The organism is Arthrobacter sp. 01L42 (assembly GCF_056400005.1).
Window position 1 is genome coordinate 1 of sequence record NZ_JBFTSL010000003.1, and the last position, 108,152, is coordinate 108,152.

Consider the following 108,152-nt stretch of genomic DNA (forward strand, 5'->3'; position numbering starts at 1 on the left):
TCGGCGCAACGGCGTCAGTGATGAAATCACCGGCCTGCATCCCGGCCCAAAACAGCTGCAGAAGATCCGGTCTTACATAAATTGAATACGTCGCCACGACAACACCCATCCGCTAAGTGTTGCAATCACCGCAAGAACTCAAGGATCGTTGATCGGGCGGTTGGTCGGTGTTACCGTGAGGGCGATTGCGGGAGGCACAGTGTCATTGCTTTGGTGGGTCTTGTTAGAGCGCTTTGTCCACGCCGACGTTGCGATCCGCATGACGGTCAGTGCGGGTGCGCCCCCGGTAACGGCTCTCGTTCTCGTTGCTCTGGTCATTGCCCTGGCGATCCTCATGGCCTACACCTTCCAAGCGCTGCTCTGCACCCTTTTGGCGCTTGGGGTCCACTCCGACGCCCCGGGTCCGGATGACCAGCCCGGTCGAGGCTCCCTGTCCTTGGTCTGGTCCGCACCCGTCGGTGGGACAGGTCCTCGCGCGCCGGGCCGACGTCGCCGTCGCCCCGGGAGCCTCCACACAGCCCTCTAGAATCCGACCATTGCCGGCAACCTAGCCGCACACGGCTGGAACGTGCCTACACGCTCGCGCGCTACTCCTCCCGGGCGACCTCAGAACACCTCTCTGACTGCCGCCACAAGGAGCTCATCGCCATGTCCCGCACTACCCTCCTCTCCTCACTCCGCAACAAGCCCCCGCGATACCGCTCACCGACTCCCCGTCGCCTTGGACTGCTGTGGCGGCTCGCCCGTCGGCTCTCCCGCCGTGTGGCTATGCGAGCCACTCTGTTCGGTGGGTGGGTCTGGTTCGCGGCCGGCTCGCTGATTGGATTCGAAGCGTTCGACATCATCTTCGGCACGTTCGCCCTGGCCCCCGAGCTGCTCCCGGTCGTAATCCTCGGGCTCGCACTGACTTGGTATTTCCGCGGTCAAGTTCGACGAGTTTCGACACGTGCCCGCGCGTATCGGCGCCTCAGACGCATACGTGCCGATCGCAGATGACGCGCGCACTCCATGGTCTCAGCCGATAACCGCTAAGACAGGCACTCCCAGGCGGCTGCCTTGCATAAGTTATCGTTTATCGTTATGTTAACGACAAGCGATAATCCTTGTCTCGGATTGGGGATGGACTGTGGCAACTACATTGGCCTATTTGGACCGCAAGGGTGCGTTGCTGTTTGCGATCGTCTTTGGACTGGCTGCGCTCGGCATCGCTGTCGCGGCAATCGTGGCCGTGTTCGCAGGACTGGCGAGCACGCCGCTTCTGAATGTGCCCCTCACGAACCTGGCGACGCCGGCGCTCGGTGAGGGCAACAGCGAAGTCCTCCGGGCCGCGTACGCCGCAGCCGACATGCAGCCGGCCAGACTCACCTCGACCGAACGCTCTTTGCTGCTCGGATCAGGACTCCTGGGCGGTCTTGCGGGTCTGCTGTCTGCGGCGACACTGGGCCTGATCAGTTGGTCTGTGTACCGAGGCACAGGCTTCGGTAAGCAGCTGGCCCGCGCCGTCGGCATCTCGGGTATCGCCGTGATGACCTGGGGACTTCTGGGCCCCTTCATGAACGCAATCGCCCACCACTCGATCCTCAGTCGGATCACATTGCTTCCGGAACAGGAAACAAGTGATTTCTTCGTCATGGAACTGGATCTGTGGCCGGTCGCGGTCGGACTCGGTGCTGCCGCTCTCGCGGCCATGTTCGAGACGGGCCGGCGTCAGCAGCTGGAACTGGACGGGCTGATCTGATGGCTCCCACGTCGGATGAAGAGCAACAGATACATTGCAGACTCGACGAGCTCCTCGCGGCCCGGGGCATGACCCTGACCGAGCTCAGCCAGCGGGTAGGAATCAGCATCGTCAACCTGTCTGTGCTGAAAAATGACCGGGCGCGTGCGATCCGCTTTTCCACGCTGTCCGCGATCTGCGATGTTCTCGACTGTGCGGTCGGTGACCTGCTGGTCGTGAGCCCCTAGCGACGGCTAGCACAGTCGCGCGCGACGGCCCGGACCTGATTCAGCTGCCCGGCTAAGCCCACCACATTCTGGAGAAAGTTTGTGGAAACGGTGGACCACGCGTGCGGGAGCCGGCGGTTGACGCGCCCGCCGAAAAGTCCGCGTTCAGTAGGACCGAGAACGTGACTACTCGGGCGCCCTGGCTGCAAATCTAGATGTTGGGATCTGAGGCACGAAGCGAGAGAGTGGCCCTGGCGGCGAAGGTAACGCCGGCGAGCAAAAGTATGACCGCCGAGACGATGCTGTACCAAACCCCGTTGGAGTTCAATGCGATGTATACGCCGACGAGAGAGAGAAAACAACTGCCCCCAGCGACCAAATGAGCGTTGCTCTCATGGTGTTATTTATGACATCGGCCTAAGGGCTGCATTGATTGGTGAAGTTCCTAGCCGCGTAAGGGGATCCCTTGCCCGGCGCTTATGGCGTCGTCTAGCGACCCGGGTTCTACTCGTCGTAGTCCACGTCAGCAAAGGCTTTGACCTCTTCACGCAGTTGCTCGGCGATCCTGGCACCCTCTGTTTTCCAAGTCATGTAGTTTTCAGCCGAACTCCAACCGCTCTCATACAAGTTTTCGGCATCCCACACGTCGTACCAAGCGCGAAGCCGGTGAGTGAGGTTCTCTGACAGTCCAAAGAATGCCGGTTCCATCGTGTATTGGCTGGGACGCTCAGCAGTGCTGTTCTCCCAAAGTGGCCACCGATGGCCGTAATCAGGAAACAGGCGGATGACGCGACGGGCGAGTTTCTTTGGCATGACCGCATACTAACTCTCAGCGACAGCAGGGAATGACCGCGGTCATATTAACTCCGTCGCTGAATGCGCTGCTAAACCGGGCCTGGCAATGAATCGGCTTACGGGGCGCACCGTCTGCCCGGGCCACGACATCGCAAACCCTGCCCGCCCGCAAGCCGGTCGCTATCCGTTCCACGGTGTCCCCAAATACACCCGTAAGCGGCTCCCTTAGTCACGCGCCTGGTCGACTGTGGCTAGGTCCGCACTGCCAAATTGCGTCTTTAGGTCCGGGCTCTGCCGGTTTGCATCCCACAGCGCACGCGCGTCCTCGAGCGTCCAGGGGCGAAGTTCGACGGTCATGGCTCCTATCGTGCCCGACGAAGTACGACGGCCACGAATTGCCCGCAAGCCGGCGGCCTAACGGGCGCTGCTGCGTTCGAAAGGGGATCCCCCAGCGGGCATTCTTCGATGCGTTAAAAGACGCAACCGAGCATGCAGATGACAGCTGCTCCCGCCCCGGGGAGAGTGGTGAAGCTGGCAGCGCCAGTCGGCACTGCCTGCGGGCGGGTACCTTCATTCGATGCGGACGGGAATCAGAGTGTGGTTACGGCGCCGCACCCAGAGTACCTAGTCCGAACAACGTGATGGATTCGAAGCCGTGGGGGATCCGGAACGTGATCCCGTGGGCATTGGTCCGTGCCATCCTGTAACCGAATGTTGCCGACAGGTCGTCGGTGGGTTCTACCTTGAGTGGTCACTGAGACAACGGTTCCTGGTTTTGGTGCGTGGTCGTCTGCCGGGCATTCTCCACAACATAGACCTCCCCGTCGGGCGCTTTTTTGTGGGACTCCGTGGTGTAGAAGCGGATCTCGTGTCCGTCCGGGTCCGAGAGACCGGGCAGAATCCACCCGAGAGAGGCGACCTGGACGCCAGCATGGGCGTCCCCCAACTGCGTCAGCCGCGCGGAGAGCTGGTCAATTGCCGCCTTGGTCGGAACGCCTATGGAAAAGTAATCGAATCCGGACGAGGCCGCCGCTTTGCCGGGGTCCAGCCGCAGGGCCAGTCTCGGTCCGCCATCCGGGTGATTAAGAGCAAGGCCCATGACTTTGCCATCTTCGCGGAACTCCATCGCAGCGGCATAACCCAGCCGGCTCTGGTACCACTCGCGGCTGCGGTCGAGATCACTGACCGGGAGTTTGAGGTGGTGCACGCCATCGAACTGGGGAACTTGAGTGTCCACGGCAAATCCTTTGATCGCAGGGTCGTGTTCCAACGATAGGTCCGAATCATCTGCGGGAAGCCGCAATCGTGGCGCCCCTCGTAGTAGTTTGGTCCAGCGCTGTCAGCGAGAGCTTCCGCGGGCGAGCACGCAACGCAAATTTTCCGTCCCACAAGCCGGTGGCCCATAGGACGCTCTGGCGTCTGACGAAGGATTCCCTGAACAGACTTCCGTACCGCCGGCTTTGCGCTTTTTAGGATTTTTGCGCTGAGCCCACTACCCAGCGGTTCCATCGGTTGAACATTCCGCTCGGTGGTGTGCCAAGAGCGCGAATTGCCCTCTTGTACCAACGATGGCCGAGGTAGTAGACGACGCTGAAGAGGACAAGCAGGACGGCCAGGATGATTAGATACCAGTCCTTCGCGGCCTGGTATTCCTGGTAGCCGGGCTGCCCATAAATCAGTTCACCTGAAACCAAGGGGACGGTCACGTCCAGGAAGTAGTGGAAGACCTGGATGAAGGGCGCTAGCAGAAGAGCAAAGGTTAGAACGACGAAAGCAAGGTACTTGAACCAGACTTTCGCGCACCGTTTGTTCCAAGAAGCAATCCGTTCTTTCTTGTCCGCGTCTATCGGCTGATTCATGCTGTTCCCCCCATTTTTTGTTTTCCTAATGCATAGCCTACGTGGGCTAATTTTTCGGCAGTTGATGATCACCGGCGGTCGAATACATTCTTACGTCGGGTGGACCATGCAATCCCAAGAACAAGAGGGGCGCGGAACCATCGACGCACTACGGGCGCCTCTTCCGGCCCGTCCCGTAAGSCGGTCCCCCRCCGCGACACYMTCRACCCKCTCCCCCRCCGCGAAAAATCCCATACAGATGCTGGAATCTGTGACTTTCGGCGGTAAATGGCGGGGTTTTCACAGCGCTACGTGGCGCATGGTGCAGCCCGGAGAAGGGGTGTGGCTGAGAGCATTTGGCAGCCTCGTCCGGCAAGGATGTGGACGTCCCCTAAGGGGCCTGGTTGAGCGTCTTCGTTGGTAGGACGAAGGCGGAGATCGCGACAGTTAGCGCGATATACAGCAGCGCTGTGCGTGAGGAAGCGTTTGTCATGATCAATCCTGCAAGAGGAATAAACAGGGGGCCGGAGACCATCGTCGCGACCATCCACGCAGAGCTGGTTCGAGACAGCAGAGAACGGGGGGTCATATCCATCCGAAGGGTCGAAATCGCGGTATTTACGATCGACGAGGCGAACAAGATGCCCGAGAATGCCAGGATGGCTCCGCCAAGCCCTACTAGCCCGGCTGGCAAAACCGGATAGACCCAGTAGAGCGGGACACGTGCCAAGCTGCCGATGACAATCGCGCGCCCGACTCCGACCTTCCTCAGGATCGGCCCTCCAACCCATGCCCCGGCCAAGGCTGCGATGGAGGGAATCCCCATGGCCAGGCCGAACTCCGCAGGCGAAAATTCCAGATCGTGCAGGAAAAAAACCTGAGTCACGGGAGTGAGTGCTGCGACAGCCCCAGCGAAAAGAACCCAGGAGATCAGGAGTCTTCTGAGGGTGCGGTCACCGGCAAAGAACGCGACGCCTGCGAATGCTTCCCTAAGAGGACGTTTGCGTTCATCCCGTTGTGCGGCGGGGCCCTCGGGCTTGCGGATGAATGAGATGCATACCGCGCTTCCGAGGAAGCACAGCGAAACGCTGGCCATTAGGACGGCGTTGGGCGCTACCGCGACGAGTGCGCCCCCGACAATGGGTCCTGCGATCATCGCCACCCACGAGGCGCTCTGAAGCTTACCGACGGCATCGGCCCGTAGCTCCTCTGGCACGAGGTCCTTGGTGTGGGCAAGGGATGCGCTGCCGAATAGCATTTGCGTCACTGCATTGATGCAAAGAACTAACACAAGCCATGGGAGTGACAGAAGCCCAAACAGAGCCGCAACTGCGAGAAGGGCAAAACTAAGGAATCGAACTGCATCGGAGCCAACCAGGATCGGCCGCTTTCGACGGAATTCTGCAAACATGCCGGCCGGAATAGCGGTGACGACGGCCAGGCAGGCGGCAGCGGTCGACATGACGGTCACCCCTCCGGGGCCGACGCCGAGAACTTGAATAGCCAAAATTGGAACAACGACTGCTGCAGTCGCTGAAGCCCCTTGAGCGGACATCGTTGCAAGCCAGAGCCAACGAAAAGCGGCATCGCTAAATGCGGAGACTTTGACCCTCGGACTGCTGGTGCTGTCGGCCTGGAACTTGGGTCGGGTGTCGTCGAGTTGTCTATCCGTGCTCACGCTCATCCTCCAGATCGCGATACTTCCAGCTACTTCGATGTAACCCCCGTAGGTCACCAGCGACCTGCGAGCCCTACCGGGCACGTTAACCCTCAGGAAGGGGTCACGGCGTGAGGACTTCAAGGACGCTGGGAGCGCCAGGGCTATTCCAATCGAAGAGCGTCAGATGCCACAGGTGCGGCTGCTTGCGGGAGGGGTCGATCAGGCCGTGCGCCCCTAGACTCTGCAAGGCTTCCCGGACGCGCCATGATGAAGGCGAGCCTCCGGCGGTCACGGTCTTTTGCCAGTCAGCTGCGGCGTCAGCGGGATCGATCCCGACTGCTGCCAGGGCCTCATGGTCACGGAGATCAACGATCCTCTCAGCGTCTACTTCGAACTGCAGCACCCGAAGGTTGGGGGTGCGATCGTCAGTATGGGCGATCATCGCAGCTGCGACACCTTCCGGCGAAGCGCTGAGATACAGCGTCGGCACGCCCGGAAGGGAATACCGGCCGGCGGACCGGGACCCGGCAAGCGCGACGTCACGATAAGCAGGATCAATTGCCCGAAAGAAGGAACCCGTAACAGTCCGCATCAGCGGGTCATCCCCGCCAATAGCTGGCTGGCTTCGCCGCGACATACGGTCCTTTCTCATCTAATCCGTGGACTTAGGCCGAGATCCGGACTTTCGCCACGTATGGCTCCAGTGCTTCCGTCATGACCTCGGACAGCTTGGCGTGGCCGAGATCGTTCGGGTGTATCTGATCAGGTTCCGGGTAGAAGAACGGGGTAGGATCGGCGGCGAAGACGCCGTATTGGCCCAACAGGAATGGCAGGCCTGTTTCCTCGGCACACTCGGCATGGAGATCAAAGACCCGGCGGACCCGCGGCGGCTCTCCCAGGAAGGGCCAGTAAGGCTCGACGACGATCACCTGGGAGTCCGGAAGTGAATCGCGCAGCCGGGACATGTCCTCGATCATGGTCCGGCGCAGCTTATCGTCGTTCTCGGGCAGCTGGATCAAGTCGTTGGCCCCGAGTGCAATCAGCGCGATCTGCGGGTCCACGTCGATGACCATCTCCAGCGGATGCTTTTCGAACAGGTCGGTGTCCCGCTTGGTCAGAAATCCCAGACCGTTGACGGCGAAGTTGTGCTCCTCCAGTCCAAAGTTCCGGCACACGATGGAAGTCCACCGTTTGTCGACGTGGGAAATTCCCCGCCAACCTGTCGAAATACTGTCTCCGTACACCCCAAGTCGCAAAGTCATTCCAGGACCCTACCACCGCCCGCGCCCGGGTCTTTGTCAACTCCGCGAACCGTAGCTCAAGCTGCAATCCAGCCAGCCGACTGGGCTGACCCCTGAAAGGATCCCCCAACGGGAACCTTGAGGTCTGTGGGCCGGCGTGCCCGGAAAACCAGGTGGGCGGGCTGGGGGGAGGCACGAATCCGAGGCTCGCATACAGCGAATGGGCTTGGGGGAAGTCCCTCCACCGACGCGGAGACTCAATGCCTCCTCTTGGTTTGCCACGCATGCCTTGATGGCCTCGATCACGAGTGCTCGTCCGGCGCCGGCCCCTCTGTGGGTTGGGCCGACGAACAGGTCGATGATGAACGGCCCGTTGATTTTTGGGTCCCAGATCGAGTGGGATGTCGTGAAGATGGCCCCGGCTGGCCTGCTGCCGATGTGGGCGATGAGGCTCGCCTCGGTGCGGAGCTCGCCATACTCCCCGGCAAAGGTTGCAGATATTTCATCCAGCGCGGAAGCGAGATCATCAGCACCGATCTCGGGTGGGTAGCTGTCCAGGTACAGCTGCGCAACCGAGTCACGATCGGCCGGATTCATAGGGCGAACCGTTATGCGATCAGCGGTGGCAGGGAGGACCAGAGGAGCGCGAAGAGAGAGTGTGCGAATATCGCAAGGCCTAAGGGTTCCATTCGACGTAGCTGATGCTTTCCGTGGGGCGGCGTGAGCCCGCGCTGATCAGGAGTGGAACATGCGGAGAATCTACAGGGTATTGGATTGCACATCACGGTATTGACGCCGGCCGGTTGATGCCTCACCACGCGCTTCAACCTGCCTGCTAACTACCCAGCGCCCGCACAGCTTGCCCCTCGGGCATGTCATCTGGCGAGCGGTTTCACCAGGACCAGCGTGGGGCCATCCCAGTCGATCCGATTGAACTCTTGTAGCGGCAAGAATCCCGACCGAATATAGAAAGCCCTGGTCTGGGCGTAAGCGTCGTCCTCGAAGGATGGACCAACGGTATGGACCTGAAGCAGTCCGCAATCATCGGAGACGAGTACCTCCTCGACCGCCGTGACGAGAGAGGCTCCGATACCAGCGCCGCGGCGGCCGGCGTGCACTGCGATCAGTGCCAGCTCAGCGGACTCCGGGAAGTGGCGATCCACAAGTGCAACCCCCACGACTTCGCCGCGCATCACGGCGAGAAATGAGTCCCGCCGCGATGCACTGTCAACATAGTTGAGAATGGCTTCTTCGATGCCGAACCAGCCTGGTAAGGAGCGCAAGATTCGATCTACGGAAGCGGGGTCCTGGCGGCGTTCAATCTCAAGTGCGGACATCAAGCGAGTACATCACACGCCTCATTAGTGTGGCTGATCCGGTCTCGTTAGAGAGCTCTGACCAGGCATATGTGAAATGGGTACAGTCTTCTTCTCGCTGTCGTCCGGACTACATGGCGATTAGCGGAGGCGGGTATTCCGAGGGGCCGTGCCGGTAAGCGCTGTCTAGTCCCGACGGGTCATAGGATGTCTGGAACAGCAGCTGGGCTCGGCGAAGCTACGCGAGCCTCATGGCGGGGAAGGTGGCGCGGTGTGTTCTCACTCGGCATCGAGATAGGACCTCAACTGGCGGTCAGGCAGGCGGCCTGGTTTGCCCCGACGCACCAGCCGTTCCTGATCCCGAAGGGCGGCGCGGAGACCTTCGGGATAGCGCCTTTGAGCGAAGAACTCCCCGCCGAACTCAGGGATACCTTCGAAATCTACAATGTGCCGGACGAGCTCGACTGCATCCTGATCGGCGAGGAGGAGTTCAATGACCTGGGGCGCTCAGCCAGGTCGGACCTCGTTCGGAGTCAGATCTGCCTCGCACGGGGAGCCATCCCCTCCGTTCGAAGCGCCCCGGCGGACGTACGCACCCGAGTGTCGACGCAGGCTGACGGGCATCGCTTTGTGTGGTGGCCCTCGTTGCTGGAGGGACATCAGGAAGCTGTCCTCGGCGCCTACCTTCGCTTCGGCCGACGGCCCAGCAGGCACCTAGAGGTCCCCGAAAACGTCTGGGATAACGCCCGTGCGATTCTGCCGGGGGCGAGGACGCTGGCGGGCACTTTCCCTCGCGCCAGCGGCCCGAACTGTTTCGGGACGGTGATGGCGGCAGCTGGTCGAGCGGAAGCTGCTGACGTTTGGATGCTTCAGAAGCCTTTCGAGGACTGGCTTTCCGCGGCCGCTGAAGTGGGCGGAAAGGACAAGGACCCGGGTACCGTGCTCGTCTGGCGCTCTCCCAGGGGGTTGGCGCAGCATGCCGCTGTAACTATCGGAGGCGGATACGCGCTGCACAAACCCTCCCAAGGCTGGATGAGCCCGCGGAAAGTCCTCACCGTCAAGGAAGTCGTCGCCAGCGCCAGGCAGCCAGGCCGTCGACTAAACCGATATGTGCTGACCGGCTCCCCGGGACACCGTTTCCAAGAGTGATTTCCGATTTCCGGGACAGTCGAGCCCCCTCACATGTGGTCCTAAATCAGGCCGTCGCAGTGGTCCTGGTTGAACGTACTGGCCGGAACAGACATGCAGAACCTCCTAAAAAGCTGTCTTGGAAAACAACAGCTTTCCAAGACACTGCCCTCGACCTCTGCGGAGCCATCGGGTAGATGAGAAAGTCGGGCTCGCCGATGTCTTGAAAAGTCGCCTCATCATGCCCGCGCGCTTTGAGCACACGGGTATCCGAACTCGCGTGCACCAACGACCAAGAGACCTTCGCGTTGCGATAGGACGAAACACGCCACACTTTTCTCGATCGGCGCATGGTGTCCCACTTCCTTGGAAACTGGACACTCCCGCGGGAGGAGTTCACACCGCTGTAGTCAGGAGTGCTGTGGCACCAATTCGAACGTCACAACGGATACCTCCGCTTCATCGGACAGATCCGGGTAGTGACCCCGTAAGCCCTGGCGGAATCCATCAATAGGAGTTCCGGGGGCAAGGTGAGCCTGTTCCGCCGTCATCTGATCGAGCCGGTAGTCCGCTACGTCCGTGACTATCCCATCCAGCGTGCGATGCTCTGCATCGTCTTCGAATACAAACAACGCCGGCCCGACGGATACCGGGTCATCATGGCGAACAGTGGTCGTCTTGATGCCGCCGGCCACCTCATCGTAATAGCGCTTGTTAAACCGCAATAGTCGTCGAGCATCAGCATCGGGAAAGAAGTAGGTCTCCGGAAGCAGCTTCCGGACGGGCCGGAGCTGTGGGCCCCCGGCTCCGGGCACTGCGACCATCACGTCGGGATGAAGGTCCAGCATTGCCTGGCGGCATCTTCCGCACGGCGGGATGAGGCCCCGTCCTCGATCGCCGGCAGCGGCCATGGTGACGAGGGGTCCCGCGCCGGCCGTAGCGGCTGTGCCCATCACAACGAACTCAGCACAAGGCCCACCCGTGAAGTGATAGACGTTTACTGCCCTATGAATGACCCCGTTGGTATCCATGGCCGCCGCTGCGACCGTATGGTTCTTGTCGCCACCAAGAGTCGCAGCCAATTCTTCCGCCGCCGTAATGACGCGTAGCTCCGACTCAAATAGATCCATGGGGTCATTCTGCCCCATCCCATTTGCTTGTAGCTGAACGCCGGGAACGCCCGGCTGGGCGGTCAGGCTGTTCCCCGTAATCTGAATGTGCCAAAAGTTATGCCAAAAGAGAGGGCCGCTAAGAACGTGCGGACCTGACTTCCGGGACAGCACGTTGGCTCAGTGCCCGGGTCAGTGACGAGACGCTGACGCTGAGCCGGTGCGCGGTCTCCTTGAGGGTATGTCCCTCACTGCGCAGCTGCGGGGCCGTTTCAAGCTTTCCCTCCGTCATGGTGCGCGGCCGGCCACCCAGCCTGCCGCGGGCCTTCGCCGCAGCCAGACCAGCCTTTGTCCGTTCGGACAACGTCAAGCGTGCGTAGGCACCAAACGGCCTCTCGCGGAGGCTAGGCTCTATGCCATGATGACCAATCAGCGACTTGAGCCCCTGCTCGAGCAGTACGACTGGGCGACGGAACGACTCCTCACTCGCCTCGCCGGGCCCACCAGCAACTCGGGTGATGGCAGCGACGTCGACGTACCGGTACTGACGGACGCCGAGTACCTCTGGGAACCGGTCGACGCGTGCTGGTCGGTGCGGAGGCGCGCCGATGGGCCCGGACCGGGCGCCATCAAGCTCATCGGCGCGGGTGAGTGGGGGCGAGACGGCGCCCCCGAAAGTCCGTGGCCTCCGCCCCTCACGACGATCGCCTGGCGGCTTGACCACATCTCCGAGACGCTGTTGGGCCGAGCCAACCACCTCGGGGGCGACCGAACGTTCGATAGAGCGACGTACGAATCACGACCAGATGCAGCCGGCGCCATCGAGAGGTTCCGTCACGCCGCAGCCGACTGGCGCCAGGTACTACTCAGTGTCGATGAGTCCGACTATGACCGGACCGGGCTCAGCAGCTACCCGTACGGCAGCGATGCCGAGGAGACCTTTCCGACGATCGTGTGGTGGGAGAACCAGGAGATCCTGCACCACGGAGCCGAGATCGCGCTGCTCCGCGACCTCTACGTTCACCATGCTCAGTAGCGATGAGCGCGCACCGCAGACAGCTCAGCCGACGGAGTCTCTACGACGTCGAGTGGATACAGAGGATTAAGTCCGCGTCGGTGCATAGGTGCCCGAAAGACGGTGGTTCAGCGGACGCCGTGGTGACCGCAGGGATTCTTCACCGGGCAGGGGTCCGGCTCAGTAGAGTGGAACGCATGAGTCTTGAATGGGAACAAGTAATTGTCGATTCGGCACGACCGGCTGAGCTTGGACTTTGGTGGGCCAAAGCTTTGGGTTGGGTCGTGACTTTGGAAGCTGACGATGAGTTCGAAATTCGTTCTGCACCGGACCGGTTGCCAGGGTTGGTCTTCGTGCCGGTGGCAGATTCGAAGGTAACAAAGAATCGTCTTCACCTCGATTTTCGGCCGGACGATCCAGCGGCCGAGGTCGAGCGGATGGTCGCTCTGGGTGCCCGCAGGGTCGATGTTGGTCAAGGCGAGCAGCCGTGGACTGTACTTGAGGATCCAGAAGGCAACGAGTTCTGCGTTCTGGGAGCCCGAAAGAAGGACAGTACCGACAGTTGAAAGTTCGGACAGGCCACGGGAGCGCCCGTCAACGGATCGTGCAGCGGGCGGTCAGGCCGGGTTAGCTGCAGAATTCGTGGCAAGGACGTCTTTGCGGATTGCCCAACGGCCGATGGCTGCCGCTGCGCCAACGGTGGCCCATGGGATCAGCAGCCAGGGCTGCCATCCGAGACCCAGGACGCTTCCCAGCAGCCAGAACACGAGAGCGGGCACCGCGAAAAAGGCTCCGATGTGGATCCATTGATTCCTGACCGGGCGCAAAAGATAGGCCAACACCCAGGCCAATGGCGCCGCAAACACCAGGGAAACTCCGAAGCCATACAGAATCACCATGCCCAAAAAGCCCCATACGTAGCCGGCGTCGGTGCCGTCCCGCAAGGCGGGCACGCCATAGCCTGCCGCCACCAGGAGTAGTAGCACGCCCACCCAGAGCGAGGTGGCGATGAGCCAGCCCTTGATGAACGCGTACGCATCCAGGACCACTCTGTGTGACCGAACTGCCTGCGGCTGCGCCGCATCCCCCAATGCCATGGGCTTAGCCTACCGATGCGCAAAAGCTTCCCCCTCGTGCCGAGGGTGCGGCCGTCCGTTAGGGGATCCTCTTATGGACATGTCCCGCGAGCTGCATCGTCCCGATCAAGCCGCGCAACCTTCACTGCTTCGGCAAGGAGGTCAATGTCTGCCGCGTCTTTCGATCGTCGCGGAAGTCCCGGAACCCAGGTTGGCATCATCTGCTTGATCTCAATTTGAGCGGCGGGACTGATTACTGCGCATTGAATCCCTCCAAGCTGACACTCCAGGGCGTTGGCTAGTATGTCCTTCGGCAATGCCGCATTCCGCCACGGGCCTCCACCAACCACAACTCGACCGTCCGCCGCGCTGGACAGCGGGGCGATCCCAAACTCCACTGCTCCCTTCACAAGATCGCGCTGCTGTTCAGCCGGGTACTGCTCCATATCGGTCCAGCCCTGGGCGACAAGTGCGTTCGCAATGACGGGCATATCGCCATCCCAGACATACCAGTCGACATCGAGGTGTTCACGGTGAGCCGACCAAGGTAGAAATCCATCGCCCATCCGCCGCGTAGCCAAATCTCGCTATCCAGGCTTCGGGCAACATCTACCATTTCTGAGATGGCAGCCAACTGCAAACCGCTGATCGAGATTTCTGACATGCCAAAATGCTATCTCCAGCGTCTGCTTCGGGGTCATTGCCAGAGTTGTGTCGGCAGCACGTGCAATTCCACTCTCGACTCCCCATCCAGACCAGCCTTCCGGCCGCATCCATCCACTGACGAACCCACCGTTGAAGGCGGAGCCACTAAACCGTCACAAAGTGCCCGGCGAGTCACGAAGAGTAGCCAGAAATAACCATCCTCCCGGTGCCATCCACACCTGTCATAGGCAAGCGCGGACGTCCGGTGAGGGATCCACATTCGGGATGGCTGAAGTGGGCGGCCTGCGGATTTAGGTGCCACGGTGCCGGCACCATTGGCGTGGCCTTGAAGCGAAAGGCTTGGCTACTGCCCGGGACGGTTGGGAACGTCGGCGTCCCACGTCAGGTCTGCTCCCTCATTCAGGGGCAGCGCTTCGATGGCGGGGTCCCTCACTAGTGCCGATACGAGTTCATGGCTGCCGGCGACCACCGTGGAGTCGAAGTCTATTTCGGTCACCATGACCCAGCTTCTGTCCGCCGGCCACAGGATGCTCGGTGTCTGCGGGAATTGCGGGGAATGGTGCCAGGGCACATGATTCACCCACCCGGGGTCGCGGTAAAACTGTGGCGCGGCATTGAAGAGGTAATAGGCGCGGCCCGGAAGGGTCAGTGTTTCGCCGTTGACCACCTCTGCCGTTAGCAGGCCCGAACCAGGTCCGCTGTCCAGCGCGGCGGAATCGGGAGCGTTTTCCACGAAAGTCCAGTCGTCTGAAAAAGTGAGCTGGGCATAACCGATGGAACTTGTAAGACCTCCCCATCCTTCCCATATGGCGGACACGCCCTTGTTTGGCGTGGAGGTGTGTTCACAGAGGCGGGAAGCCACTGCTGCCAGTGTGTCCGGTGCGAGGTTGCCGGTTAGGGGTTCCGAATATCGCCAGCCCTCGCTGTCCAATATCTCCTGACGGCTCGGTACTTGCCCAAGGAGTCGGTGGAATTGGGCCAATGGGTGCATCTTGGTCCCGAACGCACCCGCCACGTCAGACCAGCGGACCTGTTGCTCGTCGAGGGGGAAGACGTCCGTTCGGGGATGTCCGTACCAGGAGCCGGTGTCCTGCGGGCGGTCCCGCGCCACCGGATGAAAGATCCTGGCGTAGGCGGGGAAGCCCCGTGGCACCACAGCGTGCATGTCAAGCCACACGGTATCCATCAGAGGCTTGAGCCATTCACCGGGCGCAGCATTGGGCAACGATTCCATGGCGCCAGCCTAATAGCCGGCACGGGGCAACCCCGGGCAAGGGTTGCGAAACACAGCCGGATTGAAGCTGGCGCGACAACGTGATGGCGACCCAGTGTATGCAGTGTCCGTTGAGGGATCCCCTATCGAACGCAGGAGCGTACGTTGGGCCACCGGCTTACGGGCGGTTCTCCGAAGCATCTCCCGTGGGCTTGCTGAATGGATAATTGTCTTGCGTTTGTACGAGGGCCGTGAGGAACCAAGGTCGGCGAAGTAGCGCTTGTCCGCTACGGAAAACACAGGCACCGCTGTCCTTAGCGTGTACCGCCTTGGGCTGCAGGGCGGCTGACATGGTGGAGCAAGTATCCGTAGGCCAGCTCACGCCGATCCGGATCAGCGTTCAGCCAGGTCTGTGCGGTGCCACTCGGAAACTCCATAGAAACGACAGCACGAAGGTCTCGTGGTGTGTCGAAATCCCAAGTGCTCATCAGGGCGGTGGTGTGTGCTCCCTGGGCTGACCACCACTCCCGTACATAGTCTTCATGTCCCTGGGTCTCGGCAGCGGAACTGACTGCGAGGAGGTCGGCGAAATCACCGTTAGCTTGATCGTTGTCAATAACTACCAGCGTGCCGCCCGGACGCAGGACCCTCATAACCTCTGCAAGCCCAGCCGAGCAGTCATTTCCCGGTGTTGGAAAGAAATACGCAAATCGAGCGTGGACCACGTCAACTGACGCATCGCCGAGTGGGATATGTTCTGCAGAACCGTGAAGGACCCGAGCTTCCGGCGTTCGTGAACGTGCCCAGTGCAAGAGATCGACGTCGGGTTCGACCCCAAATACTTCCCGGGCGTGAGTCGCATATCCCGGAAGCCAGAATCCCGTTCCACAACCAAGGTCCAGAAGGGTCTTCCCGGCCCAGGGTGCGATGGCGCTGAGCGCATCCCAAACGATACCTTCGCGGTCCATGGCCGCATTTTCCAGCTCGTACAAGTCAGGGTTCTTGCCCTGATTCCAGGCCTTCACGAAATCCGTCAGCATGGCCCCCATCCTTGCACGTCGAGCATCGAACCTGTCCGGTGAAGGATCCTCTACGGGACGGTCTATGGTGCGGGTCCAGAGTGTGCACTTCTAATAGTCAATAATGAACGATAATCCCTTGCCCCGCGGCGAGACCCCCGGCGATATCGATTCAAGAAGGTAGTTTCTGATGGTTGATCGGTTCCAGGTAGTCCCCGCCAGCAAAGTCATCTTTCGACGCGGGGAGCTCGTTTTGCTTCAATTGCGCCAGGGCACCGGGTATATGGATGGATACTGGGCTACTGCTGCGGCAGGCCATGTTGAACCTGACGAGTCTGCTGCCCAAGCGGCAGTACGCGAGGCGCATGAGGAGCTCGGCGTGTCCATTGAGCCCGACCAGTTAGTCCCGTTAACCACGATGCACCGGTCGCAAGGAAACGGCCAGGCCATTGATGAACGGGTCGATTTCTTCTTCACATGCACAACTTGGGAAGGGGAACCTCAGATGATGGAACGTGGCAAGGTAGCCGATCTTGCATGGTTCCACCTTGATGACCTGCCTTCTGCCCTAGTTCCTCACGAGCGATACGTCATCGAACGTCTACGGATTGGTCTGGCGCCCATTATCGCCTTTGGCTTTGCCACGGCGTGAGCCAAGCAGGCCCACCAACTGATGCCCGATGTCATCGTGGGTGCCGGTTCGAGCGATTCGTAAAGCTACGCGTCCCAAGGCATGGGGCTTCGGGCCGCACACCCGGGTTGTCCTTTGCCTGGCCAATCCCGTCCGAACGAGCGGTTGCAAGGACACCGCTTGGGAGTGCTTGGATTTCTCAGTACTCGGAAACGCGCCGGCTTTATCGTTGCGCTGTAGTCCAGCGTTGCCCCCGTTAGCACTGCCCGCGCAGCATCGCTGACAAATAATTCCGCTCCAATGCATCCGTATCTAGCATCCGATTTACTGCCCACTTCTTGAGTGAATACGTACGTACTACCGCAACAGCCCCCAGCCTGGATATCGACCCGAGCGTGACCTCCCATCAACTCAAGCTGACGGATAGCCGCCGCGGTTACGACAAAGGGAGGGAGGACGGTCTCAGTCATGGCGGTCACTCTAATGGACCCCGGTATAGATCGTGACGGTACCCGCCGGACAAATCGTTGAAAACAGTCCTCTTGGAGGACGTGGACTCGGGTCTTCTGTAAACGACCATTCACGGGACTACACGGAGGCTGATCGCAACGTGGACTGCAGCCACGAGTGCTCCCTCCGACCGCCCGTAAGACGGTCCCCAGCCGCAACAGCCTCGAACCGCTCCCTCTCAGCGAAAATCCCATACATATACGGGAATCCGAGATTCGCGTATACCCCGCCCGCAAAACTGTCCCGCTTAGGTGGCTCAACAGCTACAGCTGCCAGGTCTTCGGGTACGCCGAGGGCGGTGAGGTCCTGTTCGTTGGTGGCCCGGGCGCAGCCGATGATGTGTGCAGCCATGGGGTCAGTTAGGGATATGCCCCCACCGGACGGTCAAAACGCTCCCCCACGCTTTATGACCCGCTCCTACGTCGCGGACATGAAGTCCATTGGGACTTCTCTTCGCCAGGCATGCGAGCAGTTCGAGCAGTTCCAAACCAAGATGGGCGCTGCGCTGGCGCAAGCGCCATCTAGTAGGCGTTTGAGGCGGGCAGTTCGGGCCGCGGCGTCGCCCGCCGTCTTCTCCAAAGAGTGCCGCGCCCTGGTTCTGGGCGCACGGCGCGGGATCGGCGTGGTCCGCCACAACCCACAGCACACGCCCCGCTCTGAGAGGGCGGGAACTACTGGATCCGGCGCGGAGCGGGTACAGGACATCCTCCATGCGGGGGTCGGTTTCGGCCGGGGGTTCTGGCTGTGCCGGTTCTTCCGGTTTTGCTGCGCCGGCCATGAGCTGATTGATCCGTGCCGAGTCCGTCTGGGCGGCTTTGAGCGTGCCGGTGTGTTTGAAGGGTTCCGCCAGGGCTTTATCTGCCTGTTCGAGGCGCGACCCGGTACGGTTCACACCGCCATCGACCGGGTGGTTAGGCTGGGTGAATGGCGACAGTTATTCTCGTGCGGCACGGCCGCACCACGGCCAATGCCACTGGACTGCTGGCCGGTCGGGCCGTCGGCGTCAGTCTGGACCAGATCGGGCGCGACCAGGCGGCTCTGACCGGAGACCGGCTCGCGGCCGTGCCCGTAGTCGGGGTGGTGTCGAGCCCTCTTGAGCGTTGTCAGCAGACCGCCCAGCTCATCCTCGATCGCCAGGCTGGCACGCCGTACGCGCCGGTCGATCTCGATCTCACCGAGTGCGACTACGGCCAGTGGCAGGGCCGCACGCTCAGTGATCTCGCGACCGAGGATTTGTGGCCGGTTGTGCAGTCGCAACCGTCCGCCGTCGTCTTTCCCGGCGGTGAATCCATGGCCGCGATGCAGGCTCGGTCGGTGGCAGCGATTCGACGCCACGATGCAGCCTTCGAAGCCGAGTACGGGCCAGGGGCCGTGTGGGTGGCAGTAAGTCACGGCGACATCATCAAGTCAATCCTCGCCGACGCGCTCGGCATGCACCTTGACCTGTTCCAGCGTATTAACGTGGGCCCCGCCTCCGTATCGATCGTGCGCTACGGCGCTAGTCGGCCGAGCGTCTACGCGACCAACACCGACGCGGGTGATCTGTCGTGGCTGTCGAACGGCCTCCACTCTGGCGATGCGCCGGTGGGCGGCGGTGCAGGGCAGAAAGCGCCATGAACCTCATGTGCCTAAAATACTGACATGCCTACACGTGTTCACGAGTTTGCCTGGCCTGATCGAATCGTCGTCGGCACCATTGGCCTTCCAGGGGCGCGCACGTTTTACCTGCAGGTGCGCGCAGGGACGCAGATCGTGAGTATTGCCCTGGAGAAGCAGCAGTCGGCTCTGCTCGCGGAGAAGATCGACGAAATTCTCGACCAGCTCATCACCGTCGAGGGCAACCCCTTCAGCATTCCCGCGAGCACTCCCATTGAACTTGTCGACAATGACCAGCTCGAGGCCGTTCAGGAGCAGTTTCGCACCGGCGCCATGAGCTTAGGTTGGGACCCAACCACGGCCCAGGTCGTAATTGAGGCCTACCCCATCACCGACGTCGATGCTGATGCTGATGACAACGACGAATCGCTTGATGAGGACGGCGCTAACGAGCCTGAAATGCTGCTGGTGCGCATGCCGGTCGGCACCGCCCGCGCATTCGCCAAGCGCACCCGTGAGATCGTGGGCGCGGGGCGTCCGACGTGTCCGCTCTGCGGTTACCCCATCGACGCCGACGGGCACATCTGCACCCTTCCCGAGGTCTGATGCCAGGGCCGGACCTAGTGACCGCCGAGCTGACGCTCACCGGCCGCATCACGACGGCTTCAAACGCTACATTTCTGGGCAGCATCGGCGACGTGGTGGTCGTCTATAAGCCGATAGCAGGCGAAAGTCCGCTGTGGGATTTTCCCCACGGCACCCTGGCTCACCGGGAGGTTGCCGCCTACCTGGTCTCGCAAGTCTTAGGCTGGGACGTCGTGCCGCACACCTGGCTGCGCGATGGTCCTATGGGCGAAGGAATGGTGCAGCTCTGGCAGGAGCAAGACCCGGCCCAAAGCGCCGTGATCCTGGTCGCGACGGACCAGGTGCCGGAGACGGGCTGGAAACATGTTCTCGAGGGACGGGATGAGAACGGACGGATGGTCGCCCTCGTTCACGAAGACTCGCCAGCGCTCAGACGCATGGCGGTGTTCGACATGGTCGTCAACAACGCCGACCGCAAAGGCGACCACATTCTTGCCATGACGGACGGACACCGGCACGGCGTGGACCATGGGCTCACCTTTCACCGTGACCACAAGCTGCGCACGGTGCTGTGGGGATGGCTGGGAGACGCTCTGACCGCCGAGGAACGCGACGGCATCGATCGTGTCAGCGAAGGACTGCACGGTGGGCTGGGCCGAAACCTGGCGGACTTGCTCAGCGCCGAAGAAATCGCATCGCTCGCCGCGCGCTGCGCACGGTTGCGCTTGGCAGGGCGGTTTCCGGCTCCGAGCGGTGAGATGTCGGCGGTGCCCTGGCCGCTGTTCTAAGGGAATTGCGGCTCAACTGTCAAAAGTTGGCTGCCCAAACGCCGATAACAGCGCCTACGCTCAACCAAGCCCGCAGGCCCCACCTTCCGCAGACGACGCGCCGAGCGTCCCATATACAGCACCCCTTCAGTCAGGTGTTGCGATGTTGAGGAGAAACCGCGCTGCCCACGCAGCCGAGGGATATGGGCAGAGTCCAACTTTTGTCGGCCCATCCGGCTACACTGAATGTATCGAACATATATTCGAATAAGGGTGTGTTGTGGGCGTTGTTGTCGGTCCCCGCGTGATAGACGCGGGCATGTCGTTGCTGTCGGTGCTGATCTCTCCGGTCCCCGTCGCGGCCGGGTATCCATCGCCGGCGCAGGACTACTTCGATGGGCGGATTGACCTGAACGAGCATCTGATCAAGGACATCACCAGCACGTACGTCGTGCGGGTCTCCGGAGACTCGATGGAACGCGCCGGCATCAGCGACGGCGACGAGCTGATCGTCAACCGTGCCCTGGAACCGGTGGACGGGTCCGTGGTCGTTGCGGTCCTGGACGGGGAGCTGACCATCAAACGGCTGCGGATCACGGGAACCGGGGTGGTGCTGCAGGCGGAGAATCCGGCCTACCCGGACATCCGCGTTCCGTCCGTGTCGGATCTGGTCATCTGGGGCGTCGCGACCCGCTGCCTGCACCATGTTTGAGGCACACCATGTCTAAGCCCTCCCCGATGCGGCGGATGCCGCAGATCGCGCACGTGGATGTGAACTGCTTCTACGCCTCGGCCGAGCGGGCATTCGACCCGTCCCTCGAAGGCCGGCCCGTCGTCGTACTGTCCAACAACGACGGGTGCGCCGTCACCCGGTCCCCGGAAGCCAAGGCTCTCGGCATCGGCCTCGGTGAACCATGGTTCAAACTCGCCCCGCGGGCCAAGGAGTGGGGACTTGTTGCCCTCTCGAGCAACTACGAGCTTTACGGGGACATCAGCGCCCGGGTGATGGAACTGCTGGGCCGCTACAGCGCTTGGTTGGAGGTTTACAGCATCGACGAGGCCTTCCTGGGCGTCAAAGGCGCGCCGGAGGACCTGCTGGTCCTGGGCCAGACCATGAAGGCAGCCGTGCGGCGCAACGTGGGGGTTCCGGTCTGCGTCGGGATCGCCGGGACCAAGACCCTCGCGAAACTGGCCAACAAATGGGCAAAGCACAACCCGGCCTTCGACGGGGTCTGCCACTGGGACTCCGTGCCCGCCGCCACCAGGGAAGCGCTGATGGGCCGGCTGTCTGTGATCGAAATCTGGGGCGTCGCGACGCGCCTGACCAAACGCCTCAATGCCTTAGGGCTTCAGTCCATCCTTGACCTGTCCCGGGCCGACCCGGTGATGATCCGGGACCGCTTCTCCGTGGTCATGATGCGCACCGTCCTGGAGCTGCAGGGCACGCCGTGCATCCCGATGGAGGAAGAACGGATCGGCCGGGACCAGCTCATCTTCTCGCGCTCCTTCGCCACCCCCATCACCACCGCCGCCGGCATGCGGCAGGTCCTGTCCGTCTACGGCCAGCAGGCATCGGCGCGGCTGGCCAAATACAGCCTCCAGGCCAAGGTCCTCACCGCCTTCGCCGGCACCTCGCACTTCAACCCGAACGACACCTCCTACCCCTCGGTGTGCGTGCCGCTGCCGATGCCCACCGCCGATCCCGTCCTGCTCACCCGGGCCGCCCACGCCCTCCTGCCCCACATCCAGGAAGGCATCAAATACGCCCGGGCCGGCATCATGGTCACCGACCTGCGGCCCACCGGCAACCAGGCACCGCTGGCCCTGTTCCAGAACCCGCACGAGGAACGCCACATCGGAACCCTCCTGGAGGATGTGACCCGCCGATACGGGCGCGGCTCCATCGGCCTCGGCCACGCCGGCATACGGGGCGGACCGGACTGGACCATGAAACGGGACATGCTCTCCCCCCGCTACACCACCCATTGGGACGAACTCCCCCTCGTCAAAGCCGCCTAACGCCAACACGCCCCCGCAGCACCGCACCACGAAAGACCACCCCCATGACCCTCAGCACCGAAAACCCCACACGAACCCTTGACCTTCAAGTCCGGCTCGACCCGGCAGGCAAGCCCCTTGCCATCCGGCACGACGGACGGATCTGGCTTGTCGATCCGGCCACCGAATCCCGGCACTGGATCGGCGGTGACGCCGGGCGGGGCACCCGATGCACGGCCGCCGCTGGCGCCAACCCGGCCGGTACCGAATACTGGCGCGTCGAGGCCCGGCTGGGGGCTAATTCAGCGCTGCGCACCTTCACGCTGCGCCGGAATCCACGCTCCGTCCAGTGGCTCCTGGACGACATCAGCGACGGCGGCTAGGCAACGGTGACACTGCACCGTCAGCCGATCAACGACCAGATCTGGGCGGGGATCAGGGAAGAATTCACGCTGCCCGCCCTGGAACAGGTCCGCCGCCGCCTCGCCGAACTGATGGACGACCCCGACCCTGTAATGCAGCAGCTCGTCCGCGTCTTCATCGACGACGGCACGTTCTGCCCGGGATTCCAATTCGTCGCCGGCGGCCACCTCCACCCGACCGTCGTCGACCTCTTCCAGCGCGCCATAGAACTGAAGGTTCCGCACAACTACTTCACGGCCTGGATGGTTACACCCTGCCGGGAACTCGGCGGGTCCCGCCCCGTTGACCATCTGAAAAGCGGCCGCGCTCCCCTGTTTCGCGCGCTGGAATCCCACCGCTGGCAGTAGAGGCCGACCCGCGAACCGACGTCCAACGGTTCCGCTGATCAGTCCGGCCCGGGATGCATTGAGTCACACGCGGGAATCGCAGCTGCCCTGCCGTTGGTAGTCTTTAGCCCACCATCCCTTTCCGCCCGACACTTGAGGTGCGAACCATGATCCCGACGACTCCCACTCCGGGCACTGTCCTTCTGGCCGGCGCCACCGGCGATCTCGGCGGGCGTATCCTGCAGAATTTGGTCGCCCTGGGGGCCACCGTTCGGGTCCTGACACGGCCTGGGACCAGCACGGAGCGCATTGCGCAGCTCCGCGCCCAAGGCGTCGAAGTGATCCAGGCGGGCTACGACGATCCGGTGGCCCTCCGAAGGGCCTGCGCGGATGTTGACTGCGTAGTCTCCGCGATCAACGGCGTGGACAGCGCAATTTTCGACGCCCAATCGCGCTTGCTGGAGGCGGCGGCCGCGGTGGGCGTACCGCGTTTCATCCCTTCCGATTACTCCATCGATTACCGCGGAATCCGCCCCCGAAGCAACCGGAACTTGCAGTTCCGCCGAGACTTTGCACAGCGGCTGGATGCCACCGAAATCCGGGCCACGTCCATCCTCAATGGCGCCTTCACCGACATGCTCTCCGGGCAGGCCCCCATGATCCTGTTCTCGCGGCGTCGGGTGCTCTTCTGGTCCGACGCCGACCAGGTGCTCGACTTCACCACGAAGGATGACACTGCCTCCTACACCGCCGCCGCCGCCCTCGACGAGCGGACGCCCCGCGTCCTTCAGATCGCCGGAGACCAGGTCACGGCAAGGACCCTGGCAGCCACCATGTCCGACCTGACCGGAACGCAATTCGGGCTCCTCTACGCGGGCAGCGTCGGCTCCTTGACTGCTATGAGCCGGGCCGTCAAAGCCCTCATGCCGGCCTCTGACAAGCCGTTCCCGCCGTGGCAGGGCATGCAGTACTTCGCCAGCATGTTCAGCGGCGACGCGACCCTGAACTACGTCAGCAACGACCGGTACGGGAGCCGGACGTGGACCACCGCCCGGGACGTCCTGGACCAGCACGTGCAGCAGAGCTCACCGGCCCCGGTCCCCTAGCCTGGGGGTTGTTGCACGGACAAGCCCCGAACCCCTAGGGTTCGGATCATGGCCGCGCCCGGGGGACCCGCTCGTTATGGAATGCACACGACGCCGACACTGCTGTCCGTAGTATTCCTCGCCGTCGTCGCGCTAACCGCGGCCTGCGCGTCAACTCCCCCACTCAGCACGTCGGCAGGCGAGCAAACCGTCACCAAACCGCCCGCCGCCACGGCCGCACCATCGACGGGCGCCGGACTGTCACCAGGCATGACCCTCGCCCCGGCTCCGCCGATTCCGCCTGCCCCCGGGCACGGTTTAGATGAATGCCGGCCACAGCGTGCAGAGAAAGTCGTAGGCAATGGAGCGCTGGAGTGCCAGTACTTCACATCCGGTTCCATGACGCCGGCTTCTGTGCCCCGTGATCCGGGAATGAGCTCCGGCGATTACGCGATACGGTTCGGCAGCGTTGGCGGCCGCACGTTGATGACCGTGCGTATCCCCTGCGCTTCGTATGCGGTCACGGTCAGCATTGCCGGCGAAACGATCACGCCGGATGTGGGGACACTGGAAAGTTCCCTGGGCACGTGCAACTTCCCGTGGGACCAGGAACAGGCGCGGATGAAACGATACCTTCAGGCTCCGTTTCAGTTTGCACAGCGGGAGACTGGAATCGTGCTGCACAACCCGGAATGGGGAATCACCCTCTTCCGGACCCCCTACTCGGCCGGCGGATCCCCCGGTCCCGCCTAAGGGGCGCCAGGCGTGCCGCGGGAAGGGTGCGAGGCTGGGGCCAGAAATACCTGACACGATCCAGTGGGAATAAGAACCGCCGCCACCATGTTCGTTTCCGGTGTGAAGAACATCGGATTCCTGTCCTTCGGCCACTGGACCGACCACCCGGATTCCGGCACGCGCACCGCGTCGGACGCGCTGTTGCAGGCGATCGACCTCGCGGTCGCGGCCGAGGAGCTGGGTGCGGACGGCGCCTACTTCCGAGTCCACCACTTCGCGCAGCAATACGCCTCCCCGTTCCCGCTGCTCGCCGCGATCGGGGCCCGGACAAGCCGCATCGAGATCGGCACCGGCGTGATCGACATGCGCTACGAGAACCCGCTCTACATGGCAGAAGACGCTGGCGCGGCCGACCTGATCGCGGGCGGCCGGCTGCAGCTGGGCATCAGCAGGGGTTCACCCGAGCAGGTCGTCGACGGATGGCGTTACTTCGGCTTCGCCCCCGCCGAGGGCGAGTCGGACGCCGACATGGGCCGCAGGCACGCCGAGCGTCTGCTCGAGGTGCTCACTGGCAAGGGCTTTGCGGCGCCGAACCCCCGCCCGATGTTCCCGAACCCTCCGGGCCTGCTGCGCGTGGAGCCGCAATCGAGGGGCCTGCGCGAGCGCATCTGGTGGGGCTCCGGCTCGAACGCCACGGCCATCTGGGCGGCGAAGCTCGGCATGAACCTGCAGAGCTCCACGCTCAAGGATGATGAGAGCGGCAAGCCCTTCCACGTCCAGCAGGCCGAGCAGATCGAGTTCTACCGGCAGGCCTGGAAGGAGGCGGGGCACGAGCGGGAGCCGCGCGTCTCGGTCAGCCGCAGCATCTTCGCGCTGACGGACGAGCGCGACTGGCAATACTTCGCCCGCGACCGCCACAGCTCCGACCAGGTGGGCAACATCGACGAGAAAACGCGCGCGGTCTTTGGCCGCTCCTACGCCGGTGCCCCGGACGAGCTGGCCGCGAAGCTGGCCGAGGACGAGGCGATCGCCGCGGCAGACACCCTGCTCCTCACGGTCCCGAACCAGCTCGGTGTCGACTACAACGCCCACGTCATCGAGTCGATCCTGAAGTATGTGGCGCCGCAGCTCGGCTGGCGCTGACCCCTCGTGACAGATTCCCCGGGCACCGCGCCGTCGACACTTGCGGGATCCAGCCTTGCAACGCCAGTGCGACGGCGACGACGCCGGTCCGGCCGGCACTCACCCGCGGGGCAGCCTTGACGCCGAACGCCACCTCGGCTGAAGCACAGGACGGGCGGCCGCGATGCGCTCGCGACCGCCCGCAGAAACCGGGTGCACCCTGGGCTCAGCGCACCGACTTGCGCTCGTAGATCGCCATCGACCAGGCGTACCCGGCGACCACAATCACGACGCACCACCCGATTGCCAGCACCGGGCTCCAGCCGAGCGGGGTACCGAGCAGCAGCCCGCGGATGGCCTCGATGAACGGCGTGAACGGCTGGTACTGCGCGAACCACTGCAGCCATTCCGGCATCGACTCGGTCGGCACAAAGCCGCTGCTGAGGAAGGGCAGGAAGGTCAACACGAGGGGCAGGTTGCTGGCGGTCTCGGCCGACTTCGCCTGCATGCCCATGGCCACCCCGAGCCAGCTGATCGCGTACGCGATGAGCACGATCAGACCTGCGGCGGAGATCCATTCGACAAACCCGGCGGTCGGGCGGAAGCCAATCAGGAGGCCGACGCCGAGCACAAGCACGACGGCGATAATCGCCTGGATGGTATTGCCAAGCACGTGCCCGGCGAGCACCGCGGCCCGCGAGATCGCCATCGTCCGGAACCGCGCGGTGATGCCCTCGGTCATGTCCATCGACACGGTCGTCGCGATGCCGCCTGCGCTGCCGGCGATGGTCAACAGCAAGATGCCCGGCATGACGTAGGCGACATACGCCTCGCGCCCGCCGGCCGGATCCGCGCCGGGCAGGCCGGCCCCGAGCGTGCCGCCGAACACGAACACGAAAAACAGCAGCAGGACTACCGGCCCCACGATGGTGAACACCGACAGGCCCGGATAGCGCAGCATGTGCAGCAGGTTGCGGCGCAACATCGTCACCGAGTCGGCAATGACGTGCGCTTGCTGGCGGGTGCCCTGGGCCGTCCGGCGCTTGGCGGCGATGGTGGTCATGATTCGGCTCCCTTCGTCTCGACCCGGCCGGTGAGCGCGAAAAACACGTCATCGAGGTCCGGGGTGTGGATGCTGAGGTCGTCGACCTCCAGGTTGGCCGTGTCGAGGCGGTCCAGCACGGTGCGCAGCGCGCCGACACCGCCGTCGCTCGGCACCGTGAGCGAGAGCCCGGCGTCGTCGCGGGCGCACTCGCCGAGCAGGCGGGAGGCGGCGTCGAGCCGCCCGGCGTCAGCGAACCGGAGCCGGATATGTCCGCCGGGCACCAGGCGCTTGAGCTCGTCCGGCGTCCCCTCGGCGACGAGCCGGCCGCCGTCGAGCACCGCAATGCGGTCCGCGAGTTCGTCCGCCTCGTCGAGGTACTGGGTGGTGAGCAGCACGGTGGTGCCGTCCGCGACCAGGCTGCGGACAATGTCCCACATGGTGTGGCGGCTGCGCGGGTCCAGGCCCGTGGTGGGCTCGTCCAGGAAGATGACGCTGGGCGCCGAGACGAGGGTCATGGCCAGGTCGAGGCGGCGCTGCATCCCACCCGAGTAGGTGGCGAGCGGCTTACGGGCGGCCTCCACGAGGTCGAACTGCTCAAGCAGCTCGACCACCCGGGCCTTCGAGCGCTTCGCTCCAAGATGGCGCAGCCGGGCCATCAGCAGCAGGTTCTCCTCGCCGGTGAGCAGCTTGTCCACCGCGGAGAACTGGCCGGTGAGGCCGATCGCGGCGCGGACGCCGTCAGGGTCGCGCACGACGTCGCATCCGTTCACCAGTGCCGTGCCGCCGTCGGGCCGCACCAGGGTGGACAGGATGTGCACGGTCGTCGTCTTGCCGGCGCCGTTCGGGCCGAGCAGCGCGGTGACTGTGCCCGCGTCCACGGTGAGGTCGACGTCGTCGAGCACTGCCTTTGCGCCGTAGGACTTCCGCAGCCCGCGGACTTCGATTGCTGGCGTGTTCATGTGCTTGGTTCCCTTCTGTTGGTGGCCCGGAGTCATTGAGCGCGCTGGATGCTGATGTCGCCATGCTGGGTGCGTGCACGCACTGCGACGGTCTGTTCGGACGCGTCCGGAGCGCGGTCGCTGTCCAGCTGGTTGCGGACGTGCCCCTCTTTCGAGGACAGATCGAGCCAGGCGGGAACGCCGGGCCGCACGCCGATGGTGACCTGGCCGAAGCCGCTCTCGACCTGGATGGAACCACTCGAGACCTCTGCGAGCTGGATGCTGCCGTAGGCGGTCTTCGCCGCGACAGAGCCGAGTGCCTTCGAGATCTCGAGGTCGCCGTAGGAGAGCTTCGCTTCAAGGTCGCCGCCGGACTCCCCGATCAGGATGGTGCCGTGCGACGCCTTGAGGATCGCGTCGCCGGTGACTTTGCCGATCCGGATCTGACCGTGGTCGGCCGTGATCTCGATCCCGCCCTCGGCGGTGCCGAGGGTCGCGTTGCCGTGCGAGGCGCGCAGCCACAGGTCTCCGGTGGAGTCGAGATCAACGCGGCCCATCGAACTCTTGATCCGGGTTGCGCCGAGGCGTCCGACGGCGCGCACGCCGCCGACCCCGATCTCGGCGGTGAGCCTCGACCCGGCAGGCAGCTCGACCTTCACATCGACCGACTCAGTTGGGCCGATCCAGCTGATGCGGGGCCGGGGGCCGGTGATGATGAGCCGCTGGCCGTCGACGTCGACCCTGGTCTCTTCCGCGCCCCGGCGGTCGACTGCCTTCGCGGGGTTCGTCGGCGCGACGGTCACGACCGTGTCGTCGCGGTCAGTGGCGATGATTTCGATCGCGCCGACCTGCAGTTTGATGGCGAGGTCGATGGGGGTGGGGGTGTCGTAGGTGGGCATGCTGGCGCCTTCCTTTTGGGTGTGTTTGATCGACCCCGCGGGTCCGCGTGGTTGGTGGGTGCGGTGCGGTGGGCGGTTTAGCGCGCCCAGCCGGCGAAGTTGTCGCCGGTGCGCAGCGTGCGCTGCGCGGATCGTCGCTGCTTGGGCTGGAGAGCGGCCGCGACCGCGCGGACCAGCCAGGTGTTGACGGACAGGCCGTCAGCGGCCGCGGCCTCGTCCACCCGCGTCTTGAGGGCATCCGGCAGGCGGAGCGTCGTGCGCGAGGTGCTCGCGTCGTCGAGGTCGAGGGGTGCGGCCGGCCGCTCGTCGGTGTCAGATTCCGGGTTCGGCTGGGTCACCACGAACTCGACGTCGCGTCCGCGCAGCCGCATGTCGACTGATCCGGGTGCGAGGTCGCGGGTGATCTCGCCGACCGCAGCCGAGAGAACGTCGAGGAGCACGAGCCGGGTCGCGGCGTCCAGTCCGGCGGCGAGCCGCTCGGCCACGGCGCGGGTGTCCTCCGAGCCGTTCTCCGCGGCATCCACTAGCTGCCGCTGTAGGTCGTTGACGTATTGTCCGAGTTCCATGCCACCATAGTGACACCACGGTGGTGTCACGTCAAGCCTTCGTGGTGTCACGGGTGATCCGCAGGTTGGTGCGGCGGCTCGATGAGGGTGAGTACGGGTGAAAGGCCCCCCCGCCCTGAGTCCTAGTTGGCGTCCTGTCGGTTCACCATTTCGGCGATCCAGATCGGCGCGAACGGAGAGGTGCAGTTCGGCGGCGTCGGGTAATCCTTGAGCACCTCGAGGCGCTCGCCGATGCCGATTGCGCGGGCGCGGTGTGCGGGGTGCTCAATCCCGATCTGGGCCAGGCAGTGGTTCATCGCCCACTGCAAGCGGTCCGGGGCGTCCTTCATCTGCGCCTCGATGATGTCGAGCAGTCCTGGCAGGTCGAGGCCCTCCGGCTTCTTCGCAACGCGGTCGGTGGTCAGCGCCCAGCCGGCACTTGCCACCAGCGGGTCCGGATCGGCAAACCAGGCCACGCGCAGTTCCTCGGCATGCGGGTTCTTCTTCACCACATAGTTGACGAGCCAGTCCTGCACCTTGGGAGTGTGCGCCTGGCGCAACATGGCGTCCAACTCATCACGGTCGAAAGCCTTCGGACGGCAGATCAGGAGCGCCAGGAGCCGCGCCGCGGTATCACCGGTCCCCCACAGCTCACGGGACAGCTCCTGCTGCGTCTTGAGCCGCTTGGCCAACGCCCGCAGCTTGCCGAGGTTCACCCCGTGGTCGTCACCGTGCTTGGCGTTCACGTCCCGGATCCTCGGGTCCTCGAGGTCAGCCAGCTCGGCCATCACCTCGGCCGCCGTCGTTCCGGTTTCCGTCGTCTGGGCCACCTCGGCCTCCTGTCCGTTGCTTGTGCGATTCAGCATACGTCGGCGGTTCGGCCGCCCGCGGCAATAAGCGGCTTGGCGACGAAAACAGACGACTGCACCGTTGCCGCGCACGCCGGTGAGCGTCCGGTGCTCACCTGTGAATCGCCCGCTGCCCCTTGCCCCAGACTGGTTGCCTGCGGCAAGCTGTTGATCAGCTGATGAATTGATCAACCGGGAGAGACCCGACGGCGGCAGCCCCCGGAAGGTTGCCGCGGCGGTGCCGTTGCGGGGCTGGAACCCCGCAGGACGGGAGGGCTCGGAACATGGAACGTGCAGGATCCAGGCCGGCAAAAATTCGCGCCGCCGTCATTTTCTCAGTGGTGGCGGTGATGGTAATTCTTGGAATTGCGTGGATCGTCACTACCCGGTCACCGGTCACGACGCCTCCGGGAGCGTCCGGGGCCCCGGTGAGTAATCCTTCGGTATCGGGACGTGCGGCTTTCCAGAAGGTCCCGAATCAGGTTCTGTTTGCGCTTGATGATTCCGGAAACCCGGATCTCTCCGGAGACTTGACGAATATCAAGCAGGGTGACGCCGGCGATTGCTATTTCCTCGCAGCGTTGATGACCGTGGCGTCCCGGGCCCCTGCGACCGTCTTGAACATGGTCCATGACAACGGCAACGGCACGTACACCATTTCCTTCCACAGCAAGTACGACGGGGTGTCCAATCCGGTGACGGTCACGGTCAACGGTGATCTTCCGTACCGCCGCGGCAAGCCCTTCGAAAACGGCATCGAAAATATCGATGGCAAAAACGTGTCATGGGCCGCGATTATCGAGAAAGGGTGGGCGGCCGCGAACGGCAACAGCTACAACGGCATCGATGGCACCGACCTCAGCAACGCCCAGGATCATGATGTACACAATGCTCTCTATGCCATCACCGGCGAAGTGGGCGTCGACCGCAACCCCGGCGGCCCCATGACGGGAGTGAGCTTTGAGCAGATGCAGCAGGATTTCACGAAAGGCCTCGTGACCTTTGGGACGTCCAACTCCGACGGCGAGCTGGTCTCCGACCATTCCTACGCATTGCTGGGTCTGAATCCCTTCGACCAAACGGTTGTGGTAGGTGACCCGGAGGGCGGCCACACCACGCTGGCTTTTGCGACCTTCCAGTCAACGAACATCAACCAGTACATCGCGATACCAACATATCCTTGAGCGGCAGCCCTAAACGGCAGCCATGGCCCGCTCGCCGTTGAAGTATTCGAGCTGCCAGCCGTCGACGGCATGGTGGTGGGCCAGGTTGAGCACGGCGTTGTCGATGCTGTCCAGGGTGCGGCCGACGGCGCGGCTGAGACTCACGCGCAGGAGCGTGCCATGGGCGACGGCCAGGACGCGGCGGCCACGGAACTCCTCGGCCAGCGCCTCAAGCGCGGCCAACCCTCGGCCGGCGGCCTCGTCCTCGCTTTCTGCGCCGCGGAACCCGTCGGGGATGCGCAGTGCGTCCAGTTCAGGACCGTCCTGAAGGCCCTCCGCGGGTCCGAAGCTGCGCTCGGCGAGCTCCGGCACGCGCCGGGCCACGCTGAGGCCGAGCCCGGCGGCGATGAGATCGGCGGTTTCCGCGGCACGGCTCAGCGGTGACGACACGATCGCGTCCCATTCATAGCCGGACAGGACGGCGACGGCGTCGCGAGCCTGACCGCGGCCGACGTCGTTCAGAGGAATGTCGGTGGATCCCTGCAGCCGGCGCTGTGCATTCCAGTCCGTCTGGCCATGGCGGATGAGGGCGAACGTCGTAGATGTCATGCCTTCCATTCTGCCCTGACGGCAGGCTGGCGATGCCAGAGGCGCCGGTCTGGGAGCCGCCGCGAGCATCCTTTTCATCGGCAAATCGCGATCACAATACACCGCCACTTCGCATAGTCCCTTGACGCATGGCAAGCACCGGACGCAAAGTTCACACGAGAGTCATTCCTCAGATGGCCGATAACCGTCCGGACGGAGCCCTCATGCCGCAACAACCGCTGCACGGCGGAGCATATTGCATCCCTTGAGCCCCTCCCCGGCGGAGCCGCTTGCGGTCACCAACGGGAGCGCTCCGGTCACCTCTTGGACAGGAGAAGTAAGGATGGATCTCGAGCAACCGGCCCAAGGCCCCAAGACGGTAACTGCGGCCAGGGCCGCCAAAGACGCGGCGGGGGCGTCCATTTCCGGGTCGCGGAAGAAGGTTTCGTACGGTGCCCAGGACCGCAGAGGACCACTACTGTGGAATTCAGGCTTAGAAAGGCTCACCAACCGAACCCGTCTGCCGGGACAGCCAGACGATGTGGGCGTGAACCTGTTCTACGAGGACCTTGAGTGGAATCCCCTCTTTGGCCCGGGCGATCCCTCGGGGATCATTCCAAGGGACACGGATCAGGTTCCGCCCGGAAATATGGCTAATGCGGGAGGGCTGATTCTGCCCTGGTGCTCGAATTCCCAAGAGGTCCGCAAGAAGGCCATTGTTGTGTACCGCCTTGGGGAGGACCTGGACACGATCGAAGATCCCCTCCTGTATGTCTTCCAGTATTACTGGGACAACGTGGGGTACTTCTTGCCGGCAACCTTTGGGTCTTTCGACGAGAAGATCTCTATGGGTGAGGGGCCCAGCGCATCCCTCAATGTGGACTTCATTCTCGGTCCTGCAGGAGACCTGGTTGCCAGGGCATGGGCTTAGGGCCCGGCCGGAGCGCGGCCAGCCGCTGCCAATCACTATGGGAGTCGGCAAGGTGTCCGGAGACTAAGTCGAGCTGCACGGTTGCGCTATCCGGGAGTGCCCGACTGTGCGGCGTAGGCAGTGGCCCGGTCGCGTACATGGTCCACGTACGGATCAGACTGGTTGTAGGAGTAGATCGCGTCGGCCCAGCCCGCGGCGGTGGTCAGGTCACCACCGTGTGCGCACAGGTATGAGGCGGCACTTAGCGCGGCGTCATCGATGTTAAACGGGTCGGCTGTTCCGTCCCCGTTCCCGTCCCGGCCTGCGAGCTGCCACGTGGAGGGAATGAACTGCATGGGTCCGACGGCGTGGTCCCACCGGGCGTCACCGTCCAGGGCGCCGGCGTCCGAATCAGGGATCGCGGCGAAACCGTCACCGTTCAGGCTCGGACCGACAATTGGCCCGCTCACCTGACCGGTGGCGGTCAGGCTGCCGCCGCCGTACGTTCCGTGGCCGGATTCGACGAAGCCCACCGCTGCCACCGTATTCCAGCCGATCCCGCAGGTGGGGGCCGATGTGTTGGCCGCAGTGGCCGCCGCCACGTAGGCCTGGAGCGCCCGGGCGGGGATGCCGGTCTGCGCGGCGGCATGGGTGAGCCACTCGGCGTCCGCGCTCCGGGTGATGTTCACGGCGGAGGTGATGCCGGCGGACAGCGATTCGAGTTTCGCCTCTGCCCGCGGCGGCGCGGGCAGGGCCACGCGGGTCTCCGCCCCGGAGAACCGGAAGACCCAAAACAAGAACCCGGTGATGACGCAAAATACGAACAGGCCGAGCACGGCAAGGCGTTTCAGACGGAGCATAGACTAAGCGGGCCGGCCGGGGACGGTGCTGACCCGCCTGTCCGGCGCGGCACGGAAAACCGCGCCGGCGCCGGACACGCGGGAGGCCATGGCCCTAGCCAACACACTCGACGCAGTAAGCGTGGCCGTTCTTTTCGCGTGCAACCTGGGACCGGTGCCGGACCAGGAAGCAGGAGTAGCAGGTGAATTCGTCCTGCGCCTGCGGGATGACCTGCACGATGAGTTCCTCGGCGACAATTTCCCCGCCCGGGCTGATCGCATCGTCAAAAGCGTCGGCTTCATCCAGTTCACGGACAACGCTGCGGGCATCCGGGGCGTTGGCTGATTGCAGCGCCTGCAGGGAATTATCCTGCGACTCCTTGACGTCGGATCGGACTTCGTCGTAATCGGTTGCCACGGGGGTGACTCTCATTCCTGTGTTTAGTTCTGACGGGAAGCCAACGTACACCATTGCGCGCGTCGCTGCCTCATGTGAACCAAGTCCTTCAGGCCGAACGGAGTCCCGGGACCTCGTCGACCGGCACCGGCGTGGGGTCCTGGGAACCCGCCGGGCCCGGGCCAGCCGGACTGCTGCGGGCAGCCGAGACGAAGGTGTTGGCCGGCCGGGGCAGCCCGTAGTGTTCGCGGAGCGTCCGTCCACTGTATGCGCTCCGGAAGAGTCCGCGGTCCCGCAGGATCGGGATGACGTGGTCCACGAAGGCGTCCAGGCCGGACGGAAGCACGGGCGGCATGATGTTGAAGCCGTCCGCCGCCCCGGCCTCAAACCATTCCTGGATCGCGTCGGCCACCTGCCCAGGGGTGCCAGAGAAGGTGCGGTGGCCGCGGCCGCCGCCGAGCCTGCCGATGAGCTGGCGCACGGTCAGCCGTTCCCGCCGCGCGAGGTCCACGATCAGCGTGTACCTGCTCTTGGCCCCTTCGATCTCGTCCTCGGAGGGCAGGTCGTCCGGCAGCTCGGCGTCCAGGGCCAGGGATGCTGCGGGGACCCGCAGCACCCCGGCAAGCTGCCTTCTGGCGTGCTCCGGGTGGATAAGCTCGTCGAGTTCTTGCTCCAGCCGCCGCGCCTCGGCCTCGGTGGAGCCGATGACGGGAACGATGCCCGGGAGCACCTTGATCGTTCCCGGGTCACGGCCGGCGGCGGCGGTTCGCCGCTTCAGGTCGGCATAGAAGCGTTGAGCGTCCGGCAGCGTCTGCTGCGCCGTGAACACCGCTTCGGCGTAGCGTGCGGCGAAGTCCTTGCCGTCCTCTGAGGAGCCGGCCTGGACAATCACCGGGTGGCCCTGGGCGGAGCGTGGCACGTCCAGCGGCCCCTGGACGCTGAAGTACGTGCCGGAGTGGTTGACCGGGTGGACCCGGGTGTTGTCTCCCCAGGTCCCGGCTTCCTTGTCGCCGAGAGCGGCGTCGTCCTCCCAGCTGTCCCAGAGTTTGCGGGCCACGTCGAGGAATTCCGCGGCCCGCTCGTACCGCAACGCGTGGGCCGGCTGGTCCCGCAGGGAGAAGTTCCTCGCGGCGGCGTCTCCGGCGGTGGTGACCACGTTCCACCCGGTCCTGCCGCCGCTGATGTGGTCCACGGAAGCGAACCGGCGGGCCAGGTTGTAGGGGTCGTTGTAGGTTGTGGACGCCGTGGCGATCAGCCCGATGCGGTCGGTGACGGCGGCGATGGCGGCGAGCAGGACGGTCGGCTCGAGTGTGCCGTAGGGCCGCTGGCCGACGTCGCCGTGCAGCACCGGTGAGTCCGCGAAGAAGATCGAATCGAACGTGCCGCGTTCCGCCGTTCGGGCCAGCTGCTGGAAATGCGCGACGTCCGTCCCGGCGAAACTGTCACTTTCCGGCAGCCGCCACGAGGCCTCGTGGTGACCGGTGCTCATCAGGAACGCGTTCAGGTGCAGCTGCCGTGCCCCGCTCACAGCTGAACTCCGGGAACGTCGGCGCGCAGTTCGAGCGTGTCGGAATAGACGGAGGAGTCGCCCTGGATGGACGTGCTGCTGCGTCCGTCGACGCCGTGGGGTACCTCGCCGGCCACCGTGACCCGGTTCAGCTGCCGGGGCTGGCCGTCATAGTTGTCCGGGGCGTAGTGCTGGGTGATGCGGTTGTCGAACAGCACCAGCTGGTCCGGTTCCCAGTTGACGCGGACCACGTTCTCGGGACGGGTGACGTAGGCCTGGAGCAGCCGCAGGATGTCCTTGGATTCGGTGTTGGACAGTCCCACGATGCGCAGCCTTTGGGCGAAGCCGCCGATGAAGAGGCCGCGCTCGCCGGTCATTGGGTGGACCCGGACCACGGGGTGGGCGGTCTCGAAGTGGATCCGGGTGAATTCCTTCCGCCGCTCACCGGCGTTGGCGTGCTCGAGGTTTTTCGGTACGGAGTAGTCGTAATCATTGGTGTGGATGGCCCACAGGGTGTCGGCGAAGTTCCGCAGTTCCTCCGGCAGGTCCTGGTATGCACCCGCCGCGGAGGCGATCAGGGTCTCGCCGCCGTAGGCCGGCAGCGTGATGCTGCGCAGGGTGGAGGCCTGCGGCGGGTTCACGACGAAGGTGACGTCGGTGTGCCAGTTGTTCGCGCTGCCGTTTTCGCTGTCCACCGGCAGGACGGCAGGTTTGCCCTCGACGGAGGCCACGGTTGGGTGTGCCTGGGTGAGCGGGCCGAAGCGGGCGGCGAAGCGGACCTGGGCTTCGTCGTCGTGGACGTTGGCGTCACGGAAGACCAGGGCCTTGTGGGTGTTCAGGGCCGCACGGATCTGGGCGATGGTGGCGTCGCTGAGGTCATTGCTGAGGTCCAGGCCCCGGATCTCGGCGCCGATGCGGGCGCTGAGTTGCCGGAATTCGAGCCGGGTTTCGGTGGTTGTCGACATGGTGGTTGTGTCCTTTGGTCTGTGGGGGTTAGTTGGACTGGGATCCGACGGCGGTCCGCCACCGGGAGAAGTGCCGTTCGACGGCGACCAGCAGGTAGTTGACCAGCAGGCCGAGCAGCGAGACGGTGAGGATCCCGGCGTACATGTCCGGGATCAGGAAACTGGACTGTGCGTTGACGATCAGGTACCCGAGTCCGGCCTTGGCGCCGACCATTTCCGCGGCGATGAGCACCAGGATCGAGGACGTTCCGGCCATCCGGATGCCGGTGAAAATGGTGGGCACCGCCGAGGGAAGGATGACCTTCTGGAACAGCCGGAAGTTGGAGAGTCCCAGCGAGCGGGCGGCCCGGACGAGCAGCGGGTCGACGGTCCTGACGCCGGCGATGGTGTTCAGCAGCACGGGGAAGAACGCGGCGTAAGCGACGATGCTGATCTTGGAGGTCTCCCCGATCCCCAGCAGGAGGGTGAAGACCGGGAGCAGCGCCAGTGCCGCGGTGTTCCGGAAGACCTCCAGCAGTGGGTTGAGGAACCGGTCAAGGGACCGGTACCAGGCGACCAGCAGGCCAAGGGCGACGGCGGCCACGACGGCGATGCCGAAGCCGCTGGCGGAGCGGGTCAGGCTGGCTGCCAGATGGTTCTGCAGTTGGCCCTTGGCGATGAGTGATCCCAGTGCCCGCAGGACCTCGTGCAGCGGCGGAAGGAATACCCTGGTCGAGGCCGAGGCGAGATAGGTGGGCCCCAGTTCCCAGAGCAGGAGGAACAGCACGATCGCGCCCGAGGCCCAGATCCCGCGCCCGGCCCTGCGGGCGCCGGACCGGACCAGGGCGGGAAGGCGTCGGGTTGCGGCGGCGGGCTGTGGGGGCCGCCCGGTTGCGGCTGCCGCGGGGGCGGCAGGGGTGGTAGGAGCGGCAGGCGCGGTGGTCTCTTTGGTCAGTGTTGGTGCGGTCATCAGGCGGCCCTTCCCTTGCTGAGCTGTCCCTTGCTGAGCTCGATCTTGCTGAGCTGGGGTGCCTCGTCGGGCGCGGACCCGTCGGGCAGGATCTTGGCGTGCCCGGCTTCCTGGGCCTTCCGGACCTCGTCGTGCAGCAGCGACCAGACTTCGTGGCGGTGTTCGACGAAGACGGCATCGGAGCGGATGTCCCGGTCACCGCTCCGCTCCCCCAGGTCAATGTCGACAATCTGCTTGAGCCGGCCGGGGCGGGAGCTGAGCACGGCGACCCGCTGGCCCAGGTACACGGCCTCGTCGATGCCGTGGGTGATGAAGATGATGGTCTTGCCCGTGGAGCGCCAGATGCGCAGGAGTTCCTCCTGGAGCTGTTCCCTGGTCTGGGCATCCAGCGCCGCAAACGGTTCATCCATGAGCAGGACGTCCGGCTCGTACGCGAGGCTCCGGGCGATGGCAACCCGCTGCTTCATGCCGCCGGAAAGCTCATGGGGATACCGGTCCTCGAAACCGGACAGGCCGACGAGCTCAAGGTAGTGGCGGGCCTTGTCGGCACGTTCCCTCCGGCTCGGGCGGCGCCCGTCGCTGCCGGTTCCTTCGAGGCCGAAGGCGACGTTGGCGGCCGCGGTGCGCCATGGGAAAAGGGCGTACTGCTGGAAGACGACGGCACGGTCGCGGCCGGGCCCGGTCACCTCCTTGCCGTCCACGAGCACCTGGCCGGCGTCCGGCCGGGTGAGCCCGGCGAGGAGGTCCAGGAGGGTGGTTTTGCCGGAGCCGCTCGGACCGACCAGAGTAATGAACTCGCCCGCGGCGACGTCCAGGGTGATGCCCTCCAGCGCCGTCAGGGTGGAGCCCTCGGGCTGGTCCTTGCTGGGCCGGACGGTGAACTGTTTCCCGACGTTGCGGAGGCTGATTTTCGGCGTCGGTCCGGTACCGCGGGTCATGACGCCGCCCCGTTCAGCAGTCCGTTGAAATCGTTGGTGTAGTACTTGGACGGGGTGATCCCGCCGCTGACGATGCCGGTGTCGTTCAGCCATGCTGACCAGCGGGTGAAGTCCTGGTCGCTGATGGCCCCCTTGGACGGGACTCCGACGCTCTTCCAGTACTTCAACGCCGCGGTGCTTTCGGAGCGCTGACGCTTGTTGATGATGCTCGTAAACCGCGCGATCACCTCGTTGCGGGGGGTGGTGCGCTCCCATTCGATGGCCTTGGCGACACCGGTCGTGAAGATCTTCGTGGTTTCCGGATTTTTCTCGATGAAGTCCTTGCGCAGGACGTACTGGCCGCCGGCGAAGGTTCCAAAGAGTTCGAAGTCGCTGAACAGGGACCGCAGGCCGCCCGTGGCGACAGCGTTGTCCTGCAGCACTCCGCCGAGCGCCCCGACGTCGACCTGGCCGCGGCGGATGGCCTCCTCGGTGTCATTGGGCGGAACGACGACGAGCTGGACCTGCCTGATTTCCTCCTGCGACAGTCCGTTCTTCTTCAGGTAGCTGTTGATCACGGCGTCCGCATGGGCGCCCAGGGTGTTGACGGCGATTTTCTTGCCGATCAGATCCCGCGGCGTCCGGATCGGACTGTCCTGGGTGACGTAAAAGCCGTTGAACGTCTTCTCGTCCTCGCCGTAATAGTTGATCACCGCAGTGACCGGCGCGCCGGCTTCGATGAGCTTGACCACGGCGCCGGAGAAGGCGCCGCCGAAGTCGGTGGCTCCTGTCGCGGCTGATTGGATGCTCGCCGGCCCGCTGATGGTGTTGCCCACCCAGTTCAGCTTGACGTCGCCGAGGTAGCCGAGGTCCTCGGCCAGCTCCGGCAGGCTCACGTTGTTGGCCGAGCCCTCGTAGCGGAGTTCGGTCACTTCGGGTGCCCCGGGGGTATTTCCGGCCGGGGACTGGGCGCTCGCAGGGCCGCCGCAACCGGAGACCACCAGCGAGACCGCCACGGCGGCAGCAACGCCCAAGGTGGAGAAAAGTCCTGCGGGTAAGTGTCGGTTTTTCATAGCGGATTCTTTCTGGATTCGATGGTGCGGACCGGGGCTACCGGACCGTGCCCACCATCAGAGCAGAGTCGAATCCGTTCCGCAGGTGCCTCGAAACCCGAGGAAACCGCGCGTAATCCGGCGACGGAAACAGCCATGGACGCACCCCCGGTACCCGATCGGACGCAGCGCGAAGCAGTCCGTAACAGGGCAAGACTCACGCGGTCATTTGCGCCCATCCTGGGACACACCCGTGCCACACCGGCCCGGCACTGTGAAGTCTTGGTGACGCCCGGCGACGGCGCGTGAAGGGGCCGGCGCCGCGCCACTGTCGTGCATGGGACGAAAGATTGCTGGAGATGTGGCCGAATGTTGCGCGCCGGCGCGGTACCGGCGGTCAGGGCCCAGCACGACCAGGCGCACAACAGGACGAATAAAGGCGTGTCCGCCGCTGCTCTTAAGCAGCGGCGAACACGCCTTGAGCATCGGGCCGAGCCGCTGCTTACATTCCGGGGATCTGCTGCGCCTCGTGAACCTCGATTTCGCAGCCGCCGGGCATGTTCAGGTGCGGGTGCACCTTGGCCAGTTCCACGGCCGCCTCAAGGCTGTCGGCCTCGATGATGCTGTATCCGGCGACTTCACGCTGGCTTGGCGCAGTGGCTCCACCCGCGGAAACGCGGACACCGTTGGCCAGCGGCGTTCCGAAGTCGATCAGGCCGTTGCCGACCTTGGCGGCCCAGTTGTTCCACTGTTCCATGGCGGCTGCCATGTCATCCGGCGCGGGCGGCGCGGCCTCGGCGGGGGTCATCGGGGCGTGATAGAGGAAGACGAACTTGGTCATGTTACTCCTGCTTTCCTGGCGGTCTTGACGGGCTTAGGTTGGAAAACTTCAGACGGCGACGGTCCGGCCGGTGAACGCGATCAGGCGCTCCAGGCTGCTCGCAGTCTCCGCGACCGGCTGGACAGCGGCGAAGCTGCCGCTGGCGCGGACCTGGTCCGAGATGGTCACCAAGGCCAGGGCCTCAACGTGATCCGTGACGACGTCGGAAACTACAAGTTCCTGGCCGGTGGCCTTCGCGAAGTCCCACGCGTGGACGAGCAGCTCGAGGTTGACGATCCCGGCGACGACGGTCGCGGGCAGCTCGGCGAAGCCCATGTCGATGGTGCCTTCGAAGCCGCGGCGGCTGAACGCCTCCAGGGTGGCCTGCGCGAGTCCGGCGATGCGAACTTCCGGGCCCGCCCCGGCGTCGTCGCTTACGTCCGCGCCCAGCGCCCCGCCGATCTGCTTCAGCGAACCGGCCAGGTGCTCCAGCAACTCGTGGGCCGTGAAATTTTCGCAGGGAGTGGCTTTCTCACGGTCCTCCGGGGTGAGCTTGCGCAGCACGCCCAGGAGCACGGCGAGCGAAGCCTCGGCCGAGCTGAGGTGATCGATCGGGTCCGGGGCAGCCGACCATGCGTCCGGACCGGCGCCGTCCGGGGAGGAGGTCTCGGCGATCAGGCGGCCCAGGTAGTGGTTCCAGCCTTCGGCATGTGCTGCGGCCTGTTCGGCGTTGAGGCCGGCATGGACCAGGCGGAGCGTGGTGCCCCCGGCGTCGGGCTCCAGCGTGATGGTCACGGTGGACGCGCCCGGCGCCAGGTCCATTCCGGACTCCCAGCCCCAAGTGAAGACGATGCGCTTGCCCGGCTCGATCTCCTGGAATGTGCCGGCGGCGTGGTGGCCGGGAGTGACGGTCCAGCGGTAGTCGCCGCCTATCCGAAGGTCAACGCGGGCCGCCACCGTTTGCCAGCGGCGCAGACGTTCCGGCTCGGTGATGAGCGCAAAGGCCTCGTCGGCGCTGACGGGCAGGTGAATGGTTTTATCGAACGTCATGAGAGTGGTCCCTTGTCTTGAGGCGAAGCATCGGAAGTGGTCGTGTGATGTTGAGGGGGCCGGTGACGCTGGGCGGCAAGTGCGGCCGCATCTGATGCCAGCAGGTCCAGTTCGTAGGTCCAGAACTGTTCGACAAGGTCACGCAGCCGGCCCATGCCGCCTGGGTCGAGTCGGTAGTACCTGTTCCGGCCCTCTTTGCGGGCAGATACCAGGCCGGCCTGCTCCAGGAGCAGCAGGTGCTGGGACACCGCGGAGCGGCTGACCGTGAAATGGGCGGCCAGCTCCCCGACAGCCTGTTCGTGGCTGGCGAGAAGATGCAGCAGGCGTCGCCGGTTCGGCTCCGCAGCAATCTCCAAGGCATCCAACACAACTAATACGTTAGTGATCACTAACGTATTCCGCAAGTGCCCAGCAGTCAGAGGGATCAGGGAACGCAGGCCGGCACCCTTGCGGATCGCGGCCCGGGCATGGCGCAGCTGTTATCGGAGCGGTTTGTCAGGGCGCTATGGCGCGTGCCGGGTTACCGCGTCCCGGGTTAAAGAGATGCCGGTAACCGGGACGGGGAATCCCCGGGCGCAGCGGCTAGAGGCCCCGGTGGTGCTCGATGAGCCATCGCGCCATCTGCTGGGCGCGCTTGGAGGCCAGCGCGTCCCCTTCGGTGGCGGAAATGATGGAGCCTTTCATCAGGATGTGCCAGGACCGGGCAAATTCCTCGGGGCGGTCCAGCCCGGCTTCTTCGGCCAGCGCCTGGATATGCCCGCGGATGCGGCTGAGGTAATCGATGCTCGCCTTGCCCAGCGGGTGCCCGGCGCCCATTTCCAGCAGCACATTGATAAACGAGCACGCCTCGAAATCCTCGCGCTGGAACCAGTCACCGAACACGTCAAAGACGGCGAGCAGCCTCTCCTCGGGGGTGTTGCCCCGCCGGCTGGCCTCGGCCACGATCAGGTCCACGGTCCACACCTGGTCGCGGAGTTCCAGGAAGGCCAGCACCAGGGCGTCCTTGGACGGAAAGTGCCGGTAGAAGGTTGCCTTGGATACCCCTGAACTGCTGATCAGCTCATTGACCCCTACGTCGCGGATGCCGCGGCGGGAGAATAACTCGTAAGCAGTGGCGAGGATACGGTCCACCGGCTCGTCGCGTCCGGCCATGGCTGTGGCGGGCAGCAGCGTAGGACCCTCGGCGTCGTTGACAGTCATGATAAAAAAATTTTACACCGGACCGAGGCGTACAGACCGGTCTGCCTCGGAGTGTGCTATCAGTCTCCGCCGGATTCCACCGGCGCTTTCGGCCAGCACGACGCCGGCGGGCCGGCCGAGGACCCGCCCGGCGCCTTACCCCCACCTAGGGATGCAGAACCCGGTCGCCATCGCGGCGTTGTGAGAAACGACCGTCCAGTGCGTGGACGAAGCTGCGGAGGGTCGCGGATTCGTGCGTGCTGTTGGCCAGCCGGACGATGGCCGAAGCCGTGTGGGCCAACTTGATGTTGTGGTGCTGGCTGTAGGCGGAAAGCCGTTCGAAGGCGTCGTCGGAACCGATGTGGAGTATTCCCATCAGGATGCCCTTGGCCTGTTCGATCAGGCCTCGGGTGCCGATGGCTCCGGCGACGGCCTCGCGGGCGGACCGGTCCGTTTCAAGTTGAACTGTTCTGGTGAGGTCCAGGATGAACCCGTCGACGAACAGCAGCTTCCCGTCACTGTCCAGCACACCCTCCCCCGCCGTCAGGACGCGGCGTTCACGCCGGCGTGCGTCGAAGAGACGATGATAATTGGCGAAAAAACCTCCGCCCCGGCACACATCCTCAAAGATTTCCCTGCACGGCTTCCGGTCGTCAGGATGCACGTGCTGCATAAGAACACCCACCGTGGGCACAACCTCGCCGCGGTGATAGCCGTGGATCTGGTACATCTGCTCGGACCACTGCAGCTCCCCCGAGGCAGCATCGTAGCGAAAGGTCCCGGCGAGGCAGCCCTCGGTGGCCAGCGCGCTGGAATAGGCCTGCAACGCCTTCAACTCCGTCATGGCCGGGCCTGCCTGCCCGGCCCGCCGGCGGCGGCGGACGCCCTGTCCCGGGACACGGTCAGCACGAACTGAGCCCAACCTGCGCAGTCCGCGTCTCCAATGCCTGCCGCCACCGCACGATCAGCTGCTGGTTCCGGGTCCCTGCGAGTCGGCCCAAGAAGCGCGCTGCGGACGGGATGCGGAGGCGCGGCGGCCCTTCAGGAGACCTGGGCGCCCAGCCGCGGGCCGGTCTCGCCCGGGCGCGCTGGCCCTTCACGTGTGCTTCGTGAACTCCGCGCCTCTGAGCGCTGGGTTCCACGGGAATGCCCTCGGCTACGGACTGGAGCAGCGCGTCATCTCGCGGTGCCGAAATTTCCGAGACCAGCCCCATGCCGGCATACTCCCGTACTGCTGCGATCCCGGCCACCGCCGCCGGCAGGTCTGGAAAGGGCCTGGAGAGGGCCATGACGGTCCCGTCCGGGGCCGTAAGTCGAAATCGGTAGGACGTGTCGGAATCGGTGAACAGTTCGAACATGCCTGTCATAGAACCCTCCTGGAAGCCGGGACCCGATTGTTCCCGGCGACGCCGTTGTCACCGGGAACAGCAGAATCCACCCGAACGATGCCAGTCACTCGTACCGGCCGGATCGAATTGATGAATTCATGAAAGTCTGAACTATGCAACTCACCTGCGCAAGAGGTACCACCCTGTCCGGCGGCGGCGACGACACTGCAGCGGTCCGGCGCTACGATATGTAAGCGGGCTGACCAATTGATGGGTGTGCAAGACAGACTTTTCTGTCTTGCACGTGCTAGTTTTCCTGTCGCCGGGGTCTGCACAGACGCACGGTTCAGAATAGTTGAATGTGAAGGAGGGAGGCACCCATGCCGGATGATCTTCCTGCAAGTCCGGTCCAGACCGATGTGAAGGCAGAACTGTTCAAGGCCATGGGCCACCCTGCCCGGATCCAGTTGCTGGAAATGCTCGCCGACGGACCAGTTGCCGTAAGCCGACTGCGCGACAACACGGGCCTTGAGCCGTCGAACCTCTCCCAACATTTGAGCATTCTCCGCCGCCAGCGCCTGATTGTCCCCTCACGGCGCGAGGGCAGGTTGTTCTATGAACTGGCCAGCCCTGAGGTTAATGTGCTGCTCGCGGCCGCCCGATCCCTGCTCGGATCTCTCCTGGTCACCACCCGGATGACCCTGAGCCCCATGGCTGAAGAGCCTGAAGAAGCAATCCGCTAAATGCCGGCGCACGCCGGACTGTATGGACAACATCGATCGACCGGCCTGGACGCGTCCGGACTAAAACCAGCAGGGGTAGCAATGGCTCACGCCGAGAACGAGACCACCATCAACCGATCACCGGAGGACGTCTATGCGTTCCTCGCGGATGGGCTGAATAACCGCGCATGGCGCTCCGGGGTTCAGGACATAGCACTGAAGAGTGGAACACCCGGGGACCTCGGTGCCGTGTACAGCCAGACCCTCTCGGGCCCCGGCGGCCGGCCGATCGTCGGGGACTATGAAATCACCGCGGCGGACCCCGGAAAGCTCCTGGGCTTCCAGGTGGTGGCCGGTCCGGCCCGTCCGGCCGGTGCGTACCGGCTCAGTGAAGCGCCGGGCGGAACGACCGTTCGTTTCAGCCGGGACCTGGAGCCCAAGGGACTCATGAAGCTCGTGGGCCCGGTGATTGTCCGCACCATGAATGCCGAGGTCGCTCAGTTGACCAATCTCAAGAACGTTCTCGAATCCGCCTAGATGAGGGCGCAGGGCGTTCATTCTTGAGTGTGACCCGTCCCAGCTAAGGCCATCAAGTGGCAAGCAGCAACCTTCATAGGTAACGGTGAAGAAAGGACCATCCTCATGGCTCGGATTTTCATCACAGGCTCCACCGACGGACTTGGCCTTGCCACCGCCCGGACGCTCCTGAACGGCGGCGACGAGGTCCTGCTGCACGCCCGCTCCAGGGAACGCGCCGCCACCCTCGAAGAACTCGCGCCGCTTGCCATCGGCATCGTGATCGGTGACCTCAGCAGGGCCTCCGAAACCCGGGAACTGGCCGCGCAGGTGAACGCTCACGGGCGGATGGACGCCGTCATCCATAACGCGGGCGTCTACCTCTCGCCGGGGCGCGTCGCGACCCCGGAGGGACACTCCCGCACCCTGGCCATCAACGTTCTGGCCCCTTACATTCTCACCGCGCTGATCGAGCGGCCGCACCGCCTGATCTACCTCGGCAGCGGGATGCACCGCGCGGCCGGCGGAAACCTTCAGGACATCGATTGGACCCGACGGCGCTGGGACGCCAGCGCCGCCTACTCCGAGAGCAAGCTCTACGTTTCCGCGCTCTCCGCTGCCGTCGCCCGGCAGTGGACCAACGTGCTCAGCAACTCCGTTGACCCCGGCTGGGTGCCCACCAAGATGGGCGGCGCCGGCGCCCCCGACGACCTCGCCCTGGGCCAGGACACCCAGGGCTGGCTCGCCGTCAGCCCTGACCCGGTCGCCCAGGTCTCCGGAATGTACTGGCACCACCGCCGGCCGCGGAAACCGGCCCCGGAGGTCACCGACGCTGATTTCCAGGACAATCTCACCGACAAACTGGCCGAACTCACCGGCATCACGCTCTTCTGAAGCGAACCATCGACCCGGCCCGACCGGCACGCAAGGGTAGGTAGTCCCTGCCGGCGGGTCAGGTGGCGGAAAGTATCCCCCAGCCCGTCCCTATCGTGAGCTCCACTTGTCGGCTTAGGCTGGTCGCATTCTATGAACGCAGTTGAGCATCGAACACCGCCGGCATCTGGAAGGCCGGCAGCTGGTTCGAGGGGGCCGGAAGGGGGCCGGGATGACGCCGGCGGACAGGACGTGGACACCCGAGGACCAGGGCTGGCTCCGGGAAAACCTGCGTGAGGCCATCGACCACCTGGTGGAGATGGGGTACACGGTGCGCGGGGGGCAAGGCGAAGATCCGGAACTGATTCACCCCGGCGGCTCGGCCGTCCAGACGTGGCGGGAAGACTACCCCTACGAGCAACGGATGTCCCGCGAAGAGTACGAGCTGGAGAAATACCGGCTGCAGGTTGAACTGCTGAAGTTCCAGTACTGGGGCCAGGACCAGGAGCTCAGGCACGTGATCGTCTTCGAGGGCCGGGATGCGGCCGGCAAGGGCGGAACAATCAAGCGCTTCACCGAGCACCTGAATCCCCGCTCGGCCCGGGCAGTGGCATTGAGTAAACCCTCTGACCGTGAACTGGGCCAGTGGTATTTCCAGCGCTACATCCAGCACCTGCCGACGGCCGGGGAGATCGTGATGTTCGACCGCTCCTGGTACAACCGGGCAAATGTGGAGCGGGTCATGGGCTTCTGCACGGAGCAGGAGTTCGACACCTTTATGGTTCAGGCCCCGCTCTTCGAGCGGATGCTGGTGGATTCCGGGATCCACCTGACCAAGTTCTGGTTCTCGGTGACCCGCCACGAGCAGCGCACCCGTTTTGCGATCCGGCAGATCGACCCGGTGCGGCGCTGGAAACTCTCGCCCATCGATCTCGCCTCCCTGGACCGGTGGGAGGAGTACACGGCCGCCAAGGAGGAGACGTTCCTGCGGACCGACACGGACCATGCGCCGTGGATCACCATCAAGTTCAACGACAAGAAGCGGGGTCGGATCAACGCCATGCGCTACTTCCTCAACCAGTTCGACTACGAGGACAAGGACACGTCAGTGGTCCACAGCCCCGACCGGCTGATCGTGCGCCGCGGCCGCGAAGCCGCCGGCGACTAGCGGCTGGCTCGCGGTCGGCGGATGCGCGAACGCACGGCTGCGTCGCGCTCACGGTGGGATCCCAGCAGAAGATGGCACCATGGGGACATGACTCCTGCACGCGGTTCTTCAGGCCTTTTCCGGCGTCCCCAGCCCATCAAACCCAAGGCGGGCCAAGAATCGGTGTGGGACTATCCGCGGCCGCCGAGGGTGGAGCCCCGATCCGAACGGGTTATCGTGCGGCTTGGCGGGCAGGTGATTGCCGACACCACCGATGCGGTGCGCGTCCTGGAGACAAGTCACCCGCCTGTCTACTACTTGCCATTGGACTCATTCCCTGCCGGTGTACTCGTCCCGGTCGGGGGCACCAGCTTCTGCGAGTTCAAGGGAGAAGCGCACTACTTCGACGTCGTTGCCGGCGGAGTCGTCGTTCCCCGTGGCGGGTGGACCTATCCCGAACCCACCCTGGGTTTCGGGGCGCTCAGCTCCCGGGTGGCCCTCTACCCGGCTCACATGGACTCCTGCCAAGTCGACGGCGAGCAGGTGACCTTCCAGGAAGGTGACTTCTACGGCGGTTGGATCACCACGCAGATCGTTGGTCCTTTCAAGGGCGGCCCGGGCACGGCCGGGTGGTGAGCACATCGCGCTTACGCCGGCAAGACTTGCTGCCGGTGCGTGTGGCGACTCAGCCGGTGCTCGCTCTGGCGGCTTGAAGCCCGTTGTGCCCCGCCTTGCCGGCGTGATAGCTTTCCGGTGATCGTGATCAATCTTCAGGAGGTGAGACCCATGAACGCAGTTTCCGTAATGGGCGCTCCCCCGAAGTCCACGGTCGCGCGACTGAAGTAGTCGTCTCCGGGAGTGCCGCAAGGCAAATTCGCGAAAGGCGACTCCCATGAACACAACATCTTCTTCAACTCCGCGCATCCGTTCGGCGACCGCATCCGGTGCCGTTGCAGTGACGCGGACACCAAAGCCCGGAAATTGGCCCGTTCCCGGCCAACAGACCGGCGCCGCACGACGGACCGGCAACACACACACGCGGGCCTTGGTGCTCGCCGGCGCCGGAGCGGCAGGCAATGCGTGGGAACTCGGTCTCATCGCCGGCCTGTCCGATGCCGGCATCGATGTCACCGAGGCCGATCTCATCATCGGGACATCGGCAGGATCGACAGTGGCTGCCCAGATCACCAGCGGGACACGGCCGGCCGAACTGTACGCCGCCATCCTCGCCGAGGTGCCTCGGCCACAAGCCGGCCATTCCGGACCGGACAAGGGACGCGCAACGAATTTCTCGGGGCAGACCTATCTGGAGTGGTCCAACGGAATCATTGGTTCTGCTGCGGATGCCTCCGACATGCGCCGCAGGATGGGCGCCGCGGCACTCGAGATGGAAGCTTCCGACGGCTCTGCCCAGATGCGCTGGCGCGACATCGTCGCGGCCCGGCTTCCCAGCCGGCACTGGCCGCAACAGCCCGTACTGATCGCGGCTGTTGATGCGGATACCGGGGAACCGGTCGTGTTCGACCGCAACAGCGGAATCGATCTGGTGGACGCCGTCGCCGCCAGCACCAGCAACGGCTACCGCATCGGCGGGAGCCGGTACATCAACGGCGGCTATCGACGCAGTGAGAACGCCGACCTGGCGGCTGGATACGGGCTTGTGCTGGTGTTGTCACCCTTCGGCGGCAGGTCGCGGATGCCGCTCGAGTGGGGCATGGATCTCGCCACCCAAGTCGACGAACTGCGCGCCGGGGGCAGCAGGGTCCAAACTATCTTCCCGGATAGCGCCGCCGAGCACATGTTCGGCGCCAATGCGATGGATCTGTCCTTGCGTCCGCCTGCGGCTCGAGCTGGTTACAGCCAGGGCAGAGCCCTCGCGGAGCTGGTCGCCGAAATCTGGCGGTGACGGCCGAAACCTGTCGGTGTTCGACTGTTACGGCGCGAGAGTCCAGGGGTGCCGTGCGAGGCGCGGTGCCATGCCTGCCGCGGGCCACCCGATTCGTGCGAGACATCGGTCAGCCAGATCGTGCTGTCCGGGGCCCATCCGGCGATGACCGTCGCCGTTTCGGCGTCGACCTGTAGTGGGCGCGTCGCGCCGTCGAGGTAACCCAGGACGGAGAGGTGCGCGGCGTCCCACTCCCCTGCCACTTGTTCCCAATCCGGGATGACCCACCGGCCGTCGCGTCCAGTCAGGCGGAACCAGTCGTGTCGCCGGGATGCAGTGACCTCCATTGGGAACCTGCGGCACAGCGTTATCCAGTCTTTTGCTGTGCCGATCTCAAGTGTCCGGCCCGCTCCCTGAACTGGAACCGTGGTCGCCTGCTCCCACCCCAGGGAATCTTCCACGAGGCTCAGTGCGGCCGGGACCTGCCCAACGGTGTGGACTAGCCCGTGCGGTATCGACCACCAGGTTCCTGACCAGTTGGCGCGAGGGTCGCCCGGGCGTTCGCGCGCGGCCCGCAATTCACCGGCTCGTTCGTCTCGGCCCCACCCAGCCAGTGTTTGTCGCGGATTCTTCGGCAGCAGTGCCTGGCCGTCTGTCGATCGCCAGTCGATGGCCCACTGCTCCGCCCGGCGAGGCTGCCAGAACCACTGGATGTCGGGCAGCGCCATGACCTGTTCCGCGACGGGCGACAGGGCCGCCGTCACACCCGGGAGATCCGCGAGCACGTCCTCTCCATCGGGTGCCTGCCAGTACCTTGCAGCGTCCACGGACCGCTCGAGGGCCGCCTGCACCAGGTCGCTGTCAAGGTCGGTAAAATCCAGTGAGGCGAGCCTGGCAGCCAGCTGTTCTGGTGACGCGGCAAAGGCCGGCATCGCGGTCTCCCCGGAGGCAGCAGCGCTCAGCAGGACCCGCGAGGTCCCCGGTCCACTATCAAGTTCGTATCCCAACCAGAAGGCCGCCGTTTTGACCTCCGGATCCAGCTGCATCGCCAGTTCGAGGCACAGACGGCGCCCCCGGGGCCCCCGCAGAAATACGTCCACACTTGGCGTCATCAGATCATCCTCCCACCACAGCGCAGCTTTATCTGGAGCGGTCTCAGGTGCCGTCGATGATGGCGGGTATCGTCGCAACGCGTTTTAACATAGCGTGATGGAGACCACGGTTAGCGGAGTTTCTGTGCATTACGCCGAGTACGGCAGTGGCACGCCGGTTCTCGCTCTGCACGGCGCCGGTGTGGATCATCGCGAGATCGCCGGTGCCCTTGAACCGATTTTCGACGACGTGCCTGGCTACCGGCGCCTGTATCCGGACCTGCCCGGGATGGGCCGGACCCCGGCGCCTGAGACGATCACGAGCAATGACGACGTCGTGGACATTCTGCTCGGCCTTATCGCCAGCACTATTGGTGATGAACCGTTTCTTATCGTGGGTCAGTCCTACGGCGGCTACCTGGCCCGTGCGATTGCGAGTCTGCGACCTGATCAGGCCGTCGGGCTGGCGCTAATCTGCCCTGTTGGCCAACAGACGCGCGACGTGCCTCAGCACGAGGTCCTTGTTTCGTCGGTCGATCTGACCGGTGCACTCGGCTCGGATCTCGAGGCTACTTACCGCAGCTACTTCGTTGTGCAGACGCCTGAAACGCTGCGTCGGTTCCAGGAGTATGTGGCTCCCGCAACGTCCCTGGCTGACGAGTCGAGCCTGGTGCGGATCTTTTCGCACTGGGAGTTGCGGGATCGGCCGGAAGCCGCGAAAGCCTATCCTCATCCGGTGTTGGTCGTTGCCGGGCGACAGGATGCCACCGCCGGGCACACAGGACCGTCGGAGCTGATCCTGCACTACCCACGCGCTACGTTGGCCGTACTCGACCGCGCCGGCCACGCCTTGATCCATGAGCAACCCAACCTCGTGCGAGCCCTTGCCGCCGACTGGCTCATGCGCGTGCGTGAGGCGTCAGACAACAAAAGCTAGCGGGCAGTGGCGCCCGCATGCGGACGGAATCCCTGTGTCATGGCTCCGCCGAAGAAGGGCAAGGCGATGCGTCCGCGGCGTCCAACCGGCGTCATGCAATGCCCGGTAAGCAGCAAACCATCGCGACGGATTGCAGTCGGGCGGCCAGCGAAAGGACAATGGTGCCCATGACCGCCGTGACCCTCCTGGCCTTTGCCGGGCTGTGCCTGCTGCTTTCCGTTACCCCCGGCCCGGATACCTTCCTGGTGCTGAGGATCTCGCTGCAAAGTGCCGGGGCCGGCCTGGCGGCGGCGCTGGGCTCAGCTCTGGCATCCCTGGTCTGGGCCGCGCTGGTGGGAGTGGGGCTCGCCGCCGTGCTGGAGGACTCGGCGGAAGTGTTCCGTTGGCTGAAGATCGCAGGCGGGTTGTACTTGCTGTATCTGGGAATCTCGTCGCTGATCCGGGCGCGCCGCACAACTGCATCCCCGGCGGCCGGGCACGCTCCCCGCCGGAGCTACAGCCGAAGGACCGGCTTCGGCGCCGGCGCGTTCTCCACACTGCTCAACCCCAAGGTCGGCCTGTTCTACCTCGCCGTCGTGCCGCAGTTCATTCCACACGGCGGCAACACGCTGGATACAGCCATGGTGCTCGGTGCCATCGAAAGCGCCATTGGATTCCTCTACCTGGCGGCTGTAGCCGTCGCGGCAGCGAAGGCGATGGCCTGGCTGCAGCGCCCCCGGGTGAGCAGTTGGCTCGAACGCGGCAGCAGCGGCATCATCGCCGCGCTCGGCCTGGGTGTACTGGCATCCAGCACCAGCTCGTAGCGGCGCGCCGGACCTCGACGGACAGGTGCAGTTCCCTATCCGGCAGAAAGCCAACCCGCTCCTGTTGAGGACGTCACCGCGTTGGCACATTGGCCCCGCGAATTTCACGAAAACGGCGGCCGGTCCTGAAGAGGACCGGCCGCCGCCGAATGAAGATCAGGGTTGCGTCAGGCCTTGGCCTTGCGCTTCACCCAGCCCCATACAGCCGTAGCCACCAGGAGCACCAGTCCGATGATGGCCAACCAGAGCAGACCCTTCACAGCGAAGCCAAGGATCGAAAGAATAAGCCAAATGATAAGCAGTGTGATTATTAGTCCCATACGGAAAGCCTAAGCCACCCAGGTGGCTGTTTCCGAACGATCAGTGATCGTGGCGGAAGATGGCCACGGCTTCGCGGACTGCGTAGTAGACGATGACCATACCGGCCACGGGGTCGGCCCACCACCAACCGGCAAAGGTGTCCAGCAAGATACCGGCCAGCACGGCGGCCGCCAGAAGACCGTCGATAAACGTCACCTTGCCCTCTGCTATCAGAACGGGATTGCCCAGCGCCTTGCCCGTGCGGGCCTTTCCGGCTGAGAGGGCGAACATGACCACTGCCGTGACAGCCGTCCAGATAATTCCGGTGGGGCTCGGCCGTGCGTGGTGCCCGGCCGCCAAGGCAAGTCCGGATTGGATGAGCAGATAGAGGGCCAGGGCAACGAACGCCCCGGCGATCAACCTCAACGCGAACCGTTGACGCCGTTCCCCGGTCCCGGAGAGTTCCCAGATCACCACGGTGCTGGCACCGATCTCGATCAGGCTGTCCAGGCCGAAGCCGGCCAGCGCCACCGATCCGGCCGTGATGGAAGTGACGGCAAGAACTGCCACTCCGACGACGTTCCAGCCCAACGTGATGCCCTCAAGGATGAACCCGCGACGTCTCAGGCGCGCCATCTCAGGGCGCTTCAAAATTTCAGGCAGCATCTGTGCTCTCTTTCCCGGCGCCCCCGGCGTTTCCGGCGATGGGTGCCGGCAGGCCGGCCAGCCGTTCGATGACGGCAAGCCCGGCCGGGGTGCCCGGCCAATGCCGCCGCAAAGACTCCGGACCCGCGGAGCGGATCACGGAACGAAGAACCAGGGCCATGATGATCACGTCATCGGCATAGCCAATCAGCGGGAGGAAGTCCGGTACAAGATCCAGCGGCAAGAGCAGATATCCCAGCAAAAGCAACAGCTTGATCCGGGCGCCGCGGGATACCGCCGGGTCGGCCGCCAAACGCCTCAGCACGCGCAACACATCCGGCAGCAGCCGCAACGCGTCCCGCATACCCACCGTCTCCGGATGGGACCTCGCATAGACCCACAACCCCAGCAGAAGAACCGCGTAGACGCCAACGAGCCCGGCCAGGATACCCAGCGCCGTCTGCCACCACTGCACGGCCCCTACTCCCCGGCCTCAGGCAGGCCATGGCCTGCCGGGGCATGCAGAGTCGCGTAGACCTTCTCGGCGTACTCGTCGAATACAGCGGAGCACTCGCGCAACCGCTCGTCGGCGGCCTGCGCTTCCGGCAGTTCCAGAACGTCACGGCTTTTCAGATCACGGTACCAGCGCCGCAAGCGGTCCAGGCTCTGCTCTTCCTCTTCCAGCTCCGCCAGAGTGAACTTGCCGCTTCGGGTTTCCTTGGCGATTTCGGCCTCGAACGCCCCGCAATCGCCGGAGAATTCCTTCCACTCATCCAACCTGAGCTCCTCGAATGCCGAGCGCAGGCCTTCCACTCCCGCATCGCCGCTGCCCGGCGTGGGCAGGACAAGGACGCTGCCGGTTCCGCGGCCGGCCAGCTCCACGACCCTCGGCACGGCTTCCGAGAAGAACGGCGTGTCCGGAACGGTCCACACCCCTGAGGCCACTGGCGCAGCACCGATCCTCCGGAGCTCCCGCCACACACCGACCCTCGTCCGTGAGGCCTCACCAGTCAACCGGACAACAAGAACCAACCAATCCATGCGCCAATCATATACTGCTACAACAAGGTAAGTAACAGCTGTTACATCACCGACTGCCCTGGACGGCACAGATACCCGAGGGCCTCGGCCGGTACGTTCGGTCGGTCCGATGGAATCCCTTAGCCCTATCGGCCCGGTCTGAAAATACGGTAGCTCCGGGTGCCTTGGGATGGGACTTTCTGCCTGGCCCGAAGTGCAGGCCGCTTAGGCGGGTTCTGGATACCGACGGCGGAAACGATGCCCCCGAGGATGAGCAACACCGCCGTCACGGTCACCACCCGGTGAAATCCGTCGAGATCAAGTTTGCCGCCCATGACGAGGCCCACCAGCGCGATGCCGACCAGACCGGCAACCCTGCTGACGGCGTTATTCACTGCCGAACCGATACCTGCCTGCTGTTCCGACACCGAACCGAGAATGGCGGCGGTTAGCGGCGCGACTGTCGCCGAGAGCCCGACTGCGAACAGGAGGATCCCGGGCATCAGCTGGGTCCAGTAATCGACCGGGATTTCCGACGCGAGCATCAGGAGATAGCCGCCCCCGGCGAGGGCAGGTCCGAAGGCCATGAACCACCTCGGCCCGAACCGCCCGGCCAGTGAGCCAAACCATGACGCCAAGAGGATGTTGACGAGGCTGACCGGAAGCAAGGCCAGAGCGGCCGACGTCGCCGGAAACCCGGCAACCTGCTGCAGGAAAAGCACGATGATGAACCCGCCGATCGACAGCGCGGCGTAGACGAAGGCCGTAGCCACGTTGCCTACGGCAAAGTTTCGGACGGAGAAGAGGCTGAGCGGCAGGAGCGGGTACTTCGCGGTCTTTTCCCGCCAAATGAACCCGGCGAGGCACAGGATACCGAGGGCGAGGGGCATCAGAATGAGCGGACTCCCCCAGCCATAGTTGCCCTGTTCGATCAACGCGTAGACCGGCCCCGCCAACCCGAGCACACAGAGCACGGCACCCGCGTAGTCGATCCGCACGCCCTCCTTGCGAACATCCTTGACCCGCAACACGGCTAGCAGGTACAAGGTCACGGCAATGGGCAGGACGTTGATTCCGAAGATCCAACGCCAGCCCACCGAATCAACGAGCACTCCGCCGAGCAGGGGTCCCGCGATGAAAGCCACGGTTGTACCGGCAGTCCACTGGCCGATTGCCTTCGCCCGGGGCGCTTCGTCGAAGTTTGATGTGATCAGAGCCAGGGAACTGGGCACCAGCAAGGCGCCCGCGACGCCTTGAAGCGCCCTGGCCAGGACCAGCCAGTCCGCTGTCGGTGCCAGCGCACACATCACTGATGTCGCGCCGAACCCGATCAGGCCTGCCCGGAGAACGACAACCCGGCCCAGCAAATCAGAGAGCGAACCGGCGACAAGGATCAGTGAACCCAGGGTGATCAGGTAGGCATCGACAACCCATTGCTGCGTTGTCAGTCCGCCGCCCAGTTCACGGGAAATGGCCGGCAGCGCTACGTTGATGACGCTGCCGTCGAGAAACGACACAAAGGAAGCGAGAATCGCGATCCACAGCACGAGCCTCTGCGTACGCGCCGACGGTAGGGAACTCATCCTTCAAGCTACACCCGCCCCGGCGGTTGCCGGACTCACCTATGGAAGGACGTTCAGCCCGTCGCTCTGGCGACAGACGACGCCGTCGGCTGCGTTTACGTACTCGGCGTATCCTGGCGGCACCGGAGTATATTTTTATGTCTGGTCTCTGTCCCGCCGTTGCCCTATCGTTGGGGCACCGATTACATTCGACCGGCGGAGCTCCGCATCGGAGGTACATGATGGGAATCATCTCGTCTGGTTTTCATGGAAAACGGCGCACCGGCAATCCAGCGTTACCACCCGGCCAATACGAGACGCCAAGCTTTCCCGTACTGACGGCGGGCCCTGCACCTTATATCGCCCGGGCTGACTGGGAATTCTTTATTACAACGGAGACTGGGCAGCGCCGCGCCTGGTCCTGGGACGAGCTCTTGGCGCTACCGCAGATTGATATCCGGACCGATATTCATTGCGTGACCAGCTGGTCCAAGCTAGGCACCTCGTGGCGCGGGGTGTCCCTGGACACCTTGTTCGCGGATGTGGAAACAACGTCCGAGTTCACTACCGCTCACTCCTACGGCGGCTATTCGACCAATGTCCCGTTGCAGGACCTGCTGGACGGCCAGGCATGGGTGGCCTGGCAATTCGACGGTGAGCCATTGGAACGGGCCCACGGTGGCCCTGCCCGCCTGCTGATACCCCATCTTTACTTTTGGAAGAGTGCGAAGTGGATCAATGGCATCGAGCTGATGCCGCACGATGTTCCCGGCTTCTGGGAATCGAACGGGTACCACATCTATGGCGACCCGTGGCGCGAGGAGCGTTACTCATGAGGCAGGACAGATGAGCACCCTGTGGCGCGTCGCCGAGGTGATTCGTGGCGTTCCAGAAACGGAATCCTCCAGAACCATCGGCCTGCGCGTGGACGGGCTGAACGGCAACCTTCCCGGCCAGCACATCGATATCCGGCTCACGGCGGACGACGGATACACGGCAGTGCGGTCCTACTCAGTGGCCACAGCCGGCATGGACGAACTCCTGGAGATCACGGTCGACGAACTGGCCAACGGGGAGGTCTCCCCCTACCTGGTCAGAGACCTGATGGTCGGGGACCAGTTGGAGATCCGGGGGCCCGTCGGCGGCTGGTTCGTCTGGCTTCCGACCGACCCCAACCCGGTTCAGCTGATCGCCGGGGGGTCCGGCATTGTCCCGCTCATGTCCATGATCCGCGCCCACGAGGCATCCGGGAATCCTTCACAGTTCCGGTTGCTGTACTCGCTGAAATCGCCCGAGGCAGGGTTCTATCGGGAGGAGCTGCTCACCTTGAACCAGGGATCTCCCAAGCTGACGGTCGACTATGTCTATACACGCAAAGTCCCGGAGGGCTGGCCAATGGTCCCGCAGCGACTCACCGCTGAAACACTGTTGGCAAGCATCCTGCCGGCGGACATGGCACCCGACATCTTCATCTGCGGTCAGACGATGTTTGTCGAAACGGTCACAGAGTGGATGGTGCAGGCGGGCTATCCGGCCGCCTCGATCAAGACCGAACGCTTTGGCGGAACGGGAGGAATACGGTGACTGGCAACAACGGCTCCGCTTCCCCTGGTGCTGAGGACCCGCGCCTCGAGGACCAGGACATCGCCGGGACCGGCGGCAATCCGATACCTCATCTTGACGGGAACGCGGCAGCGGGACCCCTGTGGGAACTGTTCCGCATCGACATCATTGCAGCGATCGGTCGGTGCAAGAATTGTGGCGCTGTCAGGGTCTTCGGGGAAGCAGCGGTCTATGCCGATGCCCCAGGAATGGTTGTGCGCTGCAGTTCCTGCGGGGGCGTCCTGCTGCGTCTCGTAGAGACTCCGACTAAATTCTGGCTCGATGTCAGCGGACTCAGCTACCTCCAGATCGACCGGGAGACCTAACGCGCTGCTCTGCTATCCGCACCCCGGCGTGCTCAAGACCGCAGGGGGCGTGAAGAGGTAGCCTGCGACGATGCTGAACACCCTCAACCCTTCATCATGGGAGCCAGTGGATCTGGAACAACGACACTCGGCCGGGCGATCGCCAACCAGTGGTCAGTACCTTTCCGCTAGTTATTTGATCAACGTGTCGCCAGTGCACGGTTAGGCTTGCAGTCATGGCGATCATCCACCAGGCAGAACTGCAGCCGACGAAACTTGAACTTCTCGCACAGTGGCTGCCCCGCCAGCCGTGGTTCACGCAACCCGGCACGGCAGCGCTGCACAAAGTAGGCTCCTACCGGTTCGACGACCCCGCCGGCGAGGTCGGCATAGAAACCATCATCGTGTCGGTGGGCAACTCCACTTTTCAAGTCCCACTCACGTACAGGGCCCAGCCCTTGGCCGGAGCGGAATCCTGGTTGGTCGGAACCATGCAGCACTCGGTTCTCGGCCCGAGGTGGGTTTACGATGCCTGCGCCGATCCAATCTACGTGGCAGCGCTGGCGGCGAGCATCATGCTGGGCCGGCCGCAGGCAGAGCAATACCTCCAAAAGGGGGAAAATCTGGAACTTCTGGCCCAGACGGTCTTCGTGCGAAGCACCGGACCGAAACTCGAGGCAGTCCCTGACGTCTCTTCAGCGGCACCGCGCGCCACCGACGCCGGCACCGCCATCGAGACTGCTGACCTTCACTTGCTTGTTATCCGGCGGCTGGACCTGGATGAGCAACCGGTCGGCCCGCTCGCTCTGACCGGCACCTGGGAAGGTCAGAAGGACAACGTCAAACTCGCCGCCTTAGTGATGCCTGACAGTTCCGCGGGTTAGGGGCGCCCCACTCCGTCCGTGTTCCGGGGTTGGGTATTGCCTTCCTGCCGTTCAGGCTGGATCCCGTGCTGTTCCCGCAGTTCGCGCCCGCGGCGAATGTCCTCTTCTTCGCGGGCCTGGAGCTTGTCGCTCTGTTTCGTGTCCCGTGGCGGCAATTGGATGGTCTCTTCGGCCTCAATGCCGGCCTGGAGTTGGCGTCCACGCTCCATCTCGGCGTCGAACTCGGCACCGAACAGCAACGACATGTTCAGGATCCAGAGCCACAGCAGCGAGATGATGACGCCGCCGATCGCACCATAGGTCTTCTCGTAGCTATTGAAGTTGGCCACATAGAAAGCGAAGGCCAGGGACGCCAGCAGGAAGATGACCAAGGCGATAGCGGAACCCAGGCTCATCCAGCGGAACTTGGGCTGCTTCACGTTCGGCGTAGCGTAGTAAAGGATGGCGATCGCCAGAATCACGAGCAACAGAATCACCGGCCACTTGAGAATGTTCCACGCCGTCAGGACGGCCCCGCCCAAGCCGATCGCGTTGCCGACGGCCTCGGCCACCGGCCCGCTCAGCACCAGCATGGCCGAAAGCACAAGAACGATCAGCACGGTGGCAATGGTGACGGCGAGCATCGTGCCCCGAAGTTTGATGAACGGCCGCCCCTCGTCAATTTCGTAGATCCGGTTCATTGCCCGGCCAAAGGCTCCGACATAGCCGGAGGCGGACCAGAGGGCGGTGAGGATGCCGAGTACCAGGGTGAGTCCGGCAGCGGAGGAACTGCTGAGCTGCTCGACTGGTTGTTTGATCGCCTGCACAGTTTCAGCAGGCGCGAAACCCTGGACGACCTCCAGAAGCGCGGACGTGGTCTTCTCTGCCTGCCCGAAGATGCCCAGCAAAGACACGAGTGCCAACAGCGCCGGGAAAATTGAGAGAACCGAATAGTAGGTCAGGGCTGCGGCGAGATCCGGGCACTGGTCCTTGGTGAACTCACGCAGGGTCTTCTTGGCGATGTACTTCCACGAGGGCTTAGTGACGTCGGCCGGGCTGTCCGGTTTACGGGAGTCGTCCGGGGCAGGTGCCGTCCGGGCCTTGGCGGTGCTGCTCTCGTCCGTTTCGGCGTCGGTCATGGATTCATTTTCTGCCTTGGTTGGGTTCTTGGCCATTGGAAATTCCTTCGTGGGGTTAAGGGAAATGGCCGGCCGCCCAGCGCATCAGCGAGGGCAGCCGGCCTTATTCAGACGCGGCCTCAGGCCTGCTGAACGTTGTCCTTGGCTTCGGCGGTCCGATCCTTGACGTCCTCCACAGCGGCCTGCCCGTCTGCCTTGAGGTGATCGGTTGCGTCCGCGGCAGTGGCCTTGACGTTCTCCATGGCTTCCTGGGCGGGCGCCTTGAGGCCTTCGGCTACTTGCTTGGCGGCGTCCGTCAGTTCCGTGGTGAGTGGCTCGGCCGCCGATTTGAGGGCATCAGCGGCTTCACGCTCCTTCTGGCTGGCCGGGATCAGGGAGGAAACGAGCAGGCCGGCACCAAAGGCGATCAGCCCGGCAGCCAGTGGGTTCCCCTGTGTCCTGTTCTTCAGCTGGCCCGGCGCGCCCGCAACTGCGGAGCCCGCGTCGCTCACATGCGAGCCGACGCTTCCGGTGGTGGAGTGGACGTGGTCGGCGGTGTGGTCTGCGGCTCCCATGACTTTATCCTTCACTCCGAAGACGGCGTCTTTGACGTTCTCTTTGACTCTGTCCGTCTGCCGCTGGACGATATGCGACGGCGTGACTTTGTCAGCGACGGCGTCCACGTTTGTGCCCAGGCGGGCACGGGTTGCTTCAATATCTGCTCGGATGACATCCGGGTTTTCACTCATCGTGTTTCCTCGCTGAATCTAGGAGTTGGGTTTTAGGGTGGGCGGGATTTCCTGGAGGGTTTCAGCCGTCCTCGGCATGCCCTTGATCGCGTTCAGTTCCTTGCGGCCCATGGCTGCCAGAACGGCGGCTACAACTGCCCAGATGACGGCGACAACAACGCCGGACCAGCCCAGTCCCATCACGATCCCCAGCGCCCACCAGAGCGCCAAAGACAGGAACAGGAGCACGAAATGGCCAGCGACGCCGGCGCCGGCGAGCATGCCGGTGCCTTTGCCTGCCCGGGTGGCGGACTGCTTAAGTTCGACCTTGGCCAGTTCCACTTCCTGTCGCATCAGGGTGGACATGTCCCGTGTGACCTCACCGAGGAGGTCACCCAGGGAAGTCGATTCAGCCTTCGCCTGCGCGGCTGTGGGAGGCATTTCGCTGCTCATCGACGGCCACCGTCAAAGGGGTCATCGCGCAGCGGATCAGCCTGCTGCAATGGCTCACCGGCCACGGACTCTGAGGACCGGCGGCCCTGCCCGGCGTCGCGGAGCGGATCGGGGGTTCCCATATCGGAGTCCAGCGGATTCGGCGGGTAGGTGTCGGCTAGGCCCGCCGTCGTGGTTTGCGGAGCGGGCATCTGTACCGGCGGCGGCGGAACCGCTACCCCGGTATCGGGGATCCGGCCGCCAGTGGACGTGCCCGTAGCGGTGGCGCCCGTCGCTTCGGGGGCGCCGGCGCTCAAGCTGCGGCTGAGACGCCCGGCCAGAACACCGGCTCCGGCCGCGAGCAGGAGGAAGGTTCCCGGGCGCTGGCGGGCAAAGGACTTAACCTCGGTCAGCAGCGAACCCGGATCCCGGCCATCGAGCCAGGACGCAACAGCGGAGGACCGCTCGGCAGCTTGGCGGACAAGGTCGGTGGCCACGCCGGGCTGGTCGGAGGCGGCAGCCATGGAATGCAGTTCGCCGGCGACGGACCGCAGACCTTCGGCGACCTTCTGCTGCTGGGTTCCTGCCTGCTCGGTGAGATCGGACTTGGCCTGATGAAGCAGGTCCCGGGCATTGGTCTTGACCTCGGCGGCAACGTTGACTGCCTCCGTCTTAGCCGTCTCGGCGACGTTCTGGGCAGCATCTGCCGCGTGCCGCGTTACGTCCGCAGCTTCGTCCTTGGCCGCTTCCTGTTTGGAGTCAGCGCGTCCCGTGCCTTGTGGGGGCACAACTCCAACGCCGGCGTACCGGTCCGGGGAAGCTTCGGGTGCTGCCTGGGCCCATGGGTTCTGTGTCATCGTTGCTCTCTTTCAGGAATGGTCCGCTTGGGATCGTGACTAGCGCTACCGGATGAAATTAGTAAGCACGGTTACTAACTAAATACTAAGCACACTTGCTATATGTCGCGCAAGGCCTCGATCGAAAATCGGACGGGCCGCCTCCCGCCCGTCTGGTGACGCGCGGCGCGCACTGCAAGCCGCGCGTGAAAAATAGTAAGCATACTTGCCAAAAAGGAGTCCGGCATGCATATGGTGGGGGTCCAGCGTCGGCGCTTTGTGCCGCCGTCGCAGGCAGCGTGACTTTCGTTGCCACCCAATCAGGAAGGTCGTCGTCGTGATCCTCGCCCGCGAGCCCCACGCCCGGGACGTTTACCGGCTTCTAACCGCAGCGGCCCGTTTAGTGCAACGCCTCCACGACGATGCCCTGGCGCCACTGGGATTGACGCGTGCCGCCGTCATCGCACTGGAAGCCGTGGCTCCCCGCCCCATGTACCAGGAACAGCTCGCCGCAAGAGTTCATGTCCAAAGCCAAACGCTCGGCCGCGTCCTTGCCCGGCTCGAGGACGCGGGTCTGGTCACCAGGACGCGCAACCCGGACGATCGACGCCAATTTCAGGTCGAGATTACCGACGCCGGCACAGCCGCACTGCAAGCAGCCTCCCAGGCTGAGCGCGCAGCCGTTCCTGCCGACTTCGACGGATGGGAGGCCCTGTCTGAGCAACTCGCCCGGTTTGTGGATTTCTTCCAGGCTCCACGGCCCGGCACCCAAGGCTCCACGAACGGGAACTCCAGGCTCCACGTGCCCTCCCCCGCCCAAGACGGCCTCAGGCGCCAATGAACTAGCCTCCCGCGGCTGGGTGCCTCTGGGCCTCCCCGCCCGGCGCCCACGGCCAGTCCCCGCTTCCATTGCCGTTCGGGCAGGCAAGGGGGCGAGCAAGACAGAAGGCCGCTGAGCCGGGTATTGCGCGTTACTATGCATGCTGATTAAATCGCCGATACGGCCGCATTCCACGACCGGTCTACCGAAAGGAAGTACAAAGATGGGAATTCTCGCTTTTCTCATTCTCGGGCTTATCGCCGGAGCTATCGCCAAGGCGATCCTTCCCGGCCGGCAGGGGGGCGGCTGGCTGATCACACTCGTTGTTGGCGTCGTGGGCGCAATCCTCGGAGGTTGGATCGGCTCGTTGATCTTCGGCGGAGGGCTCGCTGACTTCTTTGACCTGCGGACCTGGCTCCTCTCCATCCTCGGGGCCGTTATTGTGCTCCTGATCTATGGGGCTCTTGCCGGGCGCAGGACCAGGGCGTAGCAGCCTCGATCCTCCGGATGCAGGGTTGCCGCTGAGGGCGCCCTGCGACTTCTGCCAGACGGTTGCGGGCCGGCCCCGGAACACGCCGGGAGGAAACTCCCGGCGTTTCTCGGCCCGCGCCGCCGAGTGCAACCTCATGACGTTTCACCTCATGCCGGGCGCCCGCCCGCAGCGCCTCGTCGAGAACAAGCATTGAAAGCCTCCGGGCGCAGCTCCGGCGGCCGGTTCCGGCGTCGCAGTCGTTAGTGGTAGTCGCCAAAGCGGCAGAAGTCATTGCTCCGCGCGCATCCGCCACCATGCGACCAGAGATGCTAAACAGCAAGGAGATAGACATGGACAACCTATTCCGCCGCACGGGCATCGACGTGCCCGAACCAGTCCGGCGCTTCCTGCAAGGCGAGACGGACACCTGGCTCAGGGTCGAGGAATACCGGGACGGAAACACCTTGGTGGTCAGAACCGATATCCCCGGCATCGACCCGGACAAGGACATCGATATCACCGTCACCGAGGGCAACTTGAATATCGCTGCCCGGCGCACGGAACCCGCGCACAAGGATCAACCGGGTTACCGAAGCGAAGTGCGGTACGGCGAATATTCGCGAAGCGTCCCGCTGCCCCGCGGCGCGGACCCTGACACCGTCGAGGCCAGCTACATCGACGGTGTCTTGGAAATCCGCGCCCAAATCCCGGAGCAGTCCGGACCGTCCGCCACGAAAGTCCACGTCTCCCGCGGTGGAAACCAGTCACCGGAAGCACCAGAGAACTTCGTGACTTGAACGGCATTTCCGGCACTCGACTCGCCCGGCACCCACCAGCGACCGCGGGTGCCTTCTGGCAGGGCGAAGGGGGCCATCGGTATTGGTTCACCGGTGCCCAGCCTCGCCGCGGCCTCCGCAGCCCCCGCCTCCGAAAATTGCCACAGAGCGGAAACCATCTCATGACTATCAAGATCAACGACGCGGCGCTGCGTCATGCTCGGCAGCTCATCAAGGACTCGAGGTTTGCCCGGGATACCCGTGACGATTGGAGCGAGCACGCGCCCGACGCTGAGACAGAAAATGCATTCATCGACAAGCACGGGTACAAGGAGTACGGCACGTGGCATCTGGGCGAAGACGCCGAGAAGACGCACGACACGAAGGGGCGCTACAGCTTTCCCTTCGGTGATTTCCGCCGGCTGCATCGCTGCGCGATTCTCGCCATCCAGAGCCGGGCCGCCCAGAATAACTACGATGACGTCGCCGCCGCAGCGAAGTCTCTGCTCGACGAACTGGACCAAGACTAGACCTGGTCCAGCACAATTCTCTCTCCGCCATCGCCTCGCGCAAGGACCCCACCTGTACGGCCCGGAATGCCCGCCGCGGGTGTCCTCACCGTGCCGTCTCTTGGGGGCCGGGCTTCCCCACGCGCCCTCCGGCGGAGCCCAACCACCGGGAGCTCACCTATTCATAAGGGGGCTTCCTAATCCAGCCGGGCTCGTGATATAACACGAAAAACGGCGCGGGAGAACGCCGTGCGCAACGGGACCGGTCCCAGCCTCCTCATCGAATGGCGGCGCATTCCATTGGACATTTCCCACCGGCTCCAAGCCGGACTGGCGGTGGCGACAACGTTCATCCCCAGTCTGCGCTCCCTTTCGACTTCAGGCCCCCGCTCGCGAAGGTCTCGCGCAGGACCCCAACCTTGCCAGAACTGCGGGTCGGCCTCGGAAAACCTCAGCTGAGCGCACTGCCGACTAATCATCGCCCCCTCCCGTGGTTCGCATTGCCGCGTACGCTTCCCAAGCACCGGACAGCACCAAAGCGACCTGTCCGGTACCGGCCGGCGACCCATCAAGGGCTCCCGATCGGACCCACTATTTCAACCTAAGAGATCCAAGGAGACGTCATGCTCACCACCGAACAAATTGACCGTCTGCTCAGCCAAGGCGCAAATGTCCTGTCGGGAGACGGAGAAAAGATCGGCTCCATCGGCCAGGTCTTCGTAGACAACGAAGCCGGACAGCCCAGCTGGGTAACCGTTCGTACGGGCCTGTTCGGGATGTCCGAATCATTTGTTCCCCTCGAGGGTGCTCGACTGGAGGGCAATGACATCGTCGTCCCGTACAACAAAAATCAGGTCAAGGACGCGCCAAGGATCGACGCCGATCGGCCTCTGGAGCCTGCCGAGGAAGATCGGCTCTACCAGCATTACCGGATGGACAGCGGACGCACCTACACGGACGCGGATACAGCTGACGCAGCATCCGCCACACGACAGGACGCCTCCGGAACGGACCGCGCCGAGACGCGCGACGCCACGGGCACAGCGGGATACGGCACAGCGACACCCACCACCGACGCCGCCCGGGCAGCCACCCCACCACAGGACACCACCGATACCGACCGCGCCCAAACCCGTGACGCCACCGGCACCACCGGATACGGCACCACCGCGCCGGCCACCGACGCCGCCACGCCACCCACGACACGGCAGGACACCACCGACACGGACCGCGCCGAAACCCGCGACGCCGCCGGCACAGCCGGATACGGCACCACCACGCCGGCCACCGACACCGCCCCTACCCCAGCCACACCACAGGACACCGATAAGGACCGCGCCGAAACCCGCGACGCCACGGGCCGGGGGCGCCTGCGCAAATACGTCACGACGGAAACCGTCACCAGGACGGTGCCAGTGCAGCGCGAAGAGGTTCGTATCGAGCGGGAACCGATTGCCGAGGAAGACCGCGACGAGGTCTCGAACCGTCCGGCCAGCGACGACGAGGTAATCCTTCACGAAGAGCGAGTCATAGTGACCAAGGAGACCGTCCCGGTTGAACGGGTCCGCATCGTTACTGAAACGGTCGCAGATGAAGTCACCATCCGTGAGAAGGTCCACAAGGAACACTTTGACGGCGAGGACAGCGAGGGATCAGAGGGCTCCGAGGGAACCGACGCCAGCCGCGGCTGAACATGCGGATTGTTTTAGATGCCCGGGGCAAGGGCTGCGACCCATAGCCCCGGGCATTTTGTTGTCGGAACGGGGGTGCGAGCGATTGGTGGCCCCCCGGCCACACCCCTCGGCCGGTTGGATTAACTGGATCCCCTGCCCACCGGTACGGCTATGGCCTCTCGCCTGCGGCAGTGCCAGTATGTTGGGAATCAGGCTGAACCACGGAGCCCCGGCTCCGGGCGGAAAGGACTCGAGGTCATGACCTACATCAACAACTTCGACGATGTGGGGCGCGGCGACGCCGCCGTGGCAGGCGGCAAGGGCGTCGGACTGGGCGGCCTCAGCCAGGGAGGACTGCCGGTCCCGCCGGGGTTCGTGCTGAACACCGCAGCCTACGCGGATTATGTGACTGCCAACCATCTCGAGGCCGGCATCCATGAACTTGCCGTACTGTCGCAACACGCGGCACCACAGGACTATGAGGATGCCTCGAAGCGGATTCGTGCCCTGTTCACCGGCGGAACCATGCCGGCCGCGATCGCGGCGGAACTCGGCGCCGCCTACGGGAGTCTCGGCAGCAGGGACCTAGCCGTGGCGGTGCGCTCCTCCGCCACGGCCGAGGATCTCGCCTCGGCCAGTTTCGCCGGGCAGCAGGACACCTACCTCAACGTCCGCGGGGCGGAGGCCCTGGCCGCGGCCGTGACCGATTGCTGGGCTTCCCTGTGGACGGCGCGCGCCATAGCCTACCGCGCCCGTGAAGGCATCGGGCCGGACGCGGTACGCCTCGCCGTCGTGGTCCAGCGGATGGTCGAGGCCGAGGCAGCCGGGGTGATGTTCACCGCCAATCCGGCCAACGGGCGCCGCGACCAGACAGTGATCAGCGCCGCATGGGGCCTGGGCGAGTCCGTCGTCAGCGGATCGGTCACCACGGACGACGTCGTCGTCGAAGCTGGGACGGGCCGTGTGCTGTCGCGCCGGACGGCTGACAAGGAGGTCATGACTGTCTACGCGGACCGCGGCACCCTGGAGCAGCCGGTGCCGGCGGTCCGCCGTCGCCAGCCCGTACTGGACGACCGGGCGGCGGCCGAACTGGCTGGCTGCGGAACACGGATTGCGGAACATTTCGGGACGCCGCAGGATATCGAATGGGCACGGGCCGGTGGCGAGTTCTTCATCCTGCAATCTCGGCCCATCACCGCACTGCCCGAGCCGGCAGCCGACATCCCGGACACGTGGACGGTGCCGTACCGGCACGGGCTCTACTTCCGGGCGAGCATCGTGGAACAGTTGCCCGACCCGCTCTCGCCGCTGTTCGCCGACCTCATTGACGGCTCGGTGTCCCGGTCGCTGAGGGCCCTGATGGCCGGCGCCGTCGGCAAGGACGTCATCCGCGAGGACGACGTCGGACTGCCCACCATTAACGGCTACGCCTATTACTACTACCGCAACTCGGGAATGTGGCGGGTGATGGGCAAGTCGCTGACCGCGATGCGCGCGCTGGCCCGCGGCAAGGCGCACATGGGAGTGGCCGGCTGGCGGGAATTCTCGCATCCCCGTTACGAGGAGCTGATTAAGGACTGGTCGGCGAAGCCCGTCGGGGAGCTCTCCGGCGAGGAACTGCTGGAGGGTGTGCAGACACTGCTGGACGCCGGCACCGTGTACTACACGGCCGTGCAGTCCGTCATTCCGATCGCCGCAACCAGCGAAATCTCCTTCCGGGCCTATTACGACAAGTTCGTGCGGCGCGACGGGGATCCCCCCGCCCTGACGTTCCTCCTCGGCTACGACAGCGAACCCATCCGGGCAGAGAAGTCGCTGTACGACCTCGCGGCCTGGGCCCGGGACGTGCCGGGGCTGGCCCCGGCGATCCTCAACGCCCCCACCGCTGCGCTGGCCGGGCCGCAACGCACCGGGTCCACGCCTGCCGGAGTGGACCCGGCACCCTGGCAGCAATGGCAGGCCCGCTTCCAGGAGCACCTCGGCCGGTTCGGCCATGCGGTCTATAACCTGGACTTCGTCAGTCCGGTGCCTGCTGACGATCCCTCGCCGCTGCTGGAGACCGTGAAGTTTTACCTGCGGGGACATGGCAATGACCCCTACGAGCGCCAGCGGCTCTCGGCCGCCCGTCGCGAAGATGAAACCAGCCAAACCATCGCCCGGCTCGGGCCGAGGCGCCGGACCGCATTCCTTCGGCTGCTTCGGTGGGCGCAAAGTGCGGCTCCGATCCGCGAGGACGCCCTGGCCGACGTCGGGCTGGCGTGGCCGCTGCTGCGGCGGATGCTGTTCGAGCTCGGACGACGGCTCGTCGGCTCCGCTGTCATCGCCGAGCCCGCCGACGTCTTCTGGCTGCGCCACCGGGAGTTGCGCAGCGCCGTCGAGTTCGGCCTTGCCGGGTCGGGCACACCGGCAGCCGTGGCAATTACCGGGGCAGACCGGCCCGTCCGCGCCGGCGCCGTCGAGGAGCGCAAGATGCTGTGGCGGGGCCAGGCCAAGGCCGCTGCCCCGCAACTGTTGCCGGAGAGCCGGTGGATGGAGCGGGCCTTCGGCTCAATGATGCCGGCAGGCCCACGGGACCAGCTCGGCGACGTCATCAAGGGCGTCGGCGCCAGCGCCGGCCGGGTCACCGCCTCGGCCCGCGTCCTGAGGGGCCCGCAGGATTTCGGTCTGATGGAGCCCGGGGACGTCCTGGTAGCCCGCATCACCACCCCGGCCTGGACCTCGCTGTTCGCGATGGCCTCCGCCGTGGTGACCGACGTCGGCGGGCCGTTGAGCCACAGCTCGATCGTGGCCCGCGAGTACGGCATCCCGGCCGTGCTTGGCACAGGCGTGGCCACCCAGCGGCTCACCAGCGGCCAACGGATCCGCGTTGACGGCGACGCCGGCACCGTCACGGTCGCAGACTGACCGCGTTCTCAGGACAGTTCCCCGAGTTCCGCCGACCACGGAGGATTGGCGCCCTTCCGGGAGCAGGTGATCGCCGCTGCACGGTTCGCGTACGAGGCGACTGCGTGGAGCTGATCCAGGGTCAGGGTCTGCAGTTGCCGTCTTCCCTCCGCCCCGAGCGCTCCAAGTTTGGCGAGTCCGGAAATAAGCCCCGCCATGAAGGAATCACCGGCGCCCACAGTATCTGACACTCGGATCGGTTCAGCTGCCATCTCGACCCGCCCGTTTCCGGACAGGATGACCGGGCCTGAGGCTCCGCGCGTCAGGGCCACCACCGCCGGCCCCAGTTCCAGCCAGGCCTGCAGGGATTCTTCCGGTGCCCGGTCCGGGTAGAGCCAGCGCAGGTCTTCGTCGCTGGCTTTGACAATGTCGCTCGCCGCCACGAACACTTCCGCCTGCCGGCGTGCCGCAGCCGCATCGGGACTGATCGCGGGCCGGCAATTGGGATCGAAACTGGTCGTCGCGTGCTCCCGGGCGGCCTCTACCAGGGCAAGGGTGGCCTGCTCCCCCGGCGGGAGCACTGTAGCGATAGATCCCGTGTGGATGTGGGTGGAACCTTTGACGGCAGCGAGGGCCGGGAGGGACGCCCCACTGATTGCCCAGGTGATCGAGAAGGCGTATTCGGCGGCACCGTCAGATCCCAGGGTGGCGAGGGCCGTAGATGTGGCCGCGCTTCCGCCGTTGATCACCTGGACGCCGTTCGTTTGCAGATGCTCTTCCAGCAGGTGTCCGTGCGGGTCAAGGCCATAGTGGGTCACCAGGATTGTCCTGAGGTCGAGGCGCGCAGCCCCCACTGCCACGTTGAGGGGGCTGCCCCCGGGGTGGGCCTGGCCGCCGGCAGGACCGCGGGGGTCGCGGATGATGTCGACAAGGGATTCGCCAATGACCGTCAGGACACCGTCCCCCGCGGGGAGGCGGGGCGCTGGGGTGGCGTCGGTGATGCGCATCAGCGGCCCGGGTAGACGACAGTTTTGAGCTGACCGGCCTGCTTGCCCGCTTTGAGTGCTTCTTCCGAGTCGGCCAGCGCAAACTTGCCGGTCACCAGGATGTCCAGATCTACTTTTCCGTCCGCGATCAGCTGGATGGCCAGCGGCCAGGTGTTGGTGTAGCGGAAGACGCCCGAGAGCCAGATTTCGCGGTTCTGGATGTAGGAGACGGGGAGTTCGACGTTGTCGGCTCCGAGCCCGACCAGGATGACCCGGCCGGCCGGTCCAACGGCTTTGATGCCGGAACGGACGGCCTGCGGGGCGCCGGAGGCGTCAATGAAGGCATCGACGTCGAGCCCTTCGGTACTGTCCGTCAAGGCGTTCAAGGCATGGGTGGCGCCGTGTTCCAGGGCGAAAGCGAGCCTTTCTTCTGCGATGTCCGTGATGTAGATTTCGGTCGCCCCGTAAGCGCGGGCCGCTTGGGCGGCGATGATGCCGATGGGGCCGGCTCCGGCGATCAGGACCCGGCTGCCGGGCTTGATCTGGGCGCGTTCGCAGGCCCAGAGGCCAACGGAGAGTGGTTCGATGAGGGCTGCCGCCTCGTCGCTGACGCTGTCTGGGATGTCGTAAGCGAAGTCGTCCTGGATCCTCACGTATTCGGTGAAAGCTCCGTCGATCGGCGGGGTGGCGTAGAACTCGATGTCCTGGCACAGGTTGTACCGTCCGGCCTTGCACTGCTTGCAGGTGCGGCAGGGCCGTTGGGGTTCGACGGCGACCCGCCGGCCAACGCGGGAGGGGTCCACGTCGCTGCCGACGGCGGCGATGCGTCCGGAGAGCTCGTGGCCCAGGATCAACGGGTGGTCCACGACGAAGTCGCCGATCCGGCCGTGCTCATAGTAATGGACGTCGCTGCCGCACACACCGACGGCGGCGACCTGCACCAGAACCTGGTCCGCGTCCAACTCCGGGACGGACAGTGTTTCCATGGCCATGTCGCCCTGGCGCTTGAGGACGGCGGCGCGCATGGTGGCGGGCACTTCCGGATGTCCGGGGGTGCGGGACTGTGCGGTTGATGTGGTCATCGAAGGGATCCTTTGCGGTTTGTAGAGGCGGTGGCGGGCTATTTGACGGCGCTATTTCACTGCACCCAGGGAGAGACCCTGGACGAGTTTGTCCTGGGCGGCGAACCCTGCGAACAGCACCGGCAGGGAGATCACGACGGCGGCGGCGCAGACCTTGGCAATGAACAGGCCCTGGCCCGAGACAAAGCCGGTGAGGAAGACCGGGGCGGTGCCGGCCACGACGCCGGTGAGGACCCGCGCCAGGAGGAGTTCGTTCCAGCTGAAGATGAAGCAGATCAGCGCGGTGGCGGCGATGCCGGGCATTGCCACCGGGGCGATGACCTTTCGGAGCGTGAGCAGCAGGGTGGCGCCGTCGATCTGGGCGGCCTCAAGCATTTCGACGGGCACTTCGGCAAGGAAGGACCGCATCATCCACACGGCGATGGGCAGGTTCATCGAGGTGTACATCAGGACCAGGAACCAGATGTTATCCAGCGCGCCGGCGGTTTTGGCGAAGAGGTAGAGCGGCAGGACTGCGGCGACGACGGGCATCATCTTCGTGGAGAGGAAGAAGAACAGAACGTCGGTCCACTTTTTCACCGGCCGGATTGACAGGGCGTACGCGGCGGGGATGGCCAGCAGCAGGACCAGGACGGTGGAGAAGATCGAGGCGGTGGCGGAGTTAATCAGCGACGGCCAGGGGCTGACGCCGGAAGTTGCGCCGAAGAACTCCTTGTAGGCGTCCAGGTTAAGGTCGGCGGCGATCGACGGCGGGTTGGTGGCGGCGTCAATTTCGGAGTGGAATGAGGTCAGGATCATCCACAGGACCGGCACCGCGAACAGCAGGGCCAGCAGCCAGGCGGCAAGGCCGGCGGCGGTGTTGTTGCGGGTGGGGTCCATGCGTGACTTGCCCCGGCGTCGTGATCCCGTGGTCGGGGTGGACGGGGTGGGGACTGATGACTTGGGCCCGGCGGGGGTGAGGGTGCTCATCGTGCTGCCTCCTTCTTGAAGAGCGAGAATACGGTGCGGAGTGCGAAGGTCGCCACGAAGATGGTGCCGATGACCACCACGACGCCGGCCGCTGAGGCCAGGCCGTATTCGTTGGCGTAATAGAACGTCTCGTAGATGGCGTAGGGCAGGTTGGCCGTGCCGAGGCCGCCGGAGGTGATGACGAAGGTGGCGTCGAAGTTCTGCACGATATAGATGGCCCCGAGCAGTCCACCGAGTTCCAGATACTGGCGCAGGTGCGGGAGGGTGAGATGGCGGAAAATTGCCCAGGGAGTGGCACCGTCCATCTGGGCAGCTTCAACGGTGTCCATGGGTCGGGACTGCAGGCCGGCGAGCAGGATGAGCATCATGAACGGGGTCCACTGCCAGACCAGGGAGACGATGATGGCCATCAGGGGTGCCGACGACAGCAGGTCCGGCTGCGGCGGGGCGTCGGAGCCGAAGAGCGACCAGATCCAGGTGAGGGAGCCGTTGATCAGACCGTAAACCGGGTTGAGGATGGCGTGCTTCCAGATGAGCGCAGCCGCGACCGGAACGATGAGGAAGGGTGCGATCAGCAGAGTCCGGGCCAGGCCCCGGCCAATGAACTTCTTGTCCAGGAGCAGGGCCAGGCCGAGGCCGAGGACCAGGCTGACCAGGACCACCGAGACGGTCTCGACGATGGTGGTGAGGATTGCCTGGAGCATGTACGGGTCGGTGACCACCTGGATGTAGTTCTCGAACCCGGCGAATCCGGTCTTGTCCGGGCTCAGGCTGTTCCAGTTCATGAACGAAATGATCAGGGTCACCACGAATGGAAGCTGGGTGACGATGATGAGGAAGATCAGGGCCGGCAGCAGCGGTGCCCGCCGTGCCCAAGCCACTGCGCGTTCCCGCGCCCTGGCGTTCCTGGATGGTTTGGCTGTGCTGCTCCCTTGCCGGGAGACGCGCGCCGTTTCGGTAGTCATAATGTTCTCCTGCGGTTGGGTTGTTACTTCTTGTACTTGTCGCCGACTTTTTGTGCGGCTTCCTGGCCCTTGGCCACCGCATCGGCAACGGAGCCCTGGCCGGCGATGGCGGAGCTCACACCTTGGGACACCCGGGTGCCCAGGGCCGCGAACTCGGGAATACCGACGAACTGGATGCCGACCGCCGGCCGCGGCTGGACACCGGGGTTGGTCGGATCCGCGTTCTCAATAGCGAAGCGTTCGGCCTTGAAGAACGGCGCGGCCTGCTGGAACTCGGTGTTTTCGTACGTGGAAATGCGCTTACCGGACGGGACCTTGGACCAGCCGAGCTTGGACGCGACCAGTTCCTCGTAATTCTTCGAGCTGGCCCAGGCGATAAATTTGGCGGCAGCGTCCTGTTTCTTGGAGGCCGCCTGCATCGCCCAGGACCAGGTCCACAGCCAGCCGGAGGACTTGGTCTCTTTCACGGGCGCCTGGGCATAACCAATCTTTCCCTTCACGGGAGAGGCCTCGGCTTCCAGGGCACCGGCCGCGGAGGTGGCGTCGTACCACATGGCGACCTTGCTTTGGCTCATGTTGTTCAGGCATTCCGTGAACCCGGCCTGGGCGGCGCCCGCTTCACCGTGCTCCCGCACCAGCTTGGTGTAGAACTCCGTGGCTGCGGTGAATTCGGGGGCGTTGACCTTCGCATTCCAGTCCTTGTCGAACCAGGTCCCGCCGAAGGTGTTCACCACGGTGGTCAGTGGTGCGAAGACCTGGCCCCAGCCGGGCTGGCCGCGCAGGCAGATGCCCTTCATCCCTGGCGTCGCCCCGTCAGCCTTGGCGGCGAGGTCGGCGACCTGGTCCCAGGTCGGCTTCTCCGGCATAGTCAGTCCTTTGGCGTCGAAGATGTCCTTCCGGTACATCAGGAAGGAGGATTCCCCGTAGAAAGGTTCGCCGTAGAGTTTGCCGTCCGTGCCGGTCAGCGACGCCGTGTAGGCCGGCAGGATGTCCGCCTGGTTGAACTCGGCATCCTTGGCCACGTTGTCCAGCGGTGCCAGCCACCCGTTGGCGGAATAGAACGGGATCTCGTAGTTGGACAGTGACGCAATGTCGTACTGGCCGGCCTGGCTTGAGAACTCCTGGCTGATCTTGGCGCGGACGTCGTTTTCCGGCAAGACGGTGTAGTTGACCCGGATGCCGGTTTCCTTCGTGAAGTTATCAGCGGTGAGCCGCTGCAGGTCCTCCATCTGGGGGTTATTGACCATCAGGACATTGATGCTGTTCGGGTCGCCTGCGGAATTGCCGCCGCCGGCGCCTGCACAGGCCGAGGCGCTGAGTGCCGCGCACAGGGCGCCTGCCGCCATGGCGACGCGTGTTTTAGCGCGCATTAAGGACTCCTTTGTTCTTCAGGGGGTGCGATGCTGCCCTACTCCGATTGCTATGTCGGGGTGCGGGGCGGTGAGCGGGACGAGGGCCTCAATGCCTGGTTCCTCGCTGGTGTTCCTCAAGATTAGGCTTGTGGCATAGGGCACAACTAGCGCGATGCTTGCAGAATTCTGATACTAATTTTCCGGGGGCGGCCCCGTCCGGGCGCTATTCTGGGAAGACTCGGCACAGATGCCGCACATTTGTCATGATCCGAACGCAGGGAGAACCACGATGAGCGCGGCGGACCCAGGCGGCGGCTCGGCCATCAATGACGGCGCAGCGGCCAGGCTTGCCGAAAGACTCCTGGGGATGCGGGCCAACCGTGAGGTGATTCCGGAAGACCCCAACCATTCCGTGCGCTGGCACGAGCACGACTACCCCAGCCCGGTCGCACGTTGGAACTACCATCCTGAATACGAGCTGCACCTTATCCGGAAGGGCACCGGAAAGTTCATCGTGGGAGACCACATCGGCACTTTCGAGGCCGGGCACCTGGCCCTGGTGGGTTCGGGGCTGCCGCACGACTGGGTCAGCGACCTGAGACCCGGAGAAGTGCTTCAGGGCAGGGACGTCCTTATTCAGTTCGACGGAAAATGGGTGGAGAGGGCCGCCTCGATTCTGCCGGAAATGGCCGAGGTCAAACTCTTGCTGGAGCAGTCCTCGCGCGGGATCGAGTTCCTCGGACGATCAGCCCGTGCCGCCGCCGTTTCCCTGGAGGCGATGGGGACCTCCACCGGATTGCAGCGGCTTCAGCATCTCTTTGACGTGTTGGCGATTCTTTCGCGTGCGCCAGAGTCCGAACGGCGCTACCTCGCCGACGAATGGTTCAGGCCGCAACTGGACGGGCAGGCCGCGGCGGTGGTGGACCTCGTCCTCGAGTATGTCTTCAGCAACCACGCCGGCAGCGTCAGGATGTCCGAGGCGGCGGCGCTGGTGGGTATGTCGGAACCGACATTTTCGAAGTATTTCAAGCGCGCGACCGGCCAGAATTTCAGTGATCTGGTGCGCAAACTTCGGCTGGCCCACGCCCGCCGCCTGCTGGAGCGGAGCGACAAATCGATCTCGGACATCTGCTACGAAGTGGGTTTCACGAACCTGTCCAACTTCAACCGGCATTTCCGCAATGACGCAGGCGAAACCCCCCGGGACTATCGTCAGCGGGTGCAGAACTGACGGCAACAGCGCGGGGTTCTGCACTCTCCGCCCCGGGGCGCGCGAGCTGGTCACCATGGCCCGGCGGTGGGCATCGGCGGTAGATTGTGGGCATGGGACAGGCTTCCTCGGGCCGCCGGGATTTATTCGCTGATCGGATCTTGGGCGTGGCGGAGTTCAGTCACGCGCATTGGTTTTTCGGCAATCTCTATGAGGTCCTCGTCAAAATCCCGCACCGCGTCGCGGCGGCGGAAGCAAGCCGTGAACTGCCCCGCTCGCCCTTTGGGGCGGGAAGCCCGGGCCGTTATTACGCACCGATTGCACCGATCAATGCGCCGGCGGCAATCGGTGCCCTCGTGGCAGGCTGGAATCATGCCGACAGCAGGCCATGGCTGCTAGTCGCTGCGGCCAGCTCGACGACGGGTGCGGCCGCGACCGCCTATCTGCTCCGGTCCATCAACCCCGACCTGTTCTTCAGCCCGCAACCGCTCAGTGAGACGCGCCGCAACCCCCTGCTGAAGCGGTGGTACAGGGTCCACGCCCTCAGGCTCGCCGCCAGCGCAGTTGCCCTGGCCGCCATCCACGAGGCCCGAACACTCCGGCTCCGAAACCGCGGATAACAGCCAGGCGCCGCAACCTGAAGGAGATCTTCATGGGCAAGCTGACAGTGACTTCACCGCCGGCACATTCAACGCCATGCCGAAGTATGTCGTGTCGACCACGCTGGACCACGCCGGCTGGAACAACAGCACGATTATCGCCGACGACATACCCGGCCAGGTCCGCGAGCTTCGCGAGCGGGAGAACGGGCGTGGCAAGAAAATGCTGCCGGAGGACGGAACCCGGCACACATTGCGGATCGTCGAACTTGAACTCCTCGAAGGCGGGATGCTGGCCCTCCGAATGGCGCCGGCAGGGTCCTAAGGAGAGCACATCAGAGGATGCGCCTAGCTATCGCGCTTGGGTGCCGCCCGGACATGGGTGCGCTGACCTTGTTTGCCGATAAGGCTGAGGAATTCGACCGGACCGGCGCTGGTTGCGCCGAACCAGTGCGGGGTTCGGGTGTCGAACTCCACGGCTTCGCCGGGCCTGAGGATCAGGTCATGTTCACCGAGGACCAGGCGCAAGGTGCCATTGAGGACATAGGCCCAGTCGTAGCCTTCGTGGGTACGCAGCTGAGGCTCCTGCCCATCCCTGCCCTTGGGGAAGATGAACTTGTAGGCCTGAATGCCGCCTGGGCGTCGCGTGAGAGGCAAGATCGTCGACCCGTCCGGACCGGCGACGGGACGCAGATTGAGCCGGGGGTCGCCGGTCGGCGGCGCATCGACGAGTTCGTCGAGGGTTACCCCGTGCACGCGGGCCAGCGGGAGCAGCTGCTCGAGAGTGGGCCGCCGCAGGCCTGCTTCGAGTCTGGAGAGTGTGCTGGCGGAGATGCCTGTCTGCTCGGCGAGGTCTGCGAGGGTGACGTCCCGGCGGAGTCGCAGGCGCTTGAGGCGCGGCCCGACGGCGCTGAGTGTGTGGTCGAGATCGTCATTCATGAGGCTATTTTGCCATTCGGCAATACCGCTTGCACATCCACCTGCCGGCCCGGGAGCATGGAATCTGAAGGCACATCAGATCGTAAGGGGTTCCACATGGCCGGGACGGCAAAGACATCGCCAGGGGAAGCAGCGGGCGGACGCGACGGTGACGCGATGACGCACAGCTTCGACAAGGACTACTGGCAACAGCACTGGGAGCATGCCCACGATCCCGCCCAGGCAGATTCGGGAGGGGCTGCCCCGAACCCGCATCTCATCCGCGAAACCAGCGGAATCGCACCGGGAACAGCGCTGGATGCCGGGTGTGGGACAGGGGCAGAGGCGACCTGGCTCGCCGCGCACGGCTGGCAGGTCACCGGCGCCGACATCTCCGGCGCTGCCCTCGCCCAAGCGGCCGAGCGTGCCGAAGGGCAGCCTATGTCCGGCAAGGTGACCTGGGTCGAGGCGGACCTGACGTCATGGGAACCGGGAGATCGGTTCGACCTTGTGACCACCCACTACGCTCATCCGGCGATGCCGCAGCTTGCCTTCTACGAACGCATCTCGGATTGGGTAGCCCCCGGCGGCACGCTGTTGATCGTCGGGCACCTGCACGCTCCCGCCTCCCCGGGGCACGGGCACCGCCCGCCCCCGGAAGCGACTGTCACCCTCGCGGACATCACCGGGGGTCTCAACGCTGCCGTATGGAGCATCACGAGTGCCGAGGAGATCACGCGGACACTCCCCGGACCCGGTGACCGTGCGTTGCCGCGGCAAGACGTCGTCGTGCGTGCCACCCGGCGCGGGTGACCTCACAGTTTCCGCCGCGCTGCACCCCCGGTGTTGCTCAGTCCGGCCGGCTGGCATCTACCGGGTAGGTCATGAACGCCGGCGTCTCGTACGGATGAACGGACAACGCGGCATTGACGACGGCGTTACGCCGGGAGCGGGGGAAGATTGCCTCGATCCGGGTTTCCGGCACCTCCTCGGAGGAACCGACGACGCCGACGAACGGGGTCGCGCCGGGTAACGGGGTAAAACGCCCGGTGCCGTCGAGGCTGAACGAGCAGTGGGAGTAATTGCCGAGCCTGCCCGCCCCGGCGTCGCCAATGGCCTGCCGGACCGCGGGCGCAGCGTCGGTGGGGACGTAAATGACCAGACAATCCATGGGCTCCATGGCAGAAAGTCTGCCACCGGGTGCCTCTCAGCGCCGAGGGTTCCAGCTAATCAGAATGTGGATGCTCCGGACCCGCCGAGCGGGTCCTCGCGCTCGATCTGGGCGACCTTCGGATCGTTCTCGTCGGCGCCGTAATCGGAGGTGCGCACGGTGTCCATGAACAAATGGCAAGGCCATGCAACACTGGTCGGATGCCGGCGTTCAGCATCCTCACATCCAACGGGTTTTCCGATGCCGAGGTTCTCTCGTTGTACGAATCTGTGGGGTGGGCCGCCTATACCCGGGATCCGGAACTGCTCGCCAGAGCGATCCGAAGTTCCTCATTTGTCGTGACGGCCCGGAATGGGGATGGTGAGCTAGTTGGCCTCGCGAGGGTTGTGTCCGACGATGCGACCATCTGCTATTTGCAGGACATCCTTGTACGGCCGCCTTTCCAAGGCGCGGGCGTAGGCCGGGCTCTGGTGGAGCACGTCACGGCACGATACGCGCATGTCCGGCAAACAGTGCTCATCACTGACAATGAACCAGGGCAACGCGCCTTCTACGAAGCCATGGGTTTTACGGAAGGGTCGAACTTCGCTCCGGAACCCGTGCGTGTCTTCGCTCTATTTCGGTAGTCCCGGAGTTTCAGTTCGAAATGACTGGTATGTTCCAGGACCTTTCGTCATGGGCCGCTGCGAACTCCTCAGTGACCCTGCCCGGTGGGGCAGGACCGCGAGAGGTGCCTGTAAGAATGGGGCATGCCCCCGCATAGTTTTCCGATCAGACGGTTGGCCGAAGACCCGGACCACGTCCTCGACCGGCGTCGGTGGCCAGGCAACCTGCCCCCTGTCGCACAGGTTCTGGACCAAGGGCTCGAGCTGACCCCGGCCACAATCTTCGTAGGCGAAAATGGGTCGGGAAAATCCACTCTCGTGGAAGCCATTGCACTGGCTTATGGCTTGTCTCCAGAAGGCGGATCTACAGGCGCCCGCCACAGCACCCGATCCACGGAGTCCATACTTGCCGATCACCTGCAGCTTGTCCGCACCGCCGGCGCCACAAGACGCGGCTACTTCCTGCGCGCGGAAACCATGCACGGCTTCTTCACCTACCTCGAGAAGAACCCGAGCACCGCGGGTCCGGACATCTCGTTCCACGACATGTCACACGGTGAATCGTTCCTGGAGCTGGCCGTGGATCGTTTCCGGGGACACGGATTGTGGGTGCTCGATGAACCGGAATCAGCGCTGTCCTTCGCGGGATGCCTCAGCCTCCTTGCGGTCTTGAAAGATCTCCTCGCCGAAGGCTCCTCGCAAGTCATCATGTCCACGCACTCCCCAGTTCTTGCAGCGCTTCCAGGCGCGCAGATTCTCGAAGTCGGCCCGTGGGGACTTCGGCAGCAGGAATGGTCGGACCTCGATCTGGTTTCCAACTGGCGATCATTCATGGACTCCCCCGAAAGATACCTGAGACACCTATAAGGCCGGCCCGGTCGGGGTTGAACTAACGGCGTCCCCGAACGGAAAATGCCAGACAACGCCACAGGGGAAAAACGAACCGCCGACCGCGGTCAACGCTCAGGTCATGTGTCGAGCTTTCCCGACTTCCTTTGGGCGAGGCGCTGGAGTTGCCGTGCGTGAACGCCGCTCACCCAGTCCCACCCGGGAGCGGCCGATGGGCCGACCCGCGGGTCGCTGGGCTCATGGGCGTCACGCAAGGCGTGCACGTACGCCCGATCCTGGTCGATCCGTGCGTGTACCTGTTCAGCTCCGCCGACGGACCCGTGTCCGGGGACAAGGACATCGACGTCGCCCGCCACGCCCTTGAGCAGCCGCAGCGCGGCGAGGTAGTCCTCGATCGGGTCTTCGGTGTCGTTCAAGTCGAGCATCGGGATCAAAACATCAGAAAGCATGTCGCCGGCGACGAGAACCCCACGTTCCTCAATCAACAGCGCCGCGTGGCCCGGGGCATGTGCTCGATGCTCGAGAATGCGGACTTGGGGCCCATCCCAAGGAATCTGCACCGTCCCGACGGGCAGGCCGGTAAGAAGGCCGAGGAGGTCCAGCGGTACCTGTTCGGGGATGCCGGCCGCCTTCGCGACCGCGTCCACTCCGCCCGACAGCCGATCCCGGGCGGTAGCCGCGCAGCGCGCGGTGCCGTAACGGGGAGCCGCGCCGAGCCCGGCGTGCCAAAGCAGGTGGTCCCAATGAGGATGCGTCGAGAAGCCTGCCACAACGGTCTGGCCCGAATCGGACAGATCCTTCGCGAGGCAGTCCATTTCGTAGCCGTGCACCCCGGCGTCGATGAGCAGCACGCCAGCCCGGCCCTTTACGACGACGGCGTTACTCTGGCAGAACTCGCTCTCGTGGATCAGCACACCCTCCGCGACCTGCCTCAACACGAGCTGGCCTCGTTTACATCGCGGGTGGCGTGGTTGTCCCCCGGAACTTGCTCCACCCGCAGCTCGGCGGAGACATTCATCCAATGGTCGATGCGGCCCATCATCTCCTCTTCCTAACAGTGATACGTTCTGCAACTCCTATAGTGAGGACCAAATACCTGTCAAGGAGGAATTGTGGAACCTCGGTCCCAGTACACCCTCGGCAGCTGGGGCCTCGGCTGGCGCACCAAGACGGTTGACCGTTTTGCTAGGATCGGACCAGTCTTTCGTCCCCTACCTTTCAGTTGGCGGCCGGTGGATCCCGGAAATGCGCGCCAGGGTGCTTCAGAGAAGGCCAGCGGAACTCCCGATCAACTCGCGCAGCGGGTGGGTAAAGATCCTGCTTCCACATCCCAGAGTTGAAGTTGAGGTTCACAGATGGTCATTCAGGATCGCGCGAAGGCCACCCGCGGTGCCATTGTCGTCGGTGCCGCTGCGGTCTTTGAGGAGCACGGCTACGGCAGTGCCAGCCTGACCCAGGTCTCTGAGACAGCCGGGGTGACCAAGGGCGCCCTCTATTTCCACTTTCAGTCCAAGGAAGATCTCGCCAGGGCGGTCATCGAGGAGCAGCATCGGATCGTCGTGGCCGAAAGCGAGAGCATCCTTGCCGGGGATTGGCCGGGCCTGACGGCAATGATCCTGCTGTGCCGCGCTTTCGGTCTTCAGCTCGTGCACGAGCCAGTTGTCAGGGCCGGCATCCGATTGACGTTTGAAGCGACGGCTTTTGGTCCGCCCGTGCGCGGCCCCTACGAGGACTGGATCGCCGTCATGGAGCAGCTTACCGAACGGGCCAAGGCAGAATTGCAGGTCCGGCCCTCCGTCGACGCCGGGACATTTGCCCGATACCTTGTTGCTTCGTTCACCGGGGTTCAGATGGTCTCCGGAGTACTTACCGACCGAGCGGACGTCATGCAACGGATCGAAGAGATGTGGGAGATCGTGCTGCCGGGGATCATGCATGACGATTTCAACGGTGACGCCCATGCTCTCTCCGGACTGGTTTCCGCTGGAAGCCCCAACCCGCCGCGGAATCCCACCCCACCAGCACCGTGACGGGCTCACACGGCCACCGAGTACTGCAGCCCCGGGCAGGTGGCGCCTTGCTTGCCATCCGCGAGACTTTCAGCGAGTCCAACTCCCATAAACCGGATGACCGCCTTGTTTTAGGGTGAGTGGTCATTTATTCTTGTCTCGGATCCATTGGGGACTCCGCTCGGAGAGCGGCTGTGTCGGCGCGCATTTTTTGGGGGGCGCCGGCACGGACCCCTGGCCTGGACTGTCCGCCATGGCGATCCAAACGTGACGGCGGCGGCCGCCGCCGTCACGTTTGAACTTGAACAGGCCTCCGCCTATGGTTGTGGGTGGCGCCCCGATGCATCCCCCAATAGCATCGGGGCGCCCCCATGTGCGGAGGCGTGGAGCGGGACGAGTGAGGCCGTTCGAGAGCCCTCCCCTAGGCCACTACCCACGCCAAAACTGCGCCGCTTACCGTCGAGACGCAATCTCAGAGGGGCAGTTTGAAGCCCACGTGCGACGCTTCGAAGCCAAGACGCTCATAGAACCGGTGTGCCGCGACCCTGGACTCGTCAGACGTGAGCTGAACCAGCCTTGCGCCACGCCGGCGCCCTTCAGCGATCGCCCACGTAATCATCGCCCCTCCAAGGCCGTTGCTCCGGAGGCTAGACCGGACCCGCACTGCCTCGATCTGCAGTCGTGTCGCTCCGCCTCTGGCGAGGCCGGGAATGAATGTCAGTTGCATGGTCGCAACCACTTCATTTTCGGTTGAGACAACTACGAGAAGAAGCTGCGCGGGGTCCGCATCAATTGCCTGGAAAGCAAGATCGTAGGGATGCCGGTGCTCGTCTGCAATCGAGTCGACAGAGGCCCGGAGCTGGTCGGCAGCCAGAAGCCCAACAATCGAAGCCACATCACATGATTGAGCTTTCCTGATGGTGAATGGGCCGCCAGGCAGTTCCAGTTCAGCGAGAGTCATTTCCCCAGTATTCCAGCCATCTCGAATCAGTCAGGCGCCGGCCTCCGTCGACTCGAAACTACGTGGTGAATTCTGGACTGCCGCTGGCCAAAAAGCCGCAGGCTGGAGCCACGCGACATTGCGGCTCCAACTTTCGGGCCACCGTTTCACGAGTCCATTTGGACGTTCGGAATATCGGGCCGGGAGCCCCAAGTGGCAAGGATCAGGCGATAGCGGACGGATTTCCGGGCTGCGTGGCGTTGGTCCGCCGGCGTGAGGCCAGCACGCCAATGATCGCGGTCATGACGACGACAAACGTTGCCAAAACTGACGCGTTGAGGACGAGCGAGAGTTCCATTTGGTGCGGGAGAAGCATGGATTCGTCCCACCCTGCATTGTCGGCGCGATTGATGAAGTCTGCGTCGATCGGATTCCACAGGATGGCCGCGACACTGGTTGCCACCAACGCGCAGAGACTGAGGGCCAGCTGGACGACGGACCATACTGACGGCTTTCCCTTGTGGCTTAACGGGCGTTTGTCCATAGCTTCCCCCGTTTAGTGTCGGCCGTGGCCGTTGCGGCCGCCGTGAATGCATTGCCCGTTGCCCACCGCCGGGGCGGCGTCAGCCGGCCCGGTCGCTTCGATAAGCCCTGAGTGCGTCTTCTCTGATCCACTTTCGGGTCAGGAAAGCGTCCAGAACGCAAGAAACGCCGAGGATCGTCCAGGAAGTCCAAACCGGCGCCAGTCCGGCAATCACCAAGACCCCGACAGCAACAACGAAGCCGACGGAGACGTAGCCATAGATCCGGCGTGCACGGGTTGCAAATCGTGCCTCTTGCGTTTCGCGAAAGTAGTTCAGCATCAGTCCCCCAAGGTTCGAATCGGAGCCTACAGCACTGGCTGCACCAAATACCGAAAATGGGTGCGCGCCAGATACGGCTTTGACCCACACCATTTCTGAATCACGGAGTTATCGGGCGTGTCATCGGCACCGCTATTTGGTCTGCTCCTCTCGGCAGCACGTTAAGGATCCTGCACCGACACGTCGGGTCGTCGAGTTGCCTCGAACCACGTCCCGTCTGGTTCGATGAGTGCATGGATCATTCGCAACTGAAGCTGTCCGCCCCGAAACTCAATGCGGGCGATCGAGTCGCGGTTCTCTCCCCGTCGTTCGCCGCCCCCGGGTTCGCCCCGGCCGTGCATGAGCAGGCGATGCGGCGGCTTACATCGGCTACGGGTTTGATTCCTGTGGAATTCCCGACGACGCGCAAGCTCGGATCCAGTCCCGAGGAACGGGCGGCGGACATCAATGCGGCGTTCGCCGATCCCAGCATCCACGCGATACTCGCGACGATCGGCGGCGACGACCAGATCACGGTCGTACCTCATCTCGACGAGGCGGCCGTCCGGGCGAATCCAAAGATCTTCGTCGGATACAGCGACAACACCAACCTGCTGAACTGGCTGTGGTCACTCGGGATACGCGGATATTATGGCGGTTCGACCCAGGTCCACCTCGGCGCCGGACCGGGTGCTGACGACGTCCACCTCGCTTCCCTGCGGGCCGCGCTGCTCACTGGAGGCGAGCTCGAGATCACCGATCCCGGGGAGTCGGAGGACTTCGGGCCGGATTGGCTCGAGCCGCGGGCACTCGTCGACTACGGCGACCGCGAACCCACCGAACCCTGGACGTGGACAGGTCCCGAACGCACGGTCTCCGGTTACACCTGGGGTGGCTGCATCGAAGTCCTCGACCAGCTCGCCATCGCCGACAGGCTGCCCGCCGTCGACGCGCTCCGGGGCACAATCCTGATCCTCGAATCCAGCGAACTGCTGGTTCCCGCCGATTGGGTCAAGCGATGGGTTCGAGCGCTCGGCGAGCGTGGTGTCCTGGGGGCGGTCGACGGCGTGATGGTCGCCAGGCCTCCAGTCAGCAGCCACGGGCAGGTTCCGCCTGCCGCCGAACGGGCTCGGCTCCGCACCGCACAACGCGATGTGGTCAGCACCGAAATCGCACGATACAACCCGGACGCCGTCGTGTGCGTCGGGGTCCCCTTCGGACACACCCGGCCGCAGTGGATCCTCCCCTACGGCGGTCGAATCCAACTCGACGGCGAAGCCAGGAGGGTTACAGCCAGCTATGCCTGATCGTGGCAGGCAGTGCCGTGAGCACACGTCGGATCATCATCATTTCCTATGCGGTCGGACGCACGTTCTGATTTGACCGGAAGAGGTTGATGGGGTCGTATGCGGCTTTGACGGCGGCCAGCCGGTCGTAGTTGGCGCCGTAGGCTGCCCTCACCCGCTCCTCCCCTTCCTGGCCAAGATCGTTGACGTACACCCCGCTAGCAGCAAAGGGCTGCATCGCTTCGAAGAAGGCGCGGGCCCAGCCGACGTGTCGCTCCGTTTCTGCCGGATTGGACCACTGGGCCAGGATGAGGAGTTCGCTCTGGGACCGGCGATGGGGAAATGCCGTGGCCGCCGGGGGAACCCGAGCGGCCACACCGTGCAGTTGTTGCATTCCGATGCCGCTCGCCGTTGAAGGCATCTCGGCCGCAAACTGGAGCAGGACATCGATGGCGTCGGCGGTGAGGTCAGTCAAAAAGCTCGATTTCCAATAGTGGTGCCGGCCCGACGGAAAGCCGCCGTCGTGGGCGCTTTGCCAAACGCCATAGTCGGTGGGCACCACCGCGTCCACATCTGGGCCGAGGTCGCGCAGGGGCCGGAGCGCCAGCTCCGCCTCATCATGCCCGCCGCTCCAGCAGACGCCGACGCCGAAGACAGGGCGTCCTGAGGTGTCACACCCCAGACTAGCCGACATCGAGAGTTCGTCGGGGCACGAAGCGGCGAATCCGGGATAAAAGCCCAGGACCTCCCTTGTCCGTTCGGCCGGGAATGAGAGCGCTCCGGCAAGAACCTGCCCGACCGGATGCAAACGATAGGTGAAAGACGTGACAACACCGAAGTTGCCGCCGCCTCCGCGGATGGCCCAATGGAGGTCGGTGTGTTGGTCGGGGCTCGCCGTCAGCAGCCTGCCATCCGAAGTCACGATGTCGGCGGCCAGCACGTTGTCGCAAGCGAGCCCGTGTTCGCCGTTGAGCCAACCGATGCCACCTCCGAGGGTCAAACCGGCGATGCCGGTAACCGACACGACTCCGAGCGGCGTGGCCAGGCCGTGCGCCTGGGTGGCGACGTCAAGGTCGGCCAGGAGCGCACCCGCTCCGGCCACGGCGACGCGCCGTTCGGCGTCGACCTGAACGTTCTTCATGCCGGAGCAATCCAGCATGAGCCCATGGGCGCCGACGGCGTTCCCTGCCACGTTGTGGCCGCCGCCCTTGATGGAGACAGGGAGATCATTTTCCCGGGCGAAGGTCACGGCACGGCGAATATCCTCGGCGTCGGCAGGGCGGACAATGACGTCCGGCCGGCGGTCAATCATCGCATTGAAGACCTTCCGGGCTTCGTCGTAGCCGGCGTCTCCGGGCCGGAACAGCCGGCCCCGGAGCGCCGAGCCCAGGCCATCGACGGCGGATGGGTCAAGCGACGGTGCGGGGGTCCCGAAAGCCACGCCACGGCACCTTTCTCGTTCGAGATCGTCAAGGACGCGCGCCGGCCGGCGGCGTCGCGCTCATTTGACCGTCAATGAGCCGTGCATGTTGGGGTGGTAGTTGCAGTGAAAGGCGTAGGTCCCCGGTTCGGAAGGTGCCTTGAATGTGGCCGTCCCGCCGTTTTCCTTGACCTCGACATCAAAGAGGGTCGCATTCTGGTCTGCGGTTACCGTGTGCTCTGCGGTGTCCATGTTGATCACCTTCACCTCCGCGCCGGGAGCCACCGCACCCGGTATCTCGTAGGCGAAGTTGCTGATCGTGATTGCGGCGGCGGCGGCGTTTGCCGCCCCGCTTCCCGGCCCCGAAGCGGTGGAGCCGGCCGGGGCAGACGGTTCCATCGACATGCTGGGAGAGGTCCCGGCGGTCGTGGCGGGCGCCGACGCCTGCGTTCCGCCGCCTCCGGCACAGCCGCTCAACCCGATCAGTACCGTCGCCAACACAAGTGCAGTCCGTGTCTTGTTGCTCGTCATGATGTGCCGTCCTCGACGCTGGAGGGGGCTGAGAAATCAGCCCGGCTTCCTTCCATTCTGCATCCGCCACCATCAAAAAGCACCGCTGAAAAGCTCCGACAGAGAGCACGGGCCATCAGGGCTGCGTCCTGGCCTTTTGCAGGTAGGCCAAGAGTCCGGCCAGTTGCTCAGGGGTCTAGGGCAGATCGGCACTGAGGGCAGTCTTATTGTCCTGCCACATGGACCGGGCAGCGGCCTTGGTCTCTTCGCCTGCGTGGAACATGGATCCGATCTCGTCCCATGCCGTGGCCCATTCCCGGACGGACGGATCGGATGCCGGCGTCCCGTTTTCGACGTGCCTGAGACCCTCCTCGACCAATGCGGCCCACCGGACTTTGGCGGCCCCGATGCTGTCGCTGCCAAGTTCGGCCCTGCGGCCGGCCAGTTCCTGGCGCTGTTCTGGGGTGAAGTAGTTTTCGAGCATGGTGATCATCTCCAAAGTTGCCATGAACTGTTCCGGCGCCGGCATGGCGGCCCCGTCGATGCGTGAAAGCAGGTCGCGTATCCGGTCCTGGACCGCCTGGACCTGCTCGGCGTGCAGGCGAAGGTGCAGCAACTGCCTTTCCAGGAGCGTGCGCAGCGAGCCCATGTCATCGGCAGGGGTTCCCAGTGCGACGCCGATTTCGGCCAACGGGAGGCCGAGCATCTGCAGCGACCGGATCCGGTAGAGCCGCCGGACGTCGTCCTCGGTGTAGCGGCGGTGGCCGGAAGCCGTCCGCCGGCCTGCCGGCAACAACCCAATCTCGTCGTAGTGATGGAGCGCCCTGACCGTTACGCCACACGCTTTGGCAAGCTCGCCGATGCTCCATTGACCTGCGGCACCGCTCGTCTCTGTCATGGGAACAACCGTAGATCCTCACCCCGCGTGAGGATCAAGACCCTACGCCGGCCCCGCGTGCCGGCCGCCGGCCCCGTCCCGTCCGGTCAGCCCGTCTTCCCGGCGTCAGCCAGCCTTCCCGACGTCGGCCAGCCGGTTGTTCAGCCGGTCCACCTCGTCGAGGACTTCGGTCGCCGCCCAGGCACGGCTGCGCTTGGACTGGGTGACGGGGGTAATGACCCCGGCGGCGGAGAGCCGCTGCAGTGCGGCGTACACGGAGCTTTCGGCGACGCCGGCAATGTGGGCTGCGCTGTGGGCCTCGAACACGGGCCGCTCCAGCAGCCACGGAATGATCTTCTCGTCCGCGGATCCTCTGCGTGGCCTGGCCAGCTCCAGCCACATCGCCGGCAGCGCATCGAGGGCGGCGACGGATTCGCGGGCAGCATCCGAGGCAAGGACAGCGGAACGGGCCAGGTAGAGCACGAACGGATCGGCATCACCGGAGCGGTAGTTATTGACCAGGCTGAAGTAGGTGTCGACGTCGGCGACCATCGCCGACGCGATAGGTGTGACGGTGTTCCTGGTGAGCCCACGACGCCGGGAAATCGCACCGATGAGTGCCCGCCCGATCCGGCCGTTGCCGTCCGTGAACGGGTGGATGGACTCGAAGTGGGCGTGCGCGATTGCCGCCTGCGCCATGATCGGCACGTCGCGGCGGTTGCAGAAGACCATCAGGTCTCCCATCAGGTCCGGCACGAGCTCCGGCGGGGGCGGGACGTGGATGGCGCCGCGTGGTGAATGGTCACTGCCACCGATCCAGTTCTGAACCTCCCTGAACCGGCCGGCGTGTGGGCCGTCCATCGGGTCGTCCTTCATGAGCGTGCGATGGGCGGCCAGCATTGCCTCCAGCCGGATCTCGCCGGTTCGCCCGGCGTCGTCGATCATTCCTTGTACGGCGTCGGCGGCCGCCACCATGGAGCGGGCGTCGTCACTGGCCTTGAGCCCGATCATGGCCCGGGCGTAGTCGTCGCGGTTGGCGTTGACGTGCTCGATTTTGGAGGAGGAGACCGCCTCGCTGCGGAGCAGGAACCCGCTAATGGCGGCCATCCGCGTGCCGGCGGTGACGTCCAGGGATGCGATGGCGACGGCGGCCTCTTCCAGGGCGACGATGGTCTCACGCCCCGGATCGAACCAGCTCCCGGCGATCAAGGGTGGCAGCGAGACCACCACCTCGGTGAATTCCCGGTCTTCGCGCGGCGGCCGCCCGGACGACTTCCAGGGCATCATCTTGCTGCCGTGCGCGGGCCAGCGGGTCATGGATCCTCCGGAAGTCTAAATAGTCACCCTACTATTTAGACTTTAGGGGCTAAACATGAATAACGCGACGCGTGCTTCGGAAAACCTGCCCTGGCGGGGCGCGCTGCCCTCGATCGTCCAGCCCTAGGAGCCGGCTTCCCTCACGTGCGGCCTCGTGGCTTCCTGCAGCACCCAGCGGTTGCCATCCGGGTCGCTGAAGTAGGCGAAGGCGATTCCACCCATGTCCTGGACTTCGCTGATTTCGGCTCCCCGCCGAAGCAGCTCAGCCCGCGTGGACGCCATATCGGGGACCACCAATTGCAGGCCCTCCAGGCTGCCCGGCGGCATGCTGGTCATTCCGGTACCGACGACGATAGAGGCGGCGGAGCCGGGTGGCGTGAGTTGCACGACCCTCATTCCCGGGATGTATTCGACGTCGTGGTCCAGAACGAACCCGAGCATGTCCGTATAGAACGACTTGGCCTGGTCCACATCACTGACCGGTACTTGCACTACCTCGAGGCGCATCTCCATGCGGCTCACAGTACCCCTGTTTCCAGCTGCGCACAGGCCGTGGATCAAAGGCGCGCCCTACAGGTGACGCCAGATTCTTGTCGGTCACCGGGGAGTGGAACGTGCAACCTGCGACGTACAGGAAGCATCCGATGGAGCGCCCGGGTAGTACCCAGGTACCACTTGTCCCTGTTCAGGAGTGTCCTCGGGGCCGATGTGTGTGGATTGGGCGATCCGTAGCGTGAAAGAACAACGCTGGGGACATGGACAGCACAAGCCCCGCAACTTCACACGGAATCGAGACTCACTCATGGCTCCCCTCTCTGGACGACTCATTCACGCCGCTCTCTCGGTTGGCCTGTCCCTCTTAGCTGTGACCGCGATGGCTTTCGCGGGCGCGGTGGTGGCGGACGCGCAAAGTCACGTCCGCCCCGCCGCTCAAGAGCTGACCAACCTGCCCACGAACCGGCCCTCCTCTTCCGGCGCGATAGTTGTCGCCGTTGTCCTGGGATCGTCAGGCACCGTGGGAAGTGACGTTCTGGCCCCCTACGAAGTGTTTGCCAGTTCCCAGGATTTTTCGGTCTACACAATCGCAGCGCGGGCCGTCCCTGCCGCCGTCGACGGGGGTCCGGCGATTGTGCCCACGTACACGTTCGAGGACATCCGTTCGGGCAGGGCGCGGCAGCCTGACCTGGTGGTGGTCCCGGCCGTCGGCGCCCCGGAGAGCGCAAAAGAAGCACCCATGCGGGACTGGATCGCGGAACAAGCGGGGCACGGCGCCCGCGTCCTTGGCGTGTGCAGCGGATCAATGGTCCTGGCCGAAGCCGGTGTGCTGGACGGGCGTAAGGCTACGAGCCACTGGTCCCGCCTGGGTGCGCTCAAGCGGAGCCATCCCGAGGTCCAATGGATGGGAGGCCTGCGATTCGTTCAGGACGGCAGGATCACCACGACGGCCGGTGTGTCCTCCGGCATCCCCGGCGCCCTGAAAGTCTTGGAGGACCTGGCCGGCACGGCCGAAGCCGAGCGAATCGGCCGGCTGATGAATTACCCGGGTTGGCAGGTGGCGGCGGCAGCCCAGATACCTGACCAGTCCTTCGCCGCCTCGGATATTCCCGTCGGGCTCAACGCCCTCCTCCCCTGGTTCCGGCCGACGATCGCCGTCGGCCTCTTCAACGGGGTGGGTGAAATCGACGTCGCCAGCGCATTCGAGGTCTACAACATGTCATTCGCTGCCCGGACGGTGGCGGTTGCCGCCACGGACACGGTCACCACCAAACACGGGATGATTCTCCTGACCGTCCCGGAACACGAGGCACCTCCGGTGGACAACGTCGTTGCCCCTGGCGCGGCTGGGGACGAGGGCATTGATCCGCAATTGCGCGGCTGGGCCGCGTCCCGCGACATTCCCGTGGATGCTTTTGCTGGCGCCGGCGGGGTGCTCGGGTTCGACGGCGCCATCACGTATCTGGCGCAGCACACCGACCGTACAACCGCTGTATCGGCAGCTAAGATGATCGACTACCCGACGGCGCACCTCAACCTTCCGGCCGGAGAAGCTTCTGGCCGGGTTCCCGGACTGATCGCGCTCGGCCTCCTGCTCGCCACCTTGATCGGTTCAATCCCAGCGGTCATTCGAAGCGCCATCCGGCGCCGAAGGCAAGGGCGCGGCTTGCGGGTCCCGTAATTGCCTCGGATTCACGAATATGCTCTCCACAGCCACCACAAGACGGCGTGCATCGCACGGCGCAACACGCGTTGCTGCCCAGGACTCGACAAGGGGATGGATCCAGATGCTGTTGGACCAGCTTTCCGCAATACTCGCCTGCGCACTCTTGGCCGGCCTGGCTGTTTTCCAAGTGGCGCTGCTCGCGGGAGCACCGCTGGGGAGAATGGCATGGGGCGGACAACACCGCGTCCTCCCGGCCAAACTCAGAATCGGGAGCGCAGCATCCATACCCCTGTACGCCCTCTTCGCTTATGCGGCGCTGGCCAAGTCCGGCTTTGTCCCGCTGTTGGTCAGCGAATCATTTACTGCGATCACCGTGTGGGTGCTGACGGCATACTTCGTGCTCGGAGTCCTCATGAACGCAATCTCCCGAAGCAAACCCGAACGCTTCGTCATGACCCCCACAACGATGGCCCTGGCAGCCCTCTACCTGGTCCTCGCACTCCACTGATCTCGTGCCAGCCGCTCCAGGAGCGGCAACCTGGCAGTACTGGCCGCACGCCACCATCGCCAAGACCCAAGGACCCTCATGCACTCCACGACCGGTACAGTCCGGAGCATGACCGACGCAGGAACACTGCACACCCCGCAACACTGCCGGGTGTGGCCTTGACGTCGCCGACGTCGCCGGTTTCGTCGGACGAAGCGCTTCGGCTGGGCGGATGGCGCCCTGGTCCGCGTATGACAGACGTCCTGGCCGCCATCGCATACACAGGGCCGGCCCTGGCAGCAGCCGTTGCCATTCCCACTGCCGACGGCCCAGCGTTGGTTCTGCCATTGATGGCGGCGGTGGTTTCCGGCACCGCACTGCTGTTCCGCCGGCAGGCTCCGATGTCTTCTTTGGCCGCCACAGCCGGCATCATGCTCATCACGTTCTCGGTTCCGGCCAGCTTCGCAGCGGTGGCGACAGCCATGGCGCTCTACGCCGTCGGCGTTTACCGGTCCGCACGGCACGCCGTCCTTGCCCTTCTGGCCATCAGCGCAATTCTCCTTGCCGCCGCGGTCCAGCAACCCCGGTCGATGGTGGACCTTGGCCAAGCCGTCCAGGCGATTGCCGTACTAGTGATCGCGACCCTGCTCGGGCTGAACGTACGCATGCGCCGCAGCTACGTGGCCGCCCTGGTGGACCGTGCCGACCGGCTGATGCATGAACGGGAGTATCTGGCCAGCATTGCGGCCGCCGCCGAGCGCAACGCGATCGCCCGGGAGATGCACGACATCGTCGCTCATGGATTGGCGGTGATGATTTCCTTGGCCCATGGTTCGGCGGAAATCGCCCCGACCGACCCTGCCCGCGCCGTCCAAGCCATGCGCCAGGTCGCCGAGACAGGCCGCGTTGCGGTGACGGACATGCGCCGGATGCTCGGAGTCTTGAACGAGGACAACACCGGCGAATTGGCCGGCGCGGCAGCACCATCGCCGGGGGTGGGCGATGTTCCCGCGCTGGTGGAGCTTTTCCGCTCTGCGGGGCTTCCCGTGGTTCTGCAGTCGGCCGGAGTCGCTCCGGCTGACACCGGGATCCAGCTGGCTGTATATCGGGTCATCCAGGAAGGGCTCACCAACGCGCTCAAATACGCGCGCGCCGCAACAGCGGTCACGGTTCGCTCGCAGTTCACCGGCCAGGAGATCATGGTCTCGGTGACCGACGACGGCCAGCCCGTGGACGCCCCTGCCGACCGTGCTGGACACGGCGTGGCGGGAATGCGCCAGCGCGTCGCACTCTACGGCGGTACATTGCGCGCGGGACCCCTGACCAACGGTGGATGGTCCGTGACCGCACGGTTCCCGCTGCCGGAAGGAGCCATTTGGAAGCCGTAGCTGCCCCGTCCACACGCCCGATCCGGGTGCTGCTCGTCGATGACCAAACACTCGTCCGGGCGGGCTTCCGCATGGTCCTGGAAGCCCAGGACGGCGTGGAAGTTGCCGGTGAAGCCGCTGACGGCAGCAGTGGCGTCGACATGTGTCGAACTCTGGCACCGGACGTCGTGCTGATGGATGTGCGAATGCCCGGCACGGATGGGATTGCCGCGACCCGGCGCATTGTCGAGGAGTGCCCGCACTCACGGGTCATTGTCCTCACGACGTTCGATCTCGACGAGTATGCCTTCGCGGCCCTCCGGGCCGGTGCCAGTGGTTTTCTGCTCAAGGATGTGGGGCCAGCTGAGTTGCTCGCTTGCCTTCGGGCCGTCGCCGGAGGAGACGCCGCCATTTCCTCCCGGGTCAGCCGCCGGATGCTGGACCTCTTCAGCCAAAGGCTTCCCTCCGGTCCCCCGGCCGCGGGTGATGAAGCGGTGGCATCACTGACACAGAGGGAACGGGAAATACTCTCGGCCATTGCCCTGGGACTCACAAACACCGAGATCGGGGAACGACTGACCGTAGCGGAATCAACAGTCAAAACCCACGTGGGCCGCATCCTCATGAAACTCGGGCTGCGCGACCGTGTGCACGCCGTCATCTTCGCCTACGAACATGGCCTGGCCAGCTACCGGCGGCCGAACTGACCGGTGGTCCGAGGGCGGGAAATGCACCTATGGGACGCAGCGGGACGGTCAGGCCTGGCTCAGCGCCTTGGCCTTGACGGCGTCGAATTCGGCCTGGGTCAGGGTGCCGGCGTCGAGGAGTTCCTTGGCCTTTGCGATTTCCTGGGAGGGGGACGCCTTGGCCACGGAGCGGATGTATTCCGTTGTTGCGGCTTCGGACTGCTGGGCACTGCGGGCCTGGCGCTCGGCCATGCTGCGGCCCCGCGCGATCAGGTACACGAGAACCGTGAGGAACGGCACAAAGACCAGGAAGATGATCCACACAGCCTTGAGCCAACCGCTGAGTTCGTGGTCCCGGAAAATATCCGAGATAACTGCAAACAGCGCGAAAAGATACGCGATGAACGCGAATGACCAAAAGAACAGCCAAATGAAGTTCCAGAATTGCTCCACGGGAGCCATCCTTCCGTTCTGAGGAGGCCCTGCTGGCATCCTTAAGCGCCAAACTAGCCCCCCCGGGCCGTGCCCCGTTAGGACCAAAGGGCCCGAATTCGGCGCGGGAGCGCCTCTCTGCGGGGTCACCAGAAGGAACTGTGGAGCAGGCGCGGGATGGCGGAACCGGAAGCGGCGGGCCTAGAAGAAGTGCAGCTCACTGGCCGCGTCCGGCGAGGGGTGCACCACGGGAGCCTGGCCAAGTTCGAGCAGGATGTCGTTAATGCTCAGCTGGCCGTCCAGCTGAGGATCCAGCTGCACCGGAACACCAGCCTCCGGAACGGCGTCGCTACTCATGCCACGATCATATGTGCGGACAGTCCCTGGGCCGGGGGGCCACGCCGACCGGGGTCACGGACAGGGGCACCCGACGCCACGCGGACCAGGGGCGTCATGCGCCGTCGTAGGCCTCCTGCAAGGCGGCGATGTCCAGCTTGCGCATGGCGAGCATTGCCTGCATGGCACGCCGGGCGCCGTCGGGGTCGGGGCCGGCGATCAGTTGTCCCAGAACGGCCGGCACAACCTGCCACGAGACCCCGTACCGGTCCTTGAGCCAGCCGCACTGGCTTTCCTGGCCGCCGTCGGTCAGGGCCGACCAGTACCGGTCCACTTCTTCCTGCGACGCGCAGTCGATCACAAAGGACACCGCCTCATTGAAAGTGAAGGCCGGACCCCCGTTCAATGCCGTGAAGGTCCGCCCGTCAAGCAGGAACTGAACGGTGATGGCCTGGCCGGCAGGCCCGGGACCGCCGTCGCCATACCGCGAGACATCGAGGATTTTGCCGCCGTCGAAGATGGAGACGTAGTACTCGGCGGCTTCCTCGGCCCGGCTGTCGAACCACAGGCAGGTGGTGATCTTTTCGCTCACAGCGCTCCCTTGCGTTTGCCGCGCCGCCGGCAGACTCCGGCGGCGATCAGCGGCATGGGGCCGAGCCTAGCCCGGAGGTGACTTCACACACAACGGTCCCCGCCCGGAGCCCATCCTGACGGGACTAGGCTTGGATGTATGCCTTCTCCAACCCCCAAACTCCCCCGCCCGTCCGCCCAGGACGCTCCCCATTCCGGCCTCCGGCCCGCGCAGACAGCAGCCCTGGCAGCATGCGCGGATGCACTCCTGATTCTGCTGTTCGCGGCGATCGGGCGCGACGCGCACCAGCGCGGGGAAATTATCACCGGCGTCTTTGCGACGGCGTGGCCGTTCCTGGCAGGCGCGGCACTGGCATGGCTGGCCCTGCGGCTGTGGCATGACCCCTTGCGGGTGTGGCCCGCCGGCGTCGCTGTCTGGCTCGGAACCGTCGGCGTGGGGATGATCCTGCGGGCCCTCACCGGGCAGACGGTGGTGCTGCCCTTCATCATCGTGGCCCTGCTGAGCCTGGCCGTTTTCCTCCTGGGCTACCGCCTTGTGGCCGCGGGCGTTCGGCGGCTGCGTTCACGCAGCCGCCAGGCCTAATGCACTAGGCTTGCAGAAGATGGCAGCGCCCGTGCAAGGGCCGCCGACAGGCCCGCAAACGGCGCAACCGATCCGGAAAGGTTCACACGTGGTCACCGCATTCGTCCTGATCAAGACAAACGCTTCACGCATCCCGGAGACCGCCGAGGAAATCTCCGCCATCGCCGGCATCAGCGAGGTCTATTCCGTGACGGGCGAGTGGGACCTGATCGCCATCGCCCGGGTCGCCAAGCACGAGGACCTGGCGGACGTCATCGCGGACAAGCTCTCGAAGGTTCCCGGCGTCGCGCACACCACAACGCAGATCGCATTCCGCGCTTACTCCCAGCACGACCTCGATGCGGCCTTTGCCCTCGGATTCGAGCAGTAGCGAACAACCGAATTACGAACAGCTCACATGAGACGGGCCCGGCAGAAATCTGCCGGGCCCGTCTCATGTGATCTTTAGGCTGTCTGCGACAGGGCGACCCACCTGTCCAGCACCGCGGCCGCGGCTCCGGATTCAATGGACTGCTCGGCGCGGTTGAACGCGGCGGTCATGCGCTCCGCCAGCGGACCCACGGCGTCGAGGTCGAACGCCACCAGCCCGGCCGCGGCGTTGAGCAGCGCCGCATCGCGGGCCGGCCCCGGCGCACCGCTGAGGACAGCCCGGACGACGGCGGCATTGGCCACCGCGTCCCCGCCGCGCAGTTCCTCCAGCGTGGCCGTCCGGATGCCCAGATCGCGCGGATCAAACATCGCTTCAGTTACCTCACCGTTGCGGATCTCCCACACCCGCGACGGGCCGGTGGTGGTGAGCTCATCCAGGCCGTCATTGCCGCGGAAAACCAGGCCGCGGCTGCCTCGCTTGGCCAGCACTCCGGCCACCAGCGGGGCCATTTGCTCATTGGCGACGCCCACCGCCGACGCCTGGACATGTGCCGGGTTGATCATGGGGCCCAGGAAGTTGAACGCCGTCGGAACGCCGAGTTCGCGGCGGGCGACGGCGGCATGCCGCATGGAGGGGTGGAAAACCTGGGCGAAGCAAAACGTGATTCCCGCCTCTTCGGCGTTGAGTGCCACGCGGGGAATGGGGAGATCAAGCCGGACGCCGAGGGCCTCCAGGACATCGGCGGATCCCGACGAGGACGACGACGCCCGGTTGCCGTGCTTGACCACCCGGGCACCCGCTCCCGCGGCGATAAGGGCGGCCATCGTGGAGATGTTGACAGTGTTCTGCTGGTCGCCGCCCGTGCCCACGATGTCCAGCTTCTCACCGGCAATGTCAATGGGGTTCGCGTTGGCGATCATCGCCTCCACCAGGCCGGCCAGCTCATCCACGGTCTCGCCCTTGGCACGCAGCGCCACCAGGAAACCCGCCACCTGGGCCGGCGTCGCCTCACCGGACATGATGGAATTCATGGCCCACTCAGTGCTCCCGGCTGTGAGGTCGGCGCCGCTGATGAGTGCGTTGATGAGCCGCGGCCAGGTGTTGCCTGCCGCCTGTGCAGATGCCTGTGAAGTCACCTCCCGATGCTATCGAGGTCGGCCCCGCAAAGACCAATGTGAACCCCGCCGGGAACTTTTCCGCGCGAATTCGCGTCTTTGTAGAAAAAGTCCTCCGAAAACGCGGTTTGCGTTGGGCAGGACGGACTTTTATAGACATAATGTCTATGTGACATCTGCGACCCATGCCCCCAGTACCCCGGCGCACCCGACGCTGAACCGCCCGAACATGGTTTCTGTTGGAACCGTTGTGTGGCTGTCCAGTGAGTTGATGTTCTTCGCCGGTCTCTTCGCCATGTACTTCACACTCCGTTCGACTTCCGGACTGATGTGGGCCGAAGAGACAGCCAAGCTCAACTTCCCGTTTGCGCTCGTTAACACGATCGTCCTCGTGGCAAGTTCCTTTACTTGCCAGATGGGCGTCTTCGCTGCCGAGCGGCTCCAGCCGCGCCGGACCGGCGGACGCGTCAGCTTCACCCAGTGGGGGATGAACGGATGGTTCATCCTGACGTTCCTCATGGGTGCCTTCTTCGTCGCCGGCCAGGCGACCGAGTACGCCATGCTCGTTTCCGAGCATGTCTCGCTGTCCTCCAACGCCTACGGTTCGGCCTTCTACATAACGACGGGCTTCCACGGCCTGCACGTCATCGGCGGTCTGATTGCCTTCCTGCTCATCATGGGCCGCTCCTTCGCCGCGAAGAAGTTCGGACACTTTGAGGCAACTTCAGCGATCGTCACCTCGTACTACTGGCACTTCGTGGACGTCGTCTGGATTGGCCTCTTCCTGGTCATCTACGTCCTCAAGTAGTCAGCTTGACTCTTTTTCTACAAGAGGCAGAATTTCAAGAAGCGGCTCCCGGAGCCACCGCAGGATCGAATAAAGGAACCACCACGTGAAGGCACTCTCGCAGAAGCGACGTCACCCACTGGCAGCAATTGCACTGCTGCTGATGGGCCTCTTGGTCACGGGTGGGCTGTACGCCGTTGCCACCACCGTCAACCAGGCCAAGGCCGACACCACCACCTATAGCGCAAGCGACGTAAAGGAGGGCGGCAAGCTCTTTGCCGCCAACTGCGCCACCTGCCACGGCATGGGTGCCAGCGGTTCGCAGGCCGGACCGTCCCTTGTGGGCGTCGGCGCCGCCGCTGTTGACTTCCAGGTCGGCACCGGCCGCATGCCCATGCAGATGAATGGCCCGCAGGCCTACAAGAAGCCCGCCCAGTTCAACGAGGAACAGACCAAGCAACTGGCTGCTTATGTTGCCTCCCTCGGCCCCGGCCCGGCCATCCCCGAGGCAGGCGTGCTCGATGAGAAGGGCGACGCCGCCAACGGTGGAGAGCTGTTCCGCACCAACTGCGCCATGTGCCACAATGCCGCCGCTGCAGGCGGCGCACTGACCCGGGGCAAGTTTGCCCCTGCCCTCGCGGGTGTCTCCGGGCAGCACATCTACGAAGCAATGGTCACCGGCCCCCAGAACATGCCGGTTTTCAGTGACGCGAACATCTCCCCCGAGGGGAAGCGCGACATCATCACCTACCTGAAGCAGATTGAGGCCAACGGTTCACCCGGCGGCGCCGATCTTGGTGCTTTGGGACCGGTATCCGAAGGTCTCTTTGTCTGGATCGCCGGGCTGGGCGTCATCATCGCGTTCACCATTTGGCTGACTTCCCGCACTTCATAAGCGGACCTTGCACCTGTAAGAATTTTCTGCTGACCCGTCAGCAGTTTGAATTGAAACCTAACTCGGCACTCGCCGAGACGAGAGAAGGATGAGGCGAATTATGGGCAACCATAGTGACGGCGGTCCGAACGACTCGGGCACCGTAGCTACGGCTGGTCAGAATGAGGTGGAGAAGTTCCAGGATCCTGGAATTCCCCCGCACCGTTTGCGCCTGGCTGACACGGACCCGAAGGCCGCAAAAAAGGCAGAACGGCAGGTAGCCCTTCTGTTCGGCATCTCGGTCGTTGGCACCTTGATATTCCTGGTGGCGTATTTCGCGATCGATCTGGGGCAAGACTCCGCGATCGCCACGATCCGCCTCCAGAATGCCCTGCTGGGCATCGGCACCGCTTTCGCGATGCTGGGCATCGGCACCGGTATCGTCCACTGGGCCAAGGCCCTTATGCCGGACCACGAGGTCTCGGAAGAGCGCCACGCGATCCGCACTGAGGAAGACCGCCAGGCTGCCGTGCGCATCGTCGATGACATCGTCGAGGAAACCGGCATTAAGCGCCGGCCGCTGATCCGCAACACCCTGCTCGGCGCCGTCGCCCTCGCCCCCCTGCCGGCCCTGGCCATCTTCGGTGACCTCGGTCCCCGCCCGGACGACAAGCTGGCCCACACTCTGTGGGCCCCGGCCCCGGACGGCAGGCTCAAGCGGCTGGCCCGCGACCCGGATGGCACCCCCATCAAGGCCGCGGACGTCACCATGGGCTCCGCGTTCCACGTCATCCCCGAAGGGCTGAACGAACTGAGCGAAGGAAAGCTGAACGAGAAGGCCAAATCGGTCGTTCTGCTCATGCGCCTGGACCCGGCACTGCTCAACCCCTCCCCCGAGCGCGCAGATTGGGCCTACAACGGAATCGTTGCATACTCCAAGATCTGCACCCACGTTGGCTGCCCTGTTGCCCTGTACGAACAGCAGACCCACCACCTTCTGTGCCCGTGCCACCAGTCAACCTTCGACCTGACCCAGCAGTGCAAGGTTATCTTCGGCCCGGCCAGCCGCCCCCTCCCCCAGCTGCCTATCGCAGTCGACGCTGAGGGCTACCTCGTCGCCACGAGCGACTTCCATGAACCCGTTGGACCGACCTACTGGGAGCGTGAGCAGCATGTCCTCAACAACAACGCCTGATGCCCCTGTTTTCGTCGCCAAAACCACAGGCGGCCGCATCACCGACTTCGTCGACCAGCGTGTTGGCGGCTCCGGAATCCTCCGTGAATTCGGCCGGAAGGTCTTCCCGGACCACTGGTCGTTCATGTTCGGCGAAGTGGCGCTGTACTCCTTCGTCATCCTGCTGCTCTCGGGCACGTTCCTGACGTTCTTCTTCGATCCGTCCATGGCGGAGACGCATTATGCGGGCTCGTACACGCCGCTGAAGAACGTTGAAATGTCGGTGGCCTACAGCTCCTCCCTGAACATCTCCTTCGATGTCCGCGGCGGCTTGTTCATGCGCCAGGTACACCACTGGGCTGCCCTGCTGTTCGTCGCATCTGTCTCCGTTCACATGCTCCGCGTGTTCTTCACCGGCGCATTCCGGAAGCCCCGCGAACTGAACTGGGTGGTGGGCAGCGTTCTGCTCATCCTGTCCATGGCCGCAGGCTTCACCGGCTACTCGCTCCCCGATGACCTGCTCTCCGGCAACGGCCTGCGCATCATCGACGGCGTCATCAAGTCCATCCCGGTCATCGGCACCTACACCTCGTTCTTCCTCTTCGGCGGCGAGTTCCCGGGCACGATGATCATCAGCCGCCTGTACATGCTCCACATCCTCCTGGTTCCCGCGCTCATCCTGCTGATGATCGTGATGCACCTCTTCATGGTGGTTGTGCACAAGCACACGCAGTACCCCGGCCCGGGCCGCAACGACGGCAACGTCGTCGGCTACCCCCTGGGACCGGTTTACGCGGCAAAGGCCGGCGGCTTCTTCTTCATCGTGTTCGGTGTCGTTGCCATCATGGCGGCGTTCTTCACCATCAACCCGATCTGGAACTACGGCCCGTACGACCCCTCCCCGGTTTCTGCGGGCACCCAGCCTGACTGGTACATCGGCTTCGTTGACGGTGCCCTGCGCCTGATGCCGGGCACGATCGGCGACTGGAAGGTCGAGCAGATCTGGTTCGGCCACATGTTCACGTTCAACGTGCTGCTGCCGGCACTCGTCCCGGCGGGCATCCTCTTCACGGTCATGTTCGCCTACCCGTGGATTGAACGCTGGATCACCAAGGACAACCGCGAGCACCACGTCCTGGACCGCCCCCGCAACGCTCCTACCCGTACGGCAATCGGCATGGCCGGTTTCGTCTGGTACTGCGTGATGTGGGCAGCGGCCGGCTCGGACCTCATCGCCACCCACTTCCACGTGGCCCTGAACGATGTCACCTACTGGCTGCGCGCACTGTTCTTCATCGGCCCGGTCATCGCGTTCATCGTCACCAAGCGCGTCGCCCTGGCGCTCCAGCGCAAGGACCGCGAGATTGCCCTGCACGGCCGTGAAACCGGCCGCATCGTGCGCCTGCCGCACGGCGAGTTCATCGAGGTCCACGCCCCGCTGGATGAATACAAGCGCTACAAGCTGGTCGGCTTCGAGTCACCGGCCCCGCTGCCCGCGGTGCCGAACGAGCACGGCGTCGTTGACCGCAAGGAAAAGCGCCGCGCGAAGCTGTCCCGCTGGTTCTTCGAGGACCGGGTTGCCCCGGCCACCCCGGCAGAGCTGGAGGCCGCTCACGGCCACCACGGCGCCCACGAAGCGATCGAAACCGCTGAGTCGAAGTCGCTAAGCCACTAGGCGGCACCAAGCAATACAAAGGAAGGCCCGGTCCCTTGGGACCGGGCCTTCCTGCGTCCCCCCGAAGCTGCAGAAACAACAGGCAACGCGGGGTCACCTCGCGCCCATCAACCCCTTCGGGATGGACGCGACGTGACCCCGCGTTGCTGTGGTTAGGGGCGGTACCCCGAGGCGTAGTTCCGGGTGGGCCGGACGCCAGGGCGCTGCAGGGGCACCCAGAGCTTGTAGCGGTCAGCCCGGTAGTAGGACACGGAGTAGTCCACCATGGCGCGGGCCACGAACGCGTGGCGCTGGATCTTGAGCAGCGGGGTTCCGACCTCGACGTTCAGGAGACGGGCCGTGGACGGCGACGCAGCCGTCGCCTCGATCATGTCCTCGCCCCATTCCATCACCAGCCCGTAGCGTTCGCTCAGCACGTTGTAGAGCGATGTGGGCGGTTCGCCGTCCAGCAGGCCGGGAACCCGGTGGGCCGGGATGAAGTTTTCGTCCACGCTCATCGGTTCGTTGTCGGCCAGCAGGAGGCGCCGGAACCTGACAAGGGGTGTCCCCTCCTCCAACTGCAGCTCACGGGCCAGGAACGCGCTGGCGCCAATTTGTTCGAAGCTCAGGACCTTGGCGGCCGGGACCATGCCGCGGCGCTGCATCTCTTCGCTGTAGGAAGTCAGCTTTACCTGGAGATCCAGTTTGGGTTTGCGCACAAACGTGCCCAGGCCCACGACGCGTTCAATCACTTCCTCACCCACGAGGGCATCGATGGCCTGGCGCACGGTCATCCGGGCGAGGCCGAAGCGCTGGGCGAGGTCCCGTTCGGAGGGCAGCGCAGATCCGGGCGGGCACGCGGCGGCGATGTGCGCGCGGAGGATCTCGCGCAACTGCACGTAGATTGGCACCCCGCTCTGACGGTCGATCTCGCCAATCATCTTGGACGCGTTAGTGGACGCCATGGTTCAGCCTCCGGTTGCGGCCCGGCGCGGGAAATACACTCATATCTCAAGGGTAAGCCCGTGACCCGGCAGGTCTAGACCACGCCGCCGACTCAAGTCGTGCCGGGTACTCCCCCGCCGCTACCCTTGTAGGTACAAGCCGGAGCCGGGGCAATGCCGCCCGCCCGGTCTGACGGACTGCCTGCCGGACGCCCTCAACCTGGGTCACCGTTCGCGTGGCCAGCCCGTGCAGCAGCAACACGTACAGCACAACACCAGCATGAGGGAGTCCCGTTGCCAGTTCGCAAGGCAATCGTCACGGCCGCCATCGGCCTCCACGCCCGGCCCGCGGCAGTATTTGTCCGGGCTGTCACGGCGACCGGCCTCCCGGTGACCATCAGCAAGGACGGCAGGCCAGGCGTCGACGCCCGCTCGCTGCTGGAGGTCATGACCGAGGACTTCGAGTGCGGCTGTGAGGTGGAGCTGGCCGTCGCTGCGGACGCCCTCCCGGCCTCCTGCAGCCCCGCAGAGGCAGAGGGTGCGCTGGAGGAACTCCGGATCCTCTTGGAATCTGCAGCCGCCGCCTGAGGGGCCTCCCCGCTCCCATTCGGCGGCCCGCAGTGCGGTGCCGCCCTCCAGGAGGGATGCTGCGCAGGCGGGCTGGGCGTGCAGGGACACGCCGCACGCGGCCGGCAGGAACTCAAGAACCAAGACACAACGACGGCGGGCCCCACCAATGGTGGGGCCCGCCGTCGTGAGTCCTGAACTTTTAGTCCGGGTGGGCGCTAGTGCGCGTGGTCACCGCGGCTGTACTCGTAGACCCAGCCGACCAGTGCGACCACTGCCATGCCGCCGGCGATGAAGACGATCCACCAGCCCACGGCCAGGCCGAGGAACCCTGCGGCGCAGGACAGGCCCAGCATCAGCGGCCACCAGCTCCAGGGGCTGAAGTGTCCCTGCTCGCCGGCGCCTTCGTGGATCTCGGCGTCGTTGCGGTCCTCGGGGCGCATGCCCACGCGGCGGCCGGTGAAGCCGAGGTAAGCGCCGATCATGCCGGCGAGTCCGCCAACCAGCAGGATGGCCAGTGCGCCCACCCATTCAGTCCAGTTGGTCAGGTATCCGTAGATGAATGCAACGGGCACGAAGAAGAAGACGCCGAAGCCAAAGATCCTTGATTCGATTTTCACTTGGCGGTGTCCTTCTGGTCGGCGTTACCGAGAGCCGCTGCTGCCGGAGCAGGCGAATCCGCGGTGTAGGACTGGGAGAGCTCCGGGTGGTGCAGGTCCAGGGCAGGACGCTCGGAGCGGATGCGGGGCAGGGAGGTGAAGTTGTGGCGCGGCGGCGGGCAGGACGTGGCCCATTCCAGCGAGGCACCGAAGCCCCACGGGTCGTCAACTTCCACACGCTCGTTGCTGCGCCAGGTGATGTAAACGTTCCAGAAGAACGGAATCAGCGAGGCGCCGAGGACGAACGAGGCGATGGTGGAGAACTGGTTCATCCACGTGAAGTTGTCCTGCGGCATGTAGTCGGCGTAACGGCGGGGCATGCCCTCGACGCCGAGCCAGTGCTGGATCAGGAAGGTGCCGTGGAAGCCCAGGAACAGCATCCAGAAGTGGATCTTGCCGAGGCGCTCGTTGAGCATCTTGCCGGTCCACTTAGGCCACCAGAAGTAGAACCCGGCGAACATGGCGAACACGACGGTGCCGAAGACCACGTAGTGGAAGTGCGCCACAACGAAGTAGGAGTCCGAGACGTGGAAGTCCAGCGGCGGCGAGGCCAGGATGATGCCGGTGAGGCCGCCGAAGAGGAACGTCGCCAGGAAGCCGATGCTCCACAGCATGGGAGTCTCGAACGTGATGGAACCGCGCCACATGGTGCCGATCCAGTTGAAGAACTTCACACCGGTCGGAACGGCGATGAGCATCGTCATGAAGGAGAAGAACGGCAGCAGGACCGAGCCGGTGACGTACATGTGGTGGGCCCACACAGTCACGGACAGGGCGGCGATGGAGATGGTCGCGTAGACCAGGCCCTTGTAGCCGAAGATCGGCTTGCGGCTGAAGACCGGGAAGATCTCGGAGACGATGCCGAAGAACGGCAGCGCGATGATGTACACCTCAGGGTGGCCGAAGAACCAGAACAGGTGCTGCCAGAGGACGGCGCCGCCGTTCTCGGGATCGAAGATGTGCGCACCGAAGCGGCGGTCGGCGCCGAGGGCAAACAGCGCGGCGGCCAGCGGCGGGAAGGCCATCAGGACCAGGATGGAGGTCACGAGGGCGTTCCAGGTGAAGATCGGCATCCGCCACATGGTCATGCCCGGGGCGCGCATGCAGATGATGGTGGTGATGAAGTTGACGGCGCCGAGGATGGTGCCGAAGCCGGAGAGCGCCAGGCCGAAGACCCAGAGGTCACCGCCCACGCCGGGGCTGAACGTCGTGTTGGACAGCGGCGCGTACGCGAACCAGCCGAACGACGCGGCACCCTGCGGGGTGATGAACCCGGAGACGGCGATCGTGGAGCCGAAGAGGAAGAACCAGAAGGCCAGCGCGTTCAGTCGCGGGAAGGCGACGTCGGGGGCACCGATCTGCAGCGGCATGATGACGTTGGTGAAGCCGGCGAACAGCGGCGTCGCGAACATCAGGAGCATGACGGTGCCGTGCATGGTGAAGAGCTGGTTGTACTGCTCTTTGGTCTGCAGGATCTGCATGCCGGGCTCGAAGAGCTCGGCACGGATCAGCAGCGCCATGATGCCGCCGAAGCAGAAGAAGATGAACGACGCGATCAGGTACATGTACCCGATCGTTTTGTGGTCGGTCGAGGTGATCCAGTTGACGACGATGCGTCCCTTGGACTTCGGTACTACGGGAGCCTCGAGGATCCCGGCGGATTGAGTGTAAGTTGCCACGTCGCTCCCCTTACTTGGTTTCGGCCGGGGCCGGGTTGCGGTCGTACTCTTCACCGAGCAGGCCGGTGTTCCCGTCCTGGCGCAGCTGGTTCATGTGCGCCTGGAACTCCGACTCGGAGACAACCTTCACGCGGAACAGCATTTCGGAGTGGTACTCGCCACAGAGTTCGGCGCACTTACCGTCGTAGGTGCCCTCCCTGGTGGGCGTCAACCGGATGTAGTTGGTCTTGCCGGGAATCATGTCGCGCTTCTGCAGGAAGGCAGGAACCCAGAAGGAGTGGATGACGTCGCGCGCGTTGAGCTCGAGGTCAACCGACTTGTTGACCGGCAGGTACAGGGTGGGCAGCTTGTTCTTGTCCACGTCGTTACCGGTCAGGTGCGCCTGGACGCCCGCTTCGTGAACGTCCTCGGTGACGACGTTGCCCTTCAAGTAGTTGAAGTCCCACGCCCACTGCTTGCCGCGGACGTCGACGACGACGTCGGCCGGCGTTGAGCGGTCATCGATCGACTGCTGGTCGCGGTCGGTGAAGTAGAAGAACACCAGGACCATGAACAGCGGGATCGTCAGGTAGAACACTTCAAGCGGAAGGTTGAAGCTGTTCTGGCGCGGGAAGCCCACGGTGCCCTTGCGGCGCCGGTAAGCGACGATGCACCAGATCATCAGGCCCCAGGTGATGATGCCGACGACCAGCGCGGCAATCCATGAGTTGACCCAGAGGTCCATGATGAGGTCAGTGTGATTGGTGGTGCCACGCTCGGTGGGCAACCAGCCCTTCTGTACCTCTGGTGAACATCCAGTCAAAGCCAACGCGCCGGCTAGTGCCAAGCCAGTGATCGTAGTGATCTGTTTGCGTCGGCTGCCGGTTCGGTTCTGCGAACTCACAGACGGCCCTTCCTACTTGTTGCTGTTGCCCCGCAAATTACGGGCAGGGCAAACGAAAAGTTTTACTACTCGGTGTAGAGCTTACCGCTCCCCGGGAGTTTTCGCCCACATGTCCGCACCGTGCGTCGGGAGCTTTTTGTAGGCGCCGCTCGTTGAGGATCCTGCGGCACTAAGGCCGGGCAAAATGCCCGGCCTTAGTGGAAGGAATTAGTGGAAAGAATCTCCGCAGGCGCAGGACCCGCCGGCATTCGGGTTATCGATCGTGAAGCCCTGCTTGGCGATGGTGTCCTCGAAATCGATGCTGGCACCGCTGAGGTAAGGAACGCTCATCTTGTCGACGACGACTTCGACCCCGTCGTAGTCTCGCACTGCATCCCCGTCGAGCAGCCGCTCGTCGAAGTAGAGCTGGTAAATCAGGCCGGAGCAACCGCCGGGCTGCACGGCAACGCGGAGGCGCAGATCGGTGCGGCCTTCCTGCTCCAGCAGGCTGCGGACCTTTCCAGCCGCGACGTCGGTCAGCATGACCTCGTGCGTGGCCAGCTCGCCGGCCTCGGCGGCAGAGTTGCCGGCGCTGTTTTCATTGGTTGTAGTGCTCATGGCCTACCTTCTTGCAACGGTGGTGGCGGCCCCGCTCGCACGGTGCCCGCCCCTACTTAAACGGTATGGGCTATAGCTACATGCTACTTCGCGCAGCCCTCTAGCTCTAACTTCTGACGTAACCGTGGGAGACGGCTGGATGTTCCCCGGGACCCGCCGGGCGCGGGGGCTAGAGCGCGCCTTCGTTGTTCAGGCGCGCGAGCAGCAGGGCCTCGGCGACAATTGCGTTCCGGAAGTCGCCCAGATGCAGCGATTCGTTGGCGCTGTGGGCTCGGGAATCGGGATCCTCGACGCCGGTGACCAGGATCTGCACGTCCGGGTAGAGCTCGGTGAGGTCCGCGATGAAGGGGATCGATCCGCCGATCCCCATTTCGACGGCGGGCACCCCCCAGGCTTCGCCCAGGGCCCACATGGCCATGGACGCGGCCTTCGAGCTCGTGTCCGTCAGGAATGAGTTGCCGCTCTCCCCCGGGGTGAACACCACCTCAGCGCCGAACGGGGCGTGGGTTTCGACGTGCTGGCGGACAGCCTCCATGGCGGCTGCCGGATCCTGACCCGGGGCCAGGCGCAGGCTGAACTTGGCCCGGGCCCGCGGCAGCAGGGTGTTGGAAGCTACGTCCACGGCCGGGGCGTCAAAGCCGATGATGGACAGGGCGGGCTTGGTCCACATGCGTGAGGCAATGCTGCCGGTCCCGGCGAGCTTCACGCCGTCGATCACGGAGGCGTCGGCGCGGTACTCCTCCTCGGTGAGGTCGACAACCACGTCATCGCGGCTCACCAGGCCCTTGATCGCGACGCTGCCCTCGTCGTCGTGGAGGGTCGCGATCAGGCGGGCCAGCAGGGTCGGGGCGTCGAGCACGGGGCCGCCGAACATGCCCGAATGCACGGCGTGGTCCAGGACCTTGACCTCGATGGTGCCGTCCACCAGGCCGCGCAGGCTGGTGGTGAGGGCCGGAATGCCGACCTTCCAGTTGCTGGAGTCCGCCACGACGATCACGTCGGCGCGGAGCAGTTCGCGGTGGGTTTCCAGGAACTGTCGGAACGTTGGCGAGCCGGCTTCCTCTTCGCCCTCGAAGAAGAACGTCACGCCCAGGCCCAGTTCGTCACCGAGCACCCGCGTCACCGCAGAGTAGGCGGCGATGTGCGCCAGGATGCCGGCCTTGTCATCGGCGGCACCGCGGCCGAAGAGCCTGCCGTCGCGCTCGACGGCGGTAAAGGGGTCGGTTTCCCACAGTGCCAGGTCGCCAGTGGGCTGGACGTCGTGGTGGGCGTACAGCAGGACTGTCGGCTTGCCCTCCGCGGCCGGGCGGCGGGCGACGACGGCGGGCCCGCCGGGCGTCCCGTCTTCCTTGTCGCAACGGAGGATCCGGACGTCGTCGAAGCCGCTGGCCCGCACGAGGCTGGCGACGGCGTCGGCGCTGCGGTTCAACGGGGCAGGATCAAAGCTCGGCCAGGCGATGCCCGGTATGGCGACAAGGTCCGTCAGCTGGCCGATCGTCTCGTCGAACGATTCGGCAACGGCCTGGCGGAGGGCCTCGGCATCGATGGTGCCCTCGTGGTCCATGGTGGTCTGCGGGTTCCCCGCGGTAGATGAAGTCATGGCCAAAACACTACCCGTGCTCTGAATCACTACAAACAGCGTCACGCCCGGGCCTGCGCCGTGTGGGCTGGGTCTCGGGCCTGTGTCTGCGGGGTATTCTTTAGGGGTGTTTGGACGTAAAAAGGAAGCGCCATCGGCGCAGGACGTAGTTGACCAGCAGGCATCCGAGGCAGCAGCCCGTAGCGCCGTGACCGGCAAGGGCGCACCCACGCCCAAGCGCAGCGCCCAGGAGGCGGCCCGCAAGCGGCCCCTCGTGCCGGAGGACCGCAAGGCTTCCAAGGCGGCCGAGCGCGCCGCCGTCACGGAGCAGCGGCTCAAGATGCGGCAGGCCATGGACACCGGTGACGAGAAGTTCCTGCCGCTGCGGGACAAGGGTCCGCAGAAGCGGTTCGCCCGCGATTTCGTCGATGCCCGCTTCAGCCTTGGCGAGTTCCTCATGTTCGG

General features: G+C 64.5%; 124 protein-coding genes (1 of these 124 running past the window's edge). 56 read left to right on the plus strand and 68 right to left on the minus strand.

Features of this window, described 5'->3' with window-relative positions; all coding sequences use genetic code 11:
* The first annotated feature begins 1,126 nt into the window (after window positions 1-1,126).
* Both AC1DN2_RS03055 and AC1DN2_RS03060 read left to right on the plus strand, forming a co-directional pair.
* A complete protein-coding gene (locus AC1DN2_RS03055; RefSeq protein WP_476849165.1) occupies window positions 1,127-1,738 on the plus strand; it encodes a hypothetical protein in 612 nt (203 codons plus the stop codon).
* Entirely contained in the window at window positions 1,738-1,965 is a 228-nt protein-coding gene (locus AC1DN2_RS03060; protein WP_476849166.1) for a helix-turn-helix domain-containing protein, read from the plus strand. Before AC1DN2_RS03055 ends, AC1DN2_RS03060 begins: the two co-directional genes overlap by 1 nt.
* 483 nt (window positions 1,966-2,448) lie before the next feature.
* On the opposite strand, the gene AC1DN2_RS03065 is transcribed toward AC1DN2_RS03060, so the two are convergent.
* From AC1DN2_RS03065 to AC1DN2_RS03100, 8 genes are all read right to left on the minus strand, one after another.
* Complete coding sequence (locus tag AC1DN2_RS03065) at window positions 2,449-2,757, minus strand: hypothetical protein (RefSeq protein WP_476849167.1); 309 nt, start codon at window positions 2,755-2,757, stop codon at window positions 2,449-2,451.
* Between the two features lie 733 nt (window positions 2,758-3,490).
* Complete coding sequence (locus tag AC1DN2_RS03070; protein ID WP_476849168.1) at window positions 3,491-3,976, minus strand: VOC family protein; 486 nt, start codon at window positions 3,974-3,976, stop codon at window positions 3,491-3,493.
* A 232-nt stretch (window positions 3,977-4,208) separates the two neighbouring features.
* On the minus strand, window positions 4,209-4,598 hold the full coding sequence (locus tag AC1DN2_RS03075; RefSeq protein ID WP_476849169.1) for a hypothetical protein: 390 nt from the start codon (window positions 4,596-4,598) through the stop codon (window positions 4,209-4,211).
* A 370-nt stretch (window positions 4,599-4,968) separates the two neighbouring features.
* Complete coding sequence (locus AC1DN2_RS03080; RefSeq protein ID WP_476849170.1) at window positions 4,969-6,255, minus strand: MFS transporter; 1,287 nt, start codon at window positions 6,253-6,255, stop codon at window positions 4,969-4,971.
* Between the two features lie 103 nt (window positions 6,256-6,358).
* On the minus strand, window positions 6,359-6,889 hold the full coding sequence (locus tag AC1DN2_RS03085) for an RES family NAD+ phosphorylase (protein WP_476849171.1): 531 nt from the start codon (window positions 6,887-6,889) through the stop codon (window positions 6,359-6,361).
* 13 nt (window positions 6,890-6,902) lie between these two features.
* Entirely contained in the window at window positions 6,903-7,499 is a 597-nt protein-coding gene (locus tag AC1DN2_RS03090; protein WP_476849172.1) for an SGNH/GDSL hydrolase family protein, read from the minus strand.
* Between the two features lie 36 nt (window positions 7,500-7,535).
* Window positions 7,536-8,075: a GNAT family N-acetyltransferase gene (locus tag AC1DN2_RS03095; protein WP_476849173.1), complete on the minus strand. Its 540-nt coding sequence runs from the start codon at window positions 8,073-8,075 to the stop codon at window positions 7,536-7,538.
* Window positions 8,076-8,353: 278 nt separating this feature from the next.
* Complete coding sequence (locus AC1DN2_RS03100) at window positions 8,354-8,815, minus strand: GNAT family N-acetyltransferase (RefSeq protein WP_230010198.1); 462 nt, start codon at window positions 8,813-8,815, stop codon at window positions 8,354-8,356.
* 252 nt (window positions 8,816-9,067) lie between these two features.
* Between AC1DN2_RS03100 and AC1DN2_RS03105 the strand changes: the two genes are divergently transcribed.
* Window positions 9,068-9,943 carry a hypothetical protein gene (locus AC1DN2_RS03105; RefSeq protein ID WP_230010199.1) on the plus strand — a complete coding sequence of 292 codons (876 nt, stop codon included), beginning with the start codon at window positions 9,068-9,070 and terminating at the stop codon, window positions 9,941-9,943.
* 389 nt (window positions 9,944-10,332) lie between these two features.
* Here AC1DN2_RS03105 and AC1DN2_RS03110 read toward each other — a convergent pair whose 3' ends face one another.
* Window positions 10,333-11,052 (minus strand): ASCH domain-containing protein, encoded by a 720-nt coding sequence (locus tag AC1DN2_RS03110; protein WP_476849174.1) that lies wholly within the window; start codon window positions 11,050-11,052, stop codon window positions 10,333-10,335.
* Window positions 11,053-11,452: 400 nt separating this feature from the next.
* Here AC1DN2_RS03110 and AC1DN2_RS03115 point away from each other — a divergent pair, with 400 nt between their 5' ends.
* The gene (locus tag AC1DN2_RS03115; protein WP_476849175.1) at window positions 11,453-12,067 is read left to right on the plus strand and encodes a DinB family protein; all 615 of its coding nucleotides are present in this window, start codon (window positions 11,453-11,455) and stop codon (window positions 12,065-12,067) included.
* Window positions 12,068-12,243: 176 nt separating this feature from the next.
* Complete coding sequence (locus tag AC1DN2_RS03120) at window positions 12,244-12,612, plus strand: VOC family protein (protein ID WP_476849176.1); 369 nt, start codon at window positions 12,244-12,246, stop codon at window positions 12,610-12,612.
* A gap of 51 nt (window positions 12,613-12,663) precedes the next feature.
* On the opposite strand, the gene AC1DN2_RS03125 is transcribed toward AC1DN2_RS03120, so the two are convergent.
* The 4 genes from AC1DN2_RS03125 to AC1DN2_RS03140 all read right to left on the minus strand — a co-directional run bounded on the left by AC1DN2_RS03125 (window position 12,664) and on the right by AC1DN2_RS03140 (window position 16,041).
* The gene (locus AC1DN2_RS03125; protein WP_230010321.1) at window positions 12,664-13,143 is read right to left on the minus strand and encodes a hypothetical protein; all 480 of its coding nucleotides are present in this window, start codon (window positions 13,141-13,143) and stop codon (window positions 12,664-12,666) included.
* Window positions 13,144-13,214: 71 nt separating this feature from the next.
* Window positions 13,215-13,688 carry a hypothetical protein gene (locus tag AC1DN2_RS03130; RefSeq protein ID WP_476849177.1) on the minus strand — a complete coding sequence of 158 codons (474 nt, stop codon included), beginning with the start codon at window positions 13,686-13,688 and terminating at the stop codon, window positions 13,215-13,217.
* A gap of 443 nt (window positions 13,689-14,131) precedes the next feature.
* Window positions 14,132-15,022, minus strand: coding sequence for a hypothetical protein (locus tag AC1DN2_RS03135; RefSeq protein WP_476849178.1), 891 nt, complete (start codon window positions 15,020-15,022; stop codon window positions 14,132-14,134).
* A 293-nt stretch (window positions 15,023-15,315) separates the two neighbouring features.
* Window positions 15,316-16,041 (minus strand): class I SAM-dependent methyltransferase, encoded by a 726-nt coding sequence (locus AC1DN2_RS03140; protein WP_230009069.1) that lies wholly within the window; start codon window positions 16,039-16,041, stop codon window positions 15,316-15,318.
* A 169-nt stretch (window positions 16,042-16,210) separates the two neighbouring features.
* Between AC1DN2_RS03140 and AC1DN2_RS03145 the strand changes: the two genes are divergently transcribed.
* From AC1DN2_RS03145 to AC1DN2_RS03195, 11 genes are all read left to right on the plus strand, one after another.
* On the plus strand, window positions 16,211-16,672 hold the full coding sequence (locus AC1DN2_RS03145; protein ID WP_091557572.1) for an NUDIX hydrolase: 462 nt from the start codon (window positions 16,211-16,213) through the stop codon (window positions 16,670-16,672).
* Between the two features lie 1,413 nt (window positions 16,673-18,085).
* Window positions 18,086-18,778, plus strand: coding sequence for a histidine phosphatase family protein (locus AC1DN2_RS03150; RefSeq protein WP_476849179.1), 693 nt, complete (start codon window positions 18,086-18,088; stop codon window positions 18,776-18,778).
* Between the two features lie 24 nt (window positions 18,779-18,802).
* Complete coding sequence (locus tag AC1DN2_RS03155) at window positions 18,803-19,363, plus strand: DUF3090 domain-containing protein (protein WP_230009113.1); 561 nt, start codon at window positions 18,803-18,805, stop codon at window positions 19,361-19,363.
* Complete coding sequence (locus AC1DN2_RS03160) at window positions 19,363-20,130, plus strand: SCO1664 family protein (RefSeq protein ID WP_476849180.1); 768 nt, start codon at window positions 19,363-19,365, stop codon at window positions 20,128-20,130. The genes AC1DN2_RS03155 and AC1DN2_RS03160 overlap by 1 nt, the downstream gene beginning before the upstream one ends.
* Window positions 20,131-20,389: 259 nt before the next feature.
* Window positions 20,390-20,821 carry a LexA family protein gene (locus AC1DN2_RS03165; RefSeq protein ID WP_476849181.1) on the plus strand — a complete coding sequence of 144 codons (432 nt, stop codon included), beginning with the start codon at window positions 20,390-20,392 and terminating at the stop codon, window positions 20,819-20,821.
* A gap of 8 nt (window positions 20,822-20,829) precedes the next feature.
* Window positions 20,830-22,128 carry a Y-family DNA polymerase gene (locus tag AC1DN2_RS03170; protein WP_476849182.1) on the plus strand — a complete coding sequence of 433 codons (1,299 nt, stop codon included), beginning with the start codon at window positions 20,830-20,832 and terminating at the stop codon, window positions 22,126-22,128.
* Between the two features lie 44 nt (window positions 22,129-22,172).
* Window positions 22,173-22,490 (plus strand): hypothetical protein, encoded by a 318-nt coding sequence (locus AC1DN2_RS03175; protein ID WP_476849183.1) that lies wholly within the window; start codon window positions 22,173-22,175, stop codon window positions 22,488-22,490.
* A 6-nt stretch (window positions 22,491-22,496) separates the two neighbouring features.
* Window positions 22,497-22,877: a hypothetical protein gene (locus tag AC1DN2_RS03180; RefSeq protein ID WP_476849184.1), complete on the plus strand. Its 381-nt coding sequence runs from the start codon at window positions 22,497-22,499 to the stop codon at window positions 22,875-22,877.
* 146 nt (window positions 22,878-23,023) lie between these two features.
* Window positions 23,024-23,962 carry an NmrA family NAD(P)-binding protein gene (locus AC1DN2_RS03185; protein ID WP_476849185.1) on the plus strand — a complete coding sequence of 313 codons (939 nt, stop codon included), beginning with the start codon at window positions 23,024-23,026 and terminating at the stop codon, window positions 23,960-23,962.
* Between the two features lie 411 nt (window positions 23,963-24,373).
* Window positions 24,374-24,694, plus strand: a complete 321-nt coding sequence (locus tag AC1DN2_RS03190; protein ID WP_476849186.1) for a hypothetical protein — start codon at window positions 24,374-24,376, stop codon at window positions 24,692-24,694.
* A 102-nt stretch (window positions 24,695-24,796) separates the two neighbouring features.
* On the plus strand, window positions 24,797-25,819 hold the full coding sequence (locus AC1DN2_RS03195) for an LLM class flavin-dependent oxidoreductase (RefSeq protein ID WP_476849337.1): 1,023 nt from the start codon (window positions 24,797-24,799) through the stop codon (window positions 25,817-25,819).
* A gap of 205 nt (window positions 25,820-26,024) precedes the next feature.
* Here AC1DN2_RS03195 and AC1DN2_RS03200 read toward each other — a convergent pair whose 3' ends face one another.
* The 5 genes from AC1DN2_RS03200 to AC1DN2_RS03220 all read right to left on the minus strand — a co-directional run bounded on the left by AC1DN2_RS03200 (window position 26,025) and on the right by AC1DN2_RS03220 (window position 30,091).
* On the minus strand, window positions 26,025-26,861 hold the full coding sequence (locus AC1DN2_RS03200; RefSeq protein WP_476849187.1) for an ABC transporter permease: 837 nt from the start codon (window positions 26,859-26,861) through the stop codon (window positions 26,025-26,027).
* A complete protein-coding gene (locus AC1DN2_RS03205; protein WP_476849188.1) occupies window positions 26,858-27,802 on the minus strand; it encodes an ATP-binding cassette domain-containing protein in 945 nt (314 codons plus the stop codon). Before AC1DN2_RS03205 ends, AC1DN2_RS03200 begins: the two co-directional genes overlap by 4 nt.
* A gap of 32 nt (window positions 27,803-27,834) precedes the next feature.
* Window positions 27,835-28,680 (minus strand): DUF4097 family beta strand repeat-containing protein, encoded by an 846-nt coding sequence (locus AC1DN2_RS03210; RefSeq protein WP_476849189.1) that lies wholly within the window; start codon window positions 28,678-28,680, stop codon window positions 27,835-27,837.
* Between the two features lie 77 nt (window positions 28,681-28,757).
* On the minus strand, window positions 28,758-29,246 hold the full coding sequence (locus AC1DN2_RS03215) for a histidine kinase (RefSeq protein WP_476849190.1): 489 nt from the start codon (window positions 29,244-29,246) through the stop codon (window positions 28,758-28,760).
* Between the two features lie 122 nt (window positions 29,247-29,368).
* Entirely contained in the window at window positions 29,369-30,091 is a 723-nt protein-coding gene (locus tag AC1DN2_RS03220; protein ID WP_476849191.1) for a DNA alkylation repair protein, read from the minus strand.
* A 266-nt stretch (window positions 30,092-30,357) separates the two neighbouring features.
* Between AC1DN2_RS03220 and AC1DN2_RS03225 the strand changes: the two genes are divergently transcribed.
* Window positions 30,358-31,257, plus strand: coding sequence for a C2 family cysteine protease (locus AC1DN2_RS03225; RefSeq protein ID WP_476849192.1), 900 nt, complete (start codon window positions 30,358-30,360; stop codon window positions 31,255-31,257).
* A 9-nt stretch (window positions 31,258-31,266) separates the two neighbouring features.
* Here the strand turns inward: AC1DN2_RS03225 and AC1DN2_RS03230 are convergent, their stop codons facing one another.
* Window positions 31,267-31,845 carry a histidine phosphatase family protein gene (locus AC1DN2_RS03230; protein WP_230009858.1) on the minus strand — a complete coding sequence of 193 codons (579 nt, stop codon included), beginning with the start codon at window positions 31,843-31,845 and terminating at the stop codon, window positions 31,267-31,269.
* A 322-nt stretch (window positions 31,846-32,167) separates the two neighbouring features.
* Between AC1DN2_RS03230 and AC1DN2_RS03235 the strand changes: the two genes are divergently transcribed.
* On the plus strand, window positions 32,168-32,755 hold the full coding sequence (locus tag AC1DN2_RS03235) for a hypothetical protein (RefSeq protein WP_476849193.1): 588 nt from the start codon (window positions 32,168-32,170) through the stop codon (window positions 32,753-32,755).
* A gap of 86 nt (window positions 32,756-32,841) precedes the next feature.
* Here the strand turns inward: AC1DN2_RS03235 and AC1DN2_RS03240 are convergent, their stop codons facing one another.
* From AC1DN2_RS03240 to AC1DN2_RS03300, 13 genes are all read right to left on the minus strand, one after another.
* Window positions 32,842-33,594 carry a lytic transglycosylase domain-containing protein gene (locus AC1DN2_RS03240; protein WP_476849194.1) on the minus strand — a complete coding sequence of 251 codons (753 nt, stop codon included), beginning with the start codon at window positions 33,592-33,594 and terminating at the stop codon, window positions 32,842-32,844.
* Window positions 33,595-33,688: 94 nt separating this feature from the next.
* On the minus strand, window positions 33,689-33,991 hold the full coding sequence (locus AC1DN2_RS03245) for a DUF4193 domain-containing protein (RefSeq protein WP_476849195.1): 303 nt from the start codon (window positions 33,989-33,991) through the stop codon (window positions 33,689-33,691).
* A gap of 88 nt (window positions 33,992-34,079) precedes the next feature.
* Entirely contained in the window at window positions 34,080-35,498 is a 1,419-nt protein-coding gene (locus tag AC1DN2_RS03250) for an LLM class flavin-dependent oxidoreductase (protein WP_476849196.1), read from the minus strand.
* Window positions 35,495-36,442, minus strand: a complete 948-nt coding sequence (locus AC1DN2_RS03255; RefSeq protein ID WP_476849197.1) for a TauD/TfdA dioxygenase family protein — start codon at window positions 36,440-36,442, stop codon at window positions 35,495-35,497. Before AC1DN2_RS03255 ends, AC1DN2_RS03250 begins: the two co-directional genes overlap by 4 nt.
* Window positions 36,443-36,470: 28 nt before the next feature.
* Entirely contained in the window at window positions 36,471-37,391 is a 921-nt protein-coding gene (locus tag AC1DN2_RS03260; protein ID WP_476849198.1) for an ABC transporter permease, read from the minus strand.
* On the minus strand, window positions 37,391-38,329 hold the full coding sequence (locus AC1DN2_RS03265; protein WP_476849199.1) for an ABC transporter ATP-binding protein: 939 nt from the start codon (window positions 38,327-38,329) through the stop codon (window positions 37,391-37,393). The genes AC1DN2_RS03260 and AC1DN2_RS03265 overlap by 1 nt, the downstream gene beginning before the upstream one ends.
* Window positions 38,326-39,381, minus strand: a complete 1,056-nt coding sequence (locus tag AC1DN2_RS03270) for an ABC transporter substrate-binding protein (RefSeq protein ID WP_476849200.1) — start codon at window positions 39,379-39,381, stop codon at window positions 38,326-38,328. Before AC1DN2_RS03270 ends, AC1DN2_RS03265 begins: the two co-directional genes overlap by 4 nt.
* A 481-nt stretch (window positions 39,382-39,862) precedes the next feature.
* Window positions 39,863-40,201, minus strand: a complete 339-nt coding sequence (locus AC1DN2_RS03275; protein WP_476849201.1) for a YciI family protein — start codon at window positions 40,199-40,201, stop codon at window positions 39,863-39,865.
* 48 nt (window positions 40,202-40,249) lie between these two features.
* Window positions 40,250-41,230 carry a TIGR03086 family metal-binding protein gene (locus AC1DN2_RS03280; RefSeq protein ID WP_476849202.1) on the minus strand — a complete coding sequence of 327 codons (981 nt, stop codon included), beginning with the start codon at window positions 41,228-41,230 and terminating at the stop codon, window positions 40,250-40,252.
* A complete protein-coding gene (locus AC1DN2_RS03285) occupies window positions 41,227-41,619 on the minus strand; it encodes an ArsR/SmtB family transcription factor (RefSeq protein ID WP_230008795.1) in 393 nt (130 codons plus the stop codon). Before AC1DN2_RS03285 ends, AC1DN2_RS03280 begins: the two co-directional genes overlap by 4 nt.
* Window positions 41,620-41,812: 193 nt before the next feature.
* Window positions 41,813-42,430, minus strand: a complete 618-nt coding sequence (locus AC1DN2_RS03290) for a TetR/AcrR family transcriptional regulator (RefSeq protein ID WP_018772833.1) — start codon at window positions 42,428-42,430, stop codon at window positions 41,813-41,815.
* Between the two features lie 145 nt (window positions 42,431-42,575).
* A complete protein-coding gene (locus tag AC1DN2_RS03295; RefSeq protein ID WP_476849203.1) occupies window positions 42,576-43,253 on the minus strand; it encodes a PAS and ANTAR domain-containing protein in 678 nt (225 codons plus the stop codon).
* A 58-nt stretch (window positions 43,254-43,311) separates the two neighbouring features.
* Window positions 43,312-43,776: a YegP family protein gene (locus AC1DN2_RS03300; protein WP_476849204.1), complete on the minus strand. Its 465-nt coding sequence runs from the start codon at window positions 43,774-43,776 to the stop codon at window positions 43,312-43,314.
* Between the two features lie 341 nt (window positions 43,777-44,117).
* On the opposite strand from AC1DN2_RS03300, the gene AC1DN2_RS03305 reads away from it, so the two are divergent.
* The 6 genes from AC1DN2_RS03305 (at window position 44,118) to AC1DN2_RS03330 (ending at window position 48,901) form a co-directional block, all read left to right on the plus strand.
* On the plus strand, window positions 44,118-44,480 hold the full coding sequence (locus AC1DN2_RS03305; RefSeq protein WP_028276286.1) for an ArsR/SmtB family transcription factor: 363 nt from the start codon (window positions 44,118-44,120) through the stop codon (window positions 44,478-44,480).
* Between the two features lie 81 nt (window positions 44,481-44,561).
* A complete protein-coding gene (locus AC1DN2_RS03310; protein WP_476849205.1) occupies window positions 44,562-44,996 on the plus strand; it encodes an SRPBCC family protein in 435 nt (144 codons plus the stop codon).
* Window positions 44,997-45,101: 105 nt separating this feature from the next.
* On the plus strand, window positions 45,102-45,869 hold the full coding sequence (locus AC1DN2_RS03315) for an SDR family NAD(P)-dependent oxidoreductase (RefSeq protein WP_476849206.1): 768 nt from the start codon (window positions 45,102-45,104) through the stop codon (window positions 45,867-45,869).
* A gap of 211 nt (window positions 45,870-46,080) precedes the next feature.
* Window positions 46,081-47,016, plus strand: a complete 936-nt coding sequence (gene ppk2, locus AC1DN2_RS03320) for a polyphosphate kinase 2 (RefSeq protein WP_028276283.1) — start codon at window positions 46,081-46,083, stop codon at window positions 47,014-47,016.
* 87 nt (window positions 47,017-47,103) lie between these two features.
* Complete coding sequence (locus AC1DN2_RS03325; protein WP_476849207.1) at window positions 47,104-47,631, plus strand: DUF427 domain-containing protein; 528 nt, start codon at window positions 47,104-47,106, stop codon at window positions 47,629-47,631.
* 256 nt (window positions 47,632-47,887) lie between these two features.
* Window positions 47,888-48,901 carry a patatin-like phospholipase family protein gene (locus AC1DN2_RS03330; RefSeq protein WP_476849208.1) on the plus strand — a complete coding sequence of 338 codons (1,014 nt, stop codon included), beginning with the start codon at window positions 47,888-47,890 and terminating at the stop codon, window positions 48,899-48,901.
* Here the strand turns inward: AC1DN2_RS03330 and AC1DN2_RS03335 are convergent.
* Window positions 48,850-49,992: a hypothetical protein gene (locus AC1DN2_RS03335; protein ID WP_476849209.1), complete on the minus strand. Its 1,143-nt coding sequence runs from the start codon at window positions 49,990-49,992 to the stop codon at window positions 48,850-48,852. The two genes, AC1DN2_RS03330 and AC1DN2_RS03335, sit on opposite strands and share 52 nt — an antisense overlap.
* A 97-nt stretch (window positions 49,993-50,089) precedes the next feature.
* On the opposite strand from AC1DN2_RS03335, the gene AC1DN2_RS03340 reads away from it, so the two are divergent.
* Window positions 50,090-50,908: an alpha/beta fold hydrolase gene (locus AC1DN2_RS03340; RefSeq protein ID WP_476849210.1), complete on the plus strand. Its 819-nt coding sequence runs from the start codon at window positions 50,090-50,092 to the stop codon at window positions 50,906-50,908.
* Between the two features lie 167 nt (window positions 50,909-51,075).
* Window positions 51,076-51,711 carry a LysE family translocator gene (locus tag AC1DN2_RS03345; protein WP_476849211.1) on the plus strand — a complete coding sequence of 212 codons (636 nt, stop codon included), beginning with the start codon at window positions 51,076-51,078 and terminating at the stop codon, window positions 51,709-51,711.
* 167 nt (window positions 51,712-51,878) lie between these two features.
* Here the strand turns inward: AC1DN2_RS03345 and AC1DN2_RS03350 are convergent, their stop codons facing one another.
* The 5 genes from AC1DN2_RS03350 to AC1DN2_RS03370 all read right to left on the minus strand — a co-directional run bounded on the left by AC1DN2_RS03350 (window position 51,879) and on the right by AC1DN2_RS03370 (window position 55,223).
* Window positions 51,879-52,031, minus strand: a complete 153-nt coding sequence (locus tag AC1DN2_RS03350; RefSeq protein ID WP_028276278.1) for an LPXTG cell wall anchor domain-containing protein — start codon at window positions 52,029-52,031, stop codon at window positions 51,879-51,881.
* 40 nt (window positions 52,032-52,071) lie between these two features.
* Window positions 52,072-52,647 (minus strand): cation efflux transmembrane domain-containing protein, encoded by a 576-nt coding sequence (locus AC1DN2_RS03355; protein WP_476849212.1) that lies wholly within the window; start codon window positions 52,645-52,647, stop codon window positions 52,072-52,074.
* A gap of 19 nt (window positions 52,648-52,666) precedes the next feature.
* A complete protein-coding gene (locus tag AC1DN2_RS03360; protein ID WP_230009189.1) occupies window positions 52,667-53,131 on the minus strand; it encodes a DUF1232 domain-containing protein in 465 nt (154 codons plus the stop codon).
* Between the two features lie 5 nt (window positions 53,132-53,136).
* Entirely contained in the window at window positions 53,137-53,697 is a 561-nt protein-coding gene (locus AC1DN2_RS03365; protein ID WP_476849213.1) for a Chromate resistance protein ChrB, read from the minus strand.
* A gap of 125 nt (window positions 53,698-53,822) precedes the next feature.
* Entirely contained in the window at window positions 53,823-55,223 is a 1,401-nt protein-coding gene (locus tag AC1DN2_RS03370; RefSeq protein WP_476849214.1) for an MFS transporter, read from the minus strand.
* Window positions 55,224-55,480: 257 nt separating this feature from the next.
* Between AC1DN2_RS03370 and AC1DN2_RS03375 the strand changes: the two genes are divergently transcribed.
* The 4 genes from AC1DN2_RS03375 (at window position 55,481) to AC1DN2_RS03390 (ending at window position 58,029) form a co-directional block, all read left to right on the plus strand.
* Window positions 55,481-56,074: a sulfite oxidase-like oxidoreductase gene (locus tag AC1DN2_RS03375; protein WP_476849338.1), complete on the plus strand. Its 594-nt coding sequence runs from the start codon at window positions 55,481-55,483 to the stop codon at window positions 56,072-56,074.
* Between the two features lie 10 nt (window positions 56,075-56,084).
* On the plus strand, window positions 56,085-56,822 hold the full coding sequence (locus AC1DN2_RS03380) for an FAD-binding oxidoreductase (RefSeq protein WP_476849215.1): 738 nt from the start codon (window positions 56,085-56,087) through the stop codon (window positions 56,820-56,822).
* Window positions 56,819-57,166 carry a DUF6510 family protein gene (locus AC1DN2_RS03385; protein WP_476849216.1) on the plus strand — a complete coding sequence of 116 codons (348 nt, stop codon included), beginning with the start codon at window positions 56,819-56,821 and terminating at the stop codon, window positions 57,164-57,166. Before AC1DN2_RS03380 ends, AC1DN2_RS03385 begins: the two co-directional genes overlap by 4 nt.
* Window positions 57,167-57,381: 215 nt before the next feature.
* The gene (locus AC1DN2_RS03390) at window positions 57,382-58,029 is read left to right on the plus strand and encodes a CG0192-related protein (protein WP_476849217.1); all 648 of its coding nucleotides are present in this window, start codon (window positions 57,382-57,384) and stop codon (window positions 58,027-58,029) included.
* Here the strand turns inward: AC1DN2_RS03390 and AC1DN2_RS03395 are convergent.
* From AC1DN2_RS03395 to AC1DN2_RS03410, 4 genes are all read right to left on the minus strand, one after another.
* Entirely contained in the window at window positions 58,026-59,183 is a 1,158-nt protein-coding gene (locus AC1DN2_RS03395; RefSeq protein ID WP_476849218.1) for a YihY/virulence factor BrkB family protein, read from the minus strand. The genes AC1DN2_RS03390 and AC1DN2_RS03395 overlap by 4 nt on opposite strands.
* Window positions 59,184-59,266: 83 nt before the next feature.
* Window positions 59,267-59,875 (minus strand): DUF3618 domain-containing protein, encoded by a 609-nt coding sequence (locus AC1DN2_RS03400; protein ID WP_476849219.1) that lies wholly within the window; start codon window positions 59,873-59,875, stop codon window positions 59,267-59,269.
* Window positions 59,876-59,893: 18 nt separating this feature from the next.
* The gene (locus tag AC1DN2_RS03405) at window positions 59,894-60,307 is read right to left on the minus strand and encodes a phage holin family protein (RefSeq protein ID WP_028276270.1); all 414 of its coding nucleotides are present in this window, start codon (window positions 60,305-60,307) and stop codon (window positions 59,894-59,896) included.
* Entirely contained in the window at window positions 60,304-61,143 is an 840-nt protein-coding gene (locus tag AC1DN2_RS03410) for a hypothetical protein (RefSeq protein WP_476849220.1), read from the minus strand. The genes AC1DN2_RS03405 and AC1DN2_RS03410 overlap by 4 nt, the downstream gene beginning before the upstream one ends.
* Before the next feature lie 316 nt (window positions 61,144-61,459).
* Between AC1DN2_RS03410 and AC1DN2_RS03415 the strand changes: the two genes are divergently transcribed.
* From AC1DN2_RS03415 to AC1DN2_RS03440, 6 genes are all read left to right on the plus strand, one after another.
* On the plus strand, window positions 61,460-61,963 hold the full coding sequence (locus AC1DN2_RS03415; RefSeq protein ID WP_476849221.1) for a MarR family winged helix-turn-helix transcriptional regulator: 504 nt from the start codon (window positions 61,460-61,462) through the stop codon (window positions 61,961-61,963).
* A 202-nt stretch (window positions 61,964-62,165) separates the two neighbouring features.
* Window positions 62,166-62,432, plus strand: a complete 267-nt coding sequence (locus AC1DN2_RS03420; RefSeq protein WP_018773045.1) for a GlsB/YeaQ/YmgE family stress response membrane protein — start codon at window positions 62,166-62,168, stop codon at window positions 62,430-62,432.
* A 332-nt stretch (window positions 62,433-62,764) separates the two neighbouring features.
* On the plus strand, window positions 62,765-63,211 hold the full coding sequence (locus tag AC1DN2_RS03425) for an Hsp20/alpha crystallin family protein (RefSeq protein WP_476849222.1): 447 nt from the start codon (window positions 62,765-62,767) through the stop codon (window positions 63,209-63,211).
* Between the two features lie 161 nt (window positions 63,212-63,372).
* Window positions 63,373-63,720, plus strand: coding sequence for a hypothetical protein (locus AC1DN2_RS03430; protein ID WP_476849223.1), 348 nt, complete (start codon window positions 63,373-63,375; stop codon window positions 63,718-63,720).
* Between the two features lie 602 nt (window positions 63,721-64,322).
* Window positions 64,323-65,390, plus strand: a complete 1,068-nt coding sequence (locus AC1DN2_RS03435; protein ID WP_476849224.1) for a PRC and DUF2382 domain-containing protein — start codon at window positions 64,323-64,325, stop codon at window positions 65,388-65,390.
* Between the two features lie 240 nt (window positions 65,391-65,630).
* A complete protein-coding gene (locus tag AC1DN2_RS03440; RefSeq protein ID WP_476849225.1) occupies window positions 65,631-68,276 on the plus strand; it encodes a PEP/pyruvate-binding domain-containing protein in 2,646 nt (881 codons plus the stop codon).
* 8 nt (window positions 68,277-68,284) lie between these two features.
* On the opposite strand, the gene AC1DN2_RS03445 is transcribed toward AC1DN2_RS03440, so the two are convergent.
* The 5 genes from AC1DN2_RS03445 to AC1DN2_RS03465 are packed head-to-tail and all read right to left on the minus strand — an operon-like array spanning window position 68,285 to window position 73,627.
* Window positions 68,285-69,262 carry a carbohydrate kinase family protein gene (locus tag AC1DN2_RS03445; protein ID WP_476849226.1) on the minus strand — a complete coding sequence of 326 codons (978 nt, stop codon included), beginning with the start codon at window positions 69,260-69,262 and terminating at the stop codon, window positions 68,285-68,287.
* A complete protein-coding gene (locus AC1DN2_RS03450) occupies window positions 69,262-70,323 on the minus strand; it encodes an NAD(P)-dependent alcohol dehydrogenase (RefSeq protein ID WP_476849227.1) in 1,062 nt (353 codons plus the stop codon). Before AC1DN2_RS03450 ends, AC1DN2_RS03445 begins: the two co-directional genes overlap by 1 nt.
* A 51-nt stretch (window positions 70,324-70,374) precedes the next feature.
* Window positions 70,375-71,292 carry a carbohydrate ABC transporter permease gene (locus tag AC1DN2_RS03455; RefSeq protein WP_476849228.1) on the minus strand — a complete coding sequence of 306 codons (918 nt, stop codon included), beginning with the start codon at window positions 71,290-71,292 and terminating at the stop codon, window positions 70,375-70,377.
* Window positions 71,289-72,257 carry a carbohydrate ABC transporter permease gene (locus tag AC1DN2_RS03460; RefSeq protein WP_476849229.1) on the minus strand — a complete coding sequence of 323 codons (969 nt, stop codon included), beginning with the start codon at window positions 72,255-72,257 and terminating at the stop codon, window positions 71,289-71,291. The genes AC1DN2_RS03455 and AC1DN2_RS03460 overlap by 4 nt, the downstream gene beginning before the upstream one ends.
* A gap of 23 nt (window positions 72,258-72,280) precedes the next feature.
* Window positions 72,281-73,627: an ABC transporter substrate-binding protein gene (locus AC1DN2_RS03465; RefSeq protein ID WP_476849230.1), complete on the minus strand. Its 1,347-nt coding sequence runs from the start codon at window positions 73,625-73,627 to the stop codon at window positions 72,281-72,283.
* 349 nt (window positions 73,628-73,976) lie between these two features.
* Here AC1DN2_RS03465 and AC1DN2_RS03470 point away from each other — a divergent pair, with 349 nt between their 5' ends.
* The 3 genes from AC1DN2_RS03470 to AC1DN2_RS03480 all read left to right on the plus strand — a co-directional run bounded on the left by AC1DN2_RS03470 (window position 73,977) and on the right by AC1DN2_RS03480 (window position 75,743).
* Entirely contained in the window at window positions 73,977-74,840 is an 864-nt protein-coding gene (locus tag AC1DN2_RS03470; protein ID WP_476849231.1) for an AraC family transcriptional regulator, read from the plus strand.
* A 146-nt stretch (window positions 74,841-74,986) separates the two neighbouring features.
* Window positions 74,987-75,439: a hypothetical protein gene (locus AC1DN2_RS03475; RefSeq protein WP_476849232.1), complete on the plus strand. Its 453-nt coding sequence runs from the start codon at window positions 74,987-74,989 to the stop codon at window positions 75,437-75,439.
* Between the two features lie 76 nt (window positions 75,440-75,515).
* Window positions 75,516-75,743 (plus strand): hypothetical protein, encoded by a 228-nt coding sequence (locus AC1DN2_RS03480; protein ID WP_476849233.1) that lies wholly within the window; start codon window positions 75,516-75,518, stop codon window positions 75,741-75,743.
* A 23-nt stretch (window positions 75,744-75,766) separates the two neighbouring features.
* Here the strand turns inward: AC1DN2_RS03480 and AC1DN2_RS03485 are convergent, their stop codons facing one another.
* Window positions 75,767-76,357 carry a helix-turn-helix domain-containing protein gene (locus AC1DN2_RS03485; protein ID WP_476849234.1) on the minus strand — a complete coding sequence of 197 codons (591 nt, stop codon included), beginning with the start codon at window positions 76,355-76,357 and terminating at the stop codon, window positions 75,767-75,769.
* A gap of 96 nt (window positions 76,358-76,453) precedes the next feature.
* Here AC1DN2_RS03485 and AC1DN2_RS03490 point away from each other — a divergent pair, with 96 nt between their 5' ends.
* Window positions 76,454-77,149, plus strand: coding sequence for a class I SAM-dependent methyltransferase (locus tag AC1DN2_RS03490; RefSeq protein WP_476849235.1), 696 nt, complete (start codon window positions 76,454-76,456; stop codon window positions 77,147-77,149).
* A 37-nt stretch (window positions 77,150-77,186) separates the two neighbouring features.
* Here AC1DN2_RS03490 and AC1DN2_RS03495 read toward each other — a convergent pair whose 3' ends face one another.
* The gene (locus AC1DN2_RS03495; protein ID WP_439954074.1) at window positions 77,187-77,516 is read right to left on the minus strand and encodes a YqfO family protein; all 330 of its coding nucleotides are present in this window, start codon (window positions 77,514-77,516) and stop codon (window positions 77,187-77,189) included.
* A gap of 191 nt (window positions 77,517-77,707) precedes the next feature.
* On the opposite strand from AC1DN2_RS03495, the gene AC1DN2_RS03500 reads away from it, so the two are divergent.
* Both AC1DN2_RS03500 and AC1DN2_RS03505 read left to right on the plus strand, forming a co-directional pair.
* Window positions 77,708-78,133, plus strand: a complete 426-nt coding sequence (locus AC1DN2_RS03500; protein WP_476849236.1) for a GNAT family N-acetyltransferase — start codon at window positions 77,708-77,710, stop codon at window positions 78,131-78,133.
* Window positions 78,134-78,256: 123 nt separating this feature from the next.
* Complete coding sequence (locus AC1DN2_RS03505; protein ID WP_476849237.1) at window positions 78,257-78,979, plus strand: AAA family ATPase; 723 nt, start codon at window positions 78,257-78,259, stop codon at window positions 78,977-78,979.
* A 101-nt stretch (window positions 78,980-79,080) separates the two neighbouring features.
* Here AC1DN2_RS03505 and AC1DN2_RS03510 read toward each other — a convergent pair whose 3' ends face one another.
* Window positions 79,081-79,875 (minus strand): MBL fold metallo-hydrolase, encoded by a 795-nt coding sequence (locus AC1DN2_RS03510; RefSeq protein ID WP_476849238.1) that lies wholly within the window; start codon window positions 79,873-79,875, stop codon window positions 79,081-79,083.
* A 441-nt stretch (window positions 79,876-80,316) separates the two neighbouring features.
* Here AC1DN2_RS03510 and AC1DN2_RS03515 point away from each other — a divergent pair, with 441 nt between their 5' ends.
* On the plus strand, window positions 80,317-80,991 hold the full coding sequence (locus AC1DN2_RS03515) for a ScbR family autoregulator-binding transcription factor (RefSeq protein ID WP_476849239.1): 675 nt from the start codon (window positions 80,317-80,319) through the stop codon (window positions 80,989-80,991).
* A gap of 451 nt (window positions 80,992-81,442) precedes the next feature.
* On the opposite strand, the gene AC1DN2_RS03520 is transcribed toward AC1DN2_RS03515, so the two are convergent.
* The 3 genes from AC1DN2_RS03520 to AC1DN2_RS03530 form a co-directional block, all read right to left on the minus strand.
* Window positions 81,443-81,931 carry a GNAT family N-acetyltransferase gene (locus tag AC1DN2_RS03520; RefSeq protein WP_476849240.1) on the minus strand — a complete coding sequence of 163 codons (489 nt, stop codon included), beginning with the start codon at window positions 81,929-81,931 and terminating at the stop codon, window positions 81,443-81,445.
* 202 nt (window positions 81,932-82,133) lie between these two features.
* Window positions 82,134-82,373 (minus strand): hypothetical protein, encoded by a 240-nt coding sequence (locus AC1DN2_RS03525; protein ID WP_476849241.1) that lies wholly within the window; start codon window positions 82,371-82,373, stop codon window positions 82,134-82,136.
* Window positions 82,374-82,533: 160 nt separating this feature from the next.
* A complete protein-coding gene (locus tag AC1DN2_RS03530; protein WP_476849242.1) occupies window positions 82,534-82,866 on the minus strand; it encodes a hypothetical protein in 333 nt (110 codons plus the stop codon).
* A 140-nt stretch (window positions 82,867-83,006) separates the two neighbouring features.
* On the opposite strand from AC1DN2_RS03530, the gene AC1DN2_RS03535 reads away from it, so the two are divergent.
* The gene (locus tag AC1DN2_RS03535) at window positions 83,007-84,059 is read left to right on the plus strand and encodes a S66 family peptidase (RefSeq protein WP_476849243.1); all 1,053 of its coding nucleotides are present in this window, start codon (window positions 83,007-83,009) and stop codon (window positions 84,057-84,059) included.
* 46 nt (window positions 84,060-84,105) lie between these two features.
* On the opposite strand, the gene AC1DN2_RS03540 is transcribed toward AC1DN2_RS03535, so the two are convergent.
* The 5 genes from AC1DN2_RS03540 to AC1DN2_RS03560 form a co-directional block, all read right to left on the minus strand.
* Entirely contained in the window at window positions 84,106-85,479 is a 1,374-nt protein-coding gene (locus AC1DN2_RS03540; protein WP_476849244.1) for an FAD-binding oxidoreductase, read from the minus strand.
* Between the two features lie 60 nt (window positions 85,480-85,539).
* On the minus strand, window positions 85,540-85,989 hold the full coding sequence (locus AC1DN2_RS03545; RefSeq protein WP_230009278.1) for a cupredoxin domain-containing protein: 450 nt from the start codon (window positions 85,987-85,989) through the stop codon (window positions 85,540-85,542).
* A 175-nt stretch (window positions 85,990-86,164) separates the two neighbouring features.
* On the minus strand, window positions 86,165-86,866 hold the full coding sequence (locus AC1DN2_RS03550; protein ID WP_476849245.1) for a MerR family transcriptional regulator: 702 nt from the start codon (window positions 86,864-86,866) through the stop codon (window positions 86,165-86,167).
* Between the two features lie 105 nt (window positions 86,867-86,971).
* The gene (locus AC1DN2_RS03555) at window positions 86,972-88,162 is read right to left on the minus strand and encodes a Fic family protein (protein ID WP_476849246.1); all 1,191 of its coding nucleotides are present in this window, start codon (window positions 88,160-88,162) and stop codon (window positions 86,972-86,974) included.
* A gap of 123 nt (window positions 88,163-88,285) precedes the next feature.
* Complete coding sequence (locus AC1DN2_RS03560) at window positions 88,286-88,675, minus strand: VOC family protein (RefSeq protein ID WP_476849247.1); 390 nt, start codon at window positions 88,673-88,675, stop codon at window positions 88,286-88,288.
* A gap of 289 nt (window positions 88,676-88,964) precedes the next feature.
* On the opposite strand from AC1DN2_RS03560, the gene AC1DN2_RS03565 reads away from it, so the two are divergent.
* The 4 genes from AC1DN2_RS03565 to AC1DN2_RS03580 all read left to right on the plus strand — a co-directional run bounded on the left by AC1DN2_RS03565 (window position 88,965) and on the right by AC1DN2_RS03580 (window position 92,884).
* The gene (locus tag AC1DN2_RS03565) at window positions 88,965-90,338 is read left to right on the plus strand and encodes a DJ-1/PfpI family protein (protein ID WP_476849248.1); all 1,374 of its coding nucleotides are present in this window, start codon (window positions 88,965-88,967) and stop codon (window positions 90,336-90,338) included.
* Window positions 90,339-90,444: 106 nt separating this feature from the next.
* Window positions 90,445-90,831, plus strand: coding sequence for a hypothetical protein (locus AC1DN2_RS03570; protein ID WP_476849249.1), 387 nt, complete (start codon window positions 90,445-90,447; stop codon window positions 90,829-90,831).
* A 230-nt stretch (window positions 90,832-91,061) separates the two neighbouring features.
* On the plus strand, window positions 91,062-92,198 hold the full coding sequence (locus AC1DN2_RS03575; RefSeq protein WP_476849250.1) for a sensor histidine kinase: 1,137 nt from the start codon (window positions 91,062-91,064) through the stop codon (window positions 92,196-92,198).
* Between the two features lie 71 nt (window positions 92,199-92,269).
* The gene (locus tag AC1DN2_RS03580) at window positions 92,270-92,884 is read left to right on the plus strand and encodes a response regulator (RefSeq protein WP_476849339.1); all 615 of its coding nucleotides are present in this window, start codon (window positions 92,270-92,272) and stop codon (window positions 92,882-92,884) included.
* A gap of 48 nt (window positions 92,885-92,932) precedes the next feature.
* Here the strand turns inward: AC1DN2_RS03580 and AC1DN2_RS03585 are convergent, their stop codons facing one another.
* The 3 genes from AC1DN2_RS03585 to AC1DN2_RS03595 all read right to left on the minus strand — a co-directional run bounded on the left by AC1DN2_RS03585 (window position 92,933) and on the right by AC1DN2_RS03595 (window position 94,223).
* Window positions 92,933-93,325 carry an SHOCT domain-containing protein gene (locus AC1DN2_RS03585; RefSeq protein WP_476849251.1) on the minus strand — a complete coding sequence of 131 codons (393 nt, stop codon included), beginning with the start codon at window positions 93,323-93,325 and terminating at the stop codon, window positions 92,933-92,935.
* A 171-nt stretch (window positions 93,326-93,496) separates the two neighbouring features.
* Window positions 93,497-93,652 (minus strand): hypothetical protein, encoded by a 156-nt coding sequence (locus AC1DN2_RS03590; protein WP_156945122.1) that lies wholly within the window; start codon window positions 93,650-93,652, stop codon window positions 93,497-93,499.
* A gap of 94 nt (window positions 93,653-93,746) precedes the next feature.
* Window positions 93,747-94,223 carry a VOC family protein gene (locus tag AC1DN2_RS03595; RefSeq protein ID WP_476849252.1) on the minus strand — a complete coding sequence of 159 codons (477 nt, stop codon included), beginning with the start codon at window positions 94,221-94,223 and terminating at the stop codon, window positions 93,747-93,749.
* A 138-nt stretch (window positions 94,224-94,361) separates the two neighbouring features.
* On the opposite strand from AC1DN2_RS03595, the gene AC1DN2_RS03600 reads away from it, so the two are divergent.
* Both AC1DN2_RS03600 and AC1DN2_RS03605 read left to right on the plus strand, forming a co-directional pair.
* Window positions 94,362-94,805 carry a DUF3054 domain-containing protein gene (locus AC1DN2_RS03600; protein ID WP_476849253.1) on the plus strand — a complete coding sequence of 148 codons (444 nt, stop codon included), beginning with the start codon at window positions 94,362-94,364 and terminating at the stop codon, window positions 94,803-94,805.
* 88 nt (window positions 94,806-94,893) lie between these two features.
* Window positions 94,894-95,175 (plus strand): Lrp/AsnC family transcriptional regulator, encoded by a 282-nt coding sequence (locus AC1DN2_RS03605; protein ID WP_028276733.1) that lies wholly within the window; start codon window positions 94,894-94,896, stop codon window positions 95,173-95,175.
* 74 nt (window positions 95,176-95,249) lie between these two features.
* Here the strand turns inward: AC1DN2_RS03605 and trpD are convergent, their stop codons facing one another.
* On the minus strand, window positions 95,250-96,311 hold the full coding sequence (trpD, locus tag AC1DN2_RS03610) for an anthranilate phosphoribosyltransferase (protein ID WP_476849254.1): 1,062 nt from the start codon (window positions 96,309-96,311) through the stop codon (window positions 95,250-95,252).
* Between the two features lie 148 nt (window positions 96,312-96,459).
* On the opposite strand from trpD, the gene ctaE reads away from it, so the two are divergent.
* The 4 genes from ctaE (at window position 96,460) to qcrB (ending at window position 100,800) form a co-directional block, all read left to right on the plus strand.
* Window positions 96,460-97,098, plus strand: coding sequence for an aa3-type cytochrome oxidase subunit III (ctaE, locus tag AC1DN2_RS03615; protein WP_476849255.1), 639 nt, complete (start codon window positions 96,460-96,462; stop codon window positions 97,096-97,098).
* 85 nt (window positions 97,099-97,183) lie between these two features.
* Window positions 97,184-97,972 (plus strand): cytochrome bc1 complex diheme cytochrome c subunit, encoded by a 789-nt coding sequence (gene qcrC / locus AC1DN2_RS03620; RefSeq protein ID WP_476849256.1) that lies wholly within the window; start codon window positions 97,184-97,186, stop codon window positions 97,970-97,972.
* Window positions 97,973-98,072: 100 nt separating this feature from the next.
* A complete protein-coding gene (gene qcrA, locus AC1DN2_RS03625; RefSeq protein WP_028276730.1) occupies window positions 98,073-99,146 on the plus strand; it encodes a cytochrome bc1 complex Rieske iron-sulfur subunit in 1,074 nt (357 codons plus the stop codon).
* Window positions 99,124-100,800 carry a cytochrome bc1 complex cytochrome b subunit gene (gene qcrB / locus AC1DN2_RS03630; protein WP_028276729.1) on the plus strand — a complete coding sequence of 559 codons (1,677 nt, stop codon included), beginning with the start codon at window positions 99,124-99,126 and terminating at the stop codon, window positions 100,798-100,800. The genes qcrA and qcrB overlap by 23 nt, the downstream gene beginning before the upstream one ends.
* A gap of 152 nt (window positions 100,801-100,952) precedes the next feature.
* Here qcrB and AC1DN2_RS03635 read toward each other — a convergent pair whose 3' ends face one another.
* Window positions 100,953-101,744 (minus strand): GntR family transcriptional regulator, encoded by a 792-nt coding sequence (locus AC1DN2_RS03635; protein WP_028276728.1) that lies wholly within the window; start codon window positions 101,742-101,744, stop codon window positions 100,953-100,955.
* A 273-nt stretch (window positions 101,745-102,017) separates the two neighbouring features.
* Here AC1DN2_RS03635 and AC1DN2_RS03640 point away from each other — a divergent pair, with 273 nt between their 5' ends.
* Window positions 102,018-102,311 (plus strand): HPr family phosphocarrier protein, encoded by a 294-nt coding sequence (locus tag AC1DN2_RS03640; RefSeq protein ID WP_028276727.1) that lies wholly within the window; start codon window positions 102,018-102,020, stop codon window positions 102,309-102,311.
* 197 nt (window positions 102,312-102,508) lie between these two features.
* On the opposite strand, the gene AC1DN2_RS03645 is transcribed toward AC1DN2_RS03640, so the two are convergent.
* The 5 genes from AC1DN2_RS03645 to AC1DN2_RS03665 form a co-directional block, all read right to left on the minus strand.
* On the minus strand, window positions 102,509-102,910 hold the full coding sequence (locus AC1DN2_RS03645) for a cytochrome c oxidase subunit 4 (protein ID WP_018773077.1): 402 nt from the start codon (window positions 102,908-102,910) through the stop codon (window positions 102,509-102,511).
* Window positions 102,907-104,628 carry an aa3-type cytochrome oxidase subunit I gene (gene ctaD / locus AC1DN2_RS03650; RefSeq protein WP_223917347.1) on the minus strand — a complete coding sequence of 574 codons (1,722 nt, stop codon included), beginning with the start codon at window positions 104,626-104,628 and terminating at the stop codon, window positions 102,907-102,909. The genes AC1DN2_RS03645 and ctaD overlap by 4 nt, the downstream gene beginning before the upstream one ends.
* A gap of 10 nt (window positions 104,629-104,638) precedes the next feature.
* Complete coding sequence (gene ctaC, locus AC1DN2_RS03655) at window positions 104,639-105,511, minus strand: aa3-type cytochrome oxidase subunit II (RefSeq protein WP_028276725.1); 873 nt, start codon at window positions 105,509-105,511, stop codon at window positions 104,639-104,641.
* Window positions 105,512-105,718: 207 nt separating this feature from the next.
* Complete coding sequence (locus AC1DN2_RS03660; RefSeq protein ID WP_028276724.1) at window positions 105,719-106,108, minus strand: HesB/IscA family protein; 390 nt, start codon at window positions 106,106-106,108, stop codon at window positions 105,719-105,721.
* A gap of 169 nt (window positions 106,109-106,277) precedes the next feature.
* The gene (locus tag AC1DN2_RS03665) at window positions 106,278-107,708 is read right to left on the minus strand and encodes a M20/M25/M40 family metallo-hydrolase (protein ID WP_476849257.1); all 1,431 of its coding nucleotides are present in this window, start codon (window positions 107,706-107,708) and stop codon (window positions 106,278-106,280) included.
* 106 nt (window positions 107,709-107,814) lie between these two features.
* Here AC1DN2_RS03665 and AC1DN2_RS03670 point away from each other — a divergent pair, with 106 nt between their 5' ends.
* Window positions 107,815-108,152, plus strand: the 5' portion of a protein-coding gene (locus tag AC1DN2_RS03670; protein ID WP_223917351.1) for a DUF3043 domain-containing protein. It continues 262 nt past the right edge of the window; only the first 338 of its 600 coding nucleotides appear in the window; the start codon lies at window positions 107,815-107,817; its stop codon lies beyond the right edge, outside the window.

What these genes read in the sequence shown, in the direction of transcription:
- AC1DN2_RS03470 (WP_476849231.1), top strand. Translation starts at nt 73,977, where the DNA reads ATGCGGGCCAACCGTGAGGTGATTCCGGAAGACCCCAACCATTCCGTG.
- AC1DN2_RS03665 (WP_476849257.1), bottom strand. Translation starts at nt 107,708, where the DNA reads ATGACTTCATCTACCGCGGGGAACCCGCAGACCACCATGGACCACGAG.
- AC1DN2_RS03125 (WP_230010321.1), bottom strand. Translation starts at nt 13,143, where the DNA reads ATGGCATTGGGGGATGCGGCGCAGCCGCAGGCAGTTCGGTCACACAGA.
- AC1DN2_RS03545 (WP_230009278.1), bottom strand. Translation starts at nt 85,989, where the DNA reads ATGACGAGCAACAAGACACGGACTGCACTTGTGTTGGCGACGGTACTG.
- AC1DN2_RS03215 (WP_476849190.1), bottom strand. Translation starts at nt 29,246, where the DNA reads ATGGAACTCGGACAATACGTCAACGACCTACAGCGGCAGCTAGTGGAT.
- AC1DN2_RS03530 (WP_476849242.1), bottom strand. Translation starts at nt 82,866, where the DNA reads ATGGTGTGGGTCAAAGCCGTATCTGGCGCGCACCCATTTTCGGTATTT.
- AC1DN2_RS03155 (WP_230009113.1), top strand. Translation starts at nt 18,803, where the DNA reads ATGCCTACACGTGTTCACGAGTTTGCCTGGCCTGATCGAATCGTCGTC.
- AC1DN2_RS03375 (WP_476849338.1), top strand. Translation starts at nt 55,481, where the DNA reads ATGGGAATCATCTCGTCTGGTTTTCATGGAAAACGGCGCACCGGCAAT.
- AC1DN2_RS03330 (WP_476849208.1), top strand. Translation starts at nt 47,888, where the DNA reads ATGAACACAACATCTTCTTCAACTCCGCGCATCCGTTCGGCGACCGCA.
- AC1DN2_RS03560 (WP_476849247.1), bottom strand. Translation starts at nt 88,675, where the DNA reads ATGGAGATGCGCCTCGAGGTAGTGCAAGTACCGGTCAGTGATGTGGAC.
- AC1DN2_RS03355 (WP_476849212.1), bottom strand. Translation starts at nt 52,647, where the DNA reads ATGGCGCGCCTGAGACGTCGCGGGTTCATCCTTGAGGGCATCACGTTG.
- qcrA (WP_028276730.1), top strand. Translation starts at nt 98,073, where the DNA reads ATGGGCAACCATAGTGACGGCGGTCCGAACGACTCGGGCACCGTAGCT.
- AC1DN2_RS03175 (WP_476849183.1), top strand. Translation starts at nt 22,173, where the DNA reads ATGACCCTCAGCACCGAAAACCCCACACGAACCCTTGACCTTCAAGTC.
- AC1DN2_RS03095 (WP_476849173.1), bottom strand. Translation starts at nt 8,075, where the DNA reads ATGAATCCGGCCGATCGTGACTCGGTTGCGCAGCTGTACCTGGACAGC.
- AC1DN2_RS03110 (WP_476849174.1), bottom strand. Translation starts at nt 11,052, where the DNA reads ATGGATCTATTTGAGTCGGAGCTACGCGTCATTACGGCGGCGGAAGAA.
- AC1DN2_RS03485 (WP_476849234.1), bottom strand. Translation starts at nt 76,357, where the DNA reads ATGAATGACGATCTCGACCACACACTCAGCGCCGTCGGGCCGCGCCTC.
- AC1DN2_RS03185 (WP_476849185.1), top strand. Translation starts at nt 23,024, where the DNA reads ATGATCCCGACGACTCCCACTCCGGGCACTGTCCTTCTGGCCGGCGCC.
- AC1DN2_RS03315 (WP_476849206.1), top strand. Translation starts at nt 45,102, where the DNA reads ATGGCTCGGATTTTCATCACAGGCTCCACCGACGGACTTGGCCTTGCC.
- ppk2 (WP_028276283.1), top strand. Translation starts at nt 46,081, where the DNA reads ATGACGCCGGCGGACAGGACGTGGACACCCGAGGACCAGGGCTGGCTC.
- AC1DN2_RS03325 (WP_476849207.1), top strand. Translation starts at nt 47,104, where the DNA reads ATGACTCCTGCACGCGGTTCTTCAGGCCTTTTCCGGCGTCCCCAGCCC.
- AC1DN2_RS03380 (WP_476849215.1), top strand. Translation starts at nt 56,085, where the DNA reads ATGAGCACCCTGTGGCGCGTCGCCGAGGTGATTCGTGGCGTTCCAGAA.
- AC1DN2_RS03230 (WP_230009858.1), bottom strand. Translation starts at nt 31,845, where the DNA reads ATGACATCTACGACGTTCGCCCTCATCCGCCATGGCCAGACGGACTGG.
- AC1DN2_RS03240 (WP_476849194.1), bottom strand. Translation starts at nt 33,594, where the DNA reads ATGCTCCGTCTGAAACGCCTTGCCGTGCTCGGCCTGTTCGTATTTTGC.
- AC1DN2_RS03460 (WP_476849229.1), bottom strand. Translation starts at nt 72,257, where the DNA reads ATGACTACCGAAACGGCGCGCGTCTCCCGGCAAGGGAGCAGCACAGCC.
- AC1DN2_RS03390 (WP_476849217.1), top strand. Translation starts at nt 57,382, where the DNA reads ATGGCGATCATCCACCAGGCAGAACTGCAGCCGACGAAACTTGAACTT.
- AC1DN2_RS03445 (WP_476849226.1), bottom strand. Translation starts at nt 69,262, where the DNA reads ATGCGCATCACCGACGCCACCCCAGCGCCCCGCCTCCCCGCGGGGGAC.
- AC1DN2_RS03335 (WP_476849209.1), bottom strand. Translation starts at nt 49,992, where the DNA reads ATGACGCCAAGTGTGGACGTATTTCTGCGGGGGCCCCGGGGGCGCCGT.
- AC1DN2_RS03260 (WP_476849198.1), bottom strand. Translation starts at nt 37,391, where the DNA reads ATGACCGCACCAACACTGACCAAAGAGACCACCGCGCCTGCCGCTCCT.
- AC1DN2_RS03305 (WP_028276286.1), top strand. Translation starts at nt 44,118, where the DNA reads ATGCCGGATGATCTTCCTGCAAGTCCGGTCCAGACCGATGTGAAGGCA.
- AC1DN2_RS03140 (WP_230009069.1), bottom strand. Translation starts at nt 16,041, where the DNA reads ATGCTGACGGATTTCGTGAAGGCCTGGAATCAGGGCAAGAACCCTGAC.
- AC1DN2_RS03115 (WP_476849175.1), top strand. Translation starts at nt 11,453, where the DNA reads ATGACCAATCAGCGACTTGAGCCCCTGCTCGAGCAGTACGACTGGGCG.
- qcrB (WP_028276729.1), top strand. Translation starts at nt 99,124, where the DNA reads ATGTCCTCAACAACAACGCCTGATGCCCCTGTTTTCGTCGCCAAAACC.
- AC1DN2_RS03275 (WP_476849201.1), bottom strand. Translation starts at nt 40,201, where the DNA reads ATGACCAAGTTCGTCTTCCTCTATCACGCCCCGATGACCCCCGCCGAG.
- AC1DN2_RS03420 (WP_018773045.1), top strand. Translation starts at nt 62,166, where the DNA reads ATGGGAATTCTCGCTTTTCTCATTCTCGGGCTTATCGCCGGAGCTATC.
- AC1DN2_RS03410 (WP_476849220.1), bottom strand. Translation starts at nt 61,143, where the DNA reads ATGACACAGAACCCATGGGCCCAGGCAGCACCCGAAGCTTCCCCGGAC.
- AC1DN2_RS03135 (WP_476849178.1), bottom strand. Translation starts at nt 15,022, where the DNA reads ATGGAATCGTTGCCCAATGCTGCGCCCGGTGAATGGCTCAAGCCTCTG.
- AC1DN2_RS03580 (WP_476849339.1), top strand. Translation starts at nt 92,270, where the DNA reads ATGGTCCTGGAAGCCCAGGACGGCGTGGAAGTTGCCGGTGAAGCCGCT.
- AC1DN2_RS03210 (WP_476849189.1), bottom strand. Translation starts at nt 28,680, where the DNA reads ATGCCCACCTACGACACCCCCACCCCCATCGACCTCGCCATCAAACTG.
- AC1DN2_RS03220 (WP_476849191.1), bottom strand. Translation starts at nt 30,091, where the DNA reads ATGCTGAATCGCACAAGCAACGGACAGGAGGCCGAGGTGGCCCAGACG.
- AC1DN2_RS03150 (WP_476849179.1), top strand. Translation starts at nt 18,086, where the DNA reads ATGGCGACAGTTATTCTCGTGCGGCACGGCCGCACCACGGCCAATGCC.
- AC1DN2_RS03435 (WP_476849224.1), top strand. Translation starts at nt 64,323, where the DNA reads ATGCTCACCACCGAACAAATTGACCGTCTGCTCAGCCAAGGCGCAAAT.
- AC1DN2_RS03585 (WP_476849251.1), bottom strand. Translation starts at nt 93,325, where the DNA reads ATGGCTCCCGTGGAGCAATTCTGGAACTTCATTTGGCTGTTCTTTTGG.
- AC1DN2_RS03295 (WP_476849203.1), bottom strand. Translation starts at nt 43,253, where the DNA reads ATGACGGAGTTGAAGGCGTTGCAGGCCTATTCCAGCGCGCTGGCCACC.
- AC1DN2_RS03130 (WP_476849177.1), bottom strand. Translation starts at nt 13,688, where the DNA reads ATGGGCGATGGATTTCTACCTTGGTCGGCTCACCGTGAACACCTCGAT.
- AC1DN2_RS03100 (WP_230010198.1), bottom strand. Translation starts at nt 8,815, where the DNA reads ATGTCCGCACTTGAGATTGAACGCCGCCAGGACCCCGCTTCCGTAGAT.
- AC1DN2_RS03450 (WP_476849227.1), bottom strand. Translation starts at nt 70,323, where the DNA reads ATGACCACATCAACCGCACAGTCCCGCACCCCCGGACATCCGGAAGTG.
- AC1DN2_RS03235 (WP_476849193.1), top strand. Translation starts at nt 32,168, where the DNA reads ATGGATCTCGAGCAACCGGCCCAAGGCCCCAAGACGGTAACTGCGGCC.
- AC1DN2_RS03505 (WP_476849237.1), top strand. Translation starts at nt 78,257, where the DNA reads ATGCCCCCGCATAGTTTTCCGATCAGACGGTTGGCCGAAGACCCGGAC.
- AC1DN2_RS03225 (WP_476849192.1), top strand. Translation starts at nt 30,358, where the DNA reads ATGGAACGTGCAGGATCCAGGCCGGCAAAAATTCGCGCCGCCGTCATT.
- AC1DN2_RS03440 (WP_476849225.1), top strand. Translation starts at nt 65,631, where the DNA reads ATGACCTACATCAACAACTTCGACGATGTGGGGCGCGGCGACGCCGCC.
- AC1DN2_RS03090 (WP_476849172.1), bottom strand. Translation starts at nt 7,499, where the DNA reads ATGACTTTGCGACTTGGGGTGTACGGAGACAGTATTTCGACAGGTTGG.
- AC1DN2_RS03425 (WP_476849222.1), top strand. Translation starts at nt 62,765, where the DNA reads ATGGACAACCTATTCCGCCGCACGGGCATCGACGTGCCCGAACCAGTC.
- AC1DN2_RS03270 (WP_476849200.1), bottom strand. Translation starts at nt 39,381, where the DNA reads ATGAAAAACCGACACTTACCCGCAGGACTTTTCTCCACCTTGGGCGTT.
- AC1DN2_RS03490 (WP_476849235.1), top strand. Translation starts at nt 76,454, where the DNA reads ATGGCCGGGACGGCAAAGACATCGCCAGGGGAAGCAGCGGGCGGACGC.
- AC1DN2_RS03265 (WP_476849199.1), bottom strand. Translation starts at nt 38,329, where the DNA reads ATGACCCGCGGTACCGGACCGACGCCGAAAATCAGCCTCCGCAACGTC.
- AC1DN2_RS03075 (WP_476849169.1), bottom strand. Translation starts at nt 4,598, where the DNA reads ATGAATCAGCCGATAGACGCGGACAAGAAAGAACGGATTGCTTCTTGG.
- AC1DN2_RS03500 (WP_476849236.1), top strand. Translation starts at nt 77,708, where the DNA reads ATGCCGGCGTTCAGCATCCTCACATCCAACGGGTTTTCCGATGCCGAG.
- AC1DN2_RS03550 (WP_476849245.1), bottom strand. Translation starts at nt 86,866, where the DNA reads ATGACAGAGACGAGCGGTGCCGCAGGTCAATGGAGCATCGGCGAGCTT.
- AC1DN2_RS03635 (WP_028276728.1), bottom strand. Translation starts at nt 101,744, where the DNA reads ATGGCGTCCACTAACGCGTCCAAGATGATTGGCGAGATCGACCGTCAG.
- AC1DN2_RS03570 (WP_476849249.1), top strand. Translation starts at nt 90,445, where the DNA reads ATGCTGTTGGACCAGCTTTCCGCAATACTCGCCTGCGCACTCTTGGCC.
- AC1DN2_RS03455 (WP_476849228.1), bottom strand. Translation starts at nt 71,292, where the DNA reads ATGAGCACCCTCACCCCCGCCGGGCCCAAGTCATCAGTCCCCACCCCG.
- AC1DN2_RS03340 (WP_476849210.1), top strand. Translation starts at nt 50,090, where the DNA reads ATGGAGACCACGGTTAGCGGAGTTTCTGTGCATTACGCCGAGTACGGC.
- AC1DN2_RS03300 (WP_476849204.1), bottom strand. Translation starts at nt 43,776, where the DNA reads ATGACAGGCATGTTCGAACTGTTCACCGATTCCGACACGTCCTACCGA.
- AC1DN2_RS03565 (WP_476849248.1), top strand. Translation starts at nt 88,965, where the DNA reads ATGGCTCCCCTCTCTGGACGACTCATTCACGCCGCTCTCTCGGTTGGC.
- AC1DN2_RS03200 (WP_476849187.1), bottom strand. Translation starts at nt 26,861, where the DNA reads ATGACCACCATCGCCGCCAAGCGCCGGACGGCCCAGGGCACCCGCCAG.
- AC1DN2_RS03255 (WP_476849197.1), bottom strand. Translation starts at nt 36,442, where the DNA reads ATGTCGACAACCACCGAAACCCGGCTCGAATTCCGGCAACTCAGCGCC.
- AC1DN2_RS03085 (WP_476849171.1), bottom strand. Translation starts at nt 6,889, where the DNA reads ATGAGAAAGGACCGTATGTCGCGGCGAAGCCAGCCAGCTATTGGCGGG.
- AC1DN2_RS03395 (WP_476849218.1), bottom strand. Translation starts at nt 59,183, where the DNA reads ATGGCCAAGAACCCAACCAAGGCAGAAAATGAATCCATGACCGACGCC.
- AC1DN2_RS03290 (WP_018772833.1), bottom strand. Translation starts at nt 42,430, where the DNA reads ATGACTGTCAACGACGCCGAGGGTCCTACGCTGCTGCCCGCCACAGCC.
- AC1DN2_RS03430 (WP_476849223.1), top strand. Translation starts at nt 63,373, where the DNA reads ATGACTATCAAGATCAACGACGCGGCGCTGCGTCATGCTCGGCAGCTC.
- AC1DN2_RS03590 (WP_156945122.1), bottom strand. Translation starts at nt 93,652, where the DNA reads ATGAGTAGCGACGCCGTTCCGGAGGCTGGTGTTCCGGTGCAGCTGGAT.
- AC1DN2_RS03170 (WP_476849182.1), top strand. Translation starts at nt 20,830, where the DNA reads ATGTCTAAGCCCTCCCCGATGCGGCGGATGCCGCAGATCGCGCACGTG.
- AC1DN2_RS03280 (WP_476849202.1), bottom strand. Translation starts at nt 41,230, where the DNA reads ATGACGTTCGATAAAACCATTCACCTGCCCGTCAGCGCCGACGAGGCC.
- AC1DN2_RS03310 (WP_476849205.1), top strand. Translation starts at nt 44,562, where the DNA reads ATGGCTCACGCCGAGAACGAGACCACCATCAACCGATCACCGGAGGAC.
- AC1DN2_RS03495 (WP_439954074.1), bottom strand. Translation starts at nt 77,516, where the DNA reads ATGGAGCCCATGGATTGTCTGGTCATTTACGTCCCCACCGACGCTGCG.
- AC1DN2_RS03660 (WP_028276724.1), bottom strand. Translation starts at nt 106,108, where the DNA reads ATGAGCACTACAACCAATGAAAACAGCGCCGGCAACTCTGCCGCCGAG.
- AC1DN2_RS03535 (WP_476849243.1), top strand. Translation starts at nt 83,007, where the DNA reads ATGGATCATTCGCAACTGAAGCTGTCCGCCCCGAAACTCAATGCGGGC.
- AC1DN2_RS03465 (WP_476849230.1), bottom strand. Translation starts at nt 73,627, where the DNA reads ATGCGCGCTAAAACACGCGTCGCCATGGCGGCAGGCGCCCTGTGCGCG.
- AC1DN2_RS03345 (WP_476849211.1), top strand. Translation starts at nt 51,076, where the DNA reads ATGACCGCCGTGACCCTCCTGGCCTTTGCCGGGCTGTGCCTGCTGCTT.
- AC1DN2_RS03365 (WP_476849213.1), bottom strand. Translation starts at nt 53,697, where the DNA reads ATGGATTGGTTGGTTCTTGTTGTCCGGTTGACTGGTGAGGCCTCACGG.
- AC1DN2_RS03400 (WP_476849219.1), bottom strand. Translation starts at nt 59,875, where the DNA reads ATGAGTGAAAACCCGGATGTCATCCGAGCAGATATTGAAGCAACCCGT.
- AC1DN2_RS03480 (WP_476849233.1), top strand. Translation starts at nt 75,516, where the DNA reads ATGCCGAAGTATGTCGTGTCGACCACGCTGGACCACGCCGGCTGGAAC.
- AC1DN2_RS03205 (WP_476849188.1), bottom strand. Translation starts at nt 27,802, where the DNA reads ATGAACACGCCAGCAATCGAAGTCCGCGGGCTGCGGAAGTCCTACGGC.
- AC1DN2_RS03600 (WP_476849253.1), top strand. Translation starts at nt 94,362, where the DNA reads ATGCCTTCTCCAACCCCCAAACTCCCCCGCCCGTCCGCCCAGGACGCT.
- AC1DN2_RS03145 (WP_091557572.1), top strand. Translation starts at nt 16,211, where the DNA reads ATGGTTGATCGGTTCCAGGTAGTCCCCGCCAGCAAAGTCATCTTTCGA.
- AC1DN2_RS03520 (WP_476849240.1), bottom strand. Translation starts at nt 81,931, where the DNA reads ATGACTCTCGCTGAACTGGAACTGCCTGGCGGCCCATTCACCATCAGG.
- AC1DN2_RS03060 (WP_476849166.1), top strand. Translation starts at nt 1,738, where the DNA reads ATGGCTCCCACGTCGGATGAAGAGCAACAGATACATTGCAGACTCGAC.
- AC1DN2_RS03555 (WP_476849246.1), bottom strand. Translation starts at nt 88,162, where the DNA reads ATGACCCGCTGGCCCGCGCACGGCAGCAAGATGATGCCCTGGAAGTCG.
- AC1DN2_RS03190 (WP_476849186.1), top strand. Translation starts at nt 24,374, where the DNA reads ATGAGCTCCGGCGATTACGCGATACGGTTCGGCAGCGTTGGCGGCCGC.
- AC1DN2_RS03515 (WP_476849239.1), top strand. Translation starts at nt 80,317, where the DNA reads ATGGTCATTCAGGATCGCGCGAAGGCCACCCGCGGTGCCATTGTCGTC.
- AC1DN2_RS03575 (WP_476849250.1), top strand. Translation starts at nt 91,062, where the DNA reads ATGACAGACGTCCTGGCCGCCATCGCATACACAGGGCCGGCCCTGGCA.
- AC1DN2_RS03160 (WP_476849180.1), top strand. Translation starts at nt 19,363, where the DNA reads ATGCCAGGGCCGGACCTAGTGACCGCCGAGCTGACGCTCACCGGCCGC.
- AC1DN2_RS03120 (WP_476849176.1), top strand. Translation starts at nt 12,244, where the DNA reads ATGAGTCTTGAATGGGAACAAGTAATTGTCGATTCGGCACGACCGGCT.
- AC1DN2_RS03350 (WP_028276278.1), bottom strand. Translation starts at nt 52,031, where the DNA reads ATGGGACTAATAATCACACTGCTTATCATTTGGCTTATTCTTTCGATC.
- AC1DN2_RS03405 (WP_028276270.1), bottom strand. Translation starts at nt 60,307, where the DNA reads ATGAGCAGCGAAATGCCTCCCACAGCCGCGCAGGCGAAGGCTGAATCG.
- AC1DN2_RS03065 (WP_476849167.1), bottom strand. Translation starts at nt 2,757, where the DNA reads ATGCCAAAGAAACTCGCCCGTCGCGTCATCCGCCTGTTTCCTGATTAC.